Genomic DNA, 111267 nt, shown 5'->3' on the forward strand with positions numbered 1-111267 from the left:
CCTTCCCATCCCGAACAGGACAGTGAAACGCCTTCGCGCCGATGATAGTGGACGGACGTCTGTGAAAGTAGGTCATCGTCAGGCTTTTATTGCGCAAAACCCCACAGGTAATCCTGTGGGGTTTTGTCTTTGGATTTTTGATTTTGGAAGTCCCGGCCTTTGCAAGCCGCTGATTATTTAAACCCCCTCGCAGCTCACGCTCCGAGGGGGTTTTGTTTTGCGGGAATCCAAGGACGCCGTTTATGGAAGTTGGCGGCGCAACGCTTCGAAGAACAGTTCGGATTGCAGGCGTTCACTTTGAATCTGAGCGGCGACCTTGGCAGCGATGTCCGCGTTTACTGGTTTGAGCGGGCGCCCGGTTGACTGCGCAAGGACCTGCGCTGCGCACGCGCGTTCCAGGAAAAACAAATCGTCGTAAGCGTAGTCCAGCCGTTCGCCACAAACCACAACGCCGTGATTGCCAAGGAAGACGATGTCTGCGCCTTGCATGGCATGCGCAATGCGTTCGCCCTCGGTAACGTCCAAGGCAAGGCCGTTGTAGTTTTCGTCAATCGCAAGGCGGCCATGGAAGCGCATTGCGTTTTGCGACAGCGTCGTGTCCAAACCCCGATCCGCGGTAAGCGTCAGCGCCGTGGCGTACGGCATATGCGTGTGCAGGACACAGGCCTTGCCAGCGATACGGTGGATGGCAGCATGAATGAACATAGCCGTGGGCTCGACGGCGTGTCGGCCGGCCAGTTTGTTGCCTTGCGCGTCGATCAGTACGATGTCATCGGCTTGGACCTCGTTCCACATAAGACCGCGGGGATTCAGCAGAAAGTGGTCAGGGTCACCTGGCAACGCGACGCTGAAGTGATTGCAGACGCCTTCGCCAAGGCCGTGAGCCGCGGCTGCTCGCAAAGCCAAGGCCAGGTCCGCGCGAAGCGCAGCCACAGGTTCCGCGTGATAAAGAGCGTCTGCGAAATGAGGTTCTTGATTCATGTCTGCCTTCGGGCTTAGGTAGGGGTAAGAAAAAGGCGCCCGCGCCAACTATAGGGCGTCAGGCCGCAGCGTTATAACCAACCGGCGGTGCGAAACACGTCAGGCACCCGGTCCAATGTCGGTACGGTAGCGTCCGGACGATAGTCAGGCAATAGCTGACGACCCGTTCCCCGGTCAATCCATACGCATCGGAATCCGATGTCGCGCGCAGCCGCATGGTCCAGATGGGGACTGGCGCAAATATGCACGATGTCGGCTGGCGTGACGCCAAGACTTTGGTGGGCATGCGCGAAGATCTTGCGTGACGGCTTATACGCGCCCGCGGATTCGGCCGTGATGACGCGGTCGATATGCCCCCCCAACTGCGCGACGTTGCCGGCAATGATGTCTTCATCGGTATTCGAAATGATGCAAAGGCGGAAGCCCGCCAGTTTCAGCGTGGCCAACGTGTCCACGACTTCCGGAAACGGCGGCATGGCGGAAATGCTGCCTATTAATATGTCTGCATCTTCAGCCCGATAGGGCAGCCGAAGATCCTGCATGGTCAACCGTAGCGACTCTCGCGAGATGTCGGCAAAGCTGCGATGGGACGGGGTGCGTTCCAGGCGGTGCTCATGTTGGTCATACACATGCAGGAACTCATCCGGGGACGGCGCTGAATGCGGTTTCGGCTTGCCAGCCAGGATGCGTGCGACCGCGGCCTGTAACCCTTCGTCCCACTGAATCAGCGTGCCGTAACAGTCAAACGTCAGCCATTGCGGGCGGGGAAGTGAATTCAAGGGCATGGCAGGTCCTTCAGAAAAAATATCAGAATCGTCAGCGTAGGACGGTACGCACGAAGTCGTAAAATTAATAATAGAACTCCACTCATTCGATAAATAAATATCAAGGCCGCCATGCTAGACCTGGAACTCATGAGAACGCTGGTCTGCGTTGCCGATGAAGGCAGCTTCACACGAGCAGCCCGACGCGTGCATCGCACACAATCGACCGTCAGCCAGCAAGTGCGCAAGCTGGAGCAGACAGTGGGCAAGACATTGCTGCTGCGGGACCGCACGGGCAGCAATGTGTCTGCGACCGAGGATGGCGAGGTGATGCTGGCTTACGCCCGCCGCCTGTTGGCCATTGCGGACGAGGCCGAACATGTCTTGATGGCGCCTCAGGCCGCGCGCGTTTTACGCCTGGGCATTCCTGAAGACTTCGACGTGGCGCGGCTGACGCTGCTGTTGGCGCGATTCGCGGCCAGCCATTCCGACGTCCGGCTGCAAACCGCCAGCGGCATGAGCACCGAGCTGCGTGGCAGACTGGCTTCCGGCGACTTGGATCTGGCGTTGATCAAGCGCGAGCCCGACGACGGCCCCTGCCTGGCGGCGTGGCCCGAGCGTCTGGTCTGGATCGGCGCAAGGGGGCACACGGCGCCGGCGCCAAATTCCCCCGTGCCTTTGGTGATGTTTCCGCCCGGGTGCATCTATCGCAAGCGGATGGTCTACGCGTTGGAAAGCGCCGGTCGCGCCTGGTACGGCGCTTATCACAGCCATAGCCTGGCGGGCGTACAGGCGGCCGTGGCGGCGGGGCTGGGCGTGAGCTTGCTGCCCGCGTTTGCCACACTGGATACGCACCAGGTGCTTGTGGCGCGCGACGGGTTCGATCCGGTGCCGTCTACCGAGCTGGCCATCGTCAGCAATCGGCGTGTGCCGCCCGGCATCGAGCAACAACTCGTATGCGCGTTGCAGCAGGCCGTCGAAGCGGACACGCGAGACCCGGCGGTCGTGTGAACGCCGGCCGTTTCAGGTCACATCGCCGTCCACGTAGTACCACTGGCCGTTTTCACGCACGAAGCGGCTGACCTCGTGCATGCGATGCGCGCGGCCTGCCTGACGGCTACGGGCCACGAATTCCACGGTAGCGTGATCCGCGTCCTGCTCGCGCGCTTGCTTGATGGTCAGCCCCAGCCATTTCAAGTCGGGCGGATTCGGCTCCAGCGAAGCGGGCCGCGTGCGGGGATGCCAGCTGGCCAGCAGGTAAGGCAATTTGTCCAGGACGAATGCGCTGTAGCGCGATCGCATAAGCGCTTCGGCGGTGGGCGCCTGCATGGCCAGCGGGCCTTCATGCCAGCGGCCGCAGCAGCGGTCGTAGACCGCGCCGCCGCAAGGGCAAGGAGCGGCCGGGGAAGCAGTTTTCTTCGTCACAGTGTGGCAGCGGCGGGGATCAGGCCCGCAGGTCGTTGTATTGGGGATGGCGGCGCATGTAGACCTCTGCATACGAGCACAAGGGGCGCACTTTCCAGCCGTTGGCGCGCGCGGTGTCCAGCGCTGTCCGGGTGAGTTCGGCGGCGATGCCGCGTCCGCCGACCTGGCTGGGGACGCCGGTGTGCACGATGGCCATCGTGCTGCCTTGCAATTGGTAGTCCAACACGCAAAGCACGCCGTCGACGGTGGCGGTGAAGCGGGATTGCCCGGGATCTTGGGTGACAACAGTCATTCGAAGGCTCCTTGGATGGGCCGGTCGGTCAGCCGGCATTCACCCGATAGTCGGTCATCGGAACTTGAAAATCGGTATTTGCGAGAAAACAGCTTAACGCGTCAACGCTCGGGGGCCGAGGGCTGCTCCGTCGCCTTATCGATGCAAAACCTTGATCAACGCCGTGAGTTGGGCATCGCGCGTTTGCACCATGTCGGCGATGCTGCGCCGCTCCGCCTCGGCGTTGACGCCTTCGATAAGTTTGCGCTGTAGTTCCGGAGTCATCTCGGGCGTGCCCAGGTCGTCCCACCAGGTTTGCACGGGGCCCAGCAGGTGGTCCATGAAATTCGCCAGGCCGCCCGCGCCGCCGCCCAGGTTGAACGTCATGTGCGGCCCGAACAATGCCCAGCGCAATCCCGGCCCTTGCGACACCGCGGCGTCGATGTCCGCCACGCTGGCGACGTTTTCGGCAGCCAGATGGATGGCCTCGCGCCAAATGGCCGCTTGCAGGCGGTTGGCGATATGGCCCGGAACTTCCTTGTTCAAGCGAATCGGGTATTTGCCCATGGCCCGGTAGAACGCGATGCTTTGCTCGATGACGTCCGCCGACGTCTTGTCGCCCCCCACCACTTCCACAAGCGGAATCAGATGCGGCGGATTGAACGGATGGCCGATGACGAAGCGCTCCGGATGTTGGCAGCGCGATTGCAGACGGCTCATGATCAAACCCGACGAACTTGAGGCCACGATCACGCGAGGCGGCAACAGGGCGTCCATCCGCGCAAACAGGTCGATCTTGAAATCCTCGCGTTCGGGCGCGTTTTCCTGCACGAAGTCCACGTCCGTCAGCGCCATCGCCAAGTCCGGCTCAAACAGCAACGCATCGGGCGATGCGCCTTCCACGACGCGGCCCAGTTCGTTGAGCACCGGCCAGGCGGCCTGCACGCGGGCGCGCGTTTGCGCTTCGGCATCAGCGGCGGGGTCGCTGACCACCACCGTCAGCCCATGCGCCAGGAACAGCGCCGCCCAACTGGCTCCGATGGTGCCGGCGCCAACGATGGCGATACGGCGGATGGTCGGCGTGGGCGTGGCAGGGTGCGACATAGGGCTCTCCGAGTGGCAGGGATCGGCCCATATTGTGATGCAAACGCACCGCGCTTGCATGCCCGCCTTACGCGTTATGCGCGCGGCGCAGGTAACGCCATACCAGCCCGACGCCGGCCGTGTAGCTTGCCGCGATCACGCCATAGGCAACGGGCAGGGCGGTGTTCCAGTCGGGCAGCACATGCATGATGGTGCCCATCAGCGCGACGCCGACCAATGCGCCCGACTGCCGATTCGCGTTCAACGCTGCCGCCGCGCTGTTGGCGTGGTGCTTGCCTGACACCTGCATCACAATGCTGGTCATCGCGGGCACGGCGATCCCCACGCCCAGATTGCCCAGCGCAATCAGGACAGCGAAGGGCCAGTAGGCGATGGCGGGCGTGAAGGCGGCGATCCCCAGGGCGCTCATGACGGCGGCCAATGACATGCCTCCCAATAGCGCTGCCGACACGTTCCAGCGCGCCGACAACCGGCCCGAAATCAGATTGCCGATCGAAAAAACCGCCAGCATCGGCACCAGTTGGATACCGGTCTGAAGCGCGTCCGCGCCCCGCGCATGTTGCAGGAACAAGCTAAGCAGGAACAGCTGCCCGTAAGAAGCCAGATTGATCAGGAAGCCAACCCCGTTGGCCGCGGCAAAGTGCGGCGTCTGGAACAGGGCGCGGGGCAGGATCGGCTCGGCGTGGCGGCGTTCGCGCCGCACCAGCAACACGATGGCCACGGCGCACAGGGCGGTGACGCCGGCAATGCGAGGCGATGTCCAGCCGTACGCGTTGCCCTGGATCAGCACGAAACACAACGCAGACAACGCAATCACGCCCAGCAGGTGGCTAATCGGATTCAGCGCGCGGGGTCGTCGTGGGGCGGCCTGGATGCGACGGCGGGCAAGCCACAGCCCGACGATGCCCAAGGGCAGGTTGATGAGAAAGATGCCGCGCCAACCGAATTGGTGGATCAACACACCGCCCAGCAAGGGTCCGGTGGCCCCTGCCACGGCGACGATCGCCGACCAGGCGGCCAGCATGCGGTTGCGCACGTGGTCGTCGTCATAGGCGTGCGTCAGCAAGCTTAGCGAGCTGGGCATGAACAGCGCGGCGCCCAGGCCTTGCAACATGCGCGCCGCGATCAACGTGTTGGCGTCAGGCGCCAGGCCGCATAGCAATGACGCCAGCGTAAACACGGCCAGGCCGGCCAGATAAACCGTCTTGGCCCCATAGCGGTCCGCCAGCGCGCCGGCCACCAACAGCAAGGCGGCAAACGTCAGCGTGTAGCCGTCGACGATCCACACCAGATCAGTCAGCGGAACGACGAACTGCACGGCGATGCTGGGCAGCGCCACGTTAACCACGGTCACGTCCAGCATCGCCATGACGAAGCCGATGGCCAGGGTAATAAGCGGCAGCCAGGCAGTGGCCGGCTTGGCGTCGACGGAGGGTAGTGGGGATGACTGGCAGGCGGTATTCATGAGAGGCAGACAGCGGGATTCCGAGGGCTGAAGCTTAGAATTTTTCAAGCATGCAAAAAAGCCGTATTACTGCTTTATAGTGATGCATAAATGCATCGTGGGCCGGCCCTGAATGGGCATGAACGGGGTGGCGATGCCAATGGATTCAGGCCAGGGGCGCCGCTATGGATTGGGACAATGCCAGGATTTTCCTGGCGATATATCGTGTCGGAACGCTGCGCGGGGCGGCGGCATTGCTGCAAGTTGACCAGGCAACGGCGGGCCGGCGCCTGGCCGCGCTGGAGTCATCGCTGGACGCGCGCCTGTTCCTGCGCACTCCCGGCGGCTACGTGCCCACGCCGGCGGGCGAGCTGGCCTTTGCCGCGGCCGAGCGCATGGAGCTTGCCGCCGACCAGTTGCAGCGGCAGATGCAGGGGCTGGACCATCGCCTGTCGGGCGTGGTCCGCGTGGCGGCATCCGAAACCGTCGCCAGCTACTTCATCATGGAGGCGGTGCGCCGCGTGCACGAGCAGCATCCGGACATACGCGTGGTGCTGTCGGCATCGATACAGATCAGCAACCTGACCCGTCGCGAGGCGGACTTGGCCATACGCAACGTCAAGCCAGACAGCCCCGATTTGATCCAGCGCCATCTGGCCCGCAAGGAAGTCGGTCTGTATGCCTCGCGCGATTATCTTGCCGCGCACGGCGAGCCCAAACCGGGCACGGCCTTCGCCGGACATACCTTGGTGACGTACCAGCAGGCGGTGTTGCCGGGCTGGTCGGACACGTTCTGCGGGGAACCGACGGGCAACGGGCGTATCGCGATCGAGCTCAATTCCGGGATGATGATACTTGCCGCCGTGGTGGCCGGCCTGGGCATCGGCGAGCTGCCAACGCACATGGCGCCGGACTATCCCGACCTGGTCCGTATCTGGCCGGGTCGTAGCGAACCGTATGATTTGTGGCTGGTCATGCACGGGGACCTGAACCGCACCGCGCGGGTGCGGGCCGTGGCCGACGCCATCGTCCAGGTGTTCGAAGAAGATAAATAGCCGCGCAACCGCGGTAAGCCGTGGCTTGTGAAGCCGCGCGACAGGCGCTAAGGTTTGCCTGCCCCGCAGAAAAACCACGAATCAGGAGTGACGCGTGTCCGATCTTTGGTGTTTATCCGCAGTTGAGCTTGCCTCTCTAATCCGACAGCGTGACGTATCGGCTGTCCAGGCCGCGCAAAGCGCATTGGACCGGCTCAATGCCGTCAACCCCGCGCTGAATGCCGTGGTCGATCATCGCCCTGACGAGGTCCTGGCGCGGGCACGTGAAGTCGATGCGCAACTGGCACGCGGCGAAGATCCCGGCATGCTGGCCGGCGTGCCTGTCACGGTCAAGGTCAACGTTGACCAGGCAGGCTACGCCACCACCAATGGCGTCAGCCTGCAAAAAGGCGTGATCGCCGCGCAGAACAGCCCCGTCGTAGACAATCTGCTGCGCGCCGGTGCCGTCATTCTTGGCCGCACGAACACGCCCGCGTTTTCCTTGCGCTGGTTCACCGGTAATGGCTTGCACGGAGACACGCGCAACCCGCGCAACCGGGCCTTGACGCCCGGAGGCTCGTCGGGTGGCGCGGCATCGGCGGTGGCGGCGGGCATCGGCCATCTGGCCCATGGCACCGATATCGCCGGGTCCATCCGCTACCCCGCCTATGCCTGCGGTGTGCACGGGTTGCGGCCATCGCTGGGCCGCGTGCCCGCGTACAACGCGGCCTTGCCGGAACGTTCCATCGGCGGCCAATTGACGGCCGTCTCCGGGCCGTTGGGGCGCACCATTGCCGACGTGCGCTTGGGCCTGGCGGCAATGTCCGCACGCGACCCTCGCGACCCTTGGTGGGTGCCGGCGCCGCTTGTGGGCCCCGATGTTTCCCGCCGCGCCGCGCTGTGCGTGAACCCGGACGGCATGAACCCGGAGCCCGCGGTCGTCAAGGCACTGCAGGAAGCCGCGCGCAGGCTCAGCGACGCAGGTTGGACGGTAGATACGCTGGACGCCGTGCCGCCCATGCAAGAGGCGGCCGACTTGCAGATCCGCATGTGGATGGCGGACGGCTATGAGGCCATGTTGGCGGCCGCCGAAAAGGAAGGCGACCCAGGGGCGCTGGTGGCCCTTCGGGGTCAACGCGACAAGGCCGCGGACGCAAACCTGGAAAATTTTTCCGCTGTGTTGACGCGTCGGGCTACGTTGACCCGCTTGTGGGAAGTGTTCCTTTCCGAGTATCCGGTCCTGTTGCTGCCGGTATCGGCTGAACTACCTTTTCCCGACAACCTGGATTTGCAAGGCGATGCGGCTTACGCGCGCGTTTGGAGTGCGCAAATGACGCAGATCGGCGTGCCCTTCATGGGCTTGCCCGGGTTGTCGGTGGCGATGGACAGCGCGATGAGCAGCGTGGGGCAGAGCCCCGTTGGGGTGCAGATCGTTGCGGGGCGCTACCGCGAAGATCTATGTCTGGCCGCCGGCGAAATCATCGAGGCGGGCAACGACGCCATCACCATCGCGGAACCCGACTTCAATCGCGAACCGCGTTGATGTGTCGCTGCGCTAGCGTTAGCCCGCCGCCCTGGCTGCCGAACCGCACGCGAAGCACGCCGAGCTCGCCGTAGACGAGCTCGATGTCTTGGTTGGCCGGCACGTCCAGGAATCCAGCATACGAACCGGTAATGACGTGCTGCCCCGCGTGCAGCCCCAAGCCTTGTTCGCGCAGGAAATTGGCCAACCAGTACAGGCCGGCCTTGGGGTGATCGTTAGGGTGAAAGCCAGGATGTTGTTCGACTTCGCGGCCGCCGACGGACAAGGTCAACGTCATGCTGGAAGGTACCGTGTCGGCGCTGGCGATGCGCGGCCCCAGCACCAGACCTTCGTTGAACATATGGTCGGCAAGCAGTTCCGGCAGGCTGGCATGTTCGGGCGACGCGTAGCGACAGCCCAGCACTTCCAGCGCTAGCCGAGCGCCGCCCACGGCTGCGTCAATCTCGGCTTCGGTGTAGGAGGTGTCGCGGGCGGGCAGATCTTGCGCCAGTTCAAATGCAATTTCCGGCTCAACGCGCACCACTTGCGCGCGCGTGGCAACGGGGCCAGTCTCGGCATGGACGGTGCCCGATGCGTAAATCGGCGCCACCACCATTTTCTCGGGCGAGGGCAGCGCGCTTTTCCAGGCCGCGATGCGGTCCTGACGCGTTTCCTGCAAGAGCTGTGCGGTGCGCTGTTGCACCGCGAATGCCTGCCCCATCGATTGCGGACGGCAGTCCGCCGGCAAGCGCGGCCCTGCCACGCCGGATTCGCGCGCCGCGATCAAGGTGCGGGCGGCGTCGATGCTGCCGGGATAGTCTTCGATACGGATCTGCATGGGCTCAGGCTCCCAAGTACAGCATCACCCACAGGACGATCATGGCAATCAGCCCCAGCCAGCACGAGCCCCAGAAGCCGACGATGGGCCATTTCAGCGAAAGCGGCGCTTTCTTCGGGTCGACATGGCCCAGCAAATCGTTGGCGTTGCCAATCAGCCAGAACCGCGTGCCGGGAAACATCAGGCGAAAGAAATAATCCAGCATGATGGCCGCCTGAATCGACAGGGGGTACTGTTTCCACGGGCGGTGTTGCAAATAGGGATGCTTGAACGCGGCGTTGATTTCTTTATTTTTGAAGAAGAACAGGACAATGCCGCTCAGCGTGCAGGTGATGAAGCAAAGCACGAAAAGGCTGAAGGCCATGGCCATGACAGGTGAATGCATGGGGATCTCAAGATTGCGCGGCGTGCCGCGTTGGATGAAGAAAGGGCAGAACGAAAGCGCGGAAAAAAATCAGCCCGTATTGTAAAAGGCTTGGCGCTGCCCCGTGTTCAGGGCAGCGTCAGCGATCTGGGGCGGCCAGGCCGCCCCGGGCTGGGGTGGCTCAGCCCCGGACCTGCCCTTCGCCGTTCAATACCCACTTCAGCGTGGTCAGGCCTTCCAGGCCGACCGGGCCGCGCGCGTGCAAACGGTTCGTCGAGATGCCGATTTCAGCGCCCAGCCCGTATTCGAAACCATCGGCAAAGCAGGTTGGCAGGTTGACGTAGACCGAGCTGGAATCCACTTCACGTTGAAAGCGCTGCGCCGCGGACAGGTCTTCGGTGACGATGGCGTCGGTATGGCCCGAGCCCCAGCGCGCGATGTGCTCAATGGCGTCATCCAGCGTGTCAACAATACGGACGGCCAGGATCGGACCCAGGTACTCCGTGCCCCAGTCTGCTTCCGAGGCAGGGGTGATGTGGGGCAGCAAGGCCATCGTGCGCGGGCAACCGCGCAGTTCAACGCCGTGCTCGATCAGGGCTGCCGCCAGCGTGGGCAAAATGGAAACGGAGGCCACGGCATCGACCAGCAACGTTTCCATCGCGCCGCAAATGCCGTAGCGGTAGGTCTTGGCGTTGAAGGCAATGGCGTGCGCCTTGTCGGGGTCGGCTGCCGCATCAATGTAGATGTGGCAGTTGCCGTCCAGGTGCTTGATCAAAGGCACCCGGGCCTCTTGCGCCAACCGTGCAATCAAGCCTTTGCCGCCGCGCGGAACGATGACGTCGATATGTTCCGTCATGGTGATGAGTTTGCCCACGGCGGCCCGGTCCGCCGTGGCGACGACCTGAACGGCGTCCGGCGGCAAGCCGGCTGCGGCCAAGCCCGTTTGCACGACCTGGCCTAACGCAATATTGGAGTGCAGCGCTTCGCTGCCGCCGCGCAGGATCGCGGCATTGCCGGACTTCAGGCACAGCGCGGCTGCGTCGATCGTGACGTTGGGCCGGGATTCGTAAATGATGCCGATGACCCCAAGCGGTACCCGCATTTGCGCGACGCGCATACCGTTAGGGCGCACCGTCGTGGCCGTGATGCTGCCGATGGGATCAGGCAGGGCGGCAATCTGACGCAAGCCTTCGGCCATGTGCGCCAGCGTTTTGTCGGATAGCGTCAGACGGTCCAGCAGCGCCGGTTCCAGGCCGTTGGCGCGGGCGGCGGACACGTCTTTCTCGTTGGCGGCCTTGAGTTCTTCGTGGCTGGCGGCCAGGGCGTCTGCCATGGCCAGCAACGCCTTGTTCTTGGCGGCGCTGTTGGCGCGCATCATCGCGCGCGAGGCGCGTCGGGCGTTTTCGCCCAAGGTGAGCATGGCGTGTTCAATGGAAGACGAGGACATGGCAGTGTCAATCATGAATAGGTGCGACGGAAGAGACGGCGGAGCCCGTGGGCGTAACCATTAGCGCCGTCTGAAGATTCAGTTTATATCCGGCCTGAGGACGGAGTGTGCGGGGCGGCCTTCACGGGCGCCCGCCGGCGGCGGCCACGCGCAGCGCCAGCCGGGTCATTTCTTCCCAGGGGTCCGAAAGCCGTCCGGCCACGGACAAGCCCTTGATAAGGCGATCTACGTCATGGGCGTGCTGCACGGCCGCCGGCCAGACGGCGGGCTGCACCCGGTTCAGCGCCTGCAACGCCAGGCGCTCGTGCGCGCCGAAGATACGCAACCGGCGCATCAGGCCGTTGGCGTCCTGGCCTAGCGCGCGTGCTTCCGCAATGCGGGCAAGCAGCCGGATCTCTTCGCCGACCGCCCATAGCACCAGCGGCAGCGCTTCGCCTTCGGCACGCAGACCATCGATCATGCGGATGGTGCGGGCAATGTCGCCCGCCAGCATGGCGTCGCGCAGGCCGAATACGTCGTAACGCGCGACGTTCAACACCGCGCGCTCTACGTCCTCGGCCGCCAGCTGGCCTTCGGGATACAGCAAGCCCAGCTTCTGGATTTCCTGGTGGGCAGCCAGCAGGTTGCCTTCGACCTTGTCAGCCATCCATTGCAGCGTGGCGGCGTCGGCGCGCTGGTTTTGCCGGGCAAGCCGCATGCCGACCCAGGCGGGCAGCCGGCCGCGCTCGATGTTGGCAATGTCAACCATCACGCCGCCCCGGTTCAGCGCCTGCACCCAGCGGCTTTCGCGGGTGGCTTTGTCCAGCCGGGGAAGCGCGATGAGGATCAGCGTGTCGGCATCTGGCTGCTTTTCAGCCTGCTCGGCCAGCTTGGCCAGCGTGTCGGCGCCGGACTTGCCGGGCTTGCCGGTGGGAATCTTGATTTCCAGGATGCGGCGGTCGCCAAACAGCGACACGCTTTGCGTCGCGGCGGTGACGGCGCTCCAGTCGCTGCGAGCGTCCATCACCATCGAAAGCCGGTCGGTGTAGCCCGCGTTGCGCGCCGAGGCGCGCAACGTGTCCACCGCTTCCGTGACCAGCAAAGGCTCGTCGCCGGACACCGTGTATAGCGGCGCGAGCTGATTGCCCGGGCGCTGCAGGTGTTCGGCAAGCCGTTCCGCATCCAAAGGCTGTGCCATGGGCTAGCGCAAGATCGCCGGGTCGGTGGTTTGCGGCGTCTGCCACGGCGTGGGCGTGCTTTTTTGCTGCGGTGCGTTCGGGTCGTACAGCGGAATCTCGCCGGTTTCCCCGCGTTCTTCAGCCTGCTCGAATGCGCGGCGCACGTCCGGTGCGGTCATGCGGCGCAGCAGACGGGACACCAGGTCGCGCTGCATGGCTTTATACAAGGTGTCGATCTGACCTTGCTTGGCCTGCACCACTTGGTCGTCGTAGGGCATTTCGCGGTAGATGGACAAGGTCGTGTCAGGAATCAATGCACGGCCCTTGTTGTCGATGAGACGGAACGTGTAGTTGATACCCAGCTCGTATTCCTCGACCCGGCCCTGGGCGTTCAGCGACACTTCACGCAATGTACGCGTATCGCCAACCTGCTGAAGAATAGCCTGGGCTTCCTTGGGGGAATCCACCAGCTTGGTATTGGGCGAGGCCGCGCGCAGGGCGCGGCGCACGTCCGCGCCGAACTGCGTGGTATCCGGCATGCCGACATAAAGCGTGTCGAACGGCATCGGCGTGACGCCGCGCAGTGCGAAGCCGCAGGCGGACAGCAGCATGAACAGCGCCAGGCAGGCGCCGCGCAGCAGCCACGATTGGCGGGGGGAGTGCGAGAGTTGCCCGGCGAAGTACATGCTTGACCTCATCAGCCTACGACGTTGACCAGTTTGCCCGGCACCACGATGACGCGCTTGGGCGGGCGGCCTTCCAGGAAGCGCGAGACCTCTTCCTGGCTGGCGGCGAGCTTTTCGATGTCTTCCTTGGCGGCGCCGGCGGCCACGCGGATCGACCCGCGCAGCTTGCCGTTGACCTGGAGCATCAGCTCGATTTCGTCCGCGATCAGGGCGGCTTCGTCCACATGCGGCCACGGCGCGTCCAGCAGGTCGCCCAGCTCTTGGGCGTAGCCAAGGTCTTGCCACAGGTGCCACGTGATGTGCGGGACCACCGGATACAGCACGCGCAGCAGCACGCCCAGCGTTTCGGCGTAGGCGGCATCGGCCGCGGCGTCCTCGGGCAGCTTGGCGTCGTCGATGGCGTTCAGCATCTTCATGCAGGCGGACACGACGGTGTTGTACTGGATGCGCTGGTAGTCGTAGTCGGCTTGCTTGAGCAGCGTGTAGACCTCGCGGCGCAGGTCCTTGACGGCGGCGGTGGCTTGCGACCAGTCGGCGCCATTAGTCAGGCCACGTGCCACGGCGTCGCGGCGCGCGTAGCTGATGGACCACAGGCGGCGCAGGAAACGGTTGGAACCTTCCACGCCCGAATCCGACCATTCAAGCGTCTGCTCGGGCGGGCTGGCGAACATGACGAACAGGCGGGCCGTGTCGGCCCCCAGCGTGTCGATCAACGACTGCGGATCGACGCCGTTGTTCTTGGACTTGGACATCGTGCCCACACCGCCGTAGTTGATGGCGGAACCGTCCGACTTGAGCTTGGCACCGGTGATGGCGCCACGGTCGTCGTAGACGTTTTCAACATCTTCGGGCCAGAAGTACTCAATGCCGCCCTGGGGCGTCTTGCGGGAATAGATATGGTTCAGCACCATGCCCTGGCACAGCAGCTTGGTGAAGGGCTCGTCGAAATTGAGCAGGCCCATGTCGCGCATGACCTTGGTCCAGAAGCGGGCGTACAGCAAGTGCAGCACGGCGTGCTCGATGCCGCCGATGTACTGGTCCATCGGCATCCAGTAGTCATTGCGCGCGTCGACCATGGCGTTGTCGTTGCCCGGCGAGGTATAGCGCATGAAGTACCAGGACGAGTCCACGAACGTGTCCATCGTGTCCGTTTCGCGGCGCGCGGGCTTGCCGCAGCTGGGGCAGGCGCAGGACAGGAAGGCTTCGTTCTTGGCCAGCGGGTTGCCGCTGCCGTCCGGGATCAGGTCGTCGGGCAGGACGACGGGCAGGTCTTTTTCGGGAACCGGCACCGGGCCGCAGTCGGCGCAGTGGATGATCGGGATCGGGGTGCCCCAGTAGCGCTGGCGCGAGATGCCCCAGTCGCGCAGGCGCCACGTGGTCTGCTTTTCGCCCAGGCCTTGCGCGCCCAGGTCGGCCGCGATGGCGTCCACGGCTTCCTTGTGCGACAGGCCGTCGTACTTGCCGGAATTGATGGTGCGGCCAGACTGCTTGTCGCCATACCATTCCTGCCAGGCAGCGGTGGAGTATTCCTTGCCGGCCACGTCCACGACTTGCACGATGGGCAGGTCATATTTCTTGGCGAAGGCAAAGTCGCGTTCGTCGTGGGCGGGCACGCCCATGACGGCGCCGTCGCCGTAGGTCATCAGCACGTAGTTGCCGACCCAGACTTCAACGTCCGCGCCCGTGACAGGGTGCGTGACGGTAAGGCCCGTGCGCATGCCTTCTTTTTCGCGCGTGGCCATTTCGGCCTCGGTCGTGCCGCCCAGCTTGCACTGTTCGATGAACGCGCCCAGCTCGGGGTTGTTTTGCGCGGCATGCGTGGCCAGAGGATGTTCCGGCGCCACGGCGCAGAAGGTCACGCCCATGATCGTGTCGGCGCGGGTGGTGAAGACGTACAGTTTGCCGTCCTGGATCAGTTGGCCATCCTGGCCGGCGATCTTGTGCGGGAAGGCAAAACGCAGGCCTTCGGACTTGCCGATCCAGTTTTCCTGCATCAGGCGCACGCGCTCGGGCCAGCCGGGCAGGTCGTTCTGGACGGCGCCCAACAGTTCGTCTGCGTAGTCGGTGATGCGCAGGTAGTAGCCGGGGATCTCGCGCTTTTCAACCAGCGCGCCCGACCGCCAGCCACGGCCATCGATGACTTGTTCGTTGGCCAGCACGGTTTGATCGACCGGGTCCCAGTTCACGACCTGGGTCTTGCGGTAGGCCACGCCCTTTTCCAGCATCTTCAGGAACAACCACTGGTTCCATTTGTAGTACTGGGGATCGCAGGCGCACATTTCGCGCGTCCAGTCGATTGCCAGACCCATCGCCTTCATCTGCTTCTTCATGTAGGCGATGTTGTCGTAGGTCCACTTGGCGGGCGGCACCTTGGACTTGATGGCCGCGTTTTCCGCCGGCATGCCAAAGGCATCCCAGCCCATCGGCATCAGGACGTTATAGCCGCGCATGCGCAACTGACGCGCCATCATGTCGTTGATGGTGTAGTTGCGCACGTGGCCCATGTGCAGCTTGCCACTGGGGTAGGGCAGCATCGAGCAGGCGTAGAACTTCGGCTTTTCAGAGCCGTCGGCGTTCTTCGCGTGTTCGTGGACCAGATAGGCGTCGCGGGCCTGCCAGTCTTGATGGGCGGCCGCTTCGACGGTAGTGGGGAGGTAACGTTCCTGCATGGGCTCGGGCACGGTGGCAAAAAAGGGCTAGCCGCTCTGCCGCGCGGACGCGGGGGCGGCCTGACGCGGTGGCGGTCAAAACCCCTGATTATAGGAGGTGCTAGACGCGGCTAGGGGGCGGGGCTGTTTCGGGGATGCGCGCACTGGGCGCCAAGACGCCGTATGCCAATGTAACCACGCCCAGAACAGCGCCCGCGATGACCACGCCGGGCCAGCCGAAATGGGCGTAAAGCCAGGACGATACCAGTGAACCGGAGGCGCCGCCGAGGAAGTAGCTGGTCATATAGCCCGCGGTAAGGCGGCTGCGCGCCTCGGGGCGCAAGCGATACAGCGAACTGCTATTGGTGACATGAACGCCCTGGATCGCCAGGTCCTGCACCAGGATGCCCGCCAACAGGGCAAATACGGAAACCTGGCCAAAGGCCATCAACCCCCAGGACCCCAGCAGCAGCAACAGGCCCACGCGCGTCGCCAGGTTGCCCAGCCCCCGGTCGGCCAGGCGGCCAAAGCGGTTCGCGGCATAGGCGCCAGCCGCCCCGGCCAGGCCAAACAGGCCGATCGTGGTATTGCTGTATTGATAGGGCGGGCTGGCAAGCAGGAAGGTCAACGGCGTCCACAGCATGCTGAACGCGGCGAACAGCAAAAAGCCCAGCAGCGATCGGGCGCGAAACAGCGGCTCTTGGACAAACATGCGCAAGATCGAGCCCAACAGGCGCGGATAGCTCATCGTGGTGGGGCTTTGGTAGCGCGGCAGCACGCGCCACAGGGCGGCGGACATGCCCAGCATCAGCACGGCGGCCACCCAGTACACGGTGCGCCAACTGCCCACATCCGCCAGCACGCCCGCCACGGTGCGAGCCAGCAGAATGCCCAGCAGCAGGCCGCTCATGACCGTGCCCACCGCCTTGCCGCGCTCGTGCGGGGCGGCCAGGGTGGCCGCGAACGGCACCAGAATCTGGGCCACCACCGACAACAGCCCCGTCAGCGCGGTGCCCAGCAGCAGCACCGCGATGTGGGTGGCGAAGGAAGAAATCAACAGGCCGCCCGCCGACAGCAGGGTCATCAGCACGATCAGACGGCGGCGTTCGAACAGATCGCCCAGCGGAACCAGCAGCATCAAACCCAGCGCGTAGCTCAGTTGCGCCGTGGTAACGATGGCCCCCGCCGCGGCGTTGGACAACCCGAATTGCTGGCCGATCGTATGCAGCAGCGGCTGCGCGTAGTAATTGCTGGCGACGGCCAGGCCGGTCGCAATCGACATCAACAGGACGATCGGCGCGGTCAGCGTCGGGGGGGGTGGAGCGGGGGGCGTGGACGGGGTGGCGGCAGTCATGAAACGGATGGGGCTGGCGGTTCGAATGAGGGAAGGGAAGGGCGATCGGGGCCGGAGGGCGGATGGGCAATGGGAAATGCGGGATGGGAAATGGGCAGCGACTACGTTCGCGCCCGCCCCTCAAACGCCGATGCCTCCCTGCGTTTCCTGATCGTGCTTGATCAGCAGCTTTTTCAACAAGCCGGCCAATTGCTTGCGTTCGGCCGGTGTCAGAGGGTCCAGCAGTTCGCCCAGGTCCTTCAGGTAATCCTTCAGCACCTGCTTGATGACGCGCAATCCGTCCGGGGTCAGCGACACGATGACGCCGCGGCGGTCGTCCGGATTGGGATTGCGCACCAGCAGCCCCGCCTGTTCCAGCCGGTCAAGCCGATTGGTCATGGCGCCGGAGGTCAGCAACAAGGCTTCGACCAGCTTTTGTGGGTTCATGGCGTGTGGCGCGCCTGTGCGGTAGAGCGTCGCCAGGACATCGAATTCGCCCTGGTGCAGGTTGTGGCGGCGAAAGCTGCGATTCACGTTGCGGGTGGCAAAGGCGTTCAAGCGGAACACCCGGGTTACCACCGCCATGGCCGCGAAGTCCTGGTTGGGGCATTCGGTGGTCCATTGCGAGATGACAAGATCGACAAGGTCGGACGTAGGCAAGGTTGGCTTCTTTTGATGTGAAGTTTCTTCACGTAAAGATAAATTCTAGTCGTTCCGCCCCGGGTCGCGCAAATCGCGCGAGAGATCGCACGACAGATCGCACGCCAAAAAGAAAGGCCCGCCTCTTTCGAGGCGGGCCTTTCCGGCTTGACCGGATGGTCGCGCGAATTACTGCGCGGCGTCCTTCAGCTTCTTGAGCGGGCGAACCTTCACCTTGACCGAAGCCGGCTTGGCGGGGAACCAGCGCTCAACGCCAGTGAACGGATCCTTGCCGAAGCGCTTGGCCTTGGCGGGAACCTTCTGCACGGCAACCTTGAACAGGCCGGGCAGCGTGAATTCGCCGGCGCCCTTCTTGTCGACGGAACCCAGCACCGAGGTTTCCAGGCTGGCCAGCACGGCCTTGACAGCCTTGGCTTCAACGCCCGATTGCTCAACGATGTAAGCGACCAGCTGGGTCTTGTTCATTGCAGCCTTGATGGCCTTGGGTGCAGCAGCGACCTTCTTGGCGGCGACGGCCTTCTTAGCTGCGGGCTTCACAGCGGTCTTGGCGGCGGTTGCCTTCTTTGCAGGTGCCTTGACGGCGGTCTTGGTGACTTTCTTGGCAGGAGCTTTTGCTTTCGTGGCCATGGTCAAAATCCGTAGTTGAGGACATGGGGCAGCGCGCGCCGGGTATCGGCAATTAACGCCACGCGCCCGATGATAGCGGAAGACTAGCCGTTCCAGCGGTTTTCCGCCGGGATTTCAGCCGCTGTTTGTTGTTTTCCACGCAGAAAAGTGCTTCCTACAAGGGTTTCTTCAAAAAAACGTCATCGCGCATTGGCTCGCGAGCGCGGCGTTGCGCGTCACTGAACCATCCGCGCATCCCGTGTTCCAATTGCGTCGCGAAAAACAAAAGCATGGATTCCAAGCACCCCTATGTTGATGAAGAAATTGGCGGCGAGCCTGCTCGTCGCAACCGCATGCCTGTCCAACGCGCTGGCGCAGCCGATGCCAGAACCTGTGTTGTCGGCAAAGGCCTGGCTGTTGTTGGACGAAACCAGCGGGCAGGTGATCGCGTCGCACGCGGCCACCACCCGTATCGAGCCGGCGTCCTTGACCAAGATCATGACGGCCTACGTCGTGTTCGACGCCCTGAACAAGAAAGAGATAACCCCCAACCAGACCGTAGTCATCTCCACGCGCGCCTGGAAAGTGCCGGCGGGCAGTTCCAGGATGTTCCTGGAACCCGGCTCAAAAGTGACGGTGGACGATCTCCTGCGCGGCTTGATGATCCAGTCGGGCAATGACGCGGCCATTGCGCTGGCCGAGGCGGTGTCGGGCAGCGTGGAAGCCTTTGTGGCGCGCATGAATGACACGGCGGCAAAGCTTGGCCTGCACGCCACGCACTTCGCCAGCCCGCACGGCTTGCCCGATCCGGGCACGTATTCAACCGCCAGCGACCTGTCCATCCTGGCCACGCGCTTCATTCGCGACTACCCGCGGCTATACAAGACGTACGACTCCGCCAAGCAATTCACCTTCAACAAGATCACGCAGCCCAATCGCAACCGGCTGCTGTGGCTGGACCCCAGCGTGGATGGCCTGAAGACAGGGCACACCGATTCCGCGGGTTACTGCATTGTGGCGACGGCGCGGCGGCCCAATGGCGCCGACCAGCGCCGCCTGATCACGGTGGTGGTGGGCACGGCGTCCGACAAGCTGCGCACGCAGGAAAGCCGGCAGTTGCTGGAGTGGGGTTTTCAGGGTTTCAATACGATCAAGCTGTACGCGAGCGGCCAGGCCGTGGCCACGCCGGAAGTCTGGAAGGGCGAAAGCGACAGCCTGAAAGTCGGGTTTGCACGCGACGCCTACGTGACCGTGCCTGCCGGTGCCAAGGTCGAGCCGGTGTGGACGCCGGCGTCGCCGCTGGTAGCGCCGATTGCGGCGCAAGACACGGTGGGCGCGTTGCGTGTGCTGGTGGACGGCAAGCCCGCCATGCAATTTCCCGTGGTGGCGCTGGAGCCGGTCGCCGAGGCAGGATTCGCCGGCCGCGCCTGGGACAGCGTGCGACTGTGGTGGCGTGGCCATTCTGGTTGATGGCGCAGCAACATGCAGGAGGTGTGCGATGGTGGTGAGTTTTCCCGGAGGCCCGGCGCCCGCGCCCGGATCGGATGACCCATTGGCCCTGCTGTCGGCGTGCCACGGACGCATCGCGCGTCAGTGCGCCACGCTTGAACGCCTGGCCGCGCACCTGCCCGTGCATGGCAGTGACAACGCCGCGCAAACCGCCGCCGCCAGCGTGCGCCGGTATTTCGACACTGCGGCGGTGCACCATCACGAAGACGAAGAAGAAGACCTGTTCCCCGCCTTGATCGATTCCATGGCGGGCTCGGATGCGGGTTGCCTGCACGCATTGGTGCAGGGCTTGATGGACGACCATCGCCGCCTGGCGACGTTGTGGGCGCCGCTGCGCAAGGCCTTATCCGATATCGCGGCGGGTCAGCCGGCCGCCTTACCCGCCGAACAGGTCCGCGAATTCACGCAGGCCTATGCCGCGCATATCCAGCGCGAGGAAGACGAGTTACTGCCCATGGCATCCCGGCTGATTTCGGACGATGCGCTGGCCGATCTCGGGCAGGCCATGGCGGGGCGACGGGGCGGCGACGCGGGCTAAGCGGCGACGGCGTTCGACTGTCTTTCAGCCCCTGCGCCCTGAATTTGCGATCAGAAAAATGGCGCTACCATGCGTCAAACCGGCGCGCTGGGCGCCGCCCCGACGACGCCACGCCATGAACCGCAACCTTCGTTTTCGCCAGAAACTGCAAGATTCCGCCTTGATGCACGCCATGTCGGCGCACAACCCCATGGCGGCGCGGCTGGCTGTCGATGCCGGTTTTGACGCCATCTGGGGCAGCGGCTTTGAGTTGTCCCAGCTATGCGGTGCCGGACGCCAGCATTCTTTCCTCGTCCGTGCACCTGGACATGATGCGCGCCATCGCCGCGACGGTGGACGTGCCCGTCATTGCCGACATCGATACCGGTTTTGGCAACGCGATCAACGTGTCGTATATGGTGCCGCAGTACGAAGCGGCGGGCGTGTCGGCCGTGGTGATGGAAGACCATCCGCGCGGCGGTGGGCGCTATGCGCGATGTGTTCGCGCGCATCCGGCGCGACGGCGGCATACACGCGGTGGACGCCGATCTGCCGTCGGTCAAGGACATCATCGCGTTGCAGGGCGATGCGGCCATGCGCGAGCTTGAGCGGCGTTATCTGAAGTAGTCGGCCGCGGCAATTTCCCGCATGCCCCTTGCGCGCATAGGCCGTTGCGCGCGTCCCAGCGAGGGATTACGCTAGACGGCTTTTGGCGCCCCGGAGGCACGATGGAGCAGGCGACACGATGACGCAAGCGGCAAGCAAACTGGCGAGCCGCCTGTTCGGTTCATGGGTGAACGAGGTCAGCCGCGTCACGTTGCGGGCGGACCTGTTTGCCGGCCTGCTGGGCGCGTTGCTGGTGCTGCCGCAAGGCGTGGCCTTTGCCACGCTGGCCGGGCTGCCGGCCGAATACGGGCTGTATTCGGCCATCGTGCCCTGTATCGTCGCGGCCTTGTTCGGATCGAGCCGCCACGTGATGTCGGGTCCGACCAATGCCAATTCGCTGGCTCTCTTCGCGGTGCTGACGCCGCTGGCCGTCGCGGGCAGCCCCGGCTACATCGAATTGGCGCTGGCCGTCACGGTGCTGGTGGGCGTGATGCAGTGGCTGGTGGGCGCGCTGCGCCTGGGGTCGCTGGCGCATTTCATTTCGCCATCGGCGCTGTTCGGGTTCACCAGCGGTGCCGCGTTGCTGATCGCGGTGCATGCCTTGAAAGACGGGCTGGGTGTGCCGTCGCCCGCGTCTCACGGGGCGGGCGCCTTGCTTGTCAGCGTGGGCACGCATCTGGATCAGGTGCATCCCGGCGCCATCCTGGTCACGCTGACCACGCTGGGCGTGGCGCTGCTGGTGCGGCGGCTGGACAAGCGCAAGCCTTACATGTTGCTGGGCCTGGTGGCTGGTTCTGTGGCGGCAGCGGCGTTCAATTCGTGGGTGTCCACGCGGGGCGGCGACCCGGTGTCCGTGGTGGGCGCCATCGCGCAGCCGTGGCCGCCGTTCCACGTGCCCAGCGTTGACTGGCGCGCCTTGCCCGACCTGATGAGCCTGGCCTTCGCGCTGACCATCGTGGCCCTGGCGCAATCGATCTCCATTGCCAAGGCGGTGGCCACCCGGTCGGGCCAGCGTATCGACGCCAACCGCGAATTCGTGGGGCAGGGGCTGTCGAACATCGTCGGTGGTTTCTTTTCCTGCTACCTGTCCTGCGGTTCGCTGAACCGGTCGATTCCCAATTTTGAAGCGGGCGCCAAGACGCCGCTGGCAGCGGTATTTTCGGCGGTACTGCTGGTGTTGCTGGTGGCCCTGTCCGCACCGCTGCTGGCCATGATTCCCAACGCCGCTATCTCCGGGCTGTTGTTGCTGGTGGCCTGGACATTGCTGGACATTCCCCGTTGGCGCCAATTGATCCGGATGCAACCGGGCGAATGTGCGATTGCCGCCGCCACGCTGGCCGCCACCGTCACCATCCGCATGGAAGTGGCCATTCTGCTGGGCACCGTGCTGTCGCTGATGGCGTACCTGCACCGCACCTCGCGCCCCGCCATGCGCACGATGGGCTTTGATTCGCGCGGGCCGGATCGGCGCTTCGTGGTGCTTGCGCACCAGCCGGACGCGCTGCCAGAATGCCCGCAATTGAAGTTGCTGCGCATGGAAGGATCCATCTACTTCGGTGCGGCGGCGCACGTGGCGCAGCGCCTGCACGAATTGCGCGAAGCCCCCGACGCGCCGCGCCATCTGCTGGTGATGGCCAAGAGCATGAACTTCATCGATCTGGCCGGCGCCGAGGTATGGGAAGACGAACTTGTTGCGCGGCGCGCGATGGGCGGTGACCTGTATTTCCACCGCCCCCGGCCCGAAGTGCTGGACATGTGGCGCCGAACGGGGTTCCTGGATCGGCTGGGGGCAGACCATATCTACCCGGACAAGGCGACCGCGCTGCGCGAAATCTACGCCAAGCTGGATCGCGGTATCTGTGCGGGCTGTCAGGCGCGGATATTCTGGGAATGCCAGACGCCCGCGCAAGCCCCGGCGGATCAGGGGGTTTCCGTACCCAGGTAGGCGGCGCGCACGCGTTCATCCGCCGCGATGACGGCGGGGGCGCCTTCGGCCAGCAGGGCCCCGCGCACCAGTACCGCGATGCGGTCGGCGTGTTTGAACACCACGTCCAGGCTGTGTTCCGTGAACAGCACGGCGATGCGCTGGGTGTCGGCCACCTCGCGCGTCAGCCGCATCAAGGCGTGCCGCTCGTTGGTGGCCATGCCCGCCGTGGGTTCATCCATCAACAGCAGCCGTGGTTGATGCGCCAGGGCCATGGCCAGTTCCACCCGCTTGACGTCGCCATAGGCCAGCGTGCCGCAATGCGCGTGGGCCTTGTCCGCCATGTGCACCTGCGCCAGCAGGTTCATGGCTTCGTCCCGCGCATGGCCGCCGGCGCGGCGCCAGGGGCTAAACAGCAGCCGGTCGCGCGCCAGCAGCGCGGTCTGCACGTTTTCGCACACCGTCATCGAACGAAATGTGGCAGCGGTCTGGAAGGTGCGGCCCACGCCCAGCCGGCAGATCTTGCCCGCCGACAGGCCGACCAATTCACGGCCACCCAGGCGCACGGATCCCGCGTCGGGCCGCAACTGGCCGCCCAGCGCGTTAAAACAGGTGGACTTGCCCGCGCCATTCGGCCCGATCAGCGCCAGCATCTGACCGGCGTCCAGCGTGAACGACACGCCCGCCAAGGCGTCGATCCCGCCAAAGGACTTGCGCAGGCCTTGCACCTGCAACAAGGGGGCGGTGGGGGGCGTCATGCGCGCCTCCGGTTCAGCCGCGCAGCGGCGCCCGCCAGACCGTCGGGAAATGCCATGACCAGCACAAGGATGGCCACGCCCAACACCGCGTGCCAGTACTCGGTGCTGCGCGCGGCAACGTCTTGCAGCCAGGTGTAGGCAGCGGCGCCAACCAGCGGCCCCGCCAGCGTTTGCAGGCCGCCCAGCAACACCATCACCAGCCCGTCTACCGACCGGCTGACCGCCAGCACGTCCGGCGCGATGCTGCCCTTGGAAAAGGCGTACAACGACCCGGCCAGCCCGGCAGCGAAGGACGCTGCGACAAAGCCCGCCCACTGTACGCGGCGGGAGTCCATGCCCAGCGCCTCGGCGCGCAGCGGCGAATCGCGCACGCCGCGCAGTGCATAGCCCAGCGGCGCAAACGCCAGCCGGCGCAGCCATGCGATGCCTGCCGCGCACAGCGCCAGCGTCACGTAATAGAACCAGGGGCCCTGCGTCAGCCACGCCGACGGCCATAGCCCGATCAGCCCGTTGCTGCCACCCGTGACGTCGTCCCACTGATAGGCCATCGCCCATAGGATCTGCGCCACGGCCAGCGTCAACATGGCCAGATACACGCCGGACAAGCGCACGCAGAACCAGCCGAACAACAGCGCTCCGAACGCCGCGGCGAAGGGGCCCAGCAACAGCGCGGCTTCCATGGGAATGGCGGTCAGCTTCAACAGCAGGGCGGCCCCATACGCGCCCAGGCCAAACCAGGCGGCGTGGCCGAACGACGTCATGCCCGCCAGGCCGGTCAGAAAATGCAGGCTGGCGGCGAACAGGGCGGCGATCAGGATCTCCGTCATCAGGATGCCCAGATACGGCCAGTGCAGCGTGGCGACGGGCACCAGGGCCAGCAGCACCAGCAGCGTGCCGTAGGCGACCCGCAGGCGCGGGCCGGCAGGCGTGATCGGGCGTTCGGGCGCGCCGGCGTGGGACGAGGGGGCGGGCGGCTTCCCCAGCAGGCCCCAGGGGCGCACCACCAGCACGACCGCCATCACGGCAAATTCCGCCAGCAAAGTCAGTTTGGACAGGTTGAATACCCAGGGGCCGATGGCGACCTGGCCCAGGAATACGAAGACAGCCTTGACCGAGCAGATCAGCACCGCCGCCAGGAACGCGCCGGGAATCGAGCCCAGCCCGCCCACCACCACCACGACAAAAGCGCTGGCGATGATTTCCAGGTCCAGGCCCAGCGTGGCCGGCACGCGCGGCGCGGCCAGCGCGCCGCCCAGCCCGGCCAGAAACGCGCCCAGCGTGAAGGCCGACGTAAACAGCCACGCCTGGTTCACGCCCAGGGCGGCCAGCATGTTGCGGTTTTCGGAGGCGGCGCGCAGCAAACGGCCCCAGCGCGTGCGCATCAGCAGAAGCCACAGCAGCCCCAGCACGACGGGGCCGGCGGCGATCAGCAGCAGGTCATATTGCGGATAGCGCCGCCCCAGGATTTGCACGGCGCCGGACAGCCCGGGCGCGCGCGCGGCGAACAGGTCCTCGGGGCCCCAGATGGCCAGTGCCGCATCACCGATGATCAGCACCAGCGCAAACGTGGCCAGCAATTGAAAGAGTTCGGGCGCCCGGTACAGCCGCTTCAGCACCAACCATTCGGCGGCCAGGCCGACCAGCCCCGTCACCAGCGCGGCCAGCAGCAGCCCCAGCCAATAAGCGGCGCCCGTGCCGAACCAGTTGGTGAAGGTCCACGCCAGGTACACGCCCAGCATGTAGAACGAGCCATGGGCGAAATTCACCACGCGGGTCACGCCGAAGATCAGCGATAAGCCCGCGGCCACCAGGAACAAGGCGCTGGCGTCCGCCAGGCCATTAAGCAGCTGCGACAGCAGCCCCGACAGGCTCATCAGTCGGCGGGACGCATCTTGCGCACCTGTTCATCGGGCGGCTGCAAGCGCGCGCCGTCGATGTAGGCGAAGTCTTTCATGACGCCCTTGCCGTCTTCCAGCGTCGTGACGCCCACGTAGACGCCCATCGTCGATTGGTGGTCGATCTTGCGGTAGTGGATCGGCCCGTAGGGCGTGTCCACTTTCAGGCCGCCAAACGCGTCCACCAGCTTTTCCGTATCAACGGCGCCGGCGGCTTTGAGCCCCTGGGCGATCGACATCAAGGAGGCATAACCGACCACCGAGCCGACCTTGGGCGTTTCGTTGTAGCGCTTCTTGTAGGCGTCCACGAAGGCGGTATTGGCGGGGGTGTCGATGGCATACCAGGGGTAGCCGGTCACGATCCAGCCGGCGGGCGTGTCGGCGCCCAAGGGCTCCAGGTATTCCGGTTCACCCGACAGCACGGACACCACCGGCACGTTCTCGAACAAGCCGCGCGTATTGCCTTCGCGCACAAACCGCGTCAGGTCGGCGGCGAACAACACGTTGAAGATGGCGTCGGGCTTGGCGTCGGCCAGGGCCTGCACCACCGCGCCGGCGTCCACCTTGCCCAGCGGCACGGCCTGTTCCGCCACGAATTCCACATCGGACTGGAACGACTTCATCATGGCCTTGAAGGTGGCCACGGCGGATTGCCCGTATTCGTAATTGGGGTAGACGATGGCCCAGCGTTTCTTGCGCAATGCCAGGGCCTTGGGCGCAAGGGCCGCCACGTGCATCCACGTGGACGGGCGCAGGCGCCACGTGTAGCGGTTGCCTTCTTGCCAGGTGATCTTGTCGGTCAGCGGCTCGGCGGCCAGAAAAAACACCCGCTGTTGCTTGGCGAAGTCCGTCAGCGCCAGGCCGGTGTTGGACAGAAAGCCGCCGAAGATCAGCTCGACCTTTTCGCGGGCAATGAGCTCCTGCGCGGCGCGCACGGAATCGCCCGGGTTGCCGTTGTCGTCGCGCGAAATCACTTCCAGCTTTCGGCCCAACACGCCGCCGGCGGCGTTGACCTCTTCCACTGCCAGCTGCCAGCCCTTTTTGTACGGGCCCAGAAAGGCGGGAATGGCCTTGTAGCTGTTGATCTCGCCGATGCGTATCGGCGGTTCCTTGTCCTTGGCGGAGGCGGCGCCAACGGGCGTCAGTGCCAGGGCCAGGAGTGCGGGCGCCAGCGCGCGGCGCAGCAAAGTAAGGCAGGGACGAAGCATGGCGGATATCGCAGGCAAGGGGTCGGGGCGGGGTTGCGGCCAATTGAAGCACGCCGCTTTGCCGCGCGGCAATAATAAAAAACGCCTCGCGCCAACAAAAAAAGCCCCGCGATGGCGGGGCTTTTTCACTAGCAGGGAAAACCGGCTGAATTACTTCAGCTTGGTTTCCTTGTAGTCAACGTGCTTGCGAGCGACCGGATCAAATTTCTTGATCAGCATCTTCTCGGGCATGTTGCGCTTGTTCTTGGTCGTCGTGTAGAAATGACCCGTGCCGGCAGTCGACTCGAGCTTGATCTTTTCGCGGATACCTTTGGCCATGTCGTGCTCCTAGTATGTAGATTGGCGGGTAGGCTGATTAAGCCAGTTCGCCGCGGGCACGCATTTCGGCCAGCACGGCGTCGATGCCGTTCTTGTCGATCGTGCGGATGGCCTTGGCCGAAACACGCAGGCGAACCCAGCGGTTTTCGCTTTCAACCCAGAACCGGCGCGATTGCAGGTTGGGCAGGAAGCGACGCTTGGTCTTGTTGTTCGCGTGCGAAACATTGTTGCCCACCATCGGGCCTTTGCCGGTCACTTGGCATACGCGTGCCATGGATGCACCTCTTTATGTCGTTCTTGTCGCGCATCGCTTGGGGGAGGTAGACAGGGTTTTAGCCGCCGGGCTGTTTGAGGCGCGCTGTGTTGCGTTGCGCTGCCTTGCCGGCCACCCAGTCTTAGTGGATGAGGGGCAAGTGGAACCTGCCCCGTGCTTATACCCGCTGCCTGCCATCCGCCGTGTACCTGGGTTTTTGCCAAAGTACCGAAATGCGCGGTTGGGGTCAGAGTGCTGAACTACAAAGCATAGTAGTCCCGCACGGGAAACTTCATGTGAAGACGTAGATTCTAATACGAAAAACGCAGGTAAATCAAGCGGCGGTGCGTCAGGCCGTGTGCGAACGCGCCACACGGCCCGAGATCCAGGACAGGCAGGCGCAGGTGGCCAGCGTGGTGGTCAGGGGAAGGGCGCTGTCCGTCTGCCAGGCACTGACCGCAAAGCCGGCCAATGCGCCGCAGGACAATTGCAGCGTCCCCAATAGCGCCGACGCCGCGCCCAGCCGCTTGCCTTGGTCCGACAAAGCCAGCGCGGCCGAATTCGGGTTCACGAAACCCTGGCTGCCCATGTAGCAGATCAGGCACACCATCAAGAGAGGCAACGTCATCCATCCGGCCAGCGTCAAGCCCACCGCGACCAGGCTGGCGGCGGCCAGCGACGTCAGCGCGCAGCGTTGCAATTGGCGGGGCTTGTAGGTGCGCAGCAGGCGGGCGCTGATCTGCGAGCAGACGATCAGCGACAACGCATTGGTGCCGAACAGCAGCCCGTAATACTGCGGCTGCACACCGTACAGCTCGATAAAGACGCGCGGCGAACCAATGATGTAGGCAAACATGCCGGCCTGGCCGAAGCCGCCGGCCAGGCTGTGCGCCATGAAGCCACGATGCCGGAACAGGTCGCGATAGTTGCGCAGGATGGTGCTCCAGCGCAGGGGCACCACGCGCTCGGGCGCCAGCGATTCCTTCATGATGCGGGCCACCGCCACCATCAACATCGCGCCGCCCGCCAGCATGATCCAGAACAGGCTGCGCCACGACGCGATAGCCAGCAACTGCCCGCCCGCCAGCGGCGCAAGAATCGGGGCCAGCCCCATGATCAACATCAGCAGCGACATCGCGCGCGCCGCCTCGTGGGTTTCATAGTGGTCGCGGATGACGGCGCGCGGGATCACGATACCGGCCGCGCCGCCCATGGCCTGCACCACGCGCCAGCCGGTCAGCGCTTCAACGGAACCCGACAGCGCGCAGCCCAGGGACGCCACCATGAACAGCGCCAGGCCCACCATCAGCGGCGGCTTGCGGCCGAAGCGGTCGGCCATCGGGCCGTAGAACACCTGGGCCAGCGCCAGCCCGATCAGGTAGGCGGCCAGCGTGCGTTCGACATCGCCACGCGGCACGCCCAAGTTTGCCGCGATGGTCGGGAACGCGGGCAAATACATATCGATGGCGAACGGACCGATCGCGGTCAGCGCGCCCATGAGAATGAGCCAGCCGGGCAGGCCGCTGCGGGAAACAGATGATGGGGACATGGTGATCGCGGTAAAACGCAGGGACAGGGCGCGCGTATCGGTTACCCGTCGGTTCTGCGCCAAGCCAGCGACTTTATCACGCGCCACCTGACAGGGAAATGTCATCGCTTTTCCGATAAAGTCCCCGGCGACCTGTCGTTTCAGAGGAGATGCCGTGAATCCTTTGCTGTCTGTCGTGGAACGCAAACTTCAAGCCCTGCCCGTGCCGGTGCAACTGGTGCTGCCCGACGGCGCGGTGGTGGGGCCGCCCGATCCGCGCGTGCGATTCGTCACGCATGACAAGGCCGCGCTGGCCCATCTGGCCGAAGGCGCCGTGGGCGTGCTGGGCCAGGACTACGTGGAAGGGCGCATCGATATCGAAGGCAATATGCGCGACGTCATGGCGGCCGCCTCGGCGTTGCTGCCGGGTTCGCCCGTGGAGGCCGCGCGCGGCGGCTGGCTGACCGAGCTGGTGCGCCGCGTGATGTCGGTGTGGCGCCATTCCATCGAGCGCGACGCCAAGCAGATCGAATTCCACTACGACCTGTCGGATGACTTCTATGCGCTGTGGCTGGACCCGCGCCGCGTGTATTCCTGCGCCTATTTCCGCACGCCCGACATGACGCTGGCGCAGGCCCAGGAGGCCAAGCTGGATCACATCTGCCGCAAGCTGCGGCTGCGCCCGGGCGAGCGCTTCCTGGATGTGGGGGCGGGTTGGGGCGGGCTGCTGTTGTGGGCAGCCGAACACTATGGCGTGAATGCCACCGGCATCACGCTGTCGCGCAACCAGCACGCCTATGTGACAAAGCTGATCGAGGCAAAGGGCTTGTCGGGCCGCGTGCGCATGTCGCTGCTGGACTACCGCAAGCTGGATGAGTCCGCGCCGTTCGACAAGATTGCGTCGGTGGGCATGTTCGAGCACGTGGGCCGCGCGCAACTGGACGGCTATTTCGCCAAGCTGCGCCGCCTGTTGCGACCCGGCGGGCTGATCATGAACCATGGCATTACCGCGGCGGGCGTCTACAACGCCGAACTGGGCAACGGCATGGGCGAATTCATCGAAAAGTACATCTTCCCGGGCGGTGAACTGACGCACATCAGCGTGGTCATGCAGGCGATGACCAATGGAGGCCTGGAAGAGGTGGACGTCGAAAACCTGCGCCCGCACTACGCCCGCACGCTGTGGGCATGGAGCGATGCGCTGGAAGCCCGGCTGCCCGAAGCGGCGCAGGTGCTGAAAGGGGAAGAGGGCGCTCGCTCGCTGCGCGCCTACCGCCTGTACCTGGCGGGCTGCGCCATGGCGTTCGAGCACGGCTGGATCGCGCTGCACCAGATATTGGGCCAACCGCCCGCCGTGGGGCGTTCCGACGAGCTGGACCACCCGGCGGACCTGGCCTACCCATGGCGGCGCGACTACATGTATGGCGACCCGGAAAGCCCTGTCGGCTGACCAGAAGTTGAATTTAAGCTGAACGCAGCCTGAACAAGGTCCATCAAAAAGACGTCGGCGGCGGACCGGATCGCGGTTTCGGGGCTGTTGGAACGCGCTGTATGTACTGATAAGATCAAAATATTAACTAAATGTATCGTTCATTTGAAACCAATATTCCCCAGGGGAAATTCCCGAATCGCCCCGTATTGACAAGGGTAATCCCGTAGCTTTTCGGCCGCGAATGTATCTGACTTATTCAAGCTCGGGCTTGGGCAGCGCAGCAATTTCGTTTAAGATGCTGCCTTCTTCGTTCAGTTTTGTTCAATTTCTGTGGGTTTTCAAAAATCGTGTTTTTGAAACTCCTGTCTTGCAAGAACCCGCGCCTTTGCGGTTCTTCTTGTCGCTAGTGTCGGTTTGTATTGGCGGTTCTGCCCGTCTTCCGCACAACCCCCTTAGCTCCACGGCACTTCCGGGCCAGACCCGGCGTGTGTCCTTGAACCTATGGAGGCAAAAAGCCAATGCGTTTTACCCCTGTCAAGACCCTGGCCGCCGCGGCCGTTCTGTTTGCATTCGCCGGCGCGGCCCAAGCCGCCGATGCCCCGCAATGTGAAATCAAGCGCCCGGTCAATTTCGGCGCCATGAACTGGGAATCCAATCTGGTTCTGGTCGATGTCGAACGTTTCATCATGGAAAAGGGCTACGGCTGCAAAACCGAAACCCTGCCGACGGAAACGCTGCCTGCCCTGGCCGCGCTGGAGCGCGGCGATCTGGATATCAATACCGAAATCTGGCTGAACAGCGTGGCGGACCCCTGGGAGCGCGCGCAAAAGACCGGCAAGGTCAAGCGCATCGGCGACCTCTACATGGGCGCCGAAGGCTGGTACATCCCCCGTTACACCGCTGAACGCCTGCCCGGACTGAAGTCGGCCGCCGACCTGCCCAAGTTCAAGGACGAATTCAAGGATCCGGAAGAACCCGGCAAGGGCCGTTTCTACGGCTGCCCGGCGGGCTGGGGTTGCGAAGTCACCAGCAACAACCTGTTCCACGCCTTGAAGCTGGATGACAGCTACACCCTGTACTCGCCCGGCACCGGCGCTGCGCAGAAAGCCGCGCTGATGTCGGCCTACAAGCGCAAGCAGAACGTGGTGTTCTATTACTGGTCGCCCACGCCGCTGGTTGGCGCGATGGATCTGGTCAAGCTCGACATGCCGCCTTACGATGCCGAAAAGCACAAGTGCCTGACGTCGTCCAAGTGCGCCAAGCCCGAGCCCAGCGCCTACCCGGATAACCCCGTCTTCACGGCGGTGAACACCAAGTTCTCGGAAGAAGCGCCCAAGCTGACCGAGTTCCTGTCCAAGGTGTCGGTGCCGCTGCCCGTCATCAACGAAACGCTGGCCCACATGGAAGAGTCCGGCGATGAATCCAACGCCGTGGCCAAGTGGTTCCTGAAGAACAAGCCCGACGTCTGGACCAAGTGGGTCCCGGCCGACGTCGCCGGGCGCGTCCAAAGCGCCCTGTAACCGTATCGGAAGTCGGCCCCGCGCTGTCATGGCGCGGGCCGGCCGCCTTAAGGGAAAAAGCCCGTTGCGGTCTTTGCATCGGGTTTTTTCCCCTGAGATGGCCGCTGGCCGGGCGCTGGTTGCCCCGCCGCCGGCAAAAGGCGTTGCACCGTATGTGGCCCGCTTTATGGCCCGCTTTGTGGACCGCTTTGTGGCCCGCTTTCGTCAAGCAAGCGCCCGGGCCGCATGCCCATCCGGAATCCGGAATGCGTGGTGGCCACCGGCCGCCGGAAAGCGCCCAAGAATGGAGTCGAAACTATGTTTCCTGAAATTATTCCCGCCCGTCAGGTCAGGGCGGCGATCGACGGGTTTGTCGATCACCTGGTCACCAACTACGCGGACACGCTCGAGACCCTGTCTCAGCCGGTTCTGCACGCCCTGGTGTGGTTGGAGCAATTGCTGCGCAGCTCGCCCTGGTGGGCCGTCGTGGCCGTCACCATCGCCATCGCGTGGGGCGTCAGCCGCCGCATCGGCCTGAGCCTGGCGATGGGCGCACTGCTGTGCGTCATCGGCGTGCTGGGCTTGTGGGACGCCGGCATGCAGACGCTGGCGCTGATGATCATGGCCGCCGGCCTGTCGGTGCTGATCGGCATCCCGCTGGGCGTGCTGATGGCGCGCATCAACTGGCTGCGTTCCATCATGCTGCCCGTGCTTGACGTGATGCAGACGATGCCCAGCTTCGTCTACCTGATTCCCGTCGTGATGCTGTTTGGCCTGGGCAAGATCCCCGCCATCATCGCCACCGTGATCTATGCCGTGCCGCCGCTGATCCGCCTGACCGACCTGGGCATCCGCCTGGTCGACCGCGAAGTGCTGGAAGCGTCGCGCGCCTTTGGCGCCAACCCGCGCCAGCAGCTGTTTGGCGTGCAGTTGCCGCTGGCGTTGCCCAACATCATGGCCGGTATCAACCAGACCACGATGATGGCGCTGTCCATGGTGGTGATTGCGTCGATGATCGGGGCGCGCGGCCTGGGCTATGAAGTGTTGCTGGGCATCAACCGTCTGGAAGTGGGCCGTGGCCTGCTGGCGGGTCTGGGTATCGTGGTGCTGGCCGTGCTGTTCGACCGGATCACGCAATCGTATGGACAGCGCATGCGCATGGGAGGCCAGCGATGAGCAAGATCGAAGTCAAGAACATCTACAAGGTCTTTGGATCGCATCCGAAGAAATGGCTGGCGGCCGCCCAGGGTGGCATGAGCAAGGAACAGCTGCTGGCCGAAAGCGGCCACACGCTGGGCCTGCGCGATATCAGCCTGTCGATTGAAGAGGGCAGCATCTACGTCATCATGGGCCTGTCCGGGTCCGGCAAGTCGACGCTGATCCGCCACTTCAACCGCCTGATCGAACCCAGCGCCGGCCACATCCTGGTTGATGGCGTGGACGTCGTCAGCTTGAACAAGCGCGACCTGGAAGTCTTCCGTCAAAAGAAGATGAGCATGGTGTTCCAGCGCTTTGGCCTGTTTCCCCACCGCACCGTGCTGGACAACGCCGCGTACGGCTTGACGGTGCAGGGCGTGGGCAAGACAGAGCGCGAAAAGCGCGCCCGCGACTGGCTTGAGCAAGTGGGCCTGGCCGGTTTTGAAAACCAGTATCCGCATCAGTTGTCCGGCGGCATGCAGCAGCGTGTGGGCTTGGCCCGCGCGCTGGCCACCGATGCCGAAATTCTGCTGATGGATGAAGCGTTCTCGGCGCTGGACCCGCTTATTCGCCGCGAAATGCAGGACCAGCTGCTGCAACTGCAAGCCAAGCTGAACAAGACCATCGTGTTCATCACGCACGATCTGGACGAAGCGCTGCGCCTGGGCAACCGCATCGCCATCCTGAAAGACGGCGAACTGGTGCAGGAAGGCACGCCGGAAGACATTCTGCTGAACCCGGCCAACGACTACGTGCAGTCGTTCCTGCAAGACGTGAACCGCACCAAGGTGCTGAACGCCACGCACGCTGTCAACCCGGCGCGCCTGACCTTGACGATGCGTTCGCGTCCGGCCCACGCGCTGGACCGCATGCGCGCCATGGACTACGAATACGCCCCGGTGCTGGACGGCAAGCGTCTGGCCGGCGTGTTGACCGCCAAGGCGGCCGAGCAGGCCATCCAGGAAGGCGTGCGCGACGTGTCGCGCTTCGTGGAAGACCTGGCGTCCGTGCCGGCCACGGCCGGCCTGGGCGAAGTGCTGGCGCAATTGGTGCACAGCGACCAACCGGTTGCCGTTACGGGTGAAGACGACGAATTCCTGGGCATGCTGTCGCGCAAGAAGGTCGTTGAACTGGTGACCCCGGCACTGACGGAAAATGCCACGGCCGAGCCGGTCGCGGTCGATCTGGAAGGCCAGCCCGTGCACGAGCCTCGCGACCAGGCCGCCTGATCCGTGTTCGCATCCCTGCGCCCCGGTGTTTCGGAGCGCATTGACTTTGCCCGCGTGCAATCGCTTGCACGCGGGCAAAGTCGTTTTATGATGGCTGGCCGGTCACGCGTCCGGCGTTCCCCGTTCGAATAACCGGAAGCCGTCATGCCCATTTTGAATGTCCAGATCCTGCAAGGCCACTCGGCCGCCCAGAAGGCCGCCTTGTTGCGCGCCGCGTCCGACGCGGTTGTCCAGAGCATTGCCGCGCCGCTGCCCAGCGTGCGCATCGTGTTGCAGGAAGTGCCCGCCGAAAACGTAATCGTGGCCGGTGAAATCGGCAAGCGCATGGTGCGCGTCGACGTGGCGCTGATCGAAGGGCGCGACGAAGCCAAGAAGGCCGCGCTGATCGCCGCGCTGAACCAGGCCGTGTGCACCAGTATCGATATCTCGGGCGAAGACGTCCGGGTGCTGATCCGCGACGTGCCCAAGGTAGACATGGGCGTGGCCAACGGCATCAGCGCCAAGGCCGCCGGCCGTTAAGCTGCCGTTGCCGCACCCGCCGCGCGGACATCCCGCGCGGCTTTCTTGCGCCCGGCCTTATTGCATCTTCAAGCCCAGTTCGGCCACAAAGTGTTTTTCCTCGGCCACCTGCTTGATGGCAAATTCCGTGTACGCCGCGCTGTCCATCAGCATGTGCGGCTGGTCTGCATTGTCCAGCGCGCGGTTGTATTCGGGATCGTGCGAGGCGCGGTGGAAGGCCTTTTGCAGCACGGCGACGATCTTCGGATCCATGCCCTTGGGGCCCGCGATGCCCACGGGATTGGTGGCCACGATGGGGTAGCCCAGTTCGGTCATCGTGGGCACGTCCGGCACGCGCTTGGCGCGCGCGTCGCCCACGATGGCCAACAGCCGTGCGCGGCCCGTGTCGATCATCGGGCCCCAGCCCGCGTCCGACACCATTTGGATGTGGCCGCCCAGCAGCGCCGTCGTTTCCTCGGCCGCGCCCTTGTACGGAATGAAGTTGAACCGCGCCCCGGTCAAGCGCGACAGGCGCTCGATGGCGATGCGGCCAGAGCCGCCCGCGCCCGTGCCGCCGTAGCTGATTTTCTCGGGGTTGGCGCGCGCGTGGGCGATCAGTTCATCCAGCGTTTTCCAGGGTGCATCCTGGCGCACCACGATGCCGTAGGAATAGGCCGTCATGCAGGCGATGTAGGTGAAGTCCTTGACCGGGTCGTAGTTGACCTGTTGCAGGAAGGGGTAGCGAAACAGCGTGCCCACCACGACCGAGATCGTGTAGCCGTCCGGCGCCGCCGCCTGCGCCATCGCGGCCGGCCCCAACGTGCCGCCCGCGCCGGGCCGGTTCGCGATGACGACGGTCTGGCCCAGCTCTTTGGAAGCCGCCACGGCCAGCGCGCGCATCTGCGTATCGGTGGCGCCGCCCGCCGGAAACGGCACGATCAACGTGATGGGGCGCACCGGAAACGTGGCGGCGTGGGCGGCGGGCCAAACGCCCAACGTGGCCGGCAAGATCAGCCCCAGCTTGAGCAGGCTGCGGCGTCGGGGCAAGGCGATGCTGCGAGAGGAATCCGTCATGGTTGTCTCCGTCCTGATTTGTTATGGGGCACGGCAAGGGGCACGGCGAATGGCACAGCAAGGCACGGCAAGCGTCACAGCAAGGGGCACGGCAACTGCTTCCCGCCGGGCTCAACGCGCAACGCCGCGCGCGGACAGGCTCGCGATGGCGGCGTCGTCATAGCCGGCATCGCGCAGGATCTGGTGGGTGTGTTCGCCCGGCAGCGGCGCCGGGCGTCGGATGGCGAACTGGAAGCCGGACATCTTGACGGGGCTGCCCACCTGCGCGCCGGCCCCGTACTCGGGGTGCCGTGCGGCGTGTACCATGCCGCGCGCGGCGTAGTGGGGGTGCGCCAGGCTTTCGGCCAGCTTCAGCACCGGCGCGACGCAGCAGTCGGCGCCGTCCAGCACTTGCAGCCAATGCGCCAATGGTCGCGACCCAAACAGCTGCTGCAATTCCGACCGCACCCACGCTTGCCGCGTCGCGTCTTCATCCCGATGCAAGGCCAGCAGATCCGGCCGCTCAAGCCTGCGGCACAGGGTGCCCCAGAACTTCGGTTCCAATGCCGCAACGGCCAGATAGCGGCCGTCCTGCGTGCGGTATTGGCCGTAGCACGCCAGCGCGCCCGACAAGGTGTCACCGCCGGCGGGCCGCGTCGCGCCGTGCGCGTTCAGCGTGGCCAGCGGCACCACTGCGCCCGCCAGCAAGCCGTCGGCGATGGCGATATCCACATAGCGTCCGCGCCCCGTGCGCTGCGCATCAACCAGCGCCGCCAGGATGCCCATCACCGCCGTCAGCGACCCGCCCAGAATGTCGGCCACCGGCAGGTTCGACAAGGCCGGCTGGTCCGGCCCGCATCCCATCTGGTCCGCCACGCCCGCCACCGCCGCATAGTTCAGATCATGCCCCGCTGCATCGCATAGCGGCCCGTCTTGCCCGTAGCCCGTGATGCTGCAATACACCAGCCGAGGGTTGTGGCGCGACAGCGTTGCGTAGTCCGCTTTCAGCCGCGCCGTGACGCCGGGCCGGAAACTCTCGATCACCACGTCGGCGTCGCGCGCCAAGGTTGCCAGCGCCGCCTGCCCCTCGGGATGCTTCAGGTCCAGCCGCAGCCCACGCTTGTTGCGGTTGCACACGGCGCGCAACGCGGGCGGCGAGTAGTCGCCCGCCTGCGTGTCCTCGATCTTGATGACGTCGGCGCCCAGGTCGGCCAGATACTGCGCGCCCAGCGGGCCGGGCAACAATCGTGACAGGTCCAGCACCTTGATGCCCGCAAGCGGGGCGGTGTTCGGCGTATCCAAAGAGGGACTCCGGTAAATACGAAGAGGTAGCCGGCCTGCGGCAAAAGCCAGTCTAGGCGCGGCTTTGCGGCGATCCAATGGCGAAATGGATGATTCCGCTTGGCGGGAATGCTCACGCCGGGCATTCCTTGGCCGCATGCCTTTCGCTACCATCGACCCGAGTCGGTTCGCGCCCCGCCGTAGGAATCCGCCATGACGCATCACACCATCGCCGTGGGGCACATCGCCCAGATACTGCAAGGCGCCCGCACGCGCGGCGTGGACGTGGAACGCGTGTTGCGGCGCGCCCAGGTGCCGCCCGCCCTGTTGCAGGCCCCGCTGGCGCGCGTGTCGCAAGCCCAGTTCGCACAGATCCTGCGGATGTTGCGGCGCGCCACGCGCGATGATTTTCTGGGCATGGGGCGGCATCCGGTGCCGCTGGGCGCCTTCGCCCACGCCTGCCGCCTGGCCTTGCAGGAGGGCACCGTGGGCCAGGCGTTGCGCGTCGCGTTTCGCTACTACCATGGCGTGCTGCGCGACTTCACCGCGCGGCTGTGCGTCAGCGGCGATACCGCGCGCATCGTGCTGGATGCGCGGGGCGCGCCGGACTGTACGCAGTGGTACGGCGAACGCACGTTTCTCTTCTTCACGCTGGGCGTGGCCAACTGGCTGGCGGGGCGTCGCCTGCCCATCCTGGGCGTGGATTACAAAGCCGGCGCGCGTAGCGCCGACGCGCAAAAAGTCTTTCATGCGCCGATACGCTATGGGCGATCCGACACGGGCCTGTGGCTGGAATCGCGTTGGCTGACGCTGCCCGTGGTGCAGGACGCGCAGGCGCTGCACACCTTCCTGGCAAACGCGCCGTTCGACCTGCTGGTGAAATACCAGGACCGCGCCACGCTTACCGATCGCATCCGCCGCCTGCTGCGCAACGACTTGTCCGGGGACCTGCCATCGCTGGCGCAGGTCAGCGCGCAGCTGTCAATGACGCCGCAAACGCTCAGGCGCCATCTGCGCGACGAAGGGCAGGGCTTTCAGGTGCTCAAGGACGATCTGCGGCGCGATGCCGCCGTCGAATATCTGGGCCGTCTGGATCTGTCGCTGGTGGACATCGCCGCGCGGCTGGGGTTTTCCGAACCCAGCACCTTTCATCGCGCGTTCAAGAAATGGACCGGCGTGTCTCCCGGCGAATACCGCCGCACCCAACTGGCCTGCGCGCCGGCCTCGATGCCCGCCCGCGCGCCATCGGCCCCTGACACTTTCCGCCAATCCATTTGACGCCTGCGGCCATTGCCGCGTGGCGAGCCGGGCCGGAAAGTACGGGTTGAGCAAGGGCTGGGCAAGGGTGGCCCAAGCAGCGATGCGCAATCTGCCTGTCCGCAGCCCGCCACCGCCACACACTTCAGGAGAACCCGCATGAATCGAAAAGTATGGGTGGCCGGCGTCGGCATGATTCCGTTCTGCAAGCCGGGCGCCAGCGACCCCTATTCCGTGATGGGCATGCGCGCCGTGCAAGAAGCGCTGGCCGATGCGGGCGTGCCCTATGACGCCGTGCAGCAGGCCTATGCCGGCTACGTCTTTGGCGATTCCACTTCGGGCCAGGCCGTGGTGTATGGCCTGGGCCTGACGGGCATTCCCGTCTTCAACGTCAACAACAATTGCGCCAGCGGTTCGTCGGCGCTGTTCCTGGCGCGCCAGGCGGTGGAAAGCGGCGCGGTGGAATGTGCGCTGGCCGTGGGGTTTGAACAGATGGTGCCGGGCGCGCTGAAAGGCGTGTATGAAGACCGGCCGTCGCCGCTTGCCGGCTTCGTGTCGGCCATGACCGCCGCGCAGGGCTACGACACCGCCACGCCGCGCGCCGCGCAGTTTTTCGGCGGCGCCGCGCGCGACTACATGAAGCAGCACGACATCCGCGCCGATACGTTCGCGCGCATCTCGGTCAAGGCGCGCCAGCACGCGGCCCGCAATCCCTACGCCGTGTTCCGCAAGACCGTCACGCTGCCCGAGGTGCTGGACGCGCCCATGATCTTCGACCCTTTGACTCGCCTGCAATGCTGCCCGCCCACCTGCGGCGCGGCGGCGGCCATCCTGTGCTCGGACGAGTTCGCGCGGCGCCACGGCCTGCGGCCCGCCGTCAGCATCGCCGCGCAGGCCATGACGACCGATACGCCCACCACGTTCGATGCCGCCGACATGCGCCGGCTGGTCGGGCTGGACATGACGCGCGCCGCCGCCGACCGCGTATACGAGGCCGCGGGCGTGGACCCCGCCGACATTGACGTTGTCGAATTGCATGACTGCTTCACGGCAAACGAATTGATCACCTACGAAGGGCTGCGCCTGACATCCGAGGGCACGGCCGAAAAATTCATTGTCGATGGCGACAACACCTACGGCGGCCGCGTCGTGACGAATCCATCGGGCGGCCTGCTGTCCAAGGGCCATCCGCTGGGGGCGACCGGCCTGGCGCAGTGCGCCGAGCTGGTCTGGCAGTTGCGCGGGCAGGCCGACCTGCGGCAAGTGGAAGGCGCGCGGCTGGCCTTGCAGCACAACCTGGGGCTGGGCGGCGCGTGCGTCGTCACGCTGTACCAGGCCGCGTGACGCCGGCGTCCGCAACAAACCAGGAGACAAAACGATGGGAACACTTGAAGGCAAGGTGGCGCTGGTATCCGGCTCGGGGCGGGGCATCGGCCAGGAGATCGCGCTGAAACTGGCGCGCGAAGGCGCCAGGGTCATCGTCAACGACCTGGATGACGGGCCGGCCCAGGACACGGTCACGCGCATCCGCCAGGCGGGCGGCCAGGCTCACGCTTGCCCCGGCAGCGTCACCGCGCCGGGCTTTGCCGACCGCTTCGTCAGCGCGGCGATCGACACCTACGGTGGCCTGGACATCATCGTGAACAACGCCGGCTACACCTGGGACAACGTCATCCAGAAAATGACGGACGAACAATGGGATGAAATCCTTGCGGTGCATCTGTCCGCCCCTTTCCGCATCCTGCGCGCCGCGTCCGGCTTCCTGCGCGAAGCCGCCAAGGCCGAGGCCGCCGACGGGCGCGAAGTGTTCCGCAAGGTGGTCAATATCTCGTCCACCTCGGGGGTGATGGGCAACGCCGGCCAAGCCAACTACGCCGCCGCCAAGGCCGGCATCAACGGCCTGACGCGCGCGCTGGCCAAGGAATGGGGCCGCTACAAAGTCAACGTGAACAGCGTGGCGTTCGGCCTGATCAAGACGCGGCTGACCGACGCCGTGGCCGACGGCGACACCACGCTGGACATCCAGGGGCGCCAGATCAAGGTGGGCGTCAATCCGCAGGTGCTCAAGAACGCCGAAAGCCTGATCCCGATCGGCCGCGCCGGAACGCCCGCCGAAGCCGCCGGCGCGGTCTATCTGTTCTGCTTGCCTGAATCCAACTACGTCAGCGGGCAGGTGCTGGTCGTGGGCGGCGGCCGCCCATGACGCGCCCGCACAATTCGATGGAACCGCCACGCCCCGCGTGGATGGACGCCGACCTGACGCTGTTCCAAGATGCGACGCGCCGCATCTTCGAAAAGGAATTCGCGCCCGACGAGGAAAAGTGGCGCAAGCAACAGCATGCCGATCGCGACATCTGGGCACGGGCGGGGCGTCTGGGCCTGTTGTGCGTCAGCATGCCCGAAGCCTATGGCGGCGGCGCGGGCAGCTTCGCGCACGAGGCCATCGTGGCGGCCGAGCAGGCGCGCGCCATGGTCCACGGCTTCAGCAACAACGTGCACAGCGCCATCCTGGCGCACTACATCCTTAACTACGGCATCGAGGCGCAGCGGCAGCGCTGGCTGCCGGGCATGGCCACGGGCGAACGCGTGGGCGCCATCGCCATGAGCGAACCGGGCGCCGGGTCCGACCTGAAAAGCGTGCGAACCACGGCCGCGCGCGACGGCGATGCCTACGTCATCAATGGGTCCAAGACGTTCATCACCAACGGCCTGCACGCCGATCTGATCTGCGTGGTGGTCAAGACGGACCCGCACGCCGGATCGCGCGGCGTCTCGCTCATCATGGTGGAAACGCATGACTTGCCGGGCTTTCGTCGCGGACGGCTGCTGGAAAAGCTGGGCCAGAAAAGCGGCGATACGGCCGAACTGTTCTTTGACGACGTACGCGTGCCCGCCGCCAACCTGCTGGGCGGCGAAGAAGGGCAGGGCTTTACGCAGCTCATGCAGCAACTGCCGCGCGAACGGCTGCTAATTGCAGTGGGCGCGGTGGCGACCATGCGGCGCGCCATCGACGACACCGTCGCCTACACGAAGACGCGCCAGGTATTCGGCCAGCCGCTGATCGACATGCAGAACACGCGCTTCAAGCTGGCGGAATGCGAAACGGTTGCGACCATCGCCGCGCGCTTTGTCGACGATTGCATCGCGCGCCAGTTGCAGGGCACGCTGGACCTGCCCACCGCCGCCATGGCCAAGTGGTGGACCACGCAGATGAACTGTCAGGTCATCGACGAATGCCTGCAATTGCACGGCGGCTACGGCTACATGCTGGAAACGCCCATAGCCCGGATGTACGCGGATGCGCGCGTAGGCAAGATCTACGGCGGATCGAATGAAATCATGAAAGAAATCATCGCGCGGGGCATGGCCGCGTAACGCGGCCGGCACCTTGCACGGGACTCGGAGAGAGACACGCATGCAGCAAGCGCATTTTCGGTCGCCGCCCCCGGCAGGGACCAACGTATGGCCCAAGGGCTTGCCGGCCCACATCCACCAGCCCCGCTCCAGCCTTGTCTTCAACCTGGAGTCGTCTGCCACGCGCTATCCCGACAAGCCCGCCATCGTGTTCTACGACATGGTGCTGGACTATGCGCGTCTGAAGCGCGAGGTCGAGGCCATGGCCGGCTATCTGCAACACAGCGCGGGCGTTGCAGCCGGCGACCGCGTGCTGCTGCTGAGCCAGAACTGTCCGCAATTCATCATCGCCTACTACGCCGTGCTGCGCGCCGACGCGGTCGTGGTGCCGGTGAACGCGATGAGCACGGAAGACGAACTGACTCACTACTTGAAGGACAGCGGTGCACGCGTGGCGTTTGCCGCGCAGGAACTGGCGCCCCGGCTGGCAGGCTTTGTCGAAGACGGGCGGCTGGAACGCGTCATCGTTCACGCCTACTCCGACTACCTGGGCACGGGCGGTGATGGCCAGAGGCCGCCGCCCGACTTGATCGCCGCGCCGCGCGGCAAGGTGGACATGCCGGGCGGCGTGCCCTGGTACGGCGCCTTGGCGGTCAACGCCCCGCCCCGGCCGCACCAGGCGCGCGCGGGCGATCTTTGCCTGCTGCCCTATACGTCCGGCACCACCGGCCGGCCCAAGGGCTGCCGCCACACGCACGGCACGTTGGGCGCGGCGGTGACCGGCTCGGCGCTGTGGCGCGGGCTGACGTCCGAAGCCGTCATCATGGGCGTGGCGCCGTTGTTTCATCTGCTTGGCATGCAGAACTGCATGAACCTGCCCATCCTGCTGGGCGCCACCGTTGTGCTGCTGCCGCGCTGGGACCGCCAGGTGGCGGCGCAATTGATGGCGCGGCATCGCGTCAGTGTGTGGGCCGCGCCGCCGGCGATGGTGGTGGACTTCTTTGCGCAGCCCGATATCGAATCGTATGACCTGTCGCGCCTGGCCTTGTTGTGCGGCGGCGGCGCGCCCATGCCCGAGGCGGTATCGGCCATGCTGGCCGAGCGCTACGGCATCGTCTTCAACGAAGCCTATGGGCTGACCGAGACCGCGTCGTTCCTGCACTGCAATCCCATGCACCGCAACAAGCGCCAGTGCATCGGCGTGCCCACCTTCGGGGTCGATACGCGCGTGGTGGACCCGGCCACCTTGCAGGAATTAGCGGCCGGGCAGGTGGGCGAGCTGGTCACGCGCGGCGCACAGCTGATGCTGGGTTACTGGAACAACCCGGCCGCCGACGACGAGGCGTTTTTCATGCTGGATGGCGAACGCTACTTTCGCACCGGCGACCTGGGGCGGGTGGATGAAGATGGCTATTTTTTCATCACCGACCGGCTCAAGCGCATGATCAATGCGTCGGGCTACAAGGTGTGGCCGGCAGAGGTCGAGAACGCTTTGTACGAGCATCCGGCGGTGCACGAAGCCTGCGTGATCGGCGTACCCGACACGTGCAGGGGTGAAACCGTCAAGGCGCTGCTGGTGCTGCGGCCCGAGGCCCGCGACAGCGCGCGCGAAGACGAAGTGATCGCGTGGGCCCGCGCCCGCATGGCCGCCTACAAGGCGCCGCGTATCGTCGAATTCGTGGACGCGCTGCCCAAGTCCAGCACGGGCAAGATCCTGTGGCGGCAATTGCAGGAAGCGGGGCGGGCCGCCGGCTAGCGCAGCGGCACGCCGTTGGTCAATTGGCGCAGTTCGTTCAGCAGCTTCGCGGCGGGCAGGGGCAGCAGCCCCTGCGTGCGCCGAAACGCCGTCAGCATGCGCGTGTCGGACGCGCCGGGAATCGGCAGCCGGTCAAGCTGGCCCGCGCGCAGTTCGGCGTGATACATCGGCTCGGGCATCCATCCCAGAAAATCCGAATGGGCAATCAGGTTCTTCAGCACCGTGATGGAACGCGTTTCAACGGTGACGTCCGGCATGGGCAAACGGTGTCGCGTGAATAGCTGGTTCATGTGTTCGAAGGGCTCGGTGCCCCGCGGCAGAATCGCCCACTTGTACGCCAGCGTATCGGCCAGGCAAAGGCCGGGGCGGGAACGCAGCGGGTGGCTGGTGCTGGCCACCACGTAGCTGGTGTCTTCCCAACGGCAATCCGGCACCGAGACAATTTCGTCCGTGTCTTGGGTATGCGCGCCCAGGGCCAGGTCGATTTCGCGCGACAGCAGCGCGCCGGCCAGGCGATCCCATACGCCTTCCACCACCTGCACCTGCAACGTCGGCCAGCGATTGCAGGTTCGGGTAAGTGCGGTGGGAAGAATCAAACACGCAATGCTGCCCACCGTGCCAACCCGGATGGTGCCCTTGGACAGGCCCAGCAGCGCACGGACTTCTTCTTTGGCGCTTTCGGCATCGCGCAGCAGCGCGGTGGAATGCGGCAGCAGCGTCAGCCCGATATCGGTCAGCTGCATGCCCTTGGAATGACGTTCGAATAATGGGGCGCCGACCTGGCCTTCAAGGCGGCGCACGATGCGGCTTAGCGCGGACTGCGTGACATGCATGGCGTCGGCGGCACGTCCGAGGCTGCCGGCGGCTACGACCGCGTTGAATGCCGCCAATTGGTGTAGGTCGAATGGCATGCCAAAGCGTAATGACTTTGTCTCGATATATCAATTCTCAAGTCTGCTAGGGGGGGCGACACTCTGCCATCGCAATTGACCGCGCCCGGCGCAAGCCGGGCACCTGGTCAATCCCGCCACCTCACCGCAAGGACCCGAGCTATGAACGGACCCGTTTTTGGCCTTTTAGGCGCGCTGAACGCCTCTGGTAGCGTGTCCGACACGGTCCCGCCGCCGCAGCCGCTGACCGTGCGTGACGCCGTCTACGACTTGATGCGCCGCGTCGGCATGACGTCGGTATTCGCCAACCCCGGGTCAACCGAGCTGCCCATGTTCCGCGGGTTTCCCGACGATTTCCGCTATGTGCTGGGCTTGCAGGAAGCCACGGTGGTGGGCATGGCCGACGGTTATGCGCAAGCCACGCGCAATGCGTCGATGGTCAACCTGCATTCGGCGGCCGGGGTGGGTAACGCGATGGGCAATTTGTTCACGGCATACAAGAACCGCACGCCGATGGTCGTGATCGCCGGCCAGCAGGCGCGCGGCATCCTGCCGTTTGACCCCTTTCTGTCCTCCAGCAACGCCGCCGAGCTGCCCCGGCCTTACGTCAAATGGAGCACCGAGCCCGCGCGCGCGCAAGACGTGCCGCTGGCCATCGCGCGCGCCTACTACCTGGCCATGATGCCGCCGCGTGGGCCCGTGCTGGTGTCCGTGCCGGTAGACGACTGGGACGCGCCGTCGCCGCCGTTGGCACATCGCGGCGTCAGCACCGAACTACGCCCCCAGCCCGAGGCCATCGGCCGCATCGGCGCCTTGCTGGACGCTTGCCGACGCCCCGCCATGGTCGTGGGCGCTGCTGTGGACCGCGACGGCGCCTGGAACGAAATCGTGGCGCTGGCCGAACTGCACAGCGCGCGCGTGTGGGCAGCGCCCATGTCGGGCCGTTGCAGCTTCCCGGAACGCCATCGCCTCTTCGCCGGGTTTTTGCCCGCTGCGCGCGAAGGCATCGTTGCCCGCCTGCAAGGGCACGACCTGATCCTGGTGGTGGGCGCGCCGGCCTTCACCTATCACGTCGATGGGACCGGGCCGCACGTGCCCGACGGCGCCGAGCTCTGCCTTCTGACCGAAGACCCGGACACGGCGGCGTGGGCGCCGGCGGGGCTTGCCGCCGTGGGCAGCATCCGCCTGTGCCTGCGCGATCTGCTGGCGCGCCCCGCGCCTATCATGCGGCCCTTGCCCGCGCGGCGCGCGCCCAGTCCCGCGCCCGGGCCGTCGTCGCCGATGTCCACCGCCTTCGTGCTACAGACGCTGGCCGCCATGCGCGACCCGTCCGATATCGTGGTGGAAGAGGCGCCCAGCGCCCGACCCGTCATGCAGCACTATCTGCCGCACGTGCGTACACAAACCTTCTACACCATGGACAGCGGCGGGTTGGGTTATGGCATGCCCGCGGCGGTGGGCGTGGCGTTGGGCAAGCCCGACCGGCGCGTCATCGCCCTGATCGGCGACGGTTCCAGCCTGTATTCGATTCAAGCGCTCTGGAGCGCCGCGCAGCACAAGCTGCCGATCACCTTCGTGATTCTCAACAACCGCCGCTATGCCGCGTTGCAAGACTTTGCGCCGGCGTTCGGCTTCGGGCCGCACGACAAGATCATGGGCACCGATCTGCCCGGCATCGACTTTGTTGCGCTGGCCAGGGGGCTGGGCTGCGGCGGCGTGCGCGTGTCGGACGCCGCGCGCCTGGGCGCGGTGCTGGCCGACGCCATGGCCAGCGGCAGCCCCACGCTGGTGGAAGTGCGGGTGTCCTGATCCTATCCGCGGGGTTCCGGAGGCTGACTCCGGCCCCCAGGTTCCTGGACCCTGACGCCGTCCGCCCAGATGCCGTTTCGCGGCATGAAGGAAAGCGGCATGAAGGAAAGCGGCATGAAGGAAAGCGGCATGAAGGAAGGCGGCATGCGGCGCTTTGGTGGCAAGGCCGGCATCGACGGCTTTACCGACCTGCGCTGGCTGGCCGTGCAGACCACGCCACGTGACTACGCGTTTTGAAGCGGGTCCACCTTCAGTTTCGCCTTGCACTCCTCATTCCCCTCCGCCTTCACCTTTGCAAAAGGACCATGTATGCGTACTCAGGTAGCGATTATCGGTGCAGGCCCAGCCGGGCTGATGCTGTCGCAGTTGCTGCACTTGCAGGGCGTGGATTCCGTGGTACTGGAATGCCGCAGCCAGGAAGCCATTCGCGCCACCCTGCGCGCGGGCGTGCTGGAGCAGGGCACGGTGGACGTGTTGACGGAAGTCGGCTTGGGCGCACGGCTCCGCAGCGATGGCTTCCGGCACGAAGGCACGGTGTTGCGGGTGGGCGGCCTTGACCGCCGCATCGACTTTGTCGACCTGACGCGTGGGCGCGCGGTGATGGTGTACCCGCAGCACGAAGTCATCAACGACTTGCTTGATGCCCGGCTGGCGGCGAAAGGCGACGTGCGCTTCAATGTCAGCGACGTGACGCTGCACGGCGTCACCCAAAGCAATGACGTGCCGCGCGCGGGCATGCGGCAGGCCGCCCCGGAATCCGCCCCCCCATCCATCACGGTGCCATCCGGGCCCGTGGTGCGGTTTCGAGATGAAGGCGGAGACCCCGTTACCTTGCGCGCCGATTTTGTCGTGGGTTGCGACGGCACGCACGGCGTCAGCCGCGCCGCCATCGCTTCGCACGCCTTGCACACACTAGAGCATCGCTACCCGTTCGGCTGGCTGGGCATCCTGTGCCAGGCGCCGCCGTCATCCGATGAACTGATCTACGCCTTGGGCGCCGACGGCTTTGCGCTGGTCAGCACCCGATCGCGCGAGGTGCAACGCATGTACCTGCAATGCGACCCGCGCGACGCCCCCTGCGACTGGTCCGATGACCGCATCTGGACCACACTGCGCGCGCGCCTTGCCACCCCCGACGGCTGGGCGCCCAATGAAGGCCCCATCTTCGACAAGACCGTCATCGCGATGCGCAGCAGCGTGACCGAATCCATGCGGCACGGCCGCCTTTTCCTGGCGGGCGACGCGGCCCATGTGGTGCCGCCAACCGGGGCCAAGGGCCTGAACCTGGCCGTTTCCGACGTGTGCCTGCTGTCGCGCGCGCTGACGCGCTTCTACCGGCACGGCAAAGACGATCTGCTGGACAGCTACAGCGCTGACGCCCTGCGCCGAGTGTGGCGCGCGCAGCGTTTTTCAAAATGGATGACGACGCTGCTGCACCGCTATCCCGATGCGGACGCCTTCGACCGCAAGCTGCAAGACGCCGAACTCGACTACCTGGCCCGATCGCGCGCCGCGTGCACCACGCTGGCCGAAAACTATGTGGGGCTGCCCATGGCGCCGCCCTGGGACTGAACGCGGGCCATTTCCGCAAAGGAGAACCAGCATGACTCGTAGTGCCCAGAACGCGGCGGTTCGCACCGCGTCGCCCGACCCCGGTAACGCCGACGTCGGCGACCTCCTTGACAACGGCCCCTTCACGTCGATGCAGAAGTTTGTGGTGATGCTTGCCGCCTTGTCCATCGTCATGGACGGGTTCGACGGCCAGCTGATCGGCTTTGCGATTCCGATGATGATCCAGGAATGGGGCATCACGCGCGAAGCCTTCGCACCCGCCGTCGCGTCCGGCCTGATCGGCATGGGGCTCGGCAGCGCGTTCGCCGGCCTGTTCGCCGACCGCTACGGCCGCCGCATGGCGGTCATTGTCAGCGTGTTTGTGTTTGGCACGGCCACGTGCGCCATCGGGCTGGCGCCCGATGCGTTGACCGTGGCCGTGCTGCGTTTCATTGCCGGCCTGGGCATAGGCGGCGCGCTGCCCAGTTCCACCACCGTTACGGCCGAGTTCACGCCCGCGCGCCGCCGCACGCTGGCAGTCACCGCCACCATCGTCTGCGTGCCTTTGGGCGGGATGCTGGCGGGGCTGTTTTCGGCGCAGGTCCTGCCCCTGTATGGTTGGCGCGCCTCGTTCTTCATAGGCGGATCGCTGGCCATCGCACTGGGCTTCGCCCTGATGGCCACGTTGCCCGAATCCCCCCGATTCCTGGCGCGCCGCCCTGAGCGCTGGAACGAGTTGGGCGTGTTGCTGGGGCGCATGGGCCGGCCCATGCCGCAAAGCGTGCACTACACCGACGCGGTCGAGCAGGCGCTTGAACAGCCCGGGGTCCTGCCGCAGCGTGGCGTACGGGCCTTGTTCTCGAAGGGCTACGGCGCCGACACCATCGCCATCTGGGTGGCGTTCTTCATGTGCCTGACGGCGGTGTACAGCGCATTCAGCTGGTTGCCCACAATGCTGACCTCGGAAGGCTTGCCGCTGGCGGTGGCCGCGTCCGGGCTTACCGCCTACAACCTGGGCGGCGTGATCGGCGCGCTGGTGTGCGCCGTCGCCATGACCCGCTGGGGCTCGCGTTGGCCGCTTGCCATCTGCTGCGTGGGCGCGCTGGGCAGCGCCTTCCTGATGCTGATGGTTGATGTGCGGCAGAGCTCGTCCTTGTTGGTGTTCGGGTTTGGCGTGCACGGTCTGTTCGTCAACGCGGTGCAGTCCACGATGTATGCGCTGTGCGCCTACGTCTACGTCACGGGGGTGCGCGCCACCGGCACGGCGGGGGCGCTGGCCTTCGGACGTCTTGGCGCCGTCCTTAGCGCCTTCGTCGGCGCAACCGTCATCACGCAGGGCGGCTCGCAGGGCTACCTGCTGTTGCTGGGCACAGTCATGGTGTTTGCGCTGATTGCGTTGCTGATGGTGCGCCGTCATATCCCGGGCAAGCGCGCGGCGCCGCCGTTGCGCACCGTTGCCGCCGTGGAGGGCTCACGATGAACATCGCGATGCTGGGCGCGGGCGCCATGGGTTGCCTGTTTGGCGGGTTGCTGGCCGAGAGCGGCCGGCAGGTGACCTTGCTGGATATCGATGACGCCCATCTGGAGGCGATACGCAGCAGCGGGTTGCGGCTGGAGACCGACCGGGGCGACAGGCGCATCCACGGCATGACGGTGTCACGGCCCGAGCACTGCCGCCAGCCGCCGGACCTGCTGATTCTCTTTACGAAAAGCCTGCATACCGACGCGGCGCTACGCAGCGTGGCGCCCCTGGTCGAAGGGCCTGCGCGGGTGCTGACATTGCAGAACGGGCTGGGAAACCTGGAAGCGGTTTCGCGCCACGTGGACCCGGCGCGCGTGCTGGTCGGCATGACGACGTGGCCGGCCGATCTGGCGGGGCCAGGGCACGTCAGGTCGCATGGCGGCGGTGTGATCCGCATGTGGCCGGCGGGCGGTAGCCGCAGGGGTGGCGAAGCCCAGGCCGTAGCTAACTTCACGGGCAGGGCCAATGCGCATGCCAACGCGCATGCCAACGCCAATGCCGACAGCAACGTAGACAGCGACGTTATCCACATCGCGACCGTGCTTAACGACGCCGGCTTGCAATGCGAAGTCGACCCCAACGTCTGGAAAGCCATCTGGGAAAAGGTGGCTTTCAACGCTGCGCTTAACAGCCTGTGCGCCGTCTCGGGCTGCGCGGTCGGCCAGCTGGCCAGCGTGGATGACGGCCCGATGCTGGCACGCAACGTCGTGTCCGAGGTGATCGCCGTGGCGCGCGCAAGCGGCATCGACGCCGACGCGGCGGCATGCCATGCCAGCGTCGAGCACGCCATTGCACATCATCGTGGCCACAAGCCGTCGATGTTGCAGGACGTGCTGGCAAGCAGGCCAACCGAAATTGAAACGATCAACGGCGAAGTGGTGGCGCGGGCGCGCGCGGCGGGCGTGCCCGTGCCACACACCGCCCAGTTGCTGGGCCTGGTGCGCCTGATCCAGGCGCGCCAATCCGACCATCCGACCAAGAGACACCCATGAGCTCATCCGAAACGTCCCCACCCCAGTCCCCGCGCCCGTCATCGCCCCAGTCATCGCGACAGTCATCGCGACAGTCATCGCCGTCGGCCTCCCGCCCGCCGGCCGGCCTGTCGCCCAGGGACTGGGCCAGCCATCCCGCGTACCTCTACGACGACTATCGTTCGACTGAATTGCGCGGTCCGACGCTGCCGCTGGTGCCCCTGAGCGCGGCGTTGGGCGAAATGCGTCGGCCGGTCTTTGGCGACGATAGTGTCGGCAAGCTGGACCACGACCTGACACGCAACGCGCGCCGCAACGGAGAACCCATCGGCGAACGCATGGGTTTGGCGGGCCGCGTCGTTGACGACCTGGGCCGGCCCGTGCCCCACACGCTGATCGAAATCTGGCAGGCCAATGCGGCCGGCCGCTATGTGCACAAGGCCGACCGCCACGACGCGCCGCTGGACCCGAACTTCCTGGGCGCGGGCCGCTGCCTGACCGACGCCGATGGCCGCTACCGCTTCTTGACGATCAAGCCGGGGGCCTATCCCTGGGGCAATCACCCCAACGCCTGGCGCCCGCAGCACATCCATCTATCCCTGTTCGGCCAGCACTTCGGTACGCGGCTGGTCACGCAAATGTACTTTCCCGGCGACCCGTTGCATGCCTTTGACCCGATGCTGAACGGTACGCCCGAAGCGGCGCGCAGCCGGCTGATCGCGGATTTCAGCGTGGGCCTGACCGAAGCGGGCGTTGCGTTGGGATACCAGTTCGACATCGTGCTGCGCGGCGCGCGTTGCACGCCGTTTGAAAACGGTTAAGGAGGCGTCATGTTGATGCAAGGCTTGCAAGACAATTTTGGGCAGACGCCGTCGCAGACGGTTGGGCCGTATTTCGCGTACGGCCTGACGGCGGCACAGTACGGTTACGACTTCGATCAGCCTTTTGATACCGTGCTGACCGATGACGAGGCGCGCGGTACGCGCATGCGCCTGGAAGGCCGGGTGCTGGACGGCGATGGGATGCCGGTGTCGGACGCGCTGGTGGAAATTTCGCACGTGGACGGGCAGGGCCGGTATCCGCGCAATGTGTACGAGGCATCGGCCATGGGGTTTCGGGGGTTCGGGCGTTGCGGCACGGGCACCGACCTGGGCAACCGCTACGCGTTCCACACGGTCAAGCCGGCGTCGCAGGCAGACGGCGAGGCGCCGCACATCGACATGATCGTGACCATGCGGGGGCTCTTGCTGCACGTATTCACGCGCGTGTACTTTCAGGACGAGGCCGAGGCGAATGCCGCGGACCCGGTCTTGAATTCGGTGCATGCCGAGCGGCGCCACAGCCTGCTGGCGCGTAAGGACGAGCGGGGCGGCGACCTTATCTACCGGTTCGATGTGCATATGCAGGGGCCGTACGAAACGGTGTTCTTCGACCTGTAGCCTGCGCCATCGCGAGATCAGCGCAAAAAGCAGGGCAAAAAGCAGGGCGAAAAAAAGGCGCTGATAATCTCAGCGCCCTGGCAATGCGGCGGGTACGACACCGCCCGCGTTGCATCAGGCCGTGGTGTCGCCGGCCGCTTCGGGCTGGTACAGAATTTCTTCGATGCTGGCCGAATGCTCGGTCTGGTTCGGCGCCGTCCATGTGACCAGTTGACCGGTGCGCGAGCCGATCAGGCTCAAGCCCAGTGGCGACATCACCGACACCTGGCCCTGCGCCAGGTTGGCGTCGGCCGGATAGCACAGCGTGACAACCATTTCATCGCCCTTGTCGTTCAGCAGGCGCACGCGCGAACGCATCGTGATGATGTCGGGCGTGACTTCTTCGATGGCGATGATGGGCGCGGAGTCCAGCAGTTCTTGCGCGGCATCGACGGCATCGCGCGACAGGGTCGCGGCGGTGGCGGGGCGGGTGATCATGCCCAGCAGTCGGGCGTGGTCCAGGGCGGTAATGAGTTTGTCTTGCGGCACGGCGTTCATGTCGGTTCTTCTTGGACGAAAGGCCCCGCTAGGCGTAGGCCTTTCGGCGTGCGCGGGCGAGGCAATGGAGGAGATGACAGCGCTTTGGGAAGAGAATGTTCAAGCGGTGCCGCGACGAAGCGTACGGTGTGGATCGTGTCCGGGCAGCGCGCCGACGTTGCGGCTTACTGCGGCTAGCCCGCCCTAAAGCAGGCTTCGGACCCCGGACAGAGACAGTTACCGGGCTGATTCGAGCGTCGAAGCGGTGCAGTTTTTGCGCGTTTGGCGCCCAATCTGCTGTCGGCAATAGGCGAGTATATAGGCCATTGCCATATGCGTGTGTCGGAATATTCTGAAAAGGGGCGATTTGAGCCGCCCCTTCCCGGGTACACGCGGTAAATCAGCCCTTGATAAAGGCTAGCAGGTCAGGGTTGATGATGTCGGCGTGGGTGGTCAACATGCCGTGCGGCAAGCCTTGATAGACCTTCAACGTGCCGTTTTTCAGCAGTTTGACCGACAGGCGCGAGGCATCGTCAATCGGCACGATCTGGTCGTCGTCGCCATGCATGACCAGCGTGGGCACGGTAATGGCCTTCAGGTCTTCGGTCTGGTCGGTCTCGGAAAACGCCTTGATGCCTTCGTAATGGGCACGCGCGCCGCCGATCATGCCTTGGCGCCACCAGTTGTTGATGACGCCCTGCGACACCTTCGCGCCTTCGCGGTTGAAGCCGTAGAACGGGCCCGAGGCCACGTCTACGTAGAACTGGGCGCGGTTGGCGGCCAGCGCTTCGCGAAAGCCGTCGAACACTTCGATCGGCAGGCCGCCCGGGTTGGATTCGGTCTTGAGCATCAGCGGAGGCACGGCGCTGACCAGCACGGCCTTGGCGACACGGCCTTGCGGTTGACCGAATTTGGCGACATAGCGCGCCACTTCGCCACCGCCCGTCGAATGGCCGATGTGAACCGTATTGCGCAGGTCCAGGTGTTCGACCACGGCGGACGCGTCGGCGGCGTAATGGTCCATGTCATGGCCGTCGCTGACCTGGCTGGAGCGGCCGTGGCCACGGCGGTCATGCGCAATGACGCGAAACCCCTTGTTCACGAAGTACAGCATCTGCGCGTCCCAGTCGTCGCTGGACAAGGGCCAGCCGTGATGGAACATGATGGGCTGGGCGGTCTTGGGACCCCAGTCCTTGAAGAAAATCTGCACGCCGTCGGGGGTGGTGATAGTGCTCATGGGCTAGTACTCCGGGTAGGTGCCACGGGTGGGGCGGCCTGTGAAACCGGCGCGGATATACGCCGGCCCCAACGCCGCCAAAGCCCCCAGCGTAGCGCTGCCCACCTTCAAGCGCTTGAACGTTATGAATCGGCTTTGAACGAAATCATCTTGCGTCACGCGTGCAATGGTGGCGCGGCGGCGCGGCGATCCCCCCGGCCCTGTCTAGCCTGCGCCCTGGCGCAGCGCCCGGTAATGGTCCACCACCCCTTGCAGGGCGTATTCGGCGCTGGCTTTGCGGATGCTGTTGCGGTCGCCCGAGAAACGCTTGGTGGCGGTAAACACCACCGGGTGCGCGTCGGCATTGCCCATCTTGAAGACCCAGGCGTAGCACTGCGTGCCGCTGGGGATCTCGTCATCGGTAGCGTCGGTGACGCCGGTATTGGACACCGCCACGTTGGCCGGGCTTTTGCGCGCCGCGCCCAACGCCATGTCGCGCGCGACCGCCTCGCTGGTCAGGTTGTGCGAGCGCAGGGTGGACGCCGGCACCCCCAGGCAACGCTGCTTGGCTTGAACCGAATACACGACGAAGGCGCAGTCCAGTAATTGGCCGGCGCCGGGAATGTCCGCCAGCGTGGCCGCGATCAGCCCCGCCGTGCAGGATTCGGCGGTCACCAGCGTCAGGTCGTTTTCCTGCATGAATGTCGCGACTCGTTCGATAGCGTTCATCGTTGCGCTCCGGAAAGGGGGGGCCGCCTTGTCATGGCCATTGCCCCAGGAGAGTGCCCTGAAGCAAACCACGTTCCCGACGGCCTCGCGGGCATGGCAGTTGCTCTGGCATTCCGTTATCCGACATTCCGACATCCGTCATTTCATCATCCGGGGCCGTTGCCCCATCAACGCCAGGAGCCAGCCATGAGCATCCCATCGACGTTGCAGCAAAAACCGACCTCGCCGCAGCCCAACCAGCGCCAGCCCAACCAAGGCCAGCCCGACCAATCCCCGGCCGAAAATCCCGACCGCCGCGCGCCCGGCCAGGAGCGGGACAAGGACGGGCGCTGGCCGCCCGATGCCCTGCCCAACCCGATGCCGGGCCTGGACCCCCAACAAACCCCCGGTATCGACCGCTTGGGCGACGCGAACGTCGCCGACCAGCAGTGGCTGCGCAGCACGCGCGGCCTGTGATGGCCTAGAGGCCGGGCGTTTCCGCCCGGCCTGGCGACTACGCCGGAAACGGCGCGGGCGGTGCATTCCCACCCGGGTTGCGCCCGCCTGCCGCCCCGCCGCCCGCCGATCCCCCGCCCGTGGCGGGCGAGGATCCCGCCGTATTTCCGGGCAGATTCCCCGTAGCATCCTCCGCCGCCGGCGCCGCGTCCCGGGGCATATGCAGAATCTGCTCCGGCAGGGCCAGCGCAATGCCCGCTGCCTGCAACTCGCGCATGATCCCCAGGTTGATCGCCTGTTGGATGTCCATGTAGTGGTTGTAATCCGCCGTCAGCACGTAATAGACCGCCTCGAACTCCAGCGCGCCCTCGCCAAACCGGGCCAGATGCGCGCGGTCAAAGCGCGTGTCGCTCTGGCCCTCGATCTGCGAACGGATGATGCCCGGCACGGCGGCCACTTTTTCCACGTCGGTCTTGTACGTAATGCGTACTGAAAACACGATGCGCCGTTGCTGCATCCGTTTGTAGTTTTGGATGGTCTGCTTGAGCAATTCGGTATTCGAGCAGACGATCTGCTCGCCGCCCAGGCTGCGGATGCGCGTGGTCTTCAGCCCCACGTGTTCGATGCTGCCGGCCACCTGCCCGAACACAACGAAGTCGCCGGCTTCAAAGGGCTTGTCCAGCCCGATGGAGATCGACGCGAACAGGTCGCTCAAGATGGTCTGCACCGCCAAGGCCACGGCCACGCCCCCGATACCCAGGCTGGCGACCAGCGCCGTGATGTTCACGCCCAGGTTGTCCAGCATGGCCAGCAGGGCAATCACCCACACCAGCGCCCGCAGCAGGAAACTGAGCAAGGTGGCCGTCACGGTGCCCCGGTGGTGCAGCGCGCGGCTCAAGCCCACGTCCACCGCACGGTCCAGCCAAAGCGCCAGTTGCAGCGCGATCAGCACAAACCACAGGTGCTGTGCGCCGCCTTCGCTCCACGGAAAAGGCGCCCCCGCCACGTCGATGCCGATCAGCAAGGCGAAGATGGCCAGCAGGATCCAGCTGGTGCGCTGCATGACGCGGATCGCGCCGGCCGCCATGCCGTGGCCGGGTTGCGCCGCGCGCCGCTCCAGCCGCGTGCGCACCAGGCGGAACGCAAAGATCAAGATTAGATAAAGGGTGGCCGCGACCGCCGCCGCGATCAGCCACAGGGCGATGGGATGGTCCGCGAGTGCGCGCGTCCCGGAAATCCATTGACTCAACATACCGCCTCCGCAAGGTTGGACTCGCGGTGGGCAGCAAATGTTGTGCCGCGGTGCAGCGCCGGCAGGTTACCGGCCGAACTTGGACAGCAGCATCGATATCAACCGCGCCTGGTTGAAGGGCTTTTCGCAACGGGGGAATTCGCGATAACACGCTTCCAGGGCCTCGACACCGAACCCCGTCAGCAGGACGACATGCACGCCCTGCGCTGTCAATGCATCAATCAGCGGATAAGACAGCGTGCCGTGCAGATTGATGTCCACCACCGCGCAATTGAATTGCCCCGCGTGTGTGTCGACGAAACGCGTCGCCTCGTCCAGCCACCCGATCATGCCAATGATCTCGGCGCCCACTTCGCGTAGCGCTTCCGCCAGCGTTTCCGCAATGACGTATTCGTCTTCAACGATCAGCAACTTGCAAGCCGACAGTGGGAGAGTTTCAGCCATGGTGATCCTTTTACTTGGCCGCGATCGTGAAGTGGGTCGACGGCCGTAATGGAACTTCGATGCGGCAGCGCAAACCGTCTTCCCTGAAATCCAGCGACGTGCGCGCTTGCAGGGTGAACGTCAGCGCCTGTTCGATGAGTTCGCGCCCGTAGCCCTTGCGCCGCGTGTCGGGCGGCGTGGGCAGGCCGGACTCGTGCCATTCCACAATCAGCATTTGCCCGTCGCCCTGGGGCTTCGTGTGCCATTGCACCTGCAACTGGCCGCCGGCGTATTTCAAGGCGCCATGCTTGAGCGCATTGGTGCCCAGTTCGTGCAGCGCCAATGCCAGCGACTGGCTGCATTCCGCGCTGACAAACGTGGGATCGCCCTGCACCGACACGTGCTGCCCATGCCCCACGGCATCCAGTTCGCGCCGCACGATTTCGCCAAAATCGACGGCCTCGTGCGACGCATCGCTCAGCAGGCCCTGCACCCGGCTCAATGCCGAAAGCCGGCTGTCCAACCTGTCGTAGGGCTCACCACGCCCAAGGGTGCGGTATGCAATGCTCTGCACCAGCGCCAGCAGATTGCGCGTGCGGTGTTGCAGTTCGGCGATCAGGATGCGATGCCGCTTTTCGGCTTGCGTGATCTGCGTGATGTCGATGAAAGTCACGACCACGCCATCCACGCGGTTGTTCGCATCGCGGTAAGGCGCCAGACGCAGCAGGTAGTGCTTGGCGTCGCCGTCGCCTTCGATGCGGCGCTCGATCACTTCCTGGGTCCGGAAAACCTGCTGGATGTCCTGCGCGAACGAGGGCAGCGGGACGCGGCTGGCCAGGTCGGTGATGGGGCGGCCACGGTCGCTGGGCAGGATGCGGAACACGTCGCATACCGGTGGCGTGAAGCTGCGTATCACCAGGTTGCCGTCCAGGAACAGCGTGGCGAACGCGGTGCTGGCAAACAGGTTGTGCAGGTCGCTGTTGCTGCGGTCCAGCTCGTCGACCTTGCCTTGCAATTCGGCGTTCACCGTGTGCAGCTCTTCGTTGAGCGACACCAGTTCTTCCTTGGACGCTTCCAGTTCCTCGTTGGACGATTGCAGTTCTTCGTTGACGGACACCAGCTCTTCGTTGGACGACTTCAATTCCTCCAGCGCCGTCTCGTATTCCTCGATGGTCGCTTGCAGGCGGTCCCGCGTTTCGCGCAGCTCGCTTTCGATCTGTTCGGCCGCGCCGATGTGCGCGGCATGCAGATAGGCGTCGGCTTCTTCGCGGCTGACGGGCGGGCCGTCGTCGGCAAACAACACCAGGTAAAGCGGTTCGCCTTCGCGGTTGTCCAGCAGCGGGTCCACCGTCAGGCGCAGCAGTTGTACGCGGCCGTCATCGCCTTCGATGGCCACGTTATGGCGCGTGGCCGTCACGCCGGTGGACATGGCGTCATTGAGCAGCGCGCGCAGGTCCAGGCGCAGGTCCTTGCGCGCCATCGCCAGAATCTGGCGGGTAGGCACACCCGCCGCGGCCTCCAGGTACTTGCCGGTGCGGCCCGAGTAATACACCACGTCGCCATCTTTGTTGACCAGCACGTGCGGGGGCGCGTGCTGGTTCAGCACCTGCGAATCGATGGATTGGCGCAGCCCCGTGGCACTGGCCGGCAGGCGCCGATGCAGCAAGTCCTGCGACGGCGCCATGCCCGTCGATGGCAGGTTGAAGTGCGGGCGCGGGCGCACGGCGATGTCGCTGCGCCGCTGAAAGATGCGATGCTTCTTGTCCACGGCGCCGAACATATCGGAGAACTGCGTCGTGTTTTCCGACATGCCCAGGAACAGATAGCCGCCGCTGCGCAGCGCGTAATGGAATGTCGGGAACACCTGCTTTTGAATGTTGCCGCCGAAATAGATCAACAGGTTGCGGCATGACACCAGGTCGATGCGGGAAAAGGGCGGGTCTCGCAGGACGCTGTGCGGCGAAAAAATGCACAGTTCGCGGATCTGTTTGCTGACCACGTAACTTTCGCCGTCGGCAATGAAGAAGCGCTCGCGGCGTTCCGGGCTGACGCTGTCCAGCAGCGTGCCCGGATAGCGGGCGGTGCGCGCGATATTCAGCGCCCGTTCGTCGATATCGGTGGCGAACAGCTGTACGCGCGGAGGCAGCTCCATTTTCTCCATGTGTTCGCGCAGCAGGATGGCAAGCGAATAGACCTCTTCGCCGGTCGCACAGCCGGGCACCCACACCCTGACGGTATCGCCCACGCCGCGGCCTTCCAGCAGTTGCGGCACCACCAGCTTGGCCAGCGCATCAAAGGCCTCGGGGTCGCGAAAGAAGTCCGTCACGCTGATCAGCAGGTCACGAAACAGCGCGCCGGCTTCCTGGGGCGTTTGCCGCAGGTACGTCAGGTAGGCGTCCAGCGATTCCGACTGGTTCACCTTCATGCGGCGATGCACGCGGCGCATGAAGGTCTTGCTCTTGTAGCCGCTGAAATCATGGCCCGTTCGGGTCAGCAGCAGCGCATAGATTTCGGCCTTGATCTTTTCCATTTCGGGGGGCATGGCCTCGTCTTCGTCAGCTTTTAACAGGCTCAGCGGCGAGGCCGGCGCAGCGTCAAGCATGTGCAGGCGCGTGCCCATTTCCAGCGCGGGCAGCGCAAAGTCGATGATGCCGGCCCCGATGGCGCTGTCGGGCATTTCTGCATAGGCCGGCCCGTTGCCATTGGGGGCCTGCGCCATGGTGATGCCGCCAAATTCCTTGATGGCCTTCAGGCCCAGGGTGCCGTCGGTGTCGCTGCCCGACAGCACGATGCCCACCGCGCGCGGGCCGTAGTCCTTGGCCAGCGACGTGAAGAACTGGTCGATGGGGCGTCGGCCGTTGCGCTGGCCGGACGTTGCGGCCAGCTTGATGCGACCCTGGCTGACCGAAATGTCGGCGTCCGCCGCCAGTACATAGACCTGGTTCATCTCGATAGCCATGTCGTTCTCGGCGGAGTTCACCGGCAAGGACGTGTGGCGGCCGATGAGCTCGGGCAGGTGGCTTTCGCGGCCCGGGCCCAGATGTGTCACCACGATGAACGACATGTCGGGATCCTTGGGAATGCCCGCAAAAAACCCTTCCAGAGCCTCCACGCCGCCGGCGGAGGCACCGATACCCACAACAAAAGCGGCACTGGAAAGGGTCATGTCGTTCCAAAAATGGGAAAAGCAAGATGATATTCGACGACGTTAGCACGGGGAATCACTGGTGTCCCGGTCGGAAAAATCTACATACCTATGCGGGACGCACCCCAAAAAACGGGGGTTCCCGGTGCCATGCGACTGCGGTTTCGGGAATGCCGCTTGCTGCAAGATCAGCGCCACTTTTTAAAAGGAATTCGCGATGAAATCCAAAGACAACAAGCCCAATCCCACCGCCGATGACACCCCGCGCGAAGCGCAGGCCAGCCACCGCGACACGCAGAATCGCAGCAAGAAAGAAGGCCATGTCACACAGATCGGCACCGGCCAGGACCAGCAGAGCCAGCGCAATCGCGGCGCCGGTTCGCGTAGCAAGCCTTAAAGGAGAATGCGCCATGACACATCCTGGGCACAGTTTGCATCGGGCGCGCCGCTCAGCGCTTGCCCTTGCGTTGGCGGCGGGCCTGGGCTGGGCGCCACTGACGTTCGCGCAGTCGGCCGGTGGCCCGGCGGGCCCGGCGGGGCAGGGTGGCCCGCCGCCCGCCGGCACGCCGGCCCCCAAGGGACCCGCCCCGGATAGCGGTGCTCCGGCACCGTCCAAGGGCGACCCGTCGCGCCCGCCGCCTACCGTGCCGCAGGCCGCGCCGGGCACCACGCCGTCGCAGCCCGTGCAGGGCCAGGGCACGGTCAAGGGCTCGTCGGCCAACCCCGCGCCCGATGGGCAGATTCCAGGCGGCAAGGCGGGTTCGGGCGGGCACAAGACCAACCTATTCGGCCGTTGAAAAAGGCCGGTCGATGGGCCGGACGCTGTTCGGCACAAAAGGGCGCGCATCATGCAAAACCGAGACATTGTGGTGGTGGCGGTTTCCACGGGCGGCTTGGCCGCGCTGGAGGTCCTGCTGGGCGACCTGGACCCGGGCTTGCGAGCATCGGTTTTCGTGGCGATGCACGTAGACGGGTACCGCAGCGTACTGCCCAGCCTGCTGCAAAACCGCACACGCTGGCGTGTGCAGCATGCCGAGGACGGCGAACCCTTCGCGCCCGGCGTCGTCTACATCGCGCCGCCCGACCGGCACATGATCTTGCAGCATGACGCCACGGTGTTGACGCGTGGCCCCAAGGAAAACTTCACGCGGCCGGCGGCGGACCCGTTGTTTCGTTCCGCCGCCGTGCACTATGGGCCTCGCGTCGTGGGCATCGTCTTGACCGGGCGCCTGGACGATGGCTCGGCGGGGCTGAAGTCGGTGCACGCGTGCGGCGGTTTTGCCATCGTGCAAGACCCCCAGGACAGCGTCGCGCAGGACATGCCGGCCAACGCAATCGCGGCAGTGCCCACGGCGCAGGTGCTGCCGCTTCAACAAATTGGAAATGCGATGGCTAAAGCGATCAACACAACGGTGGCGCCGCGCGCTGCGGGCAGCGGGCCGTCGGAAACGCTGCGCACCGAATCTCGCATGACGGAAACGGGTCAGTCCTCGGCGGCCGTGCTGGAACGCATCGGGCGGCAGTCGGGGCTCACCTGCCCCGAATGTGGCGGCGTGGTCTGGCGCGTGGACGCGGGCCTGCCGGTTCGGTATCGCTGCCATACCGGACATGCATTCTCGGCCGCCTCGCTGAACGCCGCGCAGGCCGAGCAGGTCGACGATGCCATCTGGTCCGCCGCGCGCCTTTTGCGCGAGCGTATTTTGCTGGCCGGTGAAGAAATCGCAACGGGCGGCGGGTCGGCGCAAGAGTCGAGTCGGTTGCGGGCGTCGGTGGCCCAATGGGAGGCGGCTTACCAGCAGCTGCGCAGCCTGGCGGCGACCACCGACGGGCCGCTGGCAAAAACCGACATCACTTGACTGGTGCCGCGGGCGCGGCAGGAATGCGATTTGCGGCCCTTGCGGTTCCATCCCGGAATAACCGCAAGGAGATCAACAATGAGCGCCGTGAACAAAGAAATGGAAGCCTGCATCGACAATTGCCTGGCCTGCTATCGGCACTGCCTGCAAACCGCGTCCAACCACTGCCTGGAGGCGGGCGGTGAACATGTCGAACCCGAACACTTCCGCCTGATGATGGCCTGCGCCGAAATTTGCCGCACGGCCGCGCACACGATGCTGATCGGCATCGAGCAACACGACCGTGTTTGCGGCGCGTGCGCCGACATATGCGCCGCGTGCGCGGACAGCTGCGAAGGCGTCGGCGGCATGGACGACTGCGTTGCAGCCTGCCGGCGCTGCGCCGACAGCTGCAAGAAGATGGCGGCCTGAACGGATGGCGCCCTGCATGGGCGGGCGCCTCCGGCCGGCTACGCCAGCCGCTGCGACGCCAACCAAAGCGTCACCAGCAGCGAGCCCGCCACCATCCAGAACACGATGGCCAGCAGAATGCCCAGTGACAGCCGGAAGCCGGTCGTGGGACCGGTCAGCGGCAGACGGCTCGGGGGAGTCAGGGCATGCGAGGTCGCGGCGCCGGTCAGCGGCAGGGGGGCGGCTTGCGGCACGGAGGGCAGGGTGGGGGAGGCCATGGTCAATCCTGTAATCCAAGGACGTGTGTTGTAGGGTCCCGCCCACGCCGTGCGGGTCTGCAAGGGGTGCGGCGCAGGCCGCGGTCCTATACAGCAAGTGCCGTGCCCAAAAAGAACGCCTTTCCTGCGGGCGCCGTCCCAGGGAGCGCAGTCCCGGGAAGCACCCTGGGCGGCACCTTTCAGGCTTGCCCGCCGCGCGGCGCCACCCACGCCGAGCAGCCGCCCGGTGCGCTGGCGCCGCTGACGTATAGCGCCCCCGCGCCAAACAGGGAAAACAGCGTCGCCCGGGGCGCATCCACCAATACCCACACGCCGCCCGACGCATCCGCCCACACCACCCGAGCGTCCGTGCCGTCCAGCGCGGTCAGCAGACCGGCCGCGCTGGCGCCGGGCCGCAACACCACGACGGACGTGTCCTGCGCAGGCGCCGACACCGGATACAGGTTCAGGGCCGCCGCCGTGGTGATGACCATGGCCAGCAACGCGGACACGGCAGCGCCGCCCGCGCTGCCGGCGCCAGGGCCTTGCCGCCGCAGCACCCACCCCGCCAGAAGCGGCACCATCCCAAAAAGGGCCAGCCACGCCAGCTCCCATGGCAATGGGTCGGCCACGTCCATGCGCAGCCGATGCAGGCCCACCACCCAATGCGACAACACGGCATCGATCACATGCCACACGCCAAAGCCGATCAGGAATTCGGCCAGCAACCGCTTGCGCGGCGGCATGCCGGCATTGCGGGAGCGGTACAGACTCCACAATCCTGCCCCGGCCACCACATACATCAGCGCGTGAAAAACGCCGTCGGCCACCACCTGCACGCGCAGGTCAGCCAGTGATGCCGCGTTCAGACCGGAAAGAAGGTGGTGCCATTGCAATATCTGATGCAGCAGGATGCCGTCAAAAAAGCCCCCCATGCCGAAACCCAATAAAAAACCCGCCCAGGGATGGCGGCGGGGCAGGGCGGCGGCCGGGCCGGCATGCAGCGCGGGCGCGCTCATTGCGAGACCGGGCCAGAGCGTTTGGGCAACACCGCCGGCGTGTCGTCCGCCGGCTTGAAGGTATCGGCTTCGGTGTCGCGCTCGGGGCTGGGGTTGCCGTCCATGGGTTTGACGCCGCCCGCGCGGGTCGGCGGCTGCCGGCTTTTTTCGCCATGGTCATCGGCGTGCTTGATGCCGTCCTGGACCCGGTTGGCAATGTCCACCTGATCTTCCGTGGACGGTTCCACCGCGCCGCTGCCGGCGGTGGGCGGATTGGTGGCTTTCTCTGCTTGCGTGGGCTTCATGGGGGGCTCCTGGATTTCAGGTTCAACGATGGACACCGCGTAGTCCGGATACTCGGCGCGGGCGGCTTGCACGGCGGCTTCGCAGGTGGGATAGGCGCGGGCGTCCTGCTGCACGCCCAGCATGGCAATGCCACGAAAGCTCCACCTGCCGTCGGGACGCTGAAAGGTTTCGACGATCATTCTTCCGACTCCTCGCGCCGGGGCGCCGGGCGCGTGTCGTTCGAGCCGGGCAACGTGCCGGTGCGCGCTTCGGCTTCTTCCTGTGCTTCGGCGCGGTCAAAGCCCGTGCCCTCGTGGCTGCGCACGGCGGGCGGATGGTCTATGTCCGGAATGTCCCGCGACGCCTGCGGTTTGGTTGACGGCCGCAACGCGCCGGCGTTGACGTCGGGTTGGCCGGGGATGGTCTTGCGGGAACCGTCTGTTGGGGACTGCGGCATGAGGACTCTCCTGGCGGGTTCAAACGTATGCGTCAGGCGAGCAATTGGCGTGCCCGCGCACGCACTACCCAGATCCGGCGCAGTGATCCGGCGCAGTGACCCGGCCCCACATAAACCCGGTCTTCACCGCGTTCCCGGCAAGTTTTCGGCACGCCAATTGCGACGTCCGTCTCGCCATTCCGTCGCCCTTTATTTCTTCCTTGGAGTATCCCCATGAGCAGCACTGTCGACTCTCGATCCGGCGACCAGCCGGCAGCCGGACGCACCTATCTTGAAGATGCCTCGTCGGGCAGCTCATGGTTGGCCCGCGATACTCCCGCCATCGTTTGCTTTTCGCACTTGCGCTGGAACTTCGTGTTCCAACGCCCCCAACATCTGATGACGCGGTTTGCGCGCTTGCACACCGTCTATTACGTTGAAGAGCCGGTTTGGGTGGACAGCGCCCGGCATGGTTGGCTGGAAGAAAACCAGTGCAACGGCGTGACCGTGCTGACCCCGCACCTGGCCCGCGATAACTGGGTGGAAAGCCACCGCCGGCTGTTGCAGGAAAAGCTCTGGGCCGACGGCGTGACACGTCCGGTGCTCTGGTACTACACGCCCATGAGCCTGCCGTTCTCGGATCAGGTCGAAGCCAGCCTCGTCGTGTACGACTGCATGGACGAGCTATCGGCATTTCGCGGCGCGCCGCCAGAATTGGTCGACATGGAAAAGCGCTTGCTGGCGCGCGCCGACGTGGTGTTCTGCGGCGGCCATAGCCTGTATGAATCCAAGAGCCGCCTGCATCCCAATGTGCACGCGTTTCCCAGCAGTGTGGACTGCGCGCACTTCGGGCAGGCGCGCTCCATCACGGAAATTCCGGCCGACTTGCAAGAAATACCGGGCCCTCGCCTGGGCTTTTACGGTGTGCTGGACGAACGCTTTGACGCGCGTCTGGTCGCCGAGGTGGCGGCCTTGGCGCCCGACTGGCATTTCGTGTTCATCGGCCCGGTGGTCAAGATCGACCCGGCTGAATTGCCGCAGGCCGCCAACATCCATTACCTGGGACCCCGTTCCTACGATCAGTTGCCCGCTTATCTGGCGGGCTGGGACGTTGCGCTGATGCCGTTCGCGCTGAACGAATCCACGCGCTTCATCAGTCCCACCAAGACGCCTGAATATCTTGCGGCGGGGCGCCCCGTGGTGTCCACGCCCATCAACGACGTGGTGCGCACCTATGGCGGGTCAGACGTGGTGTTCATCGCGCAGGACGCGCCCGCCTTCGCGGACGCCGCGGCGGCAGCGTTGCAGGCCACCAGAACGCCCGACATCCTGCTGGCCAAGGCCGACCACGCGCTGCGCGGGATGTCGTGGGACGCCAGTTGGGACGGGATGTGCCGCGTGATGAACCGCGCCTACACCAGCAGCGCAACGCGTCGCGCGGCGGCGCACGAACCCGCGCGCGCCGTCAAGTCGGCGGGCACCGTGCGGCACTACGACTACATGATCGTGGGCGCGGGCTTTGCCGGCAGCGTGCTTGCCGAACGGCTGGCGCGCGGCAGCGGCAAGCGCGTGATGGTGGTGGACAAGCGTCCGCACGTGGGCGGCAACGCGTACGACTACTTCAACGATGCCGGCCTGCTGCTGCATCGCTACGGCCCGCACATCTTCCACACGAACTCCGCCAAGGTGCTGGAATACCTGTCGCGCTTCACGGCGTGGCGCAGCTATGAACACCGCGTGCTGGCGGAAACACCCAAGGGGCTGGTCCCCATGCCCATCAACCTGACCACCCTGGAAAAGCTGTACGGCAAGCGCTTTTCGGCCGAAGAGGCCGAGCGCTTCCTGAAGTCGGTGGCCGAGCCCATCGCCAACGTGGCCACGTCGGAAGATTTCGTGGTGTCGCAAGTGGGCCGTGAACTGTATGAGACCTTCTTTCGCGGCTATACGCGCAAGCAGTGGGGGCTGGACCCGTCGCAGCTTGACCGTTCGGTGGCCGCGCGCGTACCGACGCGCCTGTCCACCGACGACCGCTACTTCACCGACCGCCATCAATGCATGCCGCTGCACGGCTACACGCGCATGTTCGAACGCATGCTGGACCACCCGAACATATCGCTGGCCCTGGGGCTGGAATATCAAGAGGCCCGCGCCGCGTTCACCTTCGATGGCCTGATCTACACCGGCCCCATCGATGAATACTTCGGCTATCGCTTCGGCGCGCTGCCGTATCGATCCTTGAAATTCCGCCACGAAACGCTGGACGAGGAATGGCATCAACCGGTGGGCGTGGTGAACTATCCGTCCGAAGAGGTGCCCTATACCCGCGTCACGGAATACAAGCATCTGACCGGCCAGCAGCATGCGCGCACGGCCATCACCTATGAATATCCGTCGGCGCAGGGCGACCCTTACTACCCGATTCCGCGCCCCGAAAACGCCGCGCTGTTCCAGCGTTACCAGGCCCTTGCGGATGCCACCCCCGGTGTGCATTTCGTAGGCCGCCTGGCCACGTATCGCTACTACAACATGGACCAGGTGGTCGCGCAGGCCCTGGCCACGTACGAGGCCATCGCCGCGAAGAATGCCGAGGTGCACACCGCGCTTGTCGCCTGAGCGGGGGCGCCGATGCACTTTCAAAGCGCTTTTCTGGCGGGTTTCGAATGTTCATGCCACCGCTTTCCCGACGGACGCCAGCTGGATCTGCTGGCGTCCACCGGCCATGCAAAATGGGCCGAGTCGGATTATGCGCATGCCGTGTCGCTGGGCCTGCGCACCGCGCGCGACGGCGTGCGCTGGCACCTGGTCAACCCGGCGCCCTATGCCTACGACTGGTCCAGCGTGCTGCCCATGTTGCGGGCGGCGCGCGCGAGCGGCATGCAGGTCATCTGGGACTTATGCCACTTTGGCTGGCCGCAGTGGATCGACATCTGGTCCAGCCGATTTCCCGAGGCGTTTGCGCGCTATGCCGCCGCCGTCGCGCGGCTGATCGCGCAGGAGTCGGACCTGCCGCCGTGGTTTTGCCCGATCAACGAGATCTCTTACTGGAGTTGGGCGGGCGGCGACATGGCGCACTTCAGCCCTTGCGGCATCGGGCGGGGAGGCGAGCTTAAGCGGCAACTGGTGCGCGCCTTTGTGCAGGCCGCGGACGCCATCCGCGAGATCGATCCCGGCGCCCGCTTCCTGGCCGCCGAACCGATGATCGCGGTGCATCCGTGGCAACCGGGTGACGACGTCCCGGCCGCCGCCGCCAACGCCTCGCAATTCGAGGCCGTGGACATGATTACCGGCCGCGTCCAGCCGGAATTGGGTGGGGACGAGCGCTACCTGGATATCGTGGGCGTCAATTACTACCCGCACAACCAGTGGCTGCATTGCGGCCCGCAGTTGCGCCATGACGATCCGCGCTACCGGCCGCTGGCTGAATTGCTGGCAGAGCAGGCGCAACGCCATGGCCGCCCGATCCTGATCGCCGAGACAGGCGCCGAAGGCGCGGCGCGCGCGCCGTGGCTGCGCTACGTCGCGGACCAGGCGCTGCTCGCGCGCGGCGCGGGGGTGGATGTGGCGGGCATCTGCCTGTACCCGGTCACGGACTACCCCGGGTGGGAAGACGACCGCTACTGTTCGACCGGCCTGCTCAGCGCGCCGTCGGACATCGGCCAACGCGCGGTCTATGCGCCGTTGGAAGTCGAGCTGCGCAAACAGGCGGCGCGCTTTGGCGATGGCCCGGCCGGCTTGCTGGACGCGCCGCGCGCTGTTGCTCTAGGGAGTTGAACCATGTCGTCGGATCAAGAAGCATTGCCCACGCGACCGTTGGCGTTCATCTGGCGCTACGTTGCGCAGCGGCGGCTGGCGTTCGGGTTGCTGGCCTTCGTGGTGGTGCTGGCGGGCACGTGTTCGGTCGCCGTGCAGTACGCAATGAAGCTTATCGTGGATGCCATGGCGGGCGGGCAGGCGTCGGCCGGAGATGTGTGGTGGCCGCTGGGCGTGTTCCTGGCGCTGATCGCCGTCGAAGCGGCGTTGTGGCGCAGCGGCGGCTGGCTGGGCTGCCGCAACATCGTGGCGGCCTGCGCGGCCTTGCGCGTGGAACTGTTCGAGCACCTGAGCCACCACTCCACGCGCTACTTCCGCCAGCACCATTCCGGCGCCCTGGCCAACCGCATCACCGCCACCGCCACGGCGGCCGGCGCGATCTATGGCGCGGCGGTGTGGAGCATCATCCCGCCTTGCGTGGACTTCATCGGCGCCATCGTCGTGCTGTCGACGGTGGACTGGCGCATGGCCACCGCCTTGCTCTGCTTCGTGATCGTGTTGGGCGCGGTCATCATCGCCTTTGGCGCCCGGGGCCGCGGCCTGCACCAGCACTATGGCGAACAGGCGGCGCATGTGGGTGGCGAAATCGTCGATGCCATTTCCAACATCTGGGCGGTGCAGGCGTTTTCGGCACAGGCGCGTGAACGCGCACGGCTGGAGCGGGCGCTGGGCGAAGAAGCCCGCGCGCAACGCCGCAGCTGGATGTACGTGGAAAAGGCCCGCGTGATACACGATGCCTGCCTGTGGCTGGCGGCCAGCGCCATGTTGTTCTGGGTGCTGCATTCGTGGCAACGGGGCAACGCCACGCCGGGCGATGTGGTGGTCGTCAGCGCGCTGACCTTTCGCATTCTGCATGGGTCGCGCGACCTGGCCCTGGCGCTGGTCGGCACCGCCCAGCAGTTTGGCGTCATCGGCGAAATGCTGCGCGTGGTCGCGCGTCCGCCGGCCGTGCCGGACCTGCCGGACGCGCGGCCGCTGCGCCCGGAATCCGCATCCATCGTGTTCGACAACGTGCACTACACCTACCCGGGTGGCAATCGCGCGGTGCGCGGCGTGTCGTTGACGATACCGGCAGGGCAGAAGGTCGGCTTGGTCGGCGCATCCGGCGCGGGCAAATCCACGCTGCTTTCGCTGCTGCAACGAGCCGACGAACCGGACTCCGGCAGCATCCTGATCGGCGGCCAGCCCATCCGCCGCGCCACGCTGGAAAGCCTGAAGGACGCGATCTCGGTGGTGCCGCAAGACATCAGCCTGTTCCGCCGCAGCGTGATGGAGAACATCCGCTATGGCCGGCCGGATGCGTCCGAGGAAGAGGTACTGCAAGCCGCCGCGCAGGCGCATTGCGCCGAGTTCATCAGCAAGATGCCGCAGGGCTATGACACCGTGGTGGGCGAACGCGGCGCGATGTTGTCCGGGGGCGAACGCCAGCGCATCGGTATAGCCCGCGCCTTTTTGAAAAATGCGCCCATCCTGTTGCTGGACGAAGCCACGTCCGCGCTGGACAGCCATTCCGAAATGCTGATCCAGCGTGCCCTGGCGGAACTGATGCGCAGCCGTACCGTGGTGGCCGCCGCGCACCGCCTGTCTTCATTGGCGCGTTACGACCGCATTGTGGTGTTGGAAAACGGCGCGGTGGTTGAAGACGGCACGCTGGATGAACTGCTGCATGCGCGCGGGCCGTTCCGCGCGCTGTGGGACCTGCAAGCCAGCCGCAAGGGCGCGATGCCGCATGACGACGGCTACGCGGAATCGATGGACGATGCACGCGCCGCGCGTGAAGGCCAGCTCAGGCAGGCGTAGGCCTTTTCGGCATGGCGGTTGCGTAGGTCGCCGCAGCCGGACCACTAGGGGATCGGCGTCAAAGGAGATAACCATGTTTGCTCACAACAAACGATTGCAGTACACCGTCCGAGTCTCGCAGACCAATCCCGGTCTGGCGAACCTGCTGCTGGAGCAATTTGGCGGGCCGCAAGGAGAATTGGCGGCGGCGTGTAGATATTTCACTCAGGCCATCGCCGAAGACGATCCCAGCCGCAAAGACATGCTGCTGGACATCGCCACTGAAGAACTGAGCCACCTGGAAGTGATCGGAACCTTGGTGGCCATGTTGAACAAGGGCGCCAAGGGCGCGCTGGCCGAAGCCACGGAATCCGAAGCCGAGATTTACCGTCGCTTGAACGGGCCGGGCAACGACTCGCACGTGACGCAAGTGTTGTACGGCGGCGGGCCGGCGCTGACCAATTCGGGTGGCCAGCTCTGGAACGCGGGGTACATCGATACCATCGGCGATCCATCCGCCGACCTGCGTTCGAACATTGCCGCCGAAGCCCGCGCCAAGATCATCTACGAACGCTTGATCAACGCCACGGATGACCCGGGCGTCAAGGAAGCCCTGGGCTTTTTGATGACACGCGAAGTGTCGCACCAGCGGTCCTTTGAAAAGGCGCTGTATTCCATGGAGCCCAACTTCCCGCCCGGAAAGCTGCCCGGCGATCCGCGCTTTGCCAACGTGTACTTCAACATGTCGCAGGGCGAAGGCGATATGCGGGGCTCGTGGAACAGCGACGAGAACTTCACCTACGTGACGGCCCGCGAAGAACAATGCGCCATCGACGGCGACGGCATGGCCAGCGTGGGGCTGACCGAAGAAGAAACGCTGGCGCTGCAAGCCATGGTGGCGCGCACCGCGTCGGACCCCTCGGCGGATCCGGCGACGGGCGCGGAGCTGGGTCAGGGGCCGGGCGCCACCGATAAATTGGCGTGATGCCACCGGCTCCCAGGCAACCCGGATCACGGGCACGATTTTTGCTCAATTCCGGCACCCCGTTCCGGGTTGTCATCACACTGAGAGCCAAGCCATGCTTCCCATTCGTAAAGCGGTATTTCCCGTTGCCGGCCTGGGCACGCGTTTCCTTCCGGCCACCAAGGCCATGCCCAAGGAAATGCTCCCCATCGTTGACCGGCCCCTGATCCAATATGCCGTCGAGGAGGCCGTGGCGGCGGGCATTACCGAATTGATCTTCGTCACCGGCCGCAACAAGCGCGCCATTGAAGACCACTTCGATCGCATGCCCGAATTGGAACGCGACCTGGAATTGAAGAACAAGGTGGCGTTGCTGGACAGCGTGCGCAACGTGATTCCCGATTCCGTCAAATGCGTCTACACGCGTCAGCCCGCCGCGCTGGGGCTGGGCCACGCCGTGATGTGCGCCGCGGCCATCGTTGGCGACGAACCGTTCGCGGTGCTGTTGGCCGACGACATGATCGACGCCGACACGCCGGTGATCGGCGAAATGATGAAAGTGGCACGCGAATTCGAAGGCAGCGTGCTGGCCGTGCAACACGTGCCGCGCAGCCAGACCAACCAGTACGGCATCGTGTCCGGCAAGCCGGCCTCGCAAAGCGTCGTGCAGGTGTCGGGCATCGTGGAAAAACCCAAGCCCGAGGACGCGCCCAGCGAGCTCGCGGTGGTGGGCCGCTACATTCTTGAGCCCCAGATTTTTCACGCGCTCAAGGCCACGCAGCCCGGTGTGGGCGGCGAAATTCAACTGACCGACGCCATTGCCTCGCTATTGCAGGACCGCAAGGTCTACGGCTACGAGTACGACGGCGTGCGCTATGACTGCGGCAGCAAGGAAGGCTTCTACCGCGCCACGATGGAGATCGGGCGCAAGTACCACGGCATGGCGTGATGATGAGTCAGCGCGGGGCTGCACCGCTGCCCCGCGCCAAACCTTGATAGCCCGGTACCGTCGCCGGATCACTATCCGACGGCGAACGCCTGCATGGTGCTAGGCGGCGGACGGAAATATGTCGTCGTTGTGGTTGCCGTCAGCGCCCAGCGCCGGCGCGGCGGGCGGCAGCCGTTTGTGCGCCGTTGCGTCGTATTGCTTCAGTATCGTCTGGCGGGCATCATCGCGCACCGGCCGGCCTTCCAGGAAATCGTCGATTTCGTCGTACGCGACCCCCAATGCCACTTCGTCCGGCAGGCCCGGCCGCAGGGATTCCAGGTCGGCGGTGGGCGCCTTGGTGATGAGCCTGGCGGGTGCGCCCAGCACGACGCCCAATGCGCGTACGCGCCGCTTGGTCAGACCGCGCAGCGGCAGCAGATCGGCCGCGCCATCGCCGTGCTTGGTGAAAAAGCCCATCAACGCTTCGGCCGCCTGGTCCGTGCCGATGACCAGGCAGTCCAGCGCGCCGGCAATCGCGTATTGCGCCACCATGCGCTGGCGCGCCTTGATGTTGCCGGCCACGAAGTCTTCCGCTGCCTTGTCGGTAAATACCAATCCCGCTGCCTCCAGCGCGTCACGCTGGGCGTCCACCGCCGGCTTGATGTCGACCTGCATCACGTGGTCCGCGCGAATGAAATCCAGCGCGCGCGCCGCGTCGCCTTCGTCGTGCTGCTCGCCGTAGGGCAAACGCACCGCCACGAAAAACGCGCGGCGGCCCTTCAGCCGCAGCCGCTCGGTGGCCAACTGCGCCATTCTCCCCGCCACCGTCGAATCCACGCCGCCGCTGATGCCCAGCACATAGCCGGATTTTCCGGTGTCTGATAAATAATTCTCCAGGAATGCGACCCGGCTTTCGAGCTCGCGAGCCGAGTCAAAGCCTTGTTGGACGCCGAGTTCACACGCAATGGCAGCCTGGCGGTCTTGCGTGTTGGTATTCCGAGCCATGATCAGGTCTCCCTCCACAGTTGCGAATGCCGCGGACCAGCGTCCGCCTTGTGCACCTGAGGGGCCATAGCAAGTACCGGACCCGCCCCGGATCGTGTGGGGGAAGCGTCCGTCGTCAGTGCAGTACGGGCGTATCGCAAACGACGGAGGGCGGTTGCGAACGACCCAGCCAACTTTCCACTTCAGTCTTCCAGCCGGCTTCCCAGGCTGCCACTTTTGCGCGCCATTCAGAGATGGGCTCGCCGGTGTGGCCGGGCATTTGTTGGGCCCGCAGGTAGGGGCAATCGAACAGGCTCCACCCGTTCCGGGCGGCCTGTGCACCCTGATTTTGGATGTCTTTTTCCATCTCGGAACCTTGATGTCTGTGTGAGCGCCGAGTATGAGCGCAGACCCTGGCAGCTGCAATAGTCTGGCAGCACTAGACGGCATAGCGTGGCGGGACCCCTGGGGCATCGGCCGGGAACGCTACGTGCTGGATGCTCATTGCCAGGCATCGCCGCCGTTCGGGCGGATCGGAGCTGAAATGAAAACGCCAAACCCGACTCAGCCGTCTTCGGACGAAGCTCAAGCACACGCTGCGCGCAAGTCCACTTCCGGCCGTGGGCCGTGGCGGCAGTTCGCAACCTTTATCGGAGCGCTTGTGGCGATTTTGCTCGTGGTATGGGCGGTAGCGATCTGGCTGCGATAGCGGCCATTCCTTCTGTGAGGTGGGCTTTATGGAAGTCACCAATGAATGGCTGCTGCGATGGCAAACCGCGGGCGGCGGCTATAACCAAAAGCAGCTGGCGCTGCTGGGCGTGCCGTGGCCGCCCAAGCGGGGGTGGAAGCACGACGTGCTGGATACCGAAATTCCCGATGATGTGGCGCGGGCGTTCCAGGTGCTGGCGGGCCACCGGAGTTCCGGGCAAGGGCAGGCCGGCGCTTGATGAGCGGCGCGGCAGGCGCCCGATGAGCGCCGCGCCCGGCCTATGAAGGGCGCCGCGCCCGCCCCCGCGACGCCCGCGTCCCCTGCTCAGCCCCCGCCGTCGCGCAGATGGCGCACGATGTCCAGCAGGTTGTCCAGCGACACCGGCTTGCTGATGTGCGCGGAATAGCCGGCTTGCAGCGCCTCGTTCATGTCTTCTTTCGAACCAAAGCCCGTCAGGGCGATGGCAGGCACCGCGCTGTCCGGATGCTCTTCGCGGATGGCGCGGATGAGTTCATAGCCGTCCATGTCGGCCATGCCGATATCGGACAGCAGCAGGTCGAACTGCCCTTGCGCGAACGCCTCCAGCGCCTCGCGGCCACTGCCCACGGCCGTGACGGACGCCTCTTCCATTTCGAGCAGCTCTCGCATGATGTGAAGAATGTCCTCGGAGTCGTCCACGATCAGCACTCTCAGGCCCTTGAGGGGGCTTTCTCCGGGTAGCGGCAGCTGGACTTCCTGTTGCTGCGTGCTGGCCAGTGCCATGCGCACGGTGAAGCGCGCGCCACGCCCATGGCCATCCGAATGTGCCTGGATGGTGCCGCCGTGCGCCTTGACCAGTTCGCTGGCCACCGCCAGGCCGATACCCAAACCGGGGCTGGCCATATTGCGCTGGCGCAAGTCCGCCTGGCTGAACATGTCGAACACCTTGCCCAGGAACTGGGAGTCAATACCCTGACCGTTATCGATGACATCCAGCCGCAGGCGATCATCTTCCACGTCGAGCTTCAGCGTAACGGTGCCGCCCGGCGGGGTGAATTTGATGCCGTTGTTCAGCAGGTTCCAGATGATCTGCTCGACGCGCAACGGGTCCGCGTTCAGATGTATGGCGCGGTTGGCGTCGAACTCGCCGCGCAGCGTCAGGCCCGCCGTGCTGGCCACGGGGCCCAGCACTTCAAGAATGTTGGTGGCAATGGCGGTGATATCGAATATCGATTGATTCAGACCCAGCTTGCCCGTGCGCACGCGCGACAGGTCAAGCAGGTCGTCGATGATGCGTGCCTGGCCCTTGACCGACCGCTGGATCAGGTCCGCCGAACGCGCTGCTGCCGGGGAATTACGCACGGCCGGGGTGCGCGCCAGCAATTCGGCATTCAGCTGGATCAGGTTCAGCGGATGCTTCAGCTCGTGCGACACCATGGCGAAGAATTCATCCTTCAGCACGTTGTCGGCGCGTGCGCGGTCCAGGCGCGACTCTTGTTCGGCGTCGCGTAGCTTCAGTTCCGTGACGTCGCGCACGATTTTTGCAAAGCCCTGATAGTGCGGATCGTCCATGCGGTTGACGCCGCCCGTGCAGAAGATCAGGCCGCCGTCCTTGCGTCGGTGCCAGCGTTCGTCGGGCGCATAGCCGATATGCCTGGCGCGCTCCAGTTCTTTCTGGGGGCGGCCAGCTTCGTTGTCGGCATCGGTGAAGATGATGGAAAACGATTTGCCGATGGCCTCTGCGCGGGTGTAGCCGAACATGGTCTCGGCGCCCACGTTCCAGTTGGTGATGATGCCGTTGTTGTCCAGCGTCAGGATGCCGAAGTCGCGCGCGCTTTCGGTCATCAGCTTCAGGTGCGCTTCGCCCAGGCGGACGCGGTCCTCGGCCTGGCGGCGGTCGGTGATGTCGATGAAGGTCAGCACCGCGCCTTCGATGCGATGTTCGGCGCTGCGGTAGGGCAGCAGCCTTGCCAGATACCAACGGCCGGCGTCGCTGCACACTTCGCGTTCGACCGCGCGCAGGGATTCGAACACGCCCGCCGCATCGCGCGCCATGTCGGGGTAGTCCAGCCGATGCGTGATGTCCAGCAGCGAGCGGCCCGCGTCGCTGGTAATGACGTTAAAAACGTCGGTAGCGCGCGGCGTGAACCACTGGATGTGCATCTTGCGGTCCACGAACAACGTGGCGATGTCGGTGGACGCAATCAAGTTCTGCAAGTCGTCATTGATCTTGGCCGTCTCGTCCACCTTGGACTTCAGTTCGGCGTTGACGGTGATGAGTTCTTCGTTGACCGACTGCAACTCTTCCTTGCCCGTTTCCAGTTCTTCGGTGGCCGAGCGCAGTTCTTCGTTGATGGCCTGCAACTCTTCGTTGGAGGCCTTGAGTTCCTCGGTGGAGGTCTCGGATTGCTCGATCGTGGATTGCAGCTGGTCCTTTGTGCCTTGCAGTTCCGCCTCCAGCTGCGTCAATACGGCCGATGTGCCGACCGTTGACGCGACGCCTTCGGTGCTCATCACGTCTTCCACTTCGTCAAACAGCACCAGCATGTAGTCGTTGGAGGTTTCTTCATGGCGAAACGGCCGCACCACCATGTTGACGTAGGTCTGGCGGTCTCCGATCTTCATCTTGACGCGACGCGCCTCGACGCTTTTACGCGTGTGCAGCGCCTGGAACATGGCCGTGCGCAGTTCGGTGCGCAATTCCGGATAGACCAGGGACGGCAGGTTGCGCGACGGCTCGCCGCCGCCATGGCGCAAGAACCGGCCCGCCCGCTCGGACATGTGCACGATGTCGCTTTCCGCGTCCACGATGACGCTGGGCGGCGCGTACATCTCCAGCGCGCGCTGGTGGACGTCGGCGTACGACACCTTGTTGTGGCGGTTGCGCGTCAGGGGCGCGGGGGCGTTGCTGGGGCGCTCGAACGCATGCGCGGCCGGCAACGCCGGCACGTTGCGCAACTGCGTGGGCGTTTCCTTGGCCACGTAGATACGGTTGCGCTTGTCCACCACCTGGAACAATCGCGGGCACGCATCCGCCGATTCCGAACTGCCCAGGAACAGGTATCCGCCCGGCTTGAGCGCAAAGTGGAACATGCGCAGCACGTCTTGCTGTACCTCGCGGTCCAGGTAGATCAGCAGATTGCGGCAGCTGACCAGATCCAGTTTGGAGAACGGCGGATCGCGCAGCACGTTATGCACGGCGAACAGCACGCGTTCGCGTACTTCTTTCTTGATTCGGTATTCGTGCTCTTGCCGGCTGAAATGGCCTTGCAGCAGGCTCGGCGGCACGTCCGCCTCGATCGCCATGGGATACGCGCCGGCGCGCCCGGTAGCCAGCGAGGCCTCGTCAATGTCGGTGGCGAACAGCTGGATCTTCTGGCTGTAATTGAGCGCGTCGGCGCGCGCGCTGAGCATGATCGCCAGCGAATACGCTTCTTCGCCCGTCGAGCAGCCAGCGACCCACACGCGCATCGGACTGCCGGGGTTTTTCTGATGCCGCTCAAACAGCTTGGCCAGCACGAAGTTGTCCAGCGACGTAAAAGCTTCCTTGTCGCGAAAAAACTGCGTCACGCCAATCAGCATGTCCGACAGCAACAGCGGCGTTTCATCCGTGCGCTCTTGCAACAGCTTGCCGTACGCGTTCAGCGTCGACACGCCGGTGACCTGCATGCGCCGTTCAATGCGCCGCAAGACCGTCGCGGTCTTGTAATGGCGAAAGTCGTGGCCGGTGCGCGCCCGCAGCAATGTCAGGATGTCGCGTAACGCGTTGCGGTCTTCCTTGTCGGGATCGGCTTCGTGCATGGCGTCGGCCGCCGATTCGGTGGTCTGAGCCAGCTGCGGGATGTGGATGGCCGCCATGTTGTCGGCAATCTGCTTGAGCCGCTCGGGCATGGCCGCAACCGGCAGGATGATGTCCACCATGCCCGTGGCGATGGCGTTGCGCGGCATGGCGTCGTGTTCGGCGTCTTCGGGCTGCTGCGCGAACGTGACGCCGCCCTGTTCCTTGATGCGCGCCAATCCTACAGACCCATCGGACCCGCCGCCCGTCAACACGATGCCGACCGCGCGCGTGGTGTGCACATCGGCCAGGGTGCGGAAGAACTCATCGATGGCGACACGCGTGCCTTGCGGTTGCCGCGAGGCCGACACGCTTAAATAGCCGTCGTTCATCGACAGCACCGAGGCCGGCGGTATGACGTAGACGTGGTTGCTCTGGATGCGCTGCGGGTGGGTCACCTGCACAACCGGCATGCGGGTCGTGGCTTGCAGGATCTTGTCCAGCACGCTTTCGTGGTCGGGCGACAAATGCACGATCACCACGTATGCCATGTTGGATTCGTGGTGGGTGTTCGAAAAGAAATCCTGTAGCGCGTCGATGCCCCCTGCCGAGGCGCCAAGGCCCACGACAGGAAAGTGCAAATCGCTAAGGGCAAGACCCGGCTTGTTGACCGGCGCTGAAGGGACATTGGACATAAAGGGGGAGGGCTCGCGATGGGCTGCGTTGCTAGGGATGATACAGCCGGACAAGGCCGTCGGGGGCGCCTGTGTCGGGTACGTGACTTGCTGCATGGCAGGTAGATTCCATTCCAGCCAGACTCCCCTCATGCCAGAAGCCTTCTCATCCGCCCAAGCGGCGCGCGACCCCGCGAATTGCGCCGGTTCGCTGCTTGTCATTTCTCCGCACTTGGACGATGCGGTATTCAGTTGTGGCAGCCTGCTGGCCCGGCGCCCGGGCAGCATGGTCGTCACCGTGTTCACCGGCGCGCCGCAAGACGCCGCCGTGCTGACCGAGTGGGATCGCGCCTGCGGGTTCGGCAGCGCGGGCGAGGCGCTGCGCGCACGCCATGAAGAAAACCGCCGCGCCCTGGGCATGCTGCGTTGCGAGGGCCGTTCGCTGGACCTGCTGGATTGCCAATATGTGGACTGCCCGGATGCGGCCATGCCCCGGCTGACCGAGGCGCTGCTTAGCACGGTGCATGAGTTGGCGCCGGACGTGGTGGCGATACCCCTGGGCCTGTTCCATGGCGATCACATCCGGGTCAGCGACGCCGCGCTGCTGATCTGGGAAACCTGGCCCGGCATGTCGTGGTTCCTGTATGAAGACGCGCCGTATCGCGCCCAGCCAGGCATTGTGCAGCAACGCCTGGTCCAGTTGCACGCACGCGGCCTGGTGCTGACGCCGGCCGGTTTCGCGGCCGAGCCCGCCGACAAGGCAGACGCCATTGCCGCCTATGCCAGCCAGCTCAAGGGGTTCAACGGCCCGCCCGAAGACCTGTCCCGGCCCGAACGCTATTGGCGCCTGTCCAGCAAAGGGGAGGGGCCGTGAGCGAAGAGCGCGTGTCCATTGTGGTGCTGACCCACAACCGCTGGCGGGAACTGCGGCGCACGCTTGAACGGCTGGACGCGTTCTGCCGGGGCTATCCCGTCATCGTGGTGGACAACGGGTGCACTGACGGTACGGCCGACCACTTGCAGCGGGACTTTCCGGCCGTGCAGCTGGTGCGCGTGGGCAAGAACCTGGGCGCGGCGGGGCGCAATCACGGCGTGGCCCAGGTCACCACGCCCTATGTCGCCTTTTGCGATGACGACACGTGCTGGGCGCCCGGCGCGCTGGAACGCGCGGCCGATCTGCTGGACGCGCATGCCGAGATTGCCGTGCTGAACGCTCGCATCCTGGTGGGTGCGGACGCGCGGCTGGATCCCGCCTGCGCGGCCATGGCGCAAAGCCCCTTGCCGGCGTTGGCGGGCATCGGGCCCGAGCTGATCGGCTTCATGGCCGGGGCGAACGTCATGCGCACCCGCTCCTTCATGGACGCGGGCGGGTACTGGGAACCATTTTTCATCGGCGGCGAAGAAACCTTGTTAAGCCTGGACATCATGGCTGACGGGGGCCGCATCGTTTACGCGCCCGACCTGGAGACGTACCACTGGCCGTCCAGATCGCGCGACGCGCCGTTGCGTCGGCGGATGCTGGCGCGCAACGCCTTGTGGACGGCCTGGCTGCGGCTGCCGGCGGGCATGGCGGCCCGGCGCAGCCTGGCCGTGCTGCGCGATTTGCCGGGGTGGCGCGAGCGCCTGCGCGCCTGCCGCGATGCGCTGGGCGGATGGGAACTGATCCGCGAGCACCGCCGCCGCCTGGACCCCGCCACCTGCGAAAAGCTCAACACCGTCTGGCAGACGGAAGCCGCGGGATGACGCGGGGCGGTTGGGGCTGGGGGCCGACCGATCGGCCTTGCGTCTCGACCACCGGGTCGCCTCGTTCCGAACGCCATCAATCATCTTTCCCATTGCAACCCGCCGCGTCCGCCGTGGACGCCGTCAACAGGAGGATCCGCATGAAAACCCTGGCACACACCCGCCACCGCGAGGCGGCTGAACAAGCCGTACAGTTGGCCATGCCGCTGCTGGAAGCGGCACGCGCTGATCGGCGCGTCGGCGAGAGCGGCTTCCTGCACGTGGTGGTCATGGACCCCCAGGCGCGGCCGGGCGACGTCGAATTCAAGTCGGCCATCCTGTACGAAAAAAGCATCGGCGACACGTCCAAGTGGGACGCGGACTACGGTGCCTATGCGCGCGCCAAGGCGCGCTTGAGCTGGCGCACCGGGCGCCCCAGCCACGAGGTGCTGGCGCTGCAACCGCATTTGGTCGAACAGGGCGACGTGCTGGTGTGGGGCAGCGCGGTGGTCGATGGCGTGGTGGTGGCGGTCAGCGGCGCCAACCCCTGGTTTGATGAAGCATTGTCCGGCGCCATCGCGCATCTGTTCAAAGCCTGCGTCCACGCCCAGGTGGACGCCCAAGTCAGCGCCTCCTGAGCCAGCGCCCAAGTCCGCGCCTGGATCCGCGCCTGGATCCGCGCCCGAATAAGCGCCTGAACAAGCGCCTGAACAAGCGCGGCCTGATTTTTCCGTACCCCTTCCTGCCCCGGAACCGGTGCGCGCGGAACGGCATTTGCTGGCCCTGGCGCTCATCGTTTTGAGGGCCGGCCCCATGAAAGAAGCAGACGCCAGCGCGAATGATTTCGCCCGCAAGGAAGTCAACCGCACTATCTGGGCAGCGCTGTGGAAATATCGACGTCGCACGGGCGCGGCGGTGGCTCTGTTGGTGGCCGCCAAGCTGCTGATGGTGCTGGTGCCGGTCGTTCTGAAAACGATCGTGGACACGCTGAGCGCGCCGGGCCCGCTGATGCTGCCGGTGTTCCTGCTGCTGGCCTATGCATTGATCCGCTTTGGCGGCAGCGTCTTCACCGAACTGCGGGACGTGGTTTTCGTGAAGGTGGCCCAGCGCACCGTCGCCGACTTCACGGTGCGCGTGTTCGGGCAGCTGCAACAGCTGGGCGCGCGTTTCCATGGCGCCCGCAATACCGGCGGCCTGGCGCGCGATGTCGAACGCGGCACGGCGGGCCTGGGATTTCTGCTGGGCACAGGCCTGTTCACGCTGCTGCCCACGCTGGTCGAAATCGTCTCCGTGGTGCTGATCCTGGTGATGGGCTACAGCGCGTGGTTCGCGCTGATCGTCACGGTGACGTTCGTGGCCTATTTTTCCTACACCACGGTGCTGGTCAGAAAGCGGGTCAAGTATCAACGCCGGTTGAACGAGCTGGATTCCCGGGCCAGCGGGCAGATGGTTGACAGCCTGCTGAATTACGAGGCGGTGAAACTCAACGCGAACGAAGCACTGGAATCGTCGCGCCTGAGCCGCATCCTGAACGAATGGACCGAGGTCGGCATCCGCAACCAGCGATCCTTGTCGCGGCTGCACGTGGGGCAGTCCGGCATCATCGCCTGCGGCGTGGCGGCGGTGATGCTGCTGGCGGGGCAGCAAGTGGTCACCGCGCAGATGACGGTGGGCGACCTGGTGCTGGTCAACGCCTACATCATCCAGATCTGCCTGCCGCTAAATACGCTGGGCCTGATATTCCGCCAGGCCAAGGAAGCGTTCGTGAACGCCGAGCGTGTGTGCGACCTGCTCCGGCATCCGCCGGAAACGGGGGATGACCCCAACCTGCCCGCCCTGGATCCGGGCGCGGGCGAAATCCGTTTCGAAGGCGTCAGCTTTGGCTACGACCCCGGCAGGCAGATCTTGTGGGACATCGATTTCACCGTGCCCGCGGGCACCACGCTGGCGGTGGTGGGCGGCAGCGGATCGGGCAAATCCACGCTGGCGCGCCTGCTGTTCCGCTTTTACGACCCGGATGCCGGGCGCGTCCTGATCAACGGGCAGGACCTGCGCACGGTCAACGTGCGCAGCCTGCGCCGCGCGCTGGGCATCGTGCCGCAAGACACGCTGCTGTTCAACGAGACCATCGCGTACAACATCGCCTACAGCCGGCCCGAGGCCACGCGCGATCAGGTCGTGCAAGCGGCGCGCGGCGCGCGGGTGCACGACTTTATCGAAAGCCTGCCCGACGGCTACGAGACGCCGGTGGGCGAGCGTGGCGTGATGCTGTCCGGCGGCGAACGGCAGCGCATCGCCATTGCGCGCGCCATCTTGAAAAACCCGTCCATCGTGGTGTTCGACGAAGCCACCTCGGCGCTCGACACACGCACCGAACGCGCCATCCAGAGCGAACTGGAACGCATCTCGCGCGGGCGCACCACGCTGATCATTGCGCACCGCCTGTCCACGATTGTTCACGCGCACAACATTCTGGTGCTGGACCGGGGCCGCGTGATCGAGCAAGGCCGTCATGAAGACCTGCTCAAGCGTCAGGGCATGTACGCGCAGATGTGGGCGCTGCAACGCCAGCAGTCCGCCTTGGAAGAAGCCATGGGCCGCGAAACGCGCCAGCCCGTGAACCTGGTGGCCGTGGTGGCGGGCGTGCTGGATGCCGCGCGCGAACTGGCGCAGGACAAGGGCGTGAACGTGTACACGACCATCGGCAGCGAGGCGGCGCGCATCACCGGCGACCCCAGTTCGTTGCAGCAGTTGGTGTGGGACATGTGCCTGCACGCCATTGCCGTCACCCCGTTGGGTGGGCGCATCGAGATTCGCCTGCAACGCGAAGGACAGATGACGCGGCTGGCGGTCACGGACGGCAGGACGTCGGTGGTGCCCCCGGAAGCGCCGGAGGCCGTGCCTGCTGACATTCCGCTGAACATGCCCGAGCCGCTGCGCGCGGCCGCCGCGTTGGATCCGGCACAGCTGGCGGCAGAAGTGCAGCGCCAGGGCGGTGCGTTCCACAGCACCGCGGGCCCTGCCGGCGGGCTGACCTATTGCGCTGACTTTCCGGTGCGCGCGGTGGAGGCGACCGCGTTGCGCGCCGATGTCGGCCTGCCCGATCTGCACGGCGCCACCGTGATGGTGGTGGACGACCAGCCGGAAGCGGGCGACATGGTGGCAGAGATCCTGCGGTCCAACGGCGCCGACGTTTCGCAATGCACGACGGGCCAGGAAGTGCTGAAGGCGTTCGCCGACCTGCCGCCCGAAAAATGGCCGCGCGTGCTGATCTGCGATCTGTCGCTGGGGGACATGGACGGCTACGAAGTCGTGGGCCGCATTCGCGACATGGAAGCCCGGCGCGGCGCGTCGCTGGCGCATCGGCTGCCGGCCATTGCGCTGTCGGGTCACGTCAGCCCCGAATACCGCTTGCGCAGCTTGCTGGCGGGCTTCCAGGTACATCTTGCCAAGCCCGTGGACCCCAATGAATTGCTGGCGACCGTGGGCGCAATGCTGCCGTCCGCCGCCGGCAAACGCGCGGGCGATCGCAGCGACACCTGAGCGTCCGATACGGCACTTCTTACCGTGCGTGTAAGAAGTGCCGTGTCAAAAAACCGAGCCTTGAATATCGATGCGTTGCATGGCCCCGGTGGCATGCGCTTCGGCACACCACTTGCTCATCGTTGGTCTGGAAACAGGCACGATCAACGGAGTCGGACCATGAAAAGAATTGCCATCATCAGTGAGCATGCCTCGCCGCTTGCAATTGCAGGCAGCGTGGACAGCGGCGGCCAGAACGTTTATGTGGCGAATGTGGCGCGCGAACTTGCGCGCGCCGGCATGCAGGTGGACGTGTTCACCCGCAAGGACAACCCGGTGCTGGAGGCCGAGCAGACCATGATGCGCGGCGTGCGTGTCGTGCATGTGCCGGCAGGGCCCGACAGCTACCTGCCCAAAGAAAAAATGCTGCCGTACATGGATGAGTTCTCGGCCTTCCTGCTGCGCTATTTCGGCCGGCAGGGGCGCGGCTATGACGTGATTCACGCCAACTTTTTCATGTCCGCGATGGCCGCGTTGCCGGTCGCGCAGCACTTCGGCATTCCGCTGGCGGTGACTTTCCACGCGCTGGGCAAGGTGCGCCGCCGCCACCAGCAAGAAGCTGACCTGTTTCCCGACGTGCGCTTCGATATCGAAGACGAGATCACGCGCCGCGCCGACCGCATCGTGGCGGAATGCCCGCAAGACCGGGCCGACCTGATCGAACTGTATGGCGCCGACCCCCGTCGCATCGAGATCGTGCCTTGTGGTTACGACGCCGCCGAGATGGCGCCGCGTCCCGCCGCGGCCTCGCGTGCCGCCCTGGGATGGGACGACTCCGCATTCACGCTATTGCAGCTGGGCCGGATGGTGCCGCGCAAAGGCGTTGACAACGTCATACGCGCCCTGGGGCGCCTGCGCCACCAGCATGGCGTGAACGCGCGCCTGTGCATCGTGGGCGGCAACAGCGATAGCGCCGACGAGGCGTCGACGCCCGAGATCGGCCGCCTGCGCCGCATCGCCGACGAAGAGGGCGTGGCGCAATGGGTGGAATTCACCGGCCGCCGTCACCGCGACCAATTGGCCACCTATTACAGCGCCAGCGACGTGTTTGTGACCACGCCGTGGTACGAGCCCTTTGGCATCACGCCGGTGGAAGCCATGGCCTGCGGCAAGCCGGTGGTTGGATCGGACACCGGGGGCATCCGCAGCACGGTGGTGCATGGCAAGACCGGCTTCCTGGTGCCGCCGCGCGACCCGGACGCGCTGGCGCAACGCCTGGCCCAGCTGGCCGCCGATGCGCAACTGCGGGCCCGCATGGGCGAGGCGGGGCGGATGCGCGCGCGGCGTCTGTATACCTGGAAGCGCGTGGGCCAGGACCTGATGTCCGTCTATGGCCACATGGTGGCCGGCGCGGTCCACGCGGATCGCCACGCCACTCGCATCGCGGCGTGATCGGAGATAGCCCTTGCATAACCCCGGACCGGGTCCGGAACAATCACGGAGTACACGATGACCGATCTTGCGAACAACCACTTTGAAAGCCTGAAAGGGCGCTGCGTGCTGGTAACCGGCGGAGGCAGCGGCCTGGGCGCGGCGCTGTGCGAAATGCTGGCGGCGGAAGGCGCCAGCGTTGCGGTGACCGACGTTGATGAGCAGCGCGCCACCGCGCTTGCTCGCCGGCTGTCGGAGCAGGGCGCCAACGTCATGGCCTGCATCATGGACGTGGGTGTGGTGGCCGACGTGCGTGAAGGGCTGGACGCGGTGGTGCGCCAGTTCGGCAAACTGGATGCCATCGTCAACAGCGCGGGCGTGGACGTGACCGCGCCCATCGACGATCTGGACCCCGACGTTTGGGAACGCGTGCTGCGCACCAACCTGACGGGGCCGTTCCTGATGGCCAAGCTGGGCAAGGACCGGCTCAGCCCGGGCGGCCACATCGTCAACGTGGCCTCCACCGCCGCGCGCCGCGCATGGCCCAACGCCAGTGCTTATCACGCCAGCAAGTGGGGCTTGATGGGCTTGTCGCACGCCTTGCACGCCGAACTGCGCAGCGCGGGCATCAAGGTCAGCGCGGTGATCGCGGGCGGTATGCGTACCCCGTTCCTGCTTGACCGCTTTCCGGATATTGATACCAACACGCTCCAAGACCCCGCCAATGTGGCGCGCGCCGTGCGCTTCGTGTTGACGCAGCCGGAAGAAACAGTGGTGCCGGAAATCATGGTGCTGCCGATGAAGGAAACGTCATGGCCTTGAGGCCGGCGGTCTTTCTGGACAAGGACGGCACGGTGTTGGCGGACGAACCCTACAACGTGGACCCCGCGCGCATGGCCTACGCGCCGATGGCGCTGGCGGGCCTGTCGCGCCTGGCTGCGTCCGACCTGCCGCTGGTGGTCATCAGCAACCAGTCGGGCGTGGCGCGCGGCATGTTCCCGGCCGGCGCGCTGGACGCCGTGCACGTGAAACTGGCGTCGATGTTCATGGCGGCAGGGGCACACCTGGATGGCTTTTATTGGTGCCCGCACCATCCCGACGGCGTGGTGCAGGGGTACGACATTGATTGCGATTGCCGCAAGCCCAAGCCCGGCCTGCTGCTGCGCGCCGCCGATGAATTGGGCCTGGACCTGCGCGCGTCCTGGTTCATCGGCGACATTCTGGACGACATCGAAGCGGGCAACCTGGCCGGCTGCCGCACCATCTTGCTGGACGTCGGCAACGAAACCGAATGGCGCGACGGCCCGCACCGGCTGCCGCACTGCCGCGCGCCCGACCTGGATGCCGCCGCTCAGATCGTGCTGTCCAACCCGCCGGTGCCGCTGGCGCCGGGCAAGGGGTGACCATGGCCTGGAACTGGCAGGAATGCGCGCACGTCTTGTGCATACGCCTGGACAACATGGGCGACGTGGTGATGTGCACGCCCGCGTTCCGGGCGCTGCGCCAGGCGGGCGCACGGCGCTTGTCCTTGTTGACGTCCCATTCCGGCGCACGCGTTGCCGCCCATATCCCCGAGGTGGACACCGCGCTGGCGTACGACCCGGCGTGGGTCAAGAACGATTCGCAGGGCCGCGAGCAGGATCTGGATGCCATCGCGCGGGTGCGGGCGCTGCGGCCCGATGCCGCCGTGATTTTCACGGCGTACAGCCAAAGCCCGCTGCCCGCCGCGCTGCTGTGCCATCTGGCGGGCGTACCGCGTGTGCTGGCGCACTGCCGCGAAAACCCGTATCGGCTGATCTCGGACTGGGTGCGGGAAACCGAACCGGCCTCGGGCATCCGCCACGAAGTGCAGCGCCAGCTGGACCTGGTGGCCAGCGTCGGGGCGCATTGCGATGACGCCCGCATGTCGTTCCGGGTCAGCGATTCTGATCGCTTCTCGCTACAGGCCAAGCTGCACCATGCGGGCGTGACGGAGACGGGCGGCTGGATCTGCGCGCATGCCGGCGCCACGGCGTCGTCGCGGCGCTATCCGGCCCGGCAGATGGTGCAGGCGCTGGTCGAACTGCGCGGCGATGGCCGCCGCATCCTGCTGCTGGGTGGGCACGAGGACGCCGAGCTGGCTGTGGCGCTGGCCGAAGCGCGGCAGTTGCTGCCCGGCCTGATCGACCTGTCCAACGGCCTGACGCTGGGCGAACTGGGCGCGGCGCTTGAGGCGTCTGCGCTGATGATCTGCAACAACAGCGGACCGGCGCACATTGCCGCCGCGCTGGGCGTGCCGGTGGTGGACCTGTACGCGCTGACCAATCCGCAACACACGCCGTGGCAGACGCCCGCGCGTGTGCTGAACCACGATGTGCCGTGCAAATACTGCTATCGCAGCGTGTGCCCGGAAGGACACCAGGCTTGCCTTGCCGGCGTTGCGCCCACCCGGGTAGCGACGGCGGCGCGGGAACTGTTGAACGAGACTCGCGTGGACCTGTTCGGTCCGCGCGCGGCCAAGGAGACCACCCATGTACACACTAGGCATTAACGCGGCCTACCACGACTGCTCCGCCACGCTTGTGCGGGACGGCATCGTCCTTGCGGCGGCCGAGGAAGAGCGCTTCACGCGGGTCAAGCACGGCAAGCGCCCGGTTCCCTTCACCACGTGGCAACTGCCGTATTACGCCATCGACTATTGCCTGTCGGTGGCGGATATCCGACTGCGCGACGTGGATCACATCGTCTATTCCTACGACCCGGCGCTGCTGGCCGATGGTCAACCCCGGCCGCTGGATATCGCGCTGCCGCTGGAGCCGTCGCGCGCGGGCTTCGGGCCCAATGGCGAGTCCCCGTGGGACCCGTTGTTCCTTTCTTACCTGGTGAACGCGCCGCGCCAATTGCTGGACGGCGCGCCGCATCACTTGAAGTCGCCGCGCTTTGACGACCTGACGCTGGAACACATTCTGGATCGCTGGGTTTACCTGGACCACCATCTGTCGCACGAGGCCAGTGCGTTCCTGGCCGCGCCCTGCAAGGAATCGGCGGTGTTGACGATGGACGGGCGCGGCGAAAAGACCACGACCAGCTTCGGCCATTTTTCAGGCGGCGAGTACGCGCGGCTCAAGCAGATCGACCTGCCGCATTCGCTGGGCCTGCTGTACGAAGACGTCACGCGCTATCTGGGCTTTCTGCATTCTTCCGATGAATACAAGGTGATGGCCCTGGCCTCGTTCGGCAAGCCAAAGTACCGCGCCGAATTCCGCGACATCCTGCGGTTGGAAGAGGAGGGCGGTTATTCCCTGCAACCGGCACGCCTGGCCGAGCGCTTCGGCCCGCCGCGCCGGCGTGGTGCGCCCTTTGAGGACAAGCACAAGGACATCGCCAGCTCGTTGCAATACGTGCTGGAAGAGACCGCGTTGCACATGGTGCAGTGGCTGCACGAAAAAACGGGCGCCAAGGAGCTGTGCATGGCGGGCGGCGTGGCGCTTAACTGCGTGATGAACGCGCGCATCGCCAAGGACGGGCCGTTTGATTCCGTCTGGGTGCAACCGGCGGCCGGTGACTCGGGCACGTCGCTGGGCGCGGCGCTGTACGTGGACTATCACCGGCGCGGCTGCAAGCGCGAATGGTCGATGGAACACGCCTACCTGGGCCCCTCATACGGCGACGAGGAAATTGAACGCTTCCTCTATAACTCGCGGCTTGAGTTCCGGCGTCTGGACGATGTGGCGGGCGAGGCGGCCGCCTTGCTGGCCCAGGAAAAGATCCTGGGCTGGTTCCAGGGGCGAATGGAGTTCGGCCCGCGCGCGCTGGGCGCGCGATCCATCCTGGCCTCGCCGCTGGATAGCGGCATGCAGGCGCGCTTGAATGGCTTGAAGGACCGCGAGGACTTCCGGCCCGTGGCGCCCGTGGTGCTGGAAGAACGGGCGGCGGAATGGTTCGATGGTCGGGGCGCGGCCTCGATCTGCGCGCCGTTCATGCTGTTCGTCTACGACGTGTTGCCGCATCGCGCGCAGCAGATTCCGGCCGTGCGGCACATCGACGGCACGGCGCGTGTGCAAACCGTCAGGCACGATCAGAACCCGCGCTACTACGATTTGCTGGTGGCCTTTGAGCGGCTGACGGGCGTGCCCGTGCTGGTGAACACGTCGTTCAACACGCGCGGAGAACCGGTGGTGTGTTCGCCCCGGGACGCCGTCGAGTGCTTCTGGACGTCGCCGCTGGATGCGCTGGTGATCGGTTCGTATCTGGTCGAGAAACCAAGATGAGCGACGCCGCTTCCATTCTGGTGTCGGTCGTGGTGCCTACGTATCGCCGCCCCGACCTGCTGGCGCGCTGCCTTGAGGCGCTGGCCAACCAGCGTTTTCCGCGCGACCAGTACGAAGTGCTGGTGTGCGACGACGCCGCGCTGGCCAGCACGCGTCGCCAGGTCGAGGCCTTGCAGAAGGCCTGGGGCGGGCGGCCGGCGCTGCGCTATCTGCCGGTGGTGGGCACACGCGGGCCAGCCGGTGCGCGCAACCAGGGCTGGCAAAGCGCGCGCGGCGAGATCATTGCGTTCACCGACGACGACACCATCCCGCAACCCGATTGGCTGGGCCATGGCGTGCTGGCGCTGCGGCCCAATCTGGCGGCGGTGACCGGGGTGACTGAAATGCCGCTGCCCGATCCGCCCAGCGACTACGAACGAGATGCGGCCGGCTTGACGCGGTCTGAGTTCATCACCGCCAATTGCTTCGTGCGGCGCACGGCGCTGCAAGTGGTCGGCGGCTTCGATACCCGCTACACCATGGCGTGGCGCGAAGACTCGGATCTGCACTTTGCCTTGCTGGACCATGGCTTTTCGGTGCAGCGCGCGCCCTTGGCCCGCGTGCTGCATCCGATGCGCCCGGTGCGCTTCGCGGCGGGCCTGGGCATGCAGAAAAAAGTGATGTTCGACATGCTGTTGCGCAAGAAATATCCGCTGCTGTATCGCAGCCGCATCCGCTCGCACCCGCCCCGGTTCTACCTGGGGGTAACGGCGGCAGCGGTGGGCGCGGTGGCGCTGGCGGCGCTGGGTTATTTCACCGCCGCCATCGCCGCGGCGGGCGCGTGGCTGGCGCTAAGCGTGCATTTCTTCATGCGTCGCTTGCGCGGCACGCGCCGCAGCTTGCGCAACGTGGTCGACTTGGCGATCACGTCGGCTTGCATTCCGCTGCTGTCCATCTGGTGGCGGCTGGTAGGCCTGCTGCGGTTTGCCAGGAGCGAATCATGAAGCCGCTATTTGATCCCTTGCGCCCGCCCGCCACGCTGGTGGTGTTTCGCGCCTTGCAGCTGGGCGACATGCTGTGCGCCGTGCCAGCGTTGCGCGCATTGCGGCGCGCGTTTCCGCACACGCACATTGTTCTTGTGGGCCTGCCCAACGCGCATGAATTCGTTGACCGCTTTCACGCGTATGTGGACGAGCTGATCGAGTTTCCCGGCATACCGGCCTTTCCCGAGCAGCAGCCACGGCCGGACGATCTGCCCGCGTTCTACCGGCGCGTGCGCGCGTTGCACGCCGACGTGGCCTTGCAGTTGCACGGCAGCGGCACGCAGTCCAACCCCATCGTCGCGCAGCTGGGCGCCGGGCGGTGGGGCGGATTCGTGGCGGACCCGGCCGCGCGGATTCCCGGCTGCCGCATGGTGTGGCCGGACGACCTGCCCGAGCCGCGCCGCTATCTGGCCTTGTTGCGATACCTGGGGCTGCAAGCGGATGACGATGCGCTGGAATTTCCGGTGTCGCAGACGGATCGGCGCGACGCCGAGGCCCTGGTCCGCAAGCATGCGCTGGACCCCGACAAGCTGATCCTGATGCACGTCGGCGCGCGGCTGCCCTCGCGGCGTTGGCCCTTGGAGCGCTACGCGGCGCTGGCGGGCGAACTGTCCCGCCAGGGTTGGCAAGTGGCCTTGACCGGCATGCACAGCGAGATGCCGCTGGTGCAGTCGCTGCAAGACCAGGCGGGCGTGCCCCTGACCAACCTGTGCGGGCAGACCAACCTGGGCAGCCTGGCGGCGCTGTTGACGATGTGCCGTCTGCTGGTGTGCAACGACACGGGGGTGTCGCACGTGGCGGCGGGCGTGGGCGCGATGAGCGTCGTCATCGCCTGCGGCAGCGACCAGCGGCGCTGGGCCCCGATCGACAGTGCACGCCACGTGGTGCTGGCCGCCGACATGGCCTGCCGCCCGTGCGCGTTCGAGGAATGCCCCATCGGGCACCCGTGCGCCTTGGCGGTGACCGTGCCCGATGTGCTGGGGCAAGTTCAACATCAACTCAGGGGGGCCGTGCAATGACGCAGTCCGTGGCGGCGCCGCGTCGGCGCCTGCGCATTCTGACCTGGCATGTTCATGGCAATTATCTGTATGCCCTGAGCCATGTGCCGCATGACTTCGTGGTGCCTTCCCTGCCGGGCAATCCGTCGGGCTATGGCGCGCTGGGCCGCAAGATACCGTGGCCCGCGAACGTGGTGCAGGTGCCCGCCGAGAACCTGCGCGGCATGGCCTTCGACTGCGTGCTGTATCAGTCGCGGCAGAACCTGGCGGATGCGCCCCGCTGGCTGAACGACGCGCAGCGCGCGCTGCCCAGCGTCTACCTGGAACACAATCCGCCCGAGCCGCATCCCACCGACACCATGCATCCCTTCCGGCACGAGCGCGGCCTGGTCGTGCACGTGACGCCGTTCAACGCCGCGATGTGGGACTCGGACGGCATGCCGGTGCGCGTCGTCGAGCACGGCGTGCCGCCGCCCGATGTCACCTATGACGGCCGTAACCCGCGCGGCATCGTGGTCATCAACCACCTGGGCCGACGCGGCCGCCGCCTGGGCCGCGACCTGTTCGACCAGCTGCGCGCGCAAACCCCCATGGACCTGATCGGCATGGGCTCGGAGGAGTTGGGCGGGCTGGGTGAAGTGCCCAATATGGAAGTGGGCGCCGTGATGGCGCGGTATCGCTATTTTTTCAGCCCCATCCGCTATGCCAGCCTGGGCCTGTCCTTGGTCGAGGCCATGCTGTGCGGCGTGCCGGTGGTGGGCTTTGCCACCACCGAGCTGCCGACCGTGATCAAGAACGGTGAAAACGGCTATGTGGATACACGGCCGGACCGCCTGCTGGCGGTGGCGCGGCAACTGGCGGCCGAGCCGGAACTGGCGCGGGCCTGGGGCGAGGCCGGGCGCCGGACCGCGCTGAAACGCTTCGGCATGGGCCGCTTTATTTCTGATTGGATAGACGTGTTCGACACGATCCTGGAGGCAGCATGATGAACGATATTCCACGTAGCGGCCGCGCGCTGGTGGCGGGCGGGGCGGGCTTTCTGGGCTCGCACCTTTGCTCGCGCCTGTTGAACGACGGGTGGGAAGTGATATGCGTCGACAATTTCCAGACGGGGCGGGCGTGCAACGTGTCGCCGCTGGCCGCGCACCCGCGCTTTACCGTCATGCGCCACGACGTGGTCGACAAGCTGCCGCGTGTGCGCGTGGACCGCATCTACAACCTGGCGTGCCCGGCTTCGCCCGTGCACTATCAGGCCGACCCGCTCAAGACGCTGCGCACCTGCGTGCTGGGCGCGATGCAGCTGCTGGAACTGGCGCGCGATGTCGGTGCCCGGGTGTTGCAAGCGTCCACCAGCGAGGTCTATGGCGACCCGCTGGAGCACCCGCAAGGCGAAGGCTACTGGGGGCACGTGAATCCCGTGGGGCCGCGCTCTTGTTATGACGAGGGCAAGCGCTGCGCGGAGACGATATTCATGGAATATGCGCGGCGCGAAGGCGTGGTGGTGAAGATCGCGCGCATCTTCAATACCTACGGGCCGCGCATGGCGCCGGACGATGGCCGCGTGGTGTCGAATTTCATCGTGCAGGCGCTGGCGGGGCAGCCGCTGACCGTTTACGGCGATGGCACCCAGACGCGTTCGTTCTGTTATGTGGACGACCTGATCGATGGCCTGGTCCGGCTGATGGAAAGCCCCGAGGACCTGGCGCAGCCGGTCAACCTGGGCAACCCCGCCGAATTGACGATGCTGGAAATGGCCGACATGGTGCTGAAACTGACCGGCTCGCGCGCGCCGCTGGTGCACCGCGAATTGCCGGTGGATGATCCCACGCACCGTTGCCCCGACATCACGCTGGCGCGGACCCGGCTGGGGTGGAGCCCCAGGGTGGACCCGGCCGAGGGCATCGCGCGCACGGTGGCGTACTTCGCGGCCGAGGCCAAGCGCACGCGTCCGGCGGATGGCCCGGTCCAGCACGCGCAGCGGACCGACAACGCGGATCACTCGGAGCAGGCCAATCACTCGGAGCAGGCCGATCACTCGGAGCACGCCGTGCCGGGCGCCAGCGCGCGCCGCTACGCGCCCGCGGATCGGGCATAGGGATTGCTGCGTGCTCCGGCATGCGGCGCCATCCTGTCGCCGCGCACATCGCCCACCAAGGAGCACGTGATGAGTACCCAGCCACACTCCCATCAGGACGACCCGGAGGCGGCCGACCGCAAGCCCGTGCCGGAATCGGAACGCACGCTGGCGGGTCGCCCCGCTGACCCCAACCGCACCGGCGCCGGCCAGCAGGTGCCACCGGGCATGCACCCCGACGACGTCTGGGACCCGGGCAATGCCACGCCGGACGCCCCGCCGGTCGACAACCGGTCGGGCACCTCAAGGAGCAAATAATGAAAGCTGTTGTATTTCACGGCATCGGCGACATCCGCCTGGACACCGTCCCCGACCCCGTCTTGCAGGAAGACAACGACGCCATCGTGCGCCTGACCGCCAGCGCCATCTGCGGCACCGACCTGCATTTCATTCGCGGCACCATGGAATCCATGAAGCCCGGCACCATCCTGGGCCATGAAGGCGTGGGCGTGGTCGAGCAGACGGGGCCCGGCGTGCGCAACCTGAACGTGGGCGACCGCGTGGTGATTCCATCCACCATTGCCTGCGGCTATTGCTCGTACTGCCGCGCCGGCTATTACTCGCAGTGCGACGTGGCCAACCCCAATGGACGCGACGCCGGCACCTCGTTTTATGGCGGCCCGCAATCCACCGGCCCATTCAACGGCTTGCAGGCCGAACTGGCCCGCGTGCCGTTTGCCAACGTCAATCTGGTCAAGGTGCCGGACAGTGTCAGCGACGAGCAGGCCTTGATGCTGTCCGACATTTTTCCGACGGGATATTTCGGCGCCGACCTGGCCGACATCAAGCCCGGGCACACCGTGGCGGTATTCGGCTGCGGCCCGGTGGGGCAGTTTGCCATTGCGTCGGCCAAGCTGATGCAGGCCGGCCGGATCTTTGCCGTGGACACCGTGCCGGACCGGCTGGCCATGGCGCGCGCGCAGGGCGCCGAGGTCATCGATTTCAACGCGGAAGACCCCGTGGCGTGCATCAAGGGCTTGACGGGCGGCATCGGCGCCGACTGCGCCATCGATGCGGTGGGCGTGGACGCCGTGCATGCGCACGCCGGCCCGGCAGGCAGTGCGGACACCAACGCGTCTATGGAAGAAGAGGCGCGCAAAGGCGCGCCCCATGCCAAGCCGGATGGCGACAATTGGCGGCCGGGCAACGCGCCGTCGCAAGCATTGCAATGGGCGGTGCAGGCGTTGGCCAAGGCGGGCACGCTGTCGATCATCGGCGTGTATCCGCCCAACGACCGCACGTTTCCGATCGGCGAGGCCATGAACAAGAACCTGACCTTGCGCATGGGCAACTGCAATCACCGCAAATACGTGCCGATGCTGATGGAGCTGGTGCGCACGGGCGCGGTGGACCCGGCGGCCATCCTGACGCGGCAAGAGCCGTTGACGCAGGCGGTGGATGCGTTCAAGGCGTTCGACACCCGGCAGCCTGGCTGGCTGAAGGTTCAGCTGGAGCCTGCGGCCTGATGGCTGCGGGTTTGGCGGCCGGAAGGGCGGCTGGGGGCCGGCCCTTGCTTGCATGCGCCGGGCGCCGGCGTAAGCCGACGCGAAGGTCGGCGCCCGGCCCTTACTTTCGGGTCGGCCTGGCCGGGTCCACCGGACGCCCGTAGACGTCTTTGCCTTCCTCGGCCTGCGAACCGCCTGCCGGATAGCCCGAATTGGTGTTCGGATCGTGATTGACCTCGCCTTGCGGCGGCCCGTCGGCCACGGGTTGGCCGGTGGCGCCCTTTTCAGCGGGGTCCACGTGCGGCGAGGGCGGCGGGTTGGGGGCGGGCGCGGGTTTGGAATCGGTCATGGTTCCTCCTGGCAGGGTGCGGGTTGCGTGCCTTGCGGGATGCGCGGCGTCGGCACCGGTTCAGCAACTGCCATTCCTGAAGGAGACTTTATGTTTACTCACATCCAAATCGGCGCGCGCGATTGGCCGCGGCTGGTGGACTTCTATGACGCCGTGTTGGCGCCGCTGGGTTTGGCGCGGCGCAACGCCATCGACAACGCGGGGCCGGAAGGCGTTATCTGGGGCGTGGGCTCGGCGCGGTGGCCGACGTTTGTGGTCGCGCCTCCGTTTAATGGCTTGCCCGCCACCTGGGGCAATGGCTGCCAGGTCAGCTTCGAGGCGTCCTCGGAAGACGTGGTGCGCCAGTGCTGGACCGCAGCGCTGGCGCACGGCGCCGTGGACGAAGGCGCGCCCGGCTTGCGCAGCCGGTACGCGCCGGACTTCTACGCCGCCTACTGCCGCGACCCCGAGGGCAACAAGCTGGCCTTCGTATCCAGCCGGCACGAGAAGTCGACCGCGGGCCCATCGGAACGTCCTTCGGCAAACCCTTCAGCAAGCCCTCCGGCAAGCCCGCCCCCGGCCCCGCAAAGCAACGGCCCCGCGGCCCCGCCCGCAGGCACGGCGCCGGCGGCCCCGGCCAACCCCGCGCCCGATCCCGGCGAGGACCTGTCCGCTATCCCCTGATTGGAATCCGCGCCCAGGCGGCGGCCAAGGGCGCGTTCAATCGGGCGCAATTCGGCCAGCAACGCCACCACCAAAGCCACCGCGCCCACCGCGAACAGCACGCGGTGTTGGCCTCCGGTGGCGCTGAATACGGCCGAGTAGGCGTATCCCGCCACCGCCTGAAAGGTGGCGAAGCTGACGGTGGCGCGGCTCCATGCACGGTTCTGCGCCAGGGGGTCGTGCGGAATCAGGTCGTGGATGCGCGCCAGCGCCAGGGGCACGATGCCGGGGGGGAAGGTGCCCACCATGAATGCGGCGGCCGCGAGCAACGCGCCCCCGTGCGCCAGCGTCAGCGCGGCCATGGCAACGGCCTGCATCGCCAACACCAGACGCAAGGCGCTGCGCGGACCCAGCCTGTCTCCCAGCCAGCCATACAGCGGCGGCCCCATCATCGCGCCCACCCCGTACAGAATCCAGTAATACGCACCGGCGTGCGGATCACCGGCCAGGCCGCGTTGGACAAAGTCCACCAGGAACACCATTGGCGCCACCAGCGCCACGGCCATCAGACCGTATTGGCCGAACAACAACACGACTCCGGCGCGCGGGTCGGAAGCGTCCGTGGGGGCTGACGGGGGCGCGGATGAGTCGCGGGAAGTGCCCCTGCCGGACGTGCCCGCCCCGCTCGTACCAGCGCCGGTCGTCCCAATGCCGCTCGTTCCAACGCCGCTCGTCCCGGCGCCGGCGCTGACCGAGGCCAACGCCGACGGCGACGGTGCCGCCGGCGATACGGGCACGGTCGCGCCATGAGCCGGCCACGCGCTCCATGTCAGCAAGGTCAGCACCGCCGAGATCGCGGCCAGCCCCAGCCATGCGGCTTGCAGCCCGAAGCCCAGCAGCCACGGCACCACCGTGCCCGAGCCGGCAATCCCCACGCCGATGCCCAGGAATATCGCGCCGCCGGCCAGGCCACGGCGTTCGCGCGGCACGTGCGGCAGCACGGTGGCGGCGGCCAGCACCATGATGGCGCCGCCCGCAATGCCCGACATCAGGCGCCAGCCGAAGAACCACCCCAGCGCTTGGCGGTACGCACAAGCCAGAAACGCCAGCGTCACCAGCGCCATCATGGCGCGCAGTACCTGGGTGTTGGAAAAACGCCGCGCCAGCGGCTGACCGATCAGCGCGCCGACCAGGTAGCCGGTCAGGTTCGCGGCGCTTAGGAACACGACGCTGGACGATGAGAACCAGTGCGCCTGGATCAATGCGGGGACCAGGGGCGCATAGGCAAATCGGGCCAGCCCGATGCTGGCCAGACTGGCGGCAAACCCAGCCAGCACATAGCGCCAGGCGGCGCCGGCGGTCGGTTGCAGGGCGGGCAGGGATGGTCGTGACATGGTGGACCTCTACGTTTTCAGCACGACCCAATCGGGTCGATATGCAAAAAGTATAGGAACGCCAAGTGCTGGAATCACGCAGCAATTTGCAATAGCTGTGATGCAAAAACGCAGCGGTTTGCAGACGACGGGCGCAGGGCGCGGCATCGATCCCCGGCCGCCTTGCGCACCCCGCTATTCGAACTGCGCCACGACCGTATCGATAAAGGCGCGCACGCGCGCCGTGTGGCGCAGGTCCTGGTGCGTGACCAGCCAGACGGCAAAGCCGCCTTCCCGCTCGCGGCCGGGCCATAGCCGTATCAAGCCCCCGCGTTCGCCCATGGGCACCGGCAGTTCACCGATGCCCACGCCGCCCGCGATCAGCGTGCGCAGCATCAGGCTGGAATTGGCCGTGGCCACGATGCGGCCCGCTTGCGCCGGCTCGCCCACGATGGTCGGCGGCCGTCCGCCTTCCAGGTAGGGCTGGTAATACACCAGATCGTGTCCCTTGAAGCCGCCATGCTCGGTGGGCGCGCCATGCCGCTCCAGATAGCCTGTCGAGGCATACAGGCCCACCGGCCACAGCGCCAGCTGTCTAGCGATCAGGTCGGGGTTGTCGGGCTTCATGTTGCGGATGGCGATGTCGGCCTCGCGCCGGGCCAGGTTGGCCATCTGCGTGGCTACGCTCAGTCGCACCCGCACGTCGGGGTGGCGCGCGTGCAAGTCGGCGATGGCGGGAATGACGAATTCCATCGCCAGCGAATCGGTGGTGGCCACCTTTACTTCGCCTTCCAGCCGCCCGTCCGTGCCCTGCGCCTGTCGCACCAGGTCATTGGCAAACTGCTCCATGCGTTCGGCGGCGTGCAGCACCGCGCTGCCGGCCGTCGTCAGCGTGTAGCCGGTAGAGCTGCGCAGGAACAGGGTGGCGCCCAGGTTGTGTTCCAGCACGCCGATCCGCCGTCCTATCGTGGCTTGGTCCACGCCCGCCACGCGCGCTGCGCGGCGCAACGTTCCTTCGCGTTGAAGCGCAAGGAATATTCTTGCATCGTCCCAATTCATGGTGTCGTCGCGGCGCTCAGGCCGGCAGGTGGCACACGGCTTCCAGGTTGTGGCCGTCGGGCGCCCGCACGAAGGCGGCGTAGTAATTGGGGTGGTAGTGGGGGCGCAGGCCAGGCGCGCCATTGTCGGCGGCCCCGGCCGCCATGGCGGCCTGGTAGAACGCATCCACCTCGGCCCGGTTGGCGGCGGTGATGGCGATGTGCAGGGGCGGCGATACCGCCTGGGTGCCATACAGCCACATCGACGGCTTGCCCGCGCGGCCCAGGCCCACGCTGTCGGGCCCTTGCATGGCAAGGCCAACGCCCAGGGGAGCCAGCGCTTGCAGGAAGAATGCGCGACTGCGTTCCATGTCGCTGACGCCGAACCCGATGTGATCGAACATGCTGGCCTTGATCAATTGATTGCGGCGGCCGATGGCCGCCGGGTATGGCGTTTGCTTCGCATGGCGCTTGTCGGCCACACAGAGGCGAAACCCATGCTACAGGACGAACTACTTGCAAAGATGATCGTAAAAACTGCACCGTGTCGCCGTTTTGACGACTGGGCCGAGGTGCTGACGGAATTCGCCAGCTGCCTGGTGCAGATCAGCCCGCGCCTGAGCCCGGAGGAGTGCGACAGGCTGGTCAATGTTGGCGCCTCGTTCTATCGCACCCTAGCCCGTGCGGAGGACTACCGGCGTACTTCGATCCATGGCGACTAGCTGATGCGCGCGGTCGCGCGCCGGGGTCGGGCGGCTGCGCATCTGCATGCGCCACCCGGCCTCCCAGGCGCGCACCTTTTCACGCCACTGGGAGATCGACTCGCCCGTGTGGCCGGGCATTTCTACAGCGCGATAGTACGGGCAGTCCCACAAGGTCAAGCCCTGCCGGGCGGCGTTCGCGCCGAGCTTCTGGATGTCATTGCGATGCATTGCTGAACCCTCCAAAAGTATGAAGAACGGACCGCCAGTATCGTGCGGTTCGGGGGGGCTTTGCAATAGTGTTGCGGTACCAGACAGGGGGAGTTGAATTGTTCCCGGGGGATGGCGCATTGTTGCCCCGCGGGCAACACCGTGGTCCCTGGTGCGGGGCTACTGCCGTTGTGGTGCCGGCCCTACGATTTGGGCGTCGTTCAAGCATCCTGCGCTGCCCGCGAAACCGCGCGGCGCGCTTACCCAAACCCCCCGGGAGCCACCATGAATCAACGCCTTAACGCCTTTGCGCAATCGCCCGCGCTTTTCAAGAAGTTTGTTGAATTCGGCATGTTGTTGAAGTCGGGGTCGATCGAGCCGTCCATCCCGGGTCTGATCGAGATCCGCGCGTCCCAGATCAACGGCTGCGGCTTCTGCCTGGACATGCACGTCAAAGAAGCCAAGATCCGTGGCGAAGGCGAATTGCGCCTGCACCATGTTGCGATCTGGCGCGAGTCCACGGAATTTTCGCCGCGCGAAAGGGCCTGCCTGGCCTGGACCGAAGCGCTGACGACGCTGGGCGCGCACGGCGTGCCGGACGACATCTACGAGCGCGTGCGCGGCGAATTGTCCGAAAAAGAAATCACCGACCTCAGCTTCGCCATCATGGCCATCAACGGATGGAACCGCCTGAACGTGGGCTTTCGCACCGTGCCGGGCTCGGCCGACAAGGCCTATGGCCTGGACAAAGCCAATTTCAGCTAAGGACAGCGCCATGAAAATCCTGGTCATCGGCGGAACCGGCCTGATCGGTTCAAAGCTTGTGAAGCGGCTTGTCGAACGGGGCCACGAGGCCATCGCCGCCTCGCCGGCCACCGGCGTCAACACCGTCACCGGCGCGGGCCTGGACGCCGCGTTGGCGGGTGTGGACACCGTGGTGGATGTCGCCAACTCGCCGTCGTTTGACGACAAGGCCGTGCTGGAATTTTTCCAGGCGTCGGGGCGCAACCTGCTGGCCGCCGAAGCGCGTGCCGGGGTGCGGCACCACGTGGCGCTGTCGGTGGTGGGCACGCATCGCCTGGCCGAAAGCGGCTATTTTCGCGGCAAGATCGCGCAGGAAGCGCTGATCGAGGCGGGCGACATTCCCTACACCATCGTGCACAGCACGCAGTTCTTTGAATTCCTGGGCGGCATCGTGCAGGCGGGCGCCCAGGGCAACGACGTGCGGCTGTCGCCCGCCTTTGTGCAGCCGATCGCGTCCGACGACGTGGCCCTGGCCATGGCGGACGCCACGCTGGCCCCGCCGGTGAACGGCATCGTGGAAATCGCCGGGCCCGAGCGGGTGCGCCTGTCCACGCTGGTGCAACGTTACCTGGACAAGACCGGCGATACCCGCACGGTGCGCGCCGACCCCGGTGCGCGCTATTTCGGCGCGCTGCTCAATGACGACACCCTGGTGCCGGCGTCCTCGCCGCGCTTGGGCTCGATAGACTTCGACACCTGGTTCAGCCAGTCCGGCGTCAGGAAATAACGCGGCGGCGCCGGGGGCGGCAGCAGGCCGGACCCCCGGATGTGCTCGGTCATGTAGTCGATGAACACGCGCATGCGCGCGGGCAAATGCTGGCGGCTTAAAAAGCACAGGTAATGCCCGCGGTCATCGGGCGCGTGCTGCGGCAGGCAGGCCACCAGCGTGCCGGCACGCAGATGGTCGCAAACCTGGTAGGCGGCCATCTGCGCAATGCCATGGCCGTCCAGCACCGCCTGCAACACCAGGTCGGCGTCGTTGAAGGTCAGCATCGCGGGCGGCGTCACCTTCTGCAAGCGGTCGCCCAGCTTGAATTCCCATTCAAAAATGCGCCCCGACGCCAGTCGGAAGTTCACGCCACGGTGGTCCAGGATGTCGTCCACGCTGGCGGGCAGGCCGTGGGCGGCGGCGTAGTCCGGCGAGGCGCACAGCAGCATCTGCATGGGGATGATTTTTTTTGCGATGACCTGGCTGTCTTCCATGCGGCCATTGCGAAACGACACGTCAACGCCGTCCGCCGCGAAGTCGGTCGGCCCGTCGTCCAGCAGCAGGTCCACCGCAATGCCGGGGTTGGCCCGGCAGAACCCGTGCAGCAGGGGCGCGACGACCTTGCGGCCAAAGCCCACGGTGGAACACACGCGAAGGTGGCCGGAAGGCGGGCCTTCGCGCAGCTCGCGCATGTCATCCAGCGCTTGCACGATACGCGCCACGCCGGGATGGCACTGATCGTAAAACTGCCGCCCCTCGGCGGTCAGCGACGTGCTGCGGGTGGTGCGCACGAATAGCCGGGTACCTAGCTGGTCTTCCAGTTTCTGCACGCTGCGGCTGACGGCCGACCGGCCGATGCCCAGCCGGTCGCCCGCCTTGGCGAAGTTGCCTTCGACGGCCACGGCAATGAATGCCACCACGCCGGCATAGCTGGTGGCAAAGCTGTCGGCCAGGGAATCCGGCCCAAGCGGAGAGGGGGTGATGGATGGGGCAAACAAGGGTGTCGACATGGTGGCGGCGCGGCAAGGGTGGGTCTTATGGCTAAGACGGCGCACGCGGCCATTCTGTGACATCGATGGGAGGAACCTCGGGTTTCCCCTAGGTCGGCGAGAGCAAAAGGGATATCAAGAGAGATACCAAAAGGGCATCAAGCGCGGGCGCGGGTTGCGCCCGGCGGCGGGCGGCGGCCCGCTGCCGCGCGCGTCCGGCCCAGTGGGGGCGGCTTAGTGGGGGCGGCTTAGTGAACGGGGATCAAGGCGGGGGCGCCCTTTTTCTTGATCAGCACCACCACGAACTTCGCCGGTTCGGTCTGGCTGGCGTTGCGCCCCACCGTGTGCACATCGTCCGGCCCTTCGAAGAAGGTCTGGCCCGGCGTCAAGGTGACTTCCTTGCCGCCCTTGACCTGCATGATGATGCTGCCTTGCAGGACATAGACGAAGCTGTAGGCATCGTGACGGTGGATCGGGTCGGCCGCGCCGGGCGGGTAATCGACCGTGATCATCAAGGCGTCTTTGCCGGGAATGTCCGGCAGCGGCTTCGTCATCAGTTCGGTAACGATGGGTTCGGCGGGCGCGGCCTGGGCCGGGGCGTGGCCCAGCAGGGCGCCGGTTGCAACCAGGGCCACGGGCAGGGCAAGCTTGAACAGTTTCGACATGGGCGTTCCTTGGCGGATATGACAAGGCCCCATCGTAGAAGTGCCGACCCGCGCGGCGGTAGATCCGCACAGGGGATCACCATGTTGCCCGCCGCGCACCATCGCCGCGGCAGAGCGCCATCGCCGCGTACCGCCTTATCCCAACGCTGCTGCGATCCGCGCGAGCTTGTCGGGGTTACGCTGCACCAGCACGCGCGTCAATCGTTCCCCGTCGGTCTCGTACGACTGCACCGATTCCAGTTGCCCGTCGATGTATCGAAGCAGGGTCCATTGCCCGTTGATCTGCACCACCTCGGCGCGCAGGCCGTCGCCAAAGCGGCGTTTGCCCGCGTAGAACAACTGCGCCAGCCGTTTACCGCCCACCAGCCGCGCAAAGGCCGTCGCCTTGCCGCCGCCGTCGCCGATCAGTTCGGCGTCGTCGCTCAGCAAGGCATGCAAGCCGTGGAAATCGCTGCGCTGCATGGCGTCGGCAAAGGCCAGCAACAGGCGGTGCAAGGATGCCCGCGAGACGGCTTCACGCGGCGCGCCCTGGCGCAGTTGAAGCCGGGCGCGCCGTACCAGCTGGCGACAGGCCGCCTGCGTCTTGCCCAGGGTGTCGGCGATGTCGTCATAATCGGCATCGAACACGTCGTGCATCAGGAACGCCGCGCGCGCGTCGGGCGACAAGCGTTCCAACATGAATAGAAATGCCACGGACACATCGTCCGCGAATTCGTGGATCTGTTCGGGGGTGGACGGCGCGGCCATCAGCAAGGGTTCGGGCAGCCATACGCCCGTGTACTGGGCGCGTTCCAGCTTGGCGGCGCGCAGGCGGTCGATGGCCAAACGCGTGGTGGCCGTGACGAGCCAGGCTTCGGCGTTTTCCACCAAGGCGTGGTCGGCGCCGTGCCAGCGCAGCCATGCTTCCTGCACCACGTCCTCGGCCTCGGCCACCGCGCCCAGCATGCGATACGCCAGCGCAAACAGGCGCGGGCGGTGACGCTCGAAGAGAAGCAATGAATCGGTCATGTCGGACGCAAACGCCAGGTAGAAGTGGGGGCGTGCAGCCGCGTATTTTGCCGCACTTTGCCGTGGCAATGGGGCCGCCATCACAACGGCGTGCAGGGCGCGGCCCCCGCCGGGGGATTGGTGCGCGGTTCGCAACATGGCGCTTCACCTTGCGTGGCTACCGCGCATCCCGGGCCGCGCCTAGGATGGCTACGCTGTCCAGCCACTTTGGAGATTCGCCATGTTTCGCACCGATACCCCCTTGACCACCCCCCCTTCACATGCCGGCGTCCAGACCCCCGTGGATCTGGTCCCGTCCCGTTACGCGGTACGCATCGGCGCCATCGACGCGATGGTCGTCAGCGACGGCGTGCTGCCCCTGCCCACGTCCACGATGGCCACCAACGCCGACCCCGCCGACCTGGCGGACTGGCTTGACCACATGTTCATGCCGCCCGATGCGTTCGACTGGCCGCTTAACGTGATGGTGGCCCGCAGCGGCGAGCAAACCATCTTGATCGACGCGGGGCTGGGCGGGCAGTTTCCCGGCTTCCCGCGTGCCGGGCTGTTTCCGCAGCGGCTGGCTTCCGCGGGCATTGCGCTGGAATCCGTGACGGACGTGATCATCACCCACATGCACATGGACCACGTCGGTGGCCTGCTGGTGGACGATGTGAAAAAGCGTCTGCGCCCGGACGTGCGCATCCACGTGGCGGCTGCCGAGGTCGCGTTCTGGACGTCGCCCGACTTTTCGCAGACGGTGATGCCCAAGCCGGTGCCCGACGTGCTGCGTACCACGGCCACCGCGTTCTATAACGAATACCGCGACCGGCTGCGCCTGTTCGACGACAAGCACCAGGTGGCGCCCGGCGTGACGGTGCGCGTCACCGGTGGCCATACGCCAGGCCACAGCGTGGTCGATCTGGTCTCGGGGGGTGAACGCCTGACCTTTGCGGGCGACGCGATGTTTCCCGTGGGCTTTGACCATCCGGACTGGCACAACGGCTTTGAGCACGACCCCGAAGTATCCGCCCAAGTCCGCATCGGGCTGTTCCGCGAGCTTGCGGAAAACCGTGGGCTGCTGGTGGCGGCCCACTTGCCGTTTCCGTCGGTGGGCCGGATTGCGGTCGCGGGCGACGCGTTCCGCTGGGTCCCGGTGATCTGGGACTTCTGATTGCGACGCGTCGCCCGGTCCGCCTTACCGCATCAGTAGTTGATCGACGCCGACAACATATACGTGCGTCCCGCCGCGTTCGTCACGAAAGAGCCCGACGCCAGCCAGTACTTCTTGTCGGCCACGTTTTCGACGTTGGCGCGGAACACGACGTCCTTGCCGGCGATCTGCGTCGCGTAGCGGGCGCCCAGGTCAAAGCGCGTGTAGCCCGGCAGGCGCAGCGTGTTGGTGTTGTTCAGGTAGACCGACGACGTGCGGATGGCGCGTCCGTTCAGGCTCAGGCCCTGCACCCACGGCGTGTCCCAGTCCAGCCCCAGGTTGTAGGCGCTGGCGGGCACGCCGGCCGGGCGGTTGCCCTGGCTGACGCCGCCGGGCGTTTTGGTCAGCTCGCTGTCGATGAAGGCGGCGCTGGCCATCAGGCGCAGGCCGCGCACCACTTCGCCGTAGCCGGTCAGTTCCAGGCCACGGTTGCGCTGTTCGCCGAAGTAGCCGTAGACGTTGCTGTCGTCGGCCTGGCCGGACGGGCGCGCGATCTGAAAGAGCGACAGGGTGGTGATGATGTTGCCGTCCCAGTCCACCTTCACGCCGGTTTCATATTGCTTGGACTTGTACGGCGCCAGCACCGCGCCACGGTTTTCGTAGGTGTCGCCCACGATCGTGCCGCGCGTCAGGCCTTCGGTGAAGTTGGCGTAGACCGACACGTTCTGCAGCGGCTTGACGACAATGCCGCCGATGGGCGAGTTGGCGCTGGCCCGGTAGCCGCTGGTGCGTGCGCCGGCGGTGTTGTAGCTGTCTACATCCACGACCTGGTGGCGGATGCCCGCCGTCAACAGGATGCGGTCCTGCGCAAAGGACAGCGTGTCGGCCAGCGCAAAGCTGGTCAGTGTGGTGTCGGACGCTTTTTGCGGCGTCAGGCGTACGGCGGGGCCGTCGGGAATGGGCGTGGGGTCGTAGATGTTGGACGCCACGATGGCCGACCCGGTGGAATAGGCGTTGCCCAATTCCTGATTCATGTAGGTGGCGCCCAGCGTCACGCGGTGATTGACCGGGCCCGTGGCAAAGCGCGCGGTCAGGCCGGCGTCGCCGCTGCGCGTTTTCGAGTACGAGTCGTAGTACGTCGTCATGACGTTGAAGTTGCCGTCCTGGTCCACCGACTGGCGCGCGCCGGCCATGTTGACGGTGACAGGGAAAATCTGCCGCACCTTGCCATCGCGATAGCCCGCCGCGATGTGGCCGGTCAGGTTGTCGGTGAAGTCATATTCCAGACGCGACATGATCGTGCTGTCGCGCTGCGACAGACGCGTGCCGGGGTAGAAGTTGATGTCGCCATCGGGCGGCGAGGGCAGCTCGGTCACGTTGGCCTGCCAGCCGATCTGCGAGCGAAAGTTCTCGATCACGTCTTCCTGGTGGATGGCGTCGGCCGACCAGCGCAGGCGCGCGCCGCGATAGTCGATGCCCAGCGCGCCCATGTCCAGCCCTTGCTTGCCGTCGCGCAACGTGGATTCACCACCGCGCTTGACGCCGTTAAAGCGCAGGCCCCAGGCGTTGTCTTCGCCAAAGCGGCGGGCGAGGTCCAGCTGGCCGGTGAAGTTTGCCTTGCTGGCATAGCCCAGCGTGGCGCGCGCCAGCGGTTCGTCTTCGGCGCGCTTGGTCACCACGTTGATCGCGCCGCCGATGCTGCCGTTGGGCGGAATGCCGCGCATGAAGGCGCCGGGGCCCTTGAGCACTTCCACGCGTTCCAGGATCTGCACCGGCACGCGGCTGGACGACACCAGGCCATACAAGCCGTTCACGCTGACGTCGCCGCTGCCCACGGCAAAGCCGCGGATCTGAAAGTCTTCGCCAAAGCCGCCGCTGGAGGTCAAGGTGCGCACCGACGCGTCGTTGACCACCACGTCGGCCAGCGTGCGGGCCTGTTGGTCGTACAGCAGTTCCGAGGTGTAGTTGACGGTGCTGAACGGGGTGTCCATCACGTCTTCGGAACCCAGCACGCCCAGGCTGCCGCCCGTGGCAAGCTGCCCGCCGGTAAAGGGCGGGGCCAGCTCGCCCAGAATGCCGGCGGTGACGGTTACCGCTTCAAGCTGCACCGTGCCGCCGGCCGTGGCGGGGCGCGATAGCGTGACGTTGTTGCCGTTGCGTGTGTACTCGATGCCGGTGCCCTGCAACAGCTGGCGCAGCGCGTCTTCGGGCGACAGCTTGCCCGACAGGGCGCGTGCCTGCTGACCGGCAAGAATGTCCTGCGAATAGAAGATCTGCAAGGAAGTCTGTGAGCCCAGCTGCAACAGCGCGTCGCCCAGGGGCTGCGCGGGAATGTTGACGCTGACGGGGGCTTCCTGCGCGTGGGCGGCGGGCGCCATGCCGAAGGCAAGCGATAGCGAGAACGCAAGCGCGCTGAGAACCACGCGCGAGGGCACGCGCAAAGCGGGTCGGGCAGATACGGGTTTCAAGATCGGTAGCTCGGTGGAAGGCGCGCCCGCACGGCGCGCCGGTTTCAACGGAAACGGGCAGGGATGCCCTGGGGCGGTCCGCCCCTTCCTGTCTAGACGCATGAGCCCCGCAAAAACCGGAATAAGAATCGATATTATTGTGTAACAGGTGTGTTACAAAAGGACCGGCGCGCCCGGGACCAGCGGATCGGCTGACCAGTGGACCAGCAGGTCGGCTGACCAGGGGATCAGCGCCGCCCTCAACGCGCCACGATGCGTATCGCGCCATCCTGTTGGCGGTCCAGCGTGACGGGGGCAATGGCCGGCAGGGCGTCGATCATCGCCAGCGGGTCGTCCACGCTGAAGATGCCGGACACGCGGTGTTGCCCCAGCGCGGGGGCGTCCAGGCTGGCGGGCCGGGGCAGGTAGCGGTTCATCTCGCTGATGACGGTGGCCAGCGGCACGTTATTGAATATGATCTTGCCGCGCTGCCACGCCGTCAGGTCCTGCACATTGACGGCGGCGACCTCGCTTAACGTGCTGCCCGGGTAGGCAACGGCTTGCTGGCCGGCGCTCAACCGCCGTTCGTGCGGGTTCCACCAGCCACCGGTCTGCAAGCGTACGGACCCGGATTCGACGCTGACCTGCAAACGGTCGCTGTCGCGCCGCACATTGAACCGGGTGCCCGTGACGGTGACTTGCCCCAGCCCGCCGACCACTACGAACGGGCGCGACGTATCGTGCCGCACATCGAAAAATGCCTCGCCCTGTTCCAGTTCCACCCGCCGTTCCCTCGCGCCAAAACGGGCCGCCACGCGAGTGTCGCCGTTCAGGCTCAGCACCGAGCCGTCCGGCAAGGTGACCTCGCGCCGCTCGTTCTTGCGCGTGGCGTAATTGACCAGCGTGTCGTTGCCGTCAAAGACGAACGGCGCCGCCACCAAGCCGGCCACCAGCGGCACCGCACAGGCCGCCGCCACGCGCAGGCCAAAGCGCCGCCGCGACATCGCAGGCGGGCGGGGCGCCGTCAGCGATGCGTCCATCAAGCCGCGCAGGCGCGCGTGCGGCAGCGACAGCACGGCGTCCCATTGGGCGCTCAGGCGTCGGTAATCGCGGTCGTTGTCGGGGCTGGCATCGCGCCAGGCGGCGAAGGCTTGCTGGTCCGCCGGCGTGGTTTCGCCGGACTGCATGCGCGCAAACCAATGCGCCGCGTCGCTGGGATGGTCCAGCGCGTCGCTGCCGTTGTCGTCATTGGGCGGCATGCGCGGGTGGCCGGGGTCGCCGCCACCGTGGCCGGGGTTCGGGTAGCCGGAGTCAGAGTGGGGCATGGTGTTGCAGCCGTTCGTTGATGTGACGCACCGAGCGCGTCATGTATTTTTCCACCATGCTGCGCGACAGGCCCATTTCTTGCGCGATCTCGGTATGCGTCCAGCCTTCCAGCCGGCAACGCAAATAGACGTGCCGGCACTTAGGGGGCAGGTCTTCCAGGGCGCGGGTAAGTTCGTCGGCCAGTTGCTGAAACCGCACGCCATCGTCGGCGGGCGGCGTGGCGGGGTGGTCGCCGCGCGCCATGTCGTCCAGCGAGGTGATCTCCAGCGTGCTGACATGCCGATGCTTGCTGACCAGGCGGTTCGAGGTGCCGCGCGACAGATAGGCGCGGGGATCATAAATTGCCGCGACGTCGCCTTCAAGCATGCCCACCACGGTGTCGTGCATGGCGTCCTCGCCGTCCTGGTGCCCCCGACCGCGCCATTTGCCGATCATCTCCGCGTAATGGGCGAGCCAGTCTTTCCTGGCCTTGGGAGGGTGGGACATGAGAGAAAAACGCTAGGGCAAATGAAAAGTTATTGATTCTAATATGCATTTGCGTCTTTCGGTGAGCCCGCGTGATGGACGGCGCGTCAGCGGGGCCCGGGCTTGGGTAAAGGCTGTTGGTGCAGCGCCACGATTTCGGCATTGCCTTGCACCACGGCGGGGTAGCGCAAGCGCACCAGCGGGTCGTGGCCCGGTACGATGTGGTCGGGGGAATCCGCGAACTTCAGTAGCGTGTCATAGCCGGCCAGCATGTCGGCCACGTTCAACACGATGGGGAAGGGGGCGTCCAGGCCCATGTTGTCGTAATAGTGGCTGGCGTCGGAGGCCAGCACCACCCAGCCGCGCGCCGTGTGCACGCGCACCGCCTGCAAGCCCTGCGTGTGGCCGCCGATGTGCAGCAGTTGCAGGCCGGGCGCCAGTTCCTCGTGGCCATGGTAGAAGGCCACCCGCTTGTCATACACGCCGCGCACCACATCAACCACGTCTTCAACGGCGTAGGCGTGGCGCAGCATGTCAAAGCGCATGTTGCAGCCGCAGGCGTAGTGCAGTTCGCTTTCCTGCAGGTGCAGGCGGGCGCGTGGCAGCTTGCGGATGTTGCCCGCGTGGTCGTAGTGCAGGTGCGTGACGATCACATCCTGGATATCGGCCGGCGCGATGCCCAGCGCTTCCAATGCATCGATCGGGCAACGCAAAAATTCCCGGCCGCGTGCCTGCGCGGCGGCTTCGTTAAAGCCGGTGTCCACCAGCCACACCCGCTTGTCATGGCGGATGACCCAGACGAAATAATCCATCGGCATGGGACCGTCGTGCGGGTCGGGTGGGGTAATGAAGTTCTGGCTGCGGCGGCGGGCCACGGTGGCGTAGCGCAAGGCATAGATTTCGTGGTTGGGCAGTGTCATGCGATTCCCCTGGCGGCGCGTAGGTGGTCCAGTTCAGGTTTCAGGTACTGCATCAGGCGTTGCGGGTTTTCAACCATCGGGAAGTGACCCAGCTCAGGCATTTCGGTGAAACGCGCGCCAGGAATACGCGCCGCCACGCGGCGGCTGTCGTCCGGGCTGGCGGAATAATCGTAGGCGCCCGTCAACAGCGATACGCCGAAGCGGCGCGTGTCCAATCCTGTCAGGTGTTCGGCGGCATCGAAGTCTTCGCTATAGAACCAAAGGTCGTTGGCATACATGTTGAAGCCGCCTTGCGAGTAGATCCAGGCGGCGTCCCGGCGCGCGTCCAGCGTGGCGGCCGGGCCCATCAGCCCGCGCACGTAGGCTGGGTTGTGGGCCGCCTGGTTGACCTGGGGATGGCACAGCATCGGCGTGCGTCGGCCGCTGGCCTGGTACGGTGCTTCCAGCGCCACCACGCCGGCCACGTCGTCGGGGCTGCGGGCGGCGACGACCAACGCCATCGCCGCGCCCATCGAACAACCCAGCAAGACGGCGGGCGCGCCCACCACCTGGCGGATCACCGCCAGACAGGTGCGCAGATAGGCGTCCTGCGTCAGCCCCGCTTCGGTCCAGGCCTGGCCGGGCAAGGGCATGCTGCGGCCGTGGCCGGGCATGTCGAAGGCGATCATGCGCCATTGGCGGCGCAGGTCGGCATCGGCCATCAGTGCGTGATACTGGCGCGAATCGGCGCCGGCGGTGTGCAGCATCAGCAGCGGAGGGCCGTCCGCCAGGCCGCTGGTTTCCACGTATAGAGAGGTGGCGGTCGCGCCCCGGTCGGTCGCGCCCCGGTCTGTCGCGCCCCGGTCAGCCGTGCCCAGGTCCAGGTTGACGTAATGGCCGGCGATGGCGCTGCGGTCCAGCAAAGTGGGCGCCGCGTCATGCTGGCCGCGCAACAACTCGAACAAGCGTTCCAGGGCATGCAACGCCTGCGCGATGGCCAGCGCGTCGCCTTTGACGCGCAAGCCATGGGCCTGGCGTTGCGCGGCGGTGAACGAGTGATAACCCGGTGGCGGGGCGGGTTGCAGCAGCCTGCGCCAGGTGTCCGGCGGCGCGCTGATGACCAGGCACTGCGACGGGGCGGCGGGTTGGCCGGCCCAGGCAGGGATGCGGTCGTCCGGCTGCGTGCCCACTTGCAGCCAGATGGCGCTGGGCAGGCCCCGGGTGGCCGCGATGAATTCGCTATCCTGCTGCGCCAGGGCCGCCGCGGCCCTCAGTTCCTGGTCGATCGCCTTCACGGGTGGATGTCTCCTCTTGTTGGCGCCTTAGCACTTCAAGCGCCGTGCGTTCTGCATTCACAATGTGGTTCTGCGCGGCGGTCTGGGCGCCTTGGGCATCCCGAGCCTGGATGCGCTCGAAGATGTGGTCGATTTCGGCCATGCTTTCCGGCAGCCGTTCCGGCCGCGCGAAAGACGTGGCGCGCAGCAGATTGATGCGCGACAGCAGGCCCGGCAGCATGTCCTTGATCAGATCGTTGTCACAGCCCGACAGCAGCACGTCATAGAAATCGCGTTTGGCCGCCAGCAAGGCGGACTTGTTGCTGCCCTTGGCCTGGCGGTGCAGCGCGTCCACCGCCTTGCGCAGGCGTTCGACGTCGGGGTCGCTGGCCAGCCGCGCGAATTCATGCGCGGCAAAGCCTTCCAGCAGCGCGCGCAGCGAATACAAATCGCGCGCGGCCTTCTCGGTAATGCGCACCACCGTCGGGCCGCGGTGCGGTTCGATCGAAATCAGCCGTTCGGCTTCCAACGTGCGCAGCGCCTCGCGCAGCGTGCTGCGGCTGATGTTCAGCTGTTCGCACAGTTCCGCTTCGCGCAGGCGTTCGCCGCCCTTGATGCGCCCGTCCATGATGGAGGCGCGCAGGAATTCCTCGACGCGGGTGCGCAGGGTGGTCGGTTTTTCAAATACTGCGCCGTTAGGGGGCATGGCTGTCTCTCGCTTTGCGTAGCGGTGCGCGCAGGCGGCGACAGGGGCTTTTGGCCCGGCCGCGGCGCACCGCCGGTTCAACGTAAAGACGCAATATATCCCGCCGGCTGGTCATCGCTATAACCCCAGGTACGCGGCGCGCACACGGCTGTCTTCCAGCAGCGCGCCGCTGGGGCCGGACAGCACCATCGCCCCCGATTGCAGCACGTAGGCGTGTTCGGCCACCGACAGCGCCAGGCGGGTGTTCTGTTCCACCAGCAAGATGGTCAGGCCGCTGCGGTGGATGTCGATCATGGCCTGGTGCATTTCCTCGACGATCTTGGGCGCCAGACCGTGGCTGGGCTCGTCCAGCAACAACAGCCGGGGATCCAGCATCAGCGCGCGGCCAAAGGCCACCATCTGCTGCTCGCCCCCGGACAGCGTGCCGGCCGCTTGGCGGCGCCGTTCATGCAGGCGGGGAAACAGGGCGTAGACGCGGTCGCAACCGCGCTTCAGGCCCGCCATGTCGCGGCGGCGCGTGTAGCCGCCCAGGTACAGGTTTTCTTCTACCGTCATGTCCGGAAAGACGTGGCGGCCTTCGGGCACGTGCGCGATGCCCAGTTCCGGAATGCGGTGCGGCGGCAAGCGCAGGATGTCGCGGCCGTCAAACAGAATGCTGCCGCTGACCTTGTCCAGCAGCCCTGATATGCAGCGCAGCAGCGTACTTTTGCCGGCCGTATTGGCGCCCACGACGGCGATGAAGCCGCCCTCGGGCACGTCCAGCGACACCTCGTGCAGCACCGGGCTGCGGTCATAGGCGGCGGTCAGGTTCTGGATCTGCAACAGGCTCATGCCGCCGCCTCCGACTGTTCCATGGATTTGCCCAGGTAGACTTCGATCACCGTCGGGTCCGAGGCGATCTCGGCCGGGCTGCCCTCGGCGATTTT

Annotated in this window: 105 protein-coding genes, 1 rRNA gene and 2 pseudogenes (1 of these 108 only partly in view); 55 read left to right on the plus strand and 53 right to left on the minus strand. The window is 65.8% G+C overall.

The window, feature by feature from the left end:
• A 5S ribosomal RNA gene (rrf, locus tag V6F88_RS27925) occupies positions 1 to 84 on the plus strand; the annotation flags it as partial.
• A 156-nt stretch (positions 85 to 240) separates the two neighbouring features.
• On the opposite strand, the gene V6F88_RS19085 is transcribed toward rrf, so the two are convergent.
• Both V6F88_RS19085 and V6F88_RS19090 read right to left on the minus strand, forming a co-directional pair.
• Complete coding sequence (locus tag V6F88_RS19085) at positions 241 to 981, minus strand: aldolase (RefSeq protein ID WP_332611455.1); 741 nt, start codon at positions 979 to 981, stop codon at positions 241 to 243.
• A gap of 71 nt (positions 982 to 1052) precedes the next feature.
• Positions 1053 to 1766, minus strand: a complete 714-nt coding sequence (locus tag V6F88_RS19090) for a haloacid dehalogenase type II (RefSeq protein WP_332611457.1) — start codon at positions 1764 to 1766, stop codon at positions 1053 to 1055.
• A gap of 111 nt (positions 1767 to 1877) precedes the next feature.
• Here V6F88_RS19090 and V6F88_RS19095 point away from each other — a divergent pair, with 111 nt between their 5' ends.
• Positions 1878 to 2756 (plus strand): LysR substrate-binding domain-containing protein, encoded by an 879-nt coding sequence (locus tag V6F88_RS19095; protein WP_442880356.1) that lies wholly within the window; start codon positions 1878 to 1880, stop codon positions 2754 to 2756.
• 12 nt (positions 2757 to 2768) lie between these two features.
• On the opposite strand, the gene V6F88_RS19100 is transcribed toward V6F88_RS19095, so the two are convergent.
• The 4 genes from V6F88_RS19100 to V6F88_RS19115 form a co-directional block, all read right to left on the minus strand.
• Positions 2769 to 3170 (minus strand): YchJ family protein, encoded by a 402-nt coding sequence (locus V6F88_RS19100; protein ID WP_332611459.1) that lies wholly within the window; start codon positions 3168 to 3170, stop codon positions 2769 to 2771.
• Between the two features lie 19 nt (positions 3171 to 3189).
• Positions 3190 to 3462 (minus strand): GNAT family N-acetyltransferase, encoded by a 273-nt coding sequence (locus V6F88_RS19105; RefSeq protein ID WP_332611460.1) that lies wholly within the window; start codon positions 3460 to 3462, stop codon positions 3190 to 3192.
• Between the two features lie 135 nt (positions 3463 to 3597).
• Positions 3598 to 4545 carry a 3-hydroxyacyl-CoA dehydrogenase NAD-binding domain-containing protein gene (locus V6F88_RS19110; RefSeq protein ID WP_332611462.1) on the minus strand — a complete coding sequence of 316 codons (948 nt, stop codon included), beginning with the start codon at positions 4543 to 4545 and terminating at the stop codon, positions 3598 to 3600.
• A 67-nt stretch (positions 4546 to 4612) separates the two neighbouring features.
• Positions 4613 to 6010 (minus strand): MFS transporter, encoded by a 1398-nt coding sequence (locus V6F88_RS19115; protein ID WP_332611464.1) that lies wholly within the window; start codon positions 6008 to 6010, stop codon positions 4613 to 4615.
• 164 nt (positions 6011 to 6174) lie between these two features.
• Here V6F88_RS19115 and V6F88_RS19120 point away from each other — a divergent pair, with 164 nt between their 5' ends.
• Together V6F88_RS19120 and V6F88_RS19125 are read left to right on the plus strand one after the other, a co-directional pair.
• The gene (locus V6F88_RS19120; protein ID WP_332611465.1) at positions 6175 to 7044 is read left to right on the plus strand and encodes a LysR family transcriptional regulator; all 870 of its coding nucleotides are present in this window, start codon (positions 6175 to 6177) and stop codon (positions 7042 to 7044) included.
• 94 nt (positions 7045 to 7138) lie between these two features.
• Complete coding sequence (locus V6F88_RS19125) at positions 7139 to 8566, plus strand: amidase family protein (RefSeq protein ID WP_332611466.1); 1428 nt, start codon at positions 7139 to 7141, stop codon at positions 8564 to 8566.
• Here V6F88_RS19125 and V6F88_RS19130 read toward each other — a convergent pair.
• The 9 genes from V6F88_RS19130 to V6F88_RS19170 form a co-directional block, all read right to left on the minus strand.
• The gene (locus V6F88_RS19130; RefSeq protein ID WP_332611468.1) at positions 8547 to 9383 is read right to left on the minus strand and encodes a 2-keto-4-pentenoate hydratase; all 837 of its coding nucleotides are present in this window, start codon (positions 9381 to 9383) and stop codon (positions 8547 to 8549) included. The genes V6F88_RS19125 and V6F88_RS19130 overlap by 20 nt on opposite strands.
• 4 nt (positions 9384 to 9387) lie before the next feature.
• Positions 9388 to 9768 carry a hypothetical protein gene (locus V6F88_RS19135; RefSeq protein ID WP_332611470.1) on the minus strand — a complete coding sequence of 127 codons (381 nt, stop codon included), beginning with the start codon at positions 9766 to 9768 and terminating at the stop codon, positions 9388 to 9390.
• Between the two features lie 160 nt (positions 9769 to 9928).
• A complete protein-coding gene (locus V6F88_RS19140) occupies positions 9929 to 11209 on the minus strand; it encodes a glutamate-5-semialdehyde dehydrogenase (RefSeq protein WP_332611472.1) in 1281 nt (426 codons plus the stop codon).
• Between the two features lie 106 nt (positions 11210 to 11315).
• Complete coding sequence (gene holA, locus V6F88_RS19145; protein ID WP_332611474.1) at positions 11316 to 12371, minus strand: DNA polymerase III subunit delta; 1056 nt, start codon at positions 12369 to 12371, stop codon at positions 11316 to 11318.
• 3 nt (positions 12372 to 12374) lie between these two features.
• Entirely contained in the window at positions 12375 to 13037 is a 663-nt protein-coding gene (locus V6F88_RS19150) for an LPS-assembly lipoprotein LptE (protein ID WP_046807800.1), read from the minus strand.
• Between the two features lie 11 nt (positions 13038 to 13048).
• Positions 13049 to 15706, minus strand: a complete 2658-nt coding sequence (gene leuS / locus V6F88_RS19155) for a leucine--tRNA ligase (RefSeq protein WP_332611477.1) — start codon at positions 15704 to 15706, stop codon at positions 13049 to 13051.
• Between the two features lie 100 nt (positions 15707 to 15806).
• Positions 15807 to 17039: an MFS transporter gene (locus V6F88_RS19160; protein ID WP_332611479.1), complete on the minus strand. Its 1233-nt coding sequence runs from the start codon at positions 17037 to 17039 to the stop codon at positions 15807 to 15809.
• Between the two features lie 120 nt (positions 17040 to 17159).
• The gene (locus V6F88_RS19165; RefSeq protein WP_332612024.1) at positions 17160 to 17603 is read right to left on the minus strand and encodes a MarR family winged helix-turn-helix transcriptional regulator; all 444 of its coding nucleotides are present in this window, start codon (positions 17601 to 17603) and stop codon (positions 17160 to 17162) included.
• Between the two features lie 243 nt (positions 17604 to 17846).
• Complete coding sequence (locus V6F88_RS19170) at positions 17847 to 18305, minus strand: HU family DNA-binding protein (RefSeq protein WP_046807265.1); 459 nt, start codon at positions 18303 to 18305, stop codon at positions 17847 to 17849.
• A gap of 288 nt (positions 18306 to 18593) precedes the next feature.
• Between V6F88_RS19170 and V6F88_RS19175 the strand changes: the two genes are divergently transcribed.
• The 4 genes and pseudogenes from V6F88_RS19175 to V6F88_RS19190 all read left to right on the plus strand — a co-directional run bounded on the left by V6F88_RS19175 (position 18594) and on the right by V6F88_RS19190 (position 22861).
• Positions 18594 to 19754 carry a D-alanyl-D-alanine carboxypeptidase family protein gene (locus V6F88_RS19175; protein WP_332611480.1) on the plus strand — a complete coding sequence of 387 codons (1161 nt, stop codon included), beginning with the start codon at positions 18594 to 18596 and terminating at the stop codon, positions 19752 to 19754.
• A 28-nt stretch (positions 19755 to 19782) separates the two neighbouring features.
• Positions 19783 to 20331: a hemerythrin domain-containing protein gene (locus tag V6F88_RS19180; RefSeq protein ID WP_332611481.1), complete on the plus strand. Its 549-nt coding sequence runs from the start codon at positions 19783 to 19785 to the stop codon at positions 20329 to 20331.
• Positions 20332 to 20446: 115 nt separating this feature from the next.
• Positions 20447 to 20937, plus strand: a pseudogene (locus tag V6F88_RS19185) (isocitrate lyase/phosphoenolpyruvate mutase family protein).
• 118 nt (positions 20938 to 21055) lie between these two features.
• On the plus strand, positions 21056 to 22861 hold the full coding sequence (locus tag V6F88_RS19190) for a SulP family inorganic anion transporter (RefSeq protein WP_332611482.1): 1806 nt from the start codon (positions 21056 to 21058) through the stop codon (positions 22859 to 22861).
• Here V6F88_RS19190 and V6F88_RS19195 read toward each other — a convergent pair.
• The 6 genes from V6F88_RS19195 to V6F88_RS19220 all read right to left on the minus strand — a co-directional run bounded on the left by V6F88_RS19195 (position 22837) and on the right by V6F88_RS19220 (position 28770).
• On the minus strand, positions 22837 to 23598 hold the full coding sequence (locus V6F88_RS19195; protein WP_332611484.1) for an ABC transporter ATP-binding protein: 762 nt from the start codon (positions 23596 to 23598) through the stop codon (positions 22837 to 22839). The genes V6F88_RS19190 and V6F88_RS19195 overlap by 25 nt on opposite strands.
• Positions 23595 to 25472 carry an ABC transporter permease gene (locus V6F88_RS19200; protein ID WP_332611487.1) on the minus strand — a complete coding sequence of 626 codons (1878 nt, stop codon included), beginning with the start codon at positions 25470 to 25472 and terminating at the stop codon, positions 23595 to 23597. Before V6F88_RS19200 ends, V6F88_RS19195 begins: the two co-directional genes overlap by 4 nt.
• A complete protein-coding gene (locus V6F88_RS19205) occupies positions 25472 to 26701 on the minus strand; it encodes an ABC transporter substrate-binding protein (RefSeq protein ID WP_332611488.1) in 1230 nt (409 codons plus the stop codon). Before V6F88_RS19205 ends, V6F88_RS19200 begins: the two co-directional genes overlap by 1 nt.
• Before the next feature lie 150 nt (positions 26702 to 26851).
• On the minus strand, positions 26852 to 27019 hold the full coding sequence (gene rpmG / locus V6F88_RS19210; protein ID WP_003810296.1) for a 50S ribosomal protein L33: 168 nt from the start codon (positions 27017 to 27019) through the stop codon (positions 26852 to 26854).
• 37 nt (positions 27020 to 27056) lie between these two features.
• Entirely contained in the window at positions 27057 to 27293 is a 237-nt protein-coding gene (gene rpmB, locus V6F88_RS19215; protein WP_006385639.1) for a 50S ribosomal protein L28, read from the minus strand.
• A gap of 328 nt (positions 27294 to 27621) precedes the next feature.
• Entirely contained in the window at positions 27622 to 28770 is a 1149-nt protein-coding gene (locus V6F88_RS19220) for a Bcr/CflA family multidrug efflux MFS transporter (protein ID WP_332612026.1), read from the minus strand.
• Between the two features lie 205 nt (positions 28771 to 28975).
• Here V6F88_RS19220 and V6F88_RS19225 point away from each other — a divergent pair, with 205 nt between their 5' ends.
• The 5 genes from V6F88_RS19225 (at position 28976) to V6F88_RS19245 (ending at position 34676) form a co-directional block, all read left to right on the plus strand.
• Entirely contained in the window at positions 28976 to 30250 is a 1275-nt protein-coding gene (locus tag V6F88_RS19225) for a class I SAM-dependent methyltransferase (RefSeq protein WP_332611491.1), read from the plus strand.
• Positions 30251 to 30750: 500 nt separating this feature from the next.
• The gene (locus tag V6F88_RS19230; RefSeq protein ID WP_332611493.1) at positions 30751 to 31752 is read left to right on the plus strand and encodes an ABC transporter substrate-binding protein; all 1002 of its coding nucleotides are present in this window, start codon (positions 30751 to 30753) and stop codon (positions 31750 to 31752) included.
• Positions 31753 to 32049: 297 nt separating this feature from the next.
• A complete protein-coding gene (locus V6F88_RS19235; protein WP_104144186.1) occupies positions 32050 to 32907 on the plus strand; it encodes an ABC transporter permease in 858 nt (285 codons plus the stop codon).
• A complete protein-coding gene (locus V6F88_RS19240) occupies positions 32904 to 34157 on the plus strand; it encodes a quaternary amine ABC transporter ATP-binding protein (protein WP_332611496.1) in 1254 nt (417 codons plus the stop codon). Before V6F88_RS19235 ends, V6F88_RS19240 begins: the two co-directional genes overlap by 4 nt.
• A gap of 144 nt (positions 34158 to 34301) precedes the next feature.
• Complete coding sequence (locus tag V6F88_RS19245; protein ID WP_104144184.1) at positions 34302 to 34676, plus strand: tautomerase family protein; 375 nt, start codon at positions 34302 to 34304, stop codon at positions 34674 to 34676.
• 57 nt (positions 34677 to 34733) lie between these two features.
• On the opposite strand, the gene V6F88_RS19250 is transcribed toward V6F88_RS19245, so the two are convergent.
• A complete protein-coding gene (locus tag V6F88_RS19250; protein WP_332611497.1) occupies positions 34734 to 35729 on the minus strand; it encodes a tripartite tricarboxylate transporter substrate binding protein in 996 nt (331 codons plus the stop codon).
• Positions 35730 to 35840: 111 nt separating this feature from the next.
• Complete coding sequence (locus V6F88_RS19255; RefSeq protein ID WP_332611499.1) at positions 35841 to 37010, minus strand: CaiB/BaiF CoA transferase family protein; 1170 nt, start codon at positions 37008 to 37010, stop codon at positions 35841 to 35843.
• Between the two features lie 192 nt (positions 37011 to 37202).
• Here V6F88_RS19255 and V6F88_RS19260 point away from each other — a divergent pair, with 192 nt between their 5' ends.
• The 5 genes from V6F88_RS19260 to V6F88_RS19280 all read left to right on the plus strand — a co-directional run bounded on the left by V6F88_RS19260 (position 37203) and on the right by V6F88_RS19280 (position 43356).
• Positions 37203 to 38267 carry an AraC family transcriptional regulator gene (locus tag V6F88_RS19260; protein ID WP_332611501.1) on the plus strand — a complete coding sequence of 355 codons (1065 nt, stop codon included), beginning with the start codon at positions 37203 to 37205 and terminating at the stop codon, positions 38265 to 38267.
• Positions 38268 to 38405: 138 nt separating this feature from the next.
• A complete protein-coding gene (locus V6F88_RS19265; protein WP_332611503.1) occupies positions 38406 to 39590 on the plus strand; it encodes a lipid-transfer protein in 1185 nt (394 codons plus the stop codon).
• Positions 39591 to 39624: 34 nt separating this feature from the next.
• Complete coding sequence (locus V6F88_RS19270) at positions 39625 to 40449, plus strand: SDR family NAD(P)-dependent oxidoreductase (RefSeq protein ID WP_332611505.1); 825 nt, start codon at positions 39625 to 39627, stop codon at positions 40447 to 40449.
• Positions 40446 to 41621, plus strand: a complete 1176-nt coding sequence (locus tag V6F88_RS19275) for an acyl-CoA dehydrogenase family protein (protein WP_332611506.1) — start codon at positions 40446 to 40448, stop codon at positions 41619 to 41621. The genes V6F88_RS19270 and V6F88_RS19275 overlap by 4 nt, the downstream gene beginning before the upstream one ends.
• Positions 41622 to 41661: 40 nt before the next feature.
• Complete coding sequence (locus V6F88_RS19280; RefSeq protein WP_332611507.1) at positions 41662 to 43356, plus strand: long-chain-fatty-acid--CoA ligase; 1695 nt, start codon at positions 41662 to 41664, stop codon at positions 43354 to 43356.
• Here V6F88_RS19280 and V6F88_RS19285 read toward each other — a convergent pair.
• Positions 43353 to 44267 (minus strand): LysR family transcriptional regulator, encoded by a 915-nt coding sequence (locus V6F88_RS19285; protein WP_332611508.1) that lies wholly within the window; start codon positions 44265 to 44267, stop codon positions 43353 to 43355. The two genes, V6F88_RS19280 and V6F88_RS19285, sit on opposite strands and share 4 nt — an antisense overlap.
• Before the next feature lie 141 nt (positions 44268 to 44408).
• On the opposite strand from V6F88_RS19285, the gene mdlC reads away from it, so the two are divergent.
• The 7 genes and pseudogenes from mdlC to pcaG all read left to right on the plus strand — a co-directional run bounded on the left by mdlC (position 44409) and on the right by pcaG (position 51538).
• The gene (mdlC, locus tag V6F88_RS19290; RefSeq protein WP_332611510.1) at positions 44409 to 46055 is read left to right on the plus strand and encodes a benzoylformate decarboxylase; all 1647 of its coding nucleotides are present in this window, start codon (positions 44409 to 44411) and stop codon (positions 46053 to 46055) included.
• Positions 46056 to 46103: 48 nt separating this feature from the next.
• Positions 46104 to 46292: pseudogene (locus tag V6F88_RS19295) on the plus strand (hypothetical protein); the annotation flags it as partial.
• A gap of 72 nt (positions 46293 to 46364) precedes the next feature.
• Positions 46365 to 47627, plus strand: a complete 1263-nt coding sequence (locus tag V6F88_RS19300; RefSeq protein ID WP_332611511.1) for a 4-hydroxybenzoate 3-monooxygenase — start codon at positions 46365 to 46367, stop codon at positions 47625 to 47627.
• A gap of 31 nt (positions 47628 to 47658) precedes the next feature.
• Positions 47659 to 49086: an MFS transporter gene (locus tag V6F88_RS19305; RefSeq protein ID WP_332611512.1), complete on the plus strand. Its 1428-nt coding sequence runs from the start codon at positions 47659 to 47661 to the stop codon at positions 49084 to 49086.
• Complete coding sequence (locus V6F88_RS19310; protein WP_332611514.1) at positions 49083 to 50120, plus strand: ketopantoate reductase family protein; 1038 nt, start codon at positions 49083 to 49085, stop codon at positions 50118 to 50120. Before V6F88_RS19305 ends, V6F88_RS19310 begins: the two co-directional genes overlap by 4 nt.
• Complete coding sequence (pcaH, locus tag V6F88_RS19315; protein WP_332611515.1) at positions 50117 to 50920, plus strand: protocatechuate 3,4-dioxygenase subunit beta; 804 nt, start codon at positions 50117 to 50119, stop codon at positions 50918 to 50920. The genes V6F88_RS19310 and pcaH overlap by 4 nt, the downstream gene beginning before the upstream one ends.
• Positions 50921 to 50929: 9 nt before the next feature.
• Entirely contained in the window at positions 50930 to 51538 is a 609-nt protein-coding gene (gene pcaG / locus V6F88_RS19320; RefSeq protein WP_332611516.1) for a protocatechuate 3,4-dioxygenase subunit alpha, read from the plus strand.
• Between the two features lie 114 nt (positions 51539 to 51652).
• On the opposite strand, the gene V6F88_RS19325 is transcribed toward pcaG, so the two are convergent.
• The 3 genes from V6F88_RS19325 to V6F88_RS19335 form a co-directional block, all read right to left on the minus strand.
• Positions 51653 to 52075 carry a GreA/GreB family elongation factor gene (locus tag V6F88_RS19325; RefSeq protein ID WP_046807288.1) on the minus strand — a complete coding sequence of 141 codons (423 nt, stop codon included), beginning with the start codon at positions 52073 to 52075 and terminating at the stop codon, positions 51653 to 51655.
• Positions 52076 to 52454: 379 nt separating this feature from the next.
• Complete coding sequence (locus V6F88_RS19330; RefSeq protein ID WP_332611517.1) at positions 52455 to 53291, minus strand: alpha/beta fold hydrolase; 837 nt, start codon at positions 53289 to 53291, stop codon at positions 52455 to 52457.
• Between the two features lie 204 nt (positions 53292 to 53495).
• Positions 53496 to 53999, minus strand: coding sequence for a CinA family protein (locus V6F88_RS19335; protein ID WP_332611518.1), 504 nt, complete (start codon positions 53997 to 53999; stop codon positions 53496 to 53498).
• Positions 54000 to 54185: 186 nt separating this feature from the next.
• On the opposite strand from V6F88_RS19335, the gene V6F88_RS19340 reads away from it, so the two are divergent.
• Entirely contained in the window at positions 54186 to 54455 is a 270-nt protein-coding gene (locus V6F88_RS19340) for a hypothetical protein (RefSeq protein WP_332611519.1), read from the plus strand.
• A gap of 37 nt (positions 54456 to 54492) precedes the next feature.
• Here the strand turns inward: V6F88_RS19340 and V6F88_RS19345 are convergent, their stop codons facing one another.
• From V6F88_RS19345 to V6F88_RS19355, 3 genes are all read right to left on the minus strand, one after another.
• A complete protein-coding gene (locus V6F88_RS19345; protein ID WP_332611520.1) occupies positions 54493 to 55686 on the minus strand; it encodes a mechanosensitive ion channel family protein in 1194 nt (397 codons plus the stop codon).
• A 66-nt stretch (positions 55687 to 55752) separates the two neighbouring features.
• On the minus strand, positions 55753 to 56130 hold the full coding sequence (locus V6F88_RS19350; protein WP_332611521.1) for a response regulator: 378 nt from the start codon (positions 56128 to 56130) through the stop codon (positions 55753 to 55755).
• Between the two features lie 10 nt (positions 56131 to 56140).
• Positions 56141 to 59275, minus strand: a complete 3135-nt coding sequence (locus tag V6F88_RS19355) for a CheR family methyltransferase (RefSeq protein WP_332611522.1) — start codon at positions 59273 to 59275, stop codon at positions 56141 to 56143.
• A 196-nt stretch (positions 59276 to 59471) separates the two neighbouring features.
• Here V6F88_RS19355 and V6F88_RS19360 point away from each other — a divergent pair, with 196 nt between their 5' ends.
• From V6F88_RS19360 to V6F88_RS19375, 4 genes are all read left to right on the plus strand, one after another.
• The gene (locus tag V6F88_RS19360) at positions 59472 to 59651 is read left to right on the plus strand and encodes a hypothetical protein (RefSeq protein ID WP_104144168.1); all 180 of its coding nucleotides are present in this window, start codon (positions 59472 to 59474) and stop codon (positions 59649 to 59651) included.
• A gap of 13 nt (positions 59652 to 59664) precedes the next feature.
• A complete protein-coding gene (locus V6F88_RS19365) occupies positions 59665 to 60051 on the plus strand; it encodes a hypothetical protein (RefSeq protein WP_332611524.1) in 387 nt (128 codons plus the stop codon).
• Between the two features lie 51 nt (positions 60052 to 60102).
• Positions 60103 to 61110 (plus strand): chemotaxis protein CheB, encoded by a 1008-nt coding sequence (locus V6F88_RS19370; protein ID WP_332611525.1) that lies wholly within the window; start codon positions 60103 to 60105, stop codon positions 61108 to 61110.
• A gap of 78 nt (positions 61111 to 61188) precedes the next feature.
• Positions 61189 to 61521, plus strand: coding sequence for a four-helix bundle copper-binding protein (locus V6F88_RS19375; RefSeq protein WP_332611527.1), 333 nt, complete (start codon positions 61189 to 61191; stop codon positions 61519 to 61521).
• 38 nt (positions 61522 to 61559) lie between these two features.
• On the opposite strand, the gene V6F88_RS19380 is transcribed toward V6F88_RS19375, so the two are convergent.
• From V6F88_RS19380 to V6F88_RS19395, 4 genes are all read right to left on the minus strand, one after another.
• The gene (locus V6F88_RS19380; protein ID WP_332611528.1) at positions 61560 to 61778 is read right to left on the minus strand and encodes a hypothetical protein; all 219 of its coding nucleotides are present in this window, start codon (positions 61776 to 61778) and stop codon (positions 61560 to 61562) included.
• Between the two features lie 179 nt (positions 61779 to 61957).
• The gene (locus V6F88_RS19385) at positions 61958 to 62776 is read right to left on the minus strand and encodes a DUF2243 domain-containing protein (RefSeq protein WP_332611529.1); all 819 of its coding nucleotides are present in this window, start codon (positions 62774 to 62776) and stop codon (positions 61958 to 61960) included.
• Positions 62773 to 63240: a hypothetical protein gene (locus tag V6F88_RS19390; RefSeq protein WP_332611530.1), complete on the minus strand. Its 468-nt coding sequence runs from the start codon at positions 63238 to 63240 to the stop codon at positions 62773 to 62775. Before V6F88_RS19390 ends, V6F88_RS19385 begins: the two co-directional genes overlap by 4 nt.
• Entirely contained in the window at positions 63237 to 63497 is a 261-nt protein-coding gene (locus V6F88_RS19395) for a hypothetical protein (protein WP_332611531.1), read from the minus strand. Before V6F88_RS19395 ends, V6F88_RS19390 begins: the two co-directional genes overlap by 4 nt.
• Positions 63498 to 63710: 213 nt before the next feature.
• Here V6F88_RS19395 and glf point away from each other — a divergent pair, with 213 nt between their 5' ends.
• From glf to galU, 5 genes are all read left to right on the plus strand, one after another.
• Positions 63711 to 66089, plus strand: coding sequence for a UDP-galactopyranose mutase (glf, locus tag V6F88_RS19400; protein ID WP_332611533.1), 2379 nt, complete (start codon positions 63711 to 63713; stop codon positions 66087 to 66089).
• A 12-nt stretch (positions 66090 to 66101) separates the two neighbouring features.
• Positions 66102 to 67247 carry a beta-glucosidase gene (locus V6F88_RS19405; RefSeq protein ID WP_332611534.1) on the plus strand — a complete coding sequence of 382 codons (1146 nt, stop codon included), beginning with the start codon at positions 66102 to 66104 and terminating at the stop codon, positions 67245 to 67247.
• Between the two features lie 3 nt (positions 67248 to 67250).
• The gene (locus V6F88_RS19410; protein WP_332611536.1) at positions 67251 to 69086 is read left to right on the plus strand and encodes an ABC transporter ATP-binding protein; all 1836 of its coding nucleotides are present in this window, start codon (positions 67251 to 67253) and stop codon (positions 69084 to 69086) included.
• Positions 69087 to 69159: 73 nt separating this feature from the next.
• Complete coding sequence (locus V6F88_RS19415) at positions 69160 to 70050, plus strand: manganese catalase family protein (RefSeq protein ID WP_332611538.1); 891 nt, start codon at positions 69160 to 69162, stop codon at positions 70048 to 70050.
• A 94-nt stretch (positions 70051 to 70144) separates the two neighbouring features.
• Positions 70145 to 70978 carry a UTP--glucose-1-phosphate uridylyltransferase GalU gene (galU, locus tag V6F88_RS19420; RefSeq protein ID WP_332611540.1) on the plus strand — a complete coding sequence of 278 codons (834 nt, stop codon included), beginning with the start codon at positions 70145 to 70147 and terminating at the stop codon, positions 70976 to 70978.
• Positions 70979 to 71077: 99 nt separating this feature from the next.
• Here the strand turns inward: galU and nadE are convergent, their stop codons facing one another.
• Together nadE and V6F88_RS19430 are read right to left on the minus strand one after the other, a co-directional pair.
• Positions 71078 to 71962: an ammonia-dependent NAD(+) synthetase gene (gene nadE, locus V6F88_RS19425; protein WP_332611541.1), complete on the minus strand. Its 885-nt coding sequence runs from the start codon at positions 71960 to 71962 to the stop codon at positions 71078 to 71080.
• Positions 71963 to 72077: 115 nt separating this feature from the next.
• Entirely contained in the window at positions 72078 to 72308 is a 231-nt protein-coding gene (locus V6F88_RS19430) for a CrpP-related protein (RefSeq protein WP_332611543.1), read from the minus strand.
• A 370-nt stretch (positions 72309 to 72678) separates the two neighbouring features.
• On the opposite strand from V6F88_RS19430, the gene V6F88_RS19435 reads away from it, so the two are divergent.
• Positions 72679 to 72888: a hypothetical protein gene (locus tag V6F88_RS19435; protein ID WP_046807136.1), complete on the plus strand. Its 210-nt coding sequence runs from the start codon at positions 72679 to 72681 to the stop codon at positions 72886 to 72888.
• Positions 72889 to 72974: 86 nt separating this feature from the next.
• On the opposite strand, the gene V6F88_RS19440 is transcribed toward V6F88_RS19435, so the two are convergent.
• Positions 72975 to 77102, minus strand: coding sequence for a CheR family methyltransferase (locus V6F88_RS19440; protein WP_332611544.1), 4128 nt, complete (start codon positions 77100 to 77102; stop codon positions 72975 to 72977).
• 130 nt (positions 77103 to 77232) lie between these two features.
• Between V6F88_RS19440 and V6F88_RS19445 the strand changes: the two genes are divergently transcribed.
• From V6F88_RS19445 to V6F88_RS19515, 15 genes are all read left to right on the plus strand, one after another.
• Entirely contained in the window at positions 77233 to 77955 is a 723-nt protein-coding gene (locus V6F88_RS19445; RefSeq protein WP_332611546.1) for a PIG-L family deacetylase, read from the plus strand.
• Positions 77952 to 78824 (plus strand): glycosyltransferase family 2 protein, encoded by an 873-nt coding sequence (locus V6F88_RS19450; protein WP_332611548.1) that lies wholly within the window; start codon positions 77952 to 77954, stop codon positions 78822 to 78824. The genes V6F88_RS19445 and V6F88_RS19450 overlap by 4 nt, the downstream gene beginning before the upstream one ends.
• Before the next feature lie 140 nt (positions 78825 to 78964).
• Complete coding sequence (locus tag V6F88_RS19455) at positions 78965 to 79441, plus strand: hypothetical protein (RefSeq protein WP_332611549.1); 477 nt, start codon at positions 78965 to 78967, stop codon at positions 79439 to 79441.
• 175 nt (positions 79442 to 79616) lie between these two features.
• Positions 79617 to 82346, plus strand: coding sequence for an ATP-binding cassette domain-containing protein (locus V6F88_RS19460; RefSeq protein ID WP_332611550.1), 2730 nt, complete (start codon positions 79617 to 79619; stop codon positions 82344 to 82346).
• A 159-nt stretch (positions 82347 to 82505) separates the two neighbouring features.
• On the plus strand, positions 82506 to 83777 hold the full coding sequence (locus V6F88_RS19465) for a glycosyltransferase family 4 protein (RefSeq protein ID WP_332611551.1): 1272 nt from the start codon (positions 82506 to 82508) through the stop codon (positions 83775 to 83777).
• A gap of 57 nt (positions 83778 to 83834) precedes the next feature.
• Positions 83835 to 84578 (plus strand): SDR family oxidoreductase, encoded by a 744-nt coding sequence (locus V6F88_RS19470; RefSeq protein WP_332611552.1) that lies wholly within the window; start codon positions 83835 to 83837, stop codon positions 84576 to 84578.
• The gene (locus V6F88_RS19475; RefSeq protein ID WP_332611553.1) at positions 84569 to 85159 is read left to right on the plus strand and encodes a D-glycero-alpha-D-manno-heptose-1,7-bisphosphate 7-phosphatase; all 591 of its coding nucleotides are present in this window, start codon (positions 84569 to 84571) and stop codon (positions 85157 to 85159) included. Before V6F88_RS19470 ends, V6F88_RS19475 begins: the two co-directional genes overlap by 10 nt.
• Positions 85160 to 85161: 2 nt before the next feature.
• Positions 85162 to 86286 (plus strand): glycosyltransferase family 9 protein, encoded by a 1125-nt coding sequence (locus V6F88_RS19480; RefSeq protein WP_332611554.1) that lies wholly within the window; start codon positions 85162 to 85164, stop codon positions 86284 to 86286.
• Positions 86267 to 88006 carry a carbamoyltransferase family protein gene (locus V6F88_RS19485; RefSeq protein ID WP_332611555.1) on the plus strand — a complete coding sequence of 580 codons (1740 nt, stop codon included), beginning with the start codon at positions 86267 to 86269 and terminating at the stop codon, positions 88004 to 88006. The genes V6F88_RS19480 and V6F88_RS19485 overlap by 20 nt, the downstream gene beginning before the upstream one ends.
• Positions 88003 to 88989, plus strand: a complete 987-nt coding sequence (locus tag V6F88_RS19490) for a glycosyltransferase family 2 protein (RefSeq protein ID WP_332611556.1) — start codon at positions 88003 to 88005, stop codon at positions 88987 to 88989. Before V6F88_RS19485 ends, V6F88_RS19490 begins: the two co-directional genes overlap by 4 nt.
• Positions 88986 to 90047 carry a glycosyltransferase family 9 protein gene (locus V6F88_RS19495; RefSeq protein WP_332611557.1) on the plus strand — a complete coding sequence of 354 codons (1062 nt, stop codon included), beginning with the start codon at positions 88986 to 88988 and terminating at the stop codon, positions 90045 to 90047. Before V6F88_RS19490 ends, V6F88_RS19495 begins: the two co-directional genes overlap by 4 nt.
• Positions 90044 to 91012, plus strand: coding sequence for a glycosyltransferase (locus V6F88_RS19500; RefSeq protein ID WP_332611559.1), 969 nt, complete (start codon positions 90044 to 90046; stop codon positions 91010 to 91012). Before V6F88_RS19495 ends, V6F88_RS19500 begins: the two co-directional genes overlap by 4 nt.
• Positions 91012 to 92121: a UDP-glucuronic acid decarboxylase family protein gene (locus V6F88_RS19505; RefSeq protein WP_332612027.1), complete on the plus strand. Its 1110-nt coding sequence runs from the start codon at positions 91012 to 91014 to the stop codon at positions 92119 to 92121. The genes V6F88_RS19500 and V6F88_RS19505 overlap by 1 nt, the downstream gene beginning before the upstream one ends.
• Positions 92122 to 92190: 69 nt before the next feature.
• A complete protein-coding gene (locus V6F88_RS19510; RefSeq protein ID WP_332611560.1) occupies positions 92191 to 92418 on the plus strand; it encodes a hypothetical protein in 228 nt (75 codons plus the stop codon).
• Positions 92418 to 93626: a zinc-dependent alcohol dehydrogenase gene (locus V6F88_RS19515; RefSeq protein ID WP_332611561.1), complete on the plus strand. Its 1209-nt coding sequence runs from the start codon at positions 92418 to 92420 to the stop codon at positions 93624 to 93626. The genes V6F88_RS19510 and V6F88_RS19515 overlap by 1 nt, the downstream gene beginning before the upstream one ends.
• A gap of 100 nt (positions 93627 to 93726) precedes the next feature.
• On the opposite strand, the gene V6F88_RS19520 is transcribed toward V6F88_RS19515, so the two are convergent.
• From V6F88_RS19520 to V6F88_RS19535, 4 genes are all read right to left on the minus strand, one after another.
• The gene (locus tag V6F88_RS19520) at positions 93727 to 93954 is read right to left on the minus strand and encodes a hypothetical protein (protein WP_332611563.1); all 228 of its coding nucleotides are present in this window, start codon (positions 93952 to 93954) and stop codon (positions 93727 to 93729) included.
• A gap of 431 nt (positions 93955 to 94385) precedes the next feature.
• Positions 94386 to 95990 (minus strand): YbfB/YjiJ family MFS transporter, encoded by a 1605-nt coding sequence (locus V6F88_RS19525; RefSeq protein WP_332611564.1) that lies wholly within the window; start codon positions 95988 to 95990, stop codon positions 94386 to 94388.
• A gap of 174 nt (positions 95991 to 96164) precedes the next feature.
• Positions 96165 to 97028: a LysR family transcriptional regulator gene (locus V6F88_RS19530; RefSeq protein ID WP_332611566.1), complete on the minus strand. Its 864-nt coding sequence runs from the start codon at positions 97026 to 97028 to the stop codon at positions 96165 to 96167.
• Between the two features lie 16 nt (positions 97029 to 97044).
• Positions 97045 to 97410 carry a VOC family protein gene (locus V6F88_RS19535; RefSeq protein WP_332611568.1) on the minus strand — a complete coding sequence of 122 codons (366 nt, stop codon included), beginning with the start codon at positions 97408 to 97410 and terminating at the stop codon, positions 97045 to 97047.
• Between V6F88_RS19535 and V6F88_RS19540 the strand changes: the two genes are divergently transcribed.
• Positions 97399 to 97728 (plus strand): hypothetical protein, encoded by a 330-nt coding sequence (locus tag V6F88_RS19540; RefSeq protein ID WP_332611570.1) that lies wholly within the window; start codon positions 97399 to 97401, stop codon positions 97726 to 97728. The genes V6F88_RS19535 and V6F88_RS19540 overlap by 12 nt on opposite strands.
• Here the strand turns inward: V6F88_RS19540 and V6F88_RS19545 are convergent.
• Positions 97681 to 98058: a CrpP-related protein gene (locus V6F88_RS19545; protein WP_332611572.1), complete on the minus strand. Its 378-nt coding sequence runs from the start codon at positions 98056 to 98058 to the stop codon at positions 97681 to 97683. The genes V6F88_RS19540 and V6F88_RS19545 overlap by 48 nt on opposite strands.
• Positions 98059 to 98202: 144 nt before the next feature.
• Between V6F88_RS19545 and V6F88_RS19550 the strand changes: the two genes are divergently transcribed.
• Positions 98203 to 98682, plus strand: a complete 480-nt coding sequence (locus V6F88_RS19550) for a carboxymuconolactone decarboxylase family protein (protein WP_332611575.1) — start codon at positions 98203 to 98205, stop codon at positions 98680 to 98682.
• 10 nt (positions 98683 to 98692) lie between these two features.
• The gene (locus V6F88_RS19555; RefSeq protein ID WP_332611577.1) at positions 98693 to 99448 is read left to right on the plus strand and encodes an SDR family oxidoreductase; all 756 of its coding nucleotides are present in this window, start codon (positions 98693 to 98695) and stop codon (positions 99446 to 99448) included.
• On the opposite strand, the gene V6F88_RS19560 is transcribed toward V6F88_RS19555, so the two are convergent.
• The 3 genes from V6F88_RS19560 to V6F88_RS19570 form a co-directional block, all read right to left on the minus strand.
• A complete protein-coding gene (locus V6F88_RS19560; protein ID WP_332611579.1) occupies positions 99340 to 100440 on the minus strand; it encodes a LysR family transcriptional regulator in 1101 nt (366 codons plus the stop codon). The two genes, V6F88_RS19555 and V6F88_RS19560, sit on opposite strands and share 109 nt — an antisense overlap.
• Before the next feature lie 227 nt (positions 100441 to 100667).
• Positions 100668 to 101084: a cupin domain-containing protein gene (locus V6F88_RS19565; RefSeq protein ID WP_332611581.1), complete on the minus strand. Its 417-nt coding sequence runs from the start codon at positions 101082 to 101084 to the stop codon at positions 100668 to 100670.
• A gap of 135 nt (positions 101085 to 101219) precedes the next feature.
• Positions 101220 to 102092, minus strand: a complete 873-nt coding sequence (locus V6F88_RS19570; RefSeq protein WP_332611583.1) for an RNA polymerase sigma-70 factor — start codon at positions 102090 to 102092, stop codon at positions 101220 to 101222.
• A gap of 220 nt (positions 102093 to 102312) precedes the next feature.
• Between V6F88_RS19570 and V6F88_RS19575 the strand changes: the two genes are divergently transcribed.
• Positions 102313 to 103245 (plus strand): MBL fold metallo-hydrolase, encoded by a 933-nt coding sequence (locus tag V6F88_RS19575; protein ID WP_332611584.1) that lies wholly within the window; start codon positions 102313 to 102315, stop codon positions 103243 to 103245.
• 32 nt (positions 103246 to 103277) lie between these two features.
• On the opposite strand, the gene V6F88_RS19580 is transcribed toward V6F88_RS19575, so the two are convergent.
• From V6F88_RS19580 to V6F88_RS19615, 8 genes are all read right to left on the minus strand, one after another.
• Complete coding sequence (locus V6F88_RS19580; protein WP_332611585.1) at positions 103278 to 105692, minus strand: TonB-dependent receptor; 2415 nt, start codon at positions 105690 to 105692, stop codon at positions 103278 to 103280.
• 239 nt (positions 105693 to 105931) lie between these two features.
• Entirely contained in the window at positions 105932 to 106996 is a 1065-nt protein-coding gene (locus tag V6F88_RS19585) for a FecR family protein (protein ID WP_332611587.1), read from the minus strand.
• On the minus strand, positions 106983 to 107483 hold the full coding sequence (locus tag V6F88_RS19590) for an RNA polymerase sigma factor (protein WP_332611589.1): 501 nt from the start codon (positions 107481 to 107483) through the stop codon (positions 106983 to 106985). Before V6F88_RS19590 ends, V6F88_RS19585 begins: the two co-directional genes overlap by 14 nt.
• A gap of 86 nt (positions 107484 to 107569) precedes the next feature.
• Positions 107570 to 108382, minus strand: a complete 813-nt coding sequence (locus V6F88_RS19595) for an N-acyl homoserine lactonase family protein (protein ID WP_332611591.1) — start codon at positions 108380 to 108382, stop codon at positions 107570 to 107572.
• Entirely contained in the window at positions 108379 to 109656 is a 1278-nt protein-coding gene (locus V6F88_RS19600; protein WP_332611593.1) for an alpha/beta fold hydrolase, read from the minus strand. The genes V6F88_RS19595 and V6F88_RS19600 overlap by 4 nt, the downstream gene beginning before the upstream one ends.
• Positions 109601 to 110341, minus strand: a complete 741-nt coding sequence (locus V6F88_RS19605; protein WP_332611595.1) for a GntR family transcriptional regulator — start codon at positions 110339 to 110341, stop codon at positions 109601 to 109603. Before V6F88_RS19605 ends, V6F88_RS19600 begins: the two co-directional genes overlap by 56 nt.
• Positions 110342 to 110458: 117 nt before the next feature.
• On the minus strand, positions 110459 to 111172 hold the full coding sequence (locus tag V6F88_RS19610; protein WP_332611597.1) for an ABC transporter ATP-binding protein: 714 nt from the start codon (positions 111170 to 111172) through the stop codon (positions 110459 to 110461).
• Positions 111169 to 111267 carry the end of an ABC transporter ATP-binding protein gene (locus V6F88_RS19615; RefSeq protein ID WP_332611599.1) on the minus strand. Its footprint extends 642 nt past the window's final position, so 99 of the gene's 741 nt are visible here — the last part of the coding sequence; its start codon lies beyond the right edge, outside the window; its stop codon occupies positions 111169 to 111171. Before V6F88_RS19615 ends, V6F88_RS19610 begins: the two co-directional genes overlap by 4 nt.

Source organism: Achromobacter sp. ESBL13 (genome assembly GCF_036668755.1).
Classification (GTDB): domain Bacteria; phylum Pseudomonadota; class Gammaproteobacteria; order Burkholderiales; family Burkholderiaceae_B; genus Achromobacter.

What these genes read in the sequence shown, in the direction of transcription:
- V6F88_RS19430 (WP_332611543.1), bottom strand. Translation starts at nt 72,308, where the DNA reads ATGGAAAAAGACATCCAAAATCAGGGTGCACAGGCCGCCCGGAACGGG.
- V6F88_RS19250 (WP_332611497.1), bottom strand. Translation starts at nt 35,729, where the DNA reads ATGACGGATTCCTCTCGCAGCATCGCCTTGCCCCGACGCCGCAGCCTG.
- galU (WP_332611540.1), top strand. Translation starts at nt 70,145, where the DNA reads ATGCTTCCCATTCGTAAAGCGGTATTTCCCGTTGCCGGCCTGGGCACG.
- V6F88_RS19500 (WP_332611559.1), top strand. Translation starts at nt 90,044, where the DNA reads ATGACGCAGTCCGTGGCGGCGCCGCGTCGGCGCCTGCGCATTCTGACC.
- V6F88_RS19385 (WP_332611529.1), bottom strand. Translation starts at nt 62,776, where the DNA reads ATGAGCGCGCCCGCGCTGCATGCCGGCCCGGCCGCCGCCCTGCCCCGC.
- leuS (WP_332611477.1), bottom strand. Translation starts at nt 15,706, where the DNA reads ATGCAGGAACGTTACCTCCCCACTACCGTCGAAGCGGCCGCCCATCAA.
- V6F88_RS19085 (WP_332611455.1), bottom strand. Translation starts at nt 981, where the DNA reads ATGAATCAAGAACCTCATTTCGCAGACGCTCTTTATCACGCGGAACCT.
- V6F88_RS19380 (WP_332611528.1), bottom strand. Translation starts at nt 61,778, where the DNA reads ATGGCCTCCCCCACCCTGCCCTCCGTGCCGCAAGCCGCCCCCCTGCCG.
- V6F88_RS19480 (WP_332611554.1), top strand. Translation starts at nt 85,162, where the DNA reads ATGGCCTGGAACTGGCAGGAATGCGCGCACGTCTTGTGCATACGCCTG.
- V6F88_RS19160 (WP_332611479.1), bottom strand. Translation starts at nt 17,039, where the DNA reads ATGACTGCCGCCACCCCGTCCACGCCCCCCGCTCCACCCCCCCCGACG.
- V6F88_RS19270 (WP_332611505.1), top strand. Translation starts at nt 39,625, where the DNA reads ATGGGAACACTTGAAGGCAAGGTGGCGCTGGTATCCGGCTCGGGGCGG.
- V6F88_RS19610 (WP_332611597.1), bottom strand. Translation starts at nt 111,172, where the DNA reads ATGAGCCTGTTGCAGATCCAGAACCTGACCGCCGCCTATGACCGCAGC.
- V6F88_RS19355 (WP_332611522.1), bottom strand. Translation starts at nt 59,275, where the DNA reads ATGACCCTTTCCAGTGCCGCTTTTGTTGTGGGTATCGGTGCCTCCGCC.
- V6F88_RS19495 (WP_332611557.1), top strand. Translation starts at nt 88,986, where the DNA reads ATGAAGCCGCTATTTGATCCCTTGCGCCCGCCCGCCACGCTGGTGGTG.
- V6F88_RS19095 (WP_442880356.1), top strand. Translation starts at nt 1,878, where the DNA reads ATGCTAGACCTGGAACTCATGAGAACGCTGGTCTGCGTTGCCGATGAA.
- rpmG (WP_003810296.1), bottom strand. Translation starts at nt 27,019, where the DNA reads ATGGCCAAAGGTATCCGCGAAAAGATCAAGCTCGAGTCGACTGCCGGC.
- V6F88_RS19180 (WP_332611481.1), top strand. Translation starts at nt 19,783, where the DNA reads ATGGTGGTGAGTTTTCCCGGAGGCCCGGCGCCCGCGCCCGGATCGGAT.
- V6F88_RS19445 (WP_332611546.1), top strand. Translation starts at nt 77,233, where the DNA reads ATGCCAGAAGCCTTCTCATCCGCCCAAGCGGCGCGCGACCCCGCGAAT.
- V6F88_RS19230 (WP_332611493.1), top strand. Translation starts at nt 30,751, where the DNA reads ATGCGTTTTACCCCTGTCAAGACCCTGGCCGCCGCGGCCGTTCTGTTT.
- V6F88_RS19565 (WP_332611581.1), bottom strand. Translation starts at nt 101,084, where the DNA reads ATGTCGAAACTGTTCAAGCTTGCCCTGCCCGTGGCCCTGGTTGCAACC.
- V6F88_RS19550 (WP_332611575.1), top strand. Translation starts at nt 98,203, where the DNA reads ATGAATCAACGCCTTAACGCCTTTGCGCAATCGCCCGCGCTTTTCAAG.
- V6F88_RS19455 (WP_332611549.1), top strand. Translation starts at nt 78,965, where the DNA reads ATGAAAACCCTGGCACACACCCGCCACCGCGAGGCGGCTGAACAAGCC.
- V6F88_RS19285 (WP_332611508.1), bottom strand. Translation starts at nt 44,267, where the DNA reads ATGCCATTCGACCTACACCAATTGGCGGCATTCAACGCGGTCGTAGCC.
- V6F88_RS19170 (WP_046807265.1), bottom strand. Translation starts at nt 18,305, where the DNA reads ATGGCCACGAAAGCAAAAGCTCCTGCCAAGAAAGTCACCAAGACCGCC.
- V6F88_RS19370 (WP_332611525.1), top strand. Translation starts at nt 60,103, where the DNA reads ATGCAAAACCGAGACATTGTGGTGGTGGCGGTTTCCACGGGCGGCTTG.
- V6F88_RS19325 (WP_046807288.1), bottom strand. Translation starts at nt 52,075, where the DNA reads ATGAACGCCGTGCCGCAAGACAAACTCATTACCGCCCTGGACCACGCC.
- V6F88_RS19190 (WP_332611482.1), top strand. Translation starts at nt 21,056, where the DNA reads ATGACGCAAGCGGCAAGCAAACTGGCGAGCCGCCTGTTCGGTTCATGG.
- V6F88_RS19505 (WP_332612027.1), top strand. Translation starts at nt 91,012, where the DNA reads ATGAACGATATTCCACGTAGCGGCCGCGCGCTGGTGGCGGGCGGGGCG.
- V6F88_RS19165 (WP_332612024.1), bottom strand. Translation starts at nt 17,603, where the DNA reads ATGGCGGTGGTAACCCGGGTGTTCCGCTTGAACGCCTTTGCCACCCGC.
- V6F88_RS19120 (WP_332611465.1), top strand. Translation starts at nt 6,175, where the DNA reads ATGGATTGGGACAATGCCAGGATTTTCCTGGCGATATATCGTGTCGGA.
- V6F88_RS19240 (WP_332611496.1), top strand. Translation starts at nt 32,904, where the DNA reads ATGAGCAAGATCGAAGTCAAGAACATCTACAAGGTCTTTGGATCGCAT.
- mdlC (WP_332611510.1), top strand. Translation starts at nt 44,409, where the DNA reads ATGAACGGACCCGTTTTTGGCCTTTTAGGCGCGCTGAACGCCTCTGGT.
- V6F88_RS19595 (WP_332611591.1), bottom strand. Translation starts at nt 108,382, where the DNA reads ATGACACTGCCCAACCACGAAATCTATGCCTTGCGCTACGCCACCGTG.
- V6F88_RS19140 (WP_332611472.1), bottom strand. Translation starts at nt 11,209, where the DNA reads ATGATTGACACTGCCATGTCCTCGTCTTCCATTGAACACGCCATGCTC.
- V6F88_RS19560 (WP_332611579.1), bottom strand. Translation starts at nt 100,440, where the DNA reads ATGTCGACACCCTTGTTTGCCCCATCCATCACCCCCTCTCCGCTTGGG.
- V6F88_RS19525 (WP_332611564.1), bottom strand. Translation starts at nt 95,990, where the DNA reads ATGTCACGACCATCCCTGCCCGCCCTGCAACCGACCGCCGGCGCCGCC.
- V6F88_RS19395 (WP_332611531.1), bottom strand. Translation starts at nt 63,497, where the DNA reads ATGCCGCAGTCCCCAACAGACGGTTCCCGCAAGACCATCCCCGGCCAA.
- V6F88_RS19590 (WP_332611589.1), bottom strand. Translation starts at nt 107,483, where the DNA reads ATGTCCCACCCTCCCAAGGCCAGGAAAGACTGGCTCGCCCATTACGCG.
- V6F88_RS19195 (WP_332611484.1), bottom strand. Translation starts at nt 23,598, where the DNA reads ATGACGCCCCCCACCGCCCCCTTGTTGCAGGTGCAAGGCCTGCGCAAG.
- V6F88_RS19365 (WP_332611524.1), top strand. Translation starts at nt 59,665, where the DNA reads ATGACACATCCTGGGCACAGTTTGCATCGGGCGCGCCGCTCAGCGCTT.
- V6F88_RS19200 (WP_332611487.1), bottom strand. Translation starts at nt 25,472, where the DNA reads ATGAGCCTGTCGGGGCTGCTGTCGCAGCTGCTTAATGGCCTGGCGGAC.
- V6F88_RS19575 (WP_332611584.1), top strand. Translation starts at nt 102,313, where the DNA reads ATGTTTCGCACCGATACCCCCTTGACCACCCCCCCTTCACATGCCGGC.
- V6F88_RS19485 (WP_332611555.1), top strand. Translation starts at nt 86,267, where the DNA reads ATGTACACACTAGGCATTAACGCGGCCTACCACGACTGCTCCGCCACG.
- V6F88_RS19345 (WP_332611520.1), bottom strand. Translation starts at nt 55,686, where the DNA reads ATGTTGAGTCAATGGATTTCCGGGACGCGCGCACTCGCGGACCATCCC.
- V6F88_RS19130 (WP_332611468.1), bottom strand. Translation starts at nt 9,383, where the DNA reads ATGCAGATCCGTATCGAAGACTATCCCGGCAGCATCGACGCCGCCCGC.
- V6F88_RS19475 (WP_332611553.1), top strand. Translation starts at nt 84,569, where the DNA reads ATGGCCTTGAGGCCGGCGGTCTTTCTGGACAAGGACGGCACGGTGTTG.
- V6F88_RS19115 (WP_332611464.1), bottom strand. Translation starts at nt 6,010, where the DNA reads ATGAATACCGCCTGCCAGTCATCCCCACTACCCTCCGTCGACGCCAAG.
- V6F88_RS19340 (WP_332611519.1), top strand. Translation starts at nt 54,186, where the DNA reads ATGAGCATCCCATCGACGTTGCAGCAAAAACCGACCTCGCCGCAGCCC.
- V6F88_RS19300 (WP_332611511.1), top strand. Translation starts at nt 46,365, where the DNA reads ATGCGTACTCAGGTAGCGATTATCGGTGCAGGCCCAGCCGGGCTGATG.
- V6F88_RS19150 (WP_046807800.1), bottom strand. Translation starts at nt 13,037, where the DNA reads ATGTACTTCGCCGGGCAACTCTCGCACTCCCCCCGCCAATCGTGGCTG.
- V6F88_RS19375 (WP_332611527.1), top strand. Translation starts at nt 61,189, where the DNA reads ATGAGCGCCGTGAACAAAGAAATGGAAGCCTGCATCGACAATTGCCTG.
- V6F88_RS19465 (WP_332611551.1), top strand. Translation starts at nt 82,506, where the DNA reads ATGAAAAGAATTGCCATCATCAGTGAGCATGCCTCGCCGCTTGCAATT.
- V6F88_RS19520 (WP_332611563.1), bottom strand. Translation starts at nt 93,954, where the DNA reads ATGACCGATTCCAAACCCGCGCCCGCCCCCAACCCGCCGCCCTCGCCG.
- V6F88_RS19245 (WP_104144184.1), top strand. Translation starts at nt 34,302, where the DNA reads ATGCCCATTTTGAATGTCCAGATCCTGCAAGGCCACTCGGCCGCCCAG.
- V6F88_RS19460 (WP_332611550.1), top strand. Translation starts at nt 79,617, where the DNA reads ATGAAAGAAGCAGACGCCAGCGCGAATGATTTCGCCCGCAAGGAAGTC.
- V6F88_RS19510 (WP_332611560.1), top strand. Translation starts at nt 92,191, where the DNA reads ATGAGTACCCAGCCACACTCCCATCAGGACGACCCGGAGGCGGCCGAC.
- pcaH (WP_332611515.1), top strand. Translation starts at nt 50,117, where the DNA reads ATGAGCTCATCCGAAACGTCCCCACCCCAGTCCCCGCGCCCGTCATCG.
- V6F88_RS19570 (WP_332611583.1), bottom strand. Translation starts at nt 102,092, where the DNA reads ATGACCGATTCATTGCTTCTCTTCGAGCGTCACCGCCCGCGCCTGTTT.
- rpmB (WP_006385639.1), bottom strand. Translation starts at nt 27,293, where the DNA reads ATGGCACGCGTATGCCAAGTGACCGGCAAAGGCCCGATGGTGGGCAAC.
- V6F88_RS19390 (WP_332611530.1), bottom strand. Translation starts at nt 63,240, where the DNA reads ATGATCGTCGAAACCTTTCAGCGTCCCGACGGCAGGTGGAGCTTTCGT.
- V6F88_RS19545 (WP_332611572.1), bottom strand. Translation starts at nt 98,058, where the DNA reads ATGCGCCATCCCCCGGGAACAATTCAACTCCCCCTGTCTGGTACCGCA.
- V6F88_RS19605 (WP_332611595.1), bottom strand. Translation starts at nt 110,341, where the DNA reads ATGCCCCCTAACGGCGCAGTATTTGAAAAACCGACCACCCTGCGCACC.
- V6F88_RS19350 (WP_332611521.1), bottom strand. Translation starts at nt 56,130, where the DNA reads ATGGCTGAAACTCTCCCACTGTCGGCTTGCAAGTTGCTGATCGTTGAA.
- V6F88_RS19435 (WP_046807136.1), top strand. Translation starts at nt 72,679, where the DNA reads ATGGAAGTCACCAATGAATGGCTGCTGCGATGGCAAACCGCGGGCGGC.
- V6F88_RS19405 (WP_332611534.1), top strand. Translation starts at nt 66,102, where the DNA reads ATGCACTTTCAAAGCGCTTTTCTGGCGGGTTTCGAATGTTCATGCCAC.
- V6F88_RS19415 (WP_332611538.1), top strand. Translation starts at nt 69,160, where the DNA reads ATGTTTGCTCACAACAAACGATTGCAGTACACCGTCCGAGTCTCGCAG.
- V6F88_RS19330 (WP_332611517.1), bottom strand. Translation starts at nt 53,291, where the DNA reads ATGAGCACTATCACCACCCCCGACGGCGTGCAGATTTTCTTCAAGGAC.
- V6F88_RS19530 (WP_332611566.1), bottom strand. Translation starts at nt 97,028, where the DNA reads ATGAATTGGGACGATGCAAGAATATTCCTTGCGCTTCAACGCGAAGGA.
- V6F88_RS19335 (WP_332611518.1), bottom strand. Translation starts at nt 53,999, where the DNA reads ATGAACGCTATCGAACGAGTCGCGACATTCATGCAGGAAAACGACCTG.
- V6F88_RS19260 (WP_332611501.1), top strand. Translation starts at nt 37,203, where the DNA reads ATGACGCATCACACCATCGCCGTGGGGCACATCGCCCAGATACTGCAA.
- V6F88_RS19105 (WP_332611460.1), bottom strand. Translation starts at nt 3,462, where the DNA reads ATGACTGTTGTCACCCAAGATCCCGGGCAATCCCGCTTCACCGCCACC.
- V6F88_RS19360 (WP_104144168.1), top strand. Translation starts at nt 59,472, where the DNA reads ATGAAATCCAAAGACAACAAGCCCAATCCCACCGCCGATGACACCCCG.
- V6F88_RS19470 (WP_332611552.1), top strand. Translation starts at nt 83,835, where the DNA reads ATGACCGATCTTGCGAACAACCACTTTGAAAGCCTGAAAGGGCGCTGC.
- holA (WP_332611474.1), bottom strand. Translation starts at nt 12,371, where the DNA reads ATGGCACAGCCTTTGGATGCGGAACGGCTTGCCGAACACCTGCAGCGC.
- V6F88_RS19135 (WP_332611470.1), bottom strand. Translation starts at nt 9,768, where the DNA reads ATGCATTCACCTGTCATGGCCATGGCCTTCAGCCTTTTCGTGCTTTGC.
- V6F88_RS19310 (WP_332611514.1), top strand. Translation starts at nt 49,083, where the DNA reads ATGAACATCGCGATGCTGGGCGCGGGCGCCATGGGTTGCCTGTTTGGC.
- V6F88_RS19535 (WP_332611568.1), bottom strand. Translation starts at nt 97,410, where the DNA reads ATGTTCGATCACATCGGGTTCGGCGTCAGCGACATGGAACGCAGTCGC.
- V6F88_RS19280 (WP_332611507.1), top strand. Translation starts at nt 41,662, where the DNA reads ATGCAGCAAGCGCATTTTCGGTCGCCGCCCCCGGCAGGGACCAACGTA.
- V6F88_RS19585 (WP_332611587.1), bottom strand. Translation starts at nt 106,996, where the DNA reads ATGCCCCACTCTGACTCCGGCTACCCGAACCCCGGCCACGGTGGCGGC.
- V6F88_RS19205 (WP_332611488.1), bottom strand. Translation starts at nt 26,701, where the DNA reads ATGCTTCGTCCCTGCCTTACTTTGCTGCGCCGCGCGCTGGCGCCCGCA.
- glf (WP_332611533.1), top strand. Translation starts at nt 63,711, where the DNA reads ATGAGCAGCACTGTCGACTCTCGATCCGGCGACCAGCCGGCAGCCGGA.
- nadE (WP_332611541.1), bottom strand. Translation starts at nt 71,962, where the DNA reads ATGGCTCGGAATACCAACACGCAAGACCGCCAGGCTGCCATTGCGTGT.
- V6F88_RS19265 (WP_332611503.1), top strand. Translation starts at nt 38,406, where the DNA reads ATGAATCGAAAAGTATGGGTGGCCGGCGTCGGCATGATTCCGTTCTGC.
- V6F88_RS19220 (WP_332612026.1), bottom strand. Translation starts at nt 28,770, where the DNA reads ATGGGCGCGCTGACCGCGATCGGTCCGTTCGCCATCGATATGTATTTG.
- V6F88_RS19110 (WP_332611462.1), bottom strand. Translation starts at nt 4,545, where the DNA reads ATGTCGCACCCTGCCACGCCCACGCCGACCATCCGCCGTATCGCCATC.
- pcaG (WP_332611516.1), top strand. Translation starts at nt 50,930, where the DNA reads ATGTTGATGCAAGGCTTGCAAGACAATTTTGGGCAGACGCCGTCGCAG.
- V6F88_RS19410 (WP_332611536.1), top strand. Translation starts at nt 67,251, where the DNA reads ATGTCGTCGGATCAAGAAGCATTGCCCACGCGACCGTTGGCGTTCATC.
- V6F88_RS19440 (WP_332611544.1), bottom strand. Translation starts at nt 77,102, where the DNA reads ATGTCCAATGTCCCTTCAGCGCCGGTCAACAAGCCGGGTCTTGCCCTT.
- V6F88_RS19175 (WP_332611480.1), top strand. Translation starts at nt 18,594, where the DNA reads ATGTTGATGAAGAAATTGGCGGCGAGCCTGCTCGTCGCAACCGCATGC.
- V6F88_RS19515 (WP_332611561.1), top strand. Translation starts at nt 92,418, where the DNA reads ATGAAAGCTGTTGTATTTCACGGCATCGGCGACATCCGCCTGGACACC.
- V6F88_RS19275 (WP_332611506.1), top strand. Translation starts at nt 40,446, where the DNA reads ATGACGCGCCCGCACAATTCGATGGAACCGCCACGCCCCGCGTGGATG.
- V6F88_RS19555 (WP_332611577.1), top strand. Translation starts at nt 98,693, where the DNA reads ATGAAAATCCTGGTCATCGGCGGAACCGGCCTGATCGGTTCAAAGCTT.
- V6F88_RS19235 (WP_104144186.1), top strand. Translation starts at nt 32,050, where the DNA reads ATGTTTCCTGAAATTATTCCCGCCCGTCAGGTCAGGGCGGCGATCGAC.
- V6F88_RS19090 (WP_332611457.1), bottom strand. Translation starts at nt 1,766, where the DNA reads ATGCCCTTGAATTCACTTCCCCGCCCGCAATGGCTGACGTTTGACTGT.
- V6F88_RS19305 (WP_332611512.1), top strand. Translation starts at nt 47,659, where the DNA reads ATGACTCGTAGTGCCCAGAACGCGGCGGTTCGCACCGCGTCGCCCGAC.
- V6F88_RS19490 (WP_332611556.1), top strand. Translation starts at nt 88,003, where the DNA reads ATGAGCGACGCCGCTTCCATTCTGGTGTCGGTCGTGGTGCCTACGTAT.